The 112,316-nt window shown below is 70.7% G+C and carries 106 protein-coding genes and 1 tRNA gene (1 of these 107 running past the window's edge); 45 read left to right on the forward strand and 62 right to left on the reverse strand.

Annotated features, from left to right (window positions below):
* Positions 1-451: 451 nt before the first annotated feature.
* The 8 genes from ACYVGQ_RS00315 to ACYVGQ_RS00350 all read right to left on the reverse strand — a co-directional run bounded on the left by ACYVGQ_RS00315 (position 452) and on the right by ACYVGQ_RS00350 (position 9,743).
* The gene (locus ACYVGQ_RS00315; protein WP_460782488.1) at positions 452-664 is read right to left on the reverse strand and encodes a hypothetical protein; all 213 of its coding nucleotides are present in this window, start codon (positions 662-664) and stop codon (positions 452-454) included.
* A gap of 149 nt (positions 665-813) precedes the next feature.
* Entirely contained in the window at positions 814-2,004 is a 1,191-nt protein-coding gene (gene tuf / locus ACYVGQ_RS00320; RefSeq protein ID WP_460782489.1) for an elongation factor Tu, read from the reverse strand.
* Positions 2,005-2,153: 149 nt separating this feature from the next.
* Complete coding sequence (gene fusA / locus ACYVGQ_RS00325) at positions 2,154-4,268, reverse strand: elongation factor G (RefSeq protein WP_460782490.1); 2,115 nt, start codon at positions 4,266-4,268, stop codon at positions 2,154-2,156.
* An 87-nt stretch (positions 4,269-4,355) separates the two neighbouring features.
* On the reverse strand, positions 4,356-4,826 hold the full coding sequence (gene rpsG, locus ACYVGQ_RS00330) for a 30S ribosomal protein S7 (protein WP_337316294.1): 471 nt from the start codon (positions 4,824-4,826) through the stop codon (positions 4,356-4,358).
* A 5-nt stretch (positions 4,827-4,831) separates the two neighbouring features.
* Positions 4,832-5,200 carry a 30S ribosomal protein S12 gene (gene rpsL / locus ACYVGQ_RS00335; RefSeq protein WP_013584051.1) on the reverse strand — a complete coding sequence of 123 codons (369 nt, stop codon included), beginning with the start codon at positions 5,198-5,200 and terminating at the stop codon, positions 4,832-4,834.
* A 225-nt stretch (positions 5,201-5,425) separates the two neighbouring features.
* Entirely contained in the window at positions 5,426-9,052 is a 3,627-nt protein-coding gene (locus ACYVGQ_RS00340) for an SCO7613 C-terminal domain-containing membrane protein (RefSeq protein WP_460782491.1), read from the reverse strand.
* Positions 9,049-9,267 (reverse strand): helix-turn-helix domain-containing protein, encoded by a 219-nt coding sequence (locus ACYVGQ_RS00345; RefSeq protein WP_460782492.1) that lies wholly within the window; start codon positions 9,265-9,267, stop codon positions 9,049-9,051. The genes ACYVGQ_RS00340 and ACYVGQ_RS00345 overlap by 4 nt, the downstream gene beginning before the upstream one ends.
* Complete coding sequence (locus ACYVGQ_RS00350; RefSeq protein WP_460782493.1) at positions 9,267-9,743, reverse strand: DUF2975 domain-containing protein; 477 nt, start codon at positions 9,741-9,743, stop codon at positions 9,267-9,269. The genes ACYVGQ_RS00345 and ACYVGQ_RS00350 overlap by 1 nt, the downstream gene beginning before the upstream one ends.
* Before the next feature lie 172 nt (positions 9,744-9,915).
* On the opposite strand from ACYVGQ_RS00350, the gene ACYVGQ_RS00355 reads away from it, so the two are divergent.
* The gene (locus tag ACYVGQ_RS00355) at positions 9,916-13,143 is read left to right on the forward strand and encodes an ATP-binding protein (protein WP_460782494.1); all 3,228 of its coding nucleotides are present in this window, start codon (positions 9,916-9,918) and stop codon (positions 13,141-13,143) included.
* 116 nt (positions 13,144-13,259) lie between these two features.
* Here ACYVGQ_RS00355 and ACYVGQ_RS00360 read toward each other — a convergent pair whose 3' ends face one another.
* From ACYVGQ_RS00360 to ACYVGQ_RS00420, 13 genes are all read right to left on the reverse strand, one after another.
* A complete protein-coding gene (locus ACYVGQ_RS00360) occupies positions 13,260-14,090 on the reverse strand; it encodes an ABC transporter permease (RefSeq protein ID WP_460782495.1) in 831 nt (276 codons plus the stop codon).
* Entirely contained in the window at positions 14,087-15,088 is a 1,002-nt protein-coding gene (locus tag ACYVGQ_RS00365) for an ATP-binding cassette domain-containing protein (RefSeq protein ID WP_460782496.1), read from the reverse strand. The genes ACYVGQ_RS00360 and ACYVGQ_RS00365 overlap by 4 nt, the downstream gene beginning before the upstream one ends.
* Positions 15,089-15,181: 93 nt before the next feature.
* Positions 15,182-15,829 carry a spermidine/putrescine ABC transporter substrate-binding protein gene (locus tag ACYVGQ_RS00370; protein ID WP_460782497.1) on the reverse strand — a complete coding sequence of 216 codons (648 nt, stop codon included), beginning with the start codon at positions 15,827-15,829 and terminating at the stop codon, positions 15,182-15,184.
* Between the two features lie 52 nt (positions 15,830-15,881).
* Positions 15,882-16,385 carry a hypothetical protein gene (locus ACYVGQ_RS00375; protein ID WP_460782498.1) on the reverse strand — a complete coding sequence of 168 codons (504 nt, stop codon included), beginning with the start codon at positions 16,383-16,385 and terminating at the stop codon, positions 15,882-15,884.
* Positions 16,382-17,386 (reverse strand): ABC transporter, encoded by a 1,005-nt coding sequence (locus ACYVGQ_RS00380; RefSeq protein WP_460782499.1) that lies wholly within the window; start codon positions 17,384-17,386, stop codon positions 16,382-16,384. The genes ACYVGQ_RS00375 and ACYVGQ_RS00380 overlap by 4 nt, the downstream gene beginning before the upstream one ends.
* Positions 17,387-17,472: 86 nt before the next feature.
* Entirely contained in the window at positions 17,473-17,631 is a 159-nt protein-coding gene (locus ACYVGQ_RS00385; protein ID WP_460782500.1) for a hypothetical protein, read from the reverse strand.
* An 86-nt stretch (positions 17,632-17,717) separates the two neighbouring features.
* Positions 17,718-18,359 carry an HAAS signaling domain-containing protein gene (locus ACYVGQ_RS00390; protein ID WP_460782501.1) on the reverse strand — a complete coding sequence of 214 codons (642 nt, stop codon included), beginning with the start codon at positions 18,357-18,359 and terminating at the stop codon, positions 17,718-17,720.
* Complete coding sequence (locus ACYVGQ_RS00395) at positions 18,356-18,688, reverse strand: PadR family transcriptional regulator (protein ID WP_460782502.1); 333 nt, start codon at positions 18,686-18,688, stop codon at positions 18,356-18,358. Before ACYVGQ_RS00395 ends, ACYVGQ_RS00390 begins: the two co-directional genes overlap by 4 nt.
* Positions 18,689-18,847: 159 nt before the next feature.
* Positions 18,848-21,277 carry a glycoside hydrolase family 2 protein gene (locus ACYVGQ_RS00400; RefSeq protein WP_460782503.1) on the reverse strand — a complete coding sequence of 810 codons (2,430 nt, stop codon included), beginning with the start codon at positions 21,275-21,277 and terminating at the stop codon, positions 18,848-18,850.
* A gap of 204 nt (positions 21,278-21,481) precedes the next feature.
* The gene (locus ACYVGQ_RS00405) at positions 21,482-23,365 is read right to left on the reverse strand and encodes a glycoside hydrolase family 13 protein (protein ID WP_460782504.1); all 1,884 of its coding nucleotides are present in this window, start codon (positions 23,363-23,365) and stop codon (positions 21,482-21,484) included.
* A gap of 72 nt (positions 23,366-23,437) precedes the next feature.
* Positions 23,438-24,346: a sugar ABC transporter permease gene (locus ACYVGQ_RS00410; RefSeq protein WP_460782505.1), complete on the reverse strand. Its 909-nt coding sequence runs from the start codon at positions 24,344-24,346 to the stop codon at positions 23,438-23,440.
* Between the two features lies 1 nt (position 24,347).
* Positions 24,348-25,952, reverse strand: a complete 1,605-nt coding sequence (locus ACYVGQ_RS00415; protein WP_460782506.1) for an ABC transporter permease subunit — start codon at positions 25,950-25,952, stop codon at positions 24,348-24,350.
* Between the two features lie 67 nt (positions 25,953-26,019).
* Positions 26,020-27,231: a sugar ABC transporter substrate-binding protein gene (locus tag ACYVGQ_RS00420; protein ID WP_460782507.1), complete on the reverse strand. Its 1,212-nt coding sequence runs from the start codon at positions 27,229-27,231 to the stop codon at positions 26,020-26,022.
* Between the two features lie 187 nt (positions 27,232-27,418).
* On the opposite strand from ACYVGQ_RS00420, the gene ACYVGQ_RS00425 reads away from it, so the two are divergent.
* Positions 27,419-27,907, forward strand: a complete 489-nt coding sequence (locus tag ACYVGQ_RS00425) for a YajQ family cyclic di-GMP-binding protein (RefSeq protein WP_460782508.1) — start codon at positions 27,419-27,421, stop codon at positions 27,905-27,907.
* A gap of 138 nt (positions 27,908-28,045) precedes the next feature.
* The gene (locus ACYVGQ_RS00430) at positions 28,046-28,450 is read left to right on the forward strand and encodes a hypothetical protein (protein WP_460782509.1); all 405 of its coding nucleotides are present in this window, start codon (positions 28,046-28,048) and stop codon (positions 28,448-28,450) included.
* Between the two features lie 272 nt (positions 28,451-28,722).
* On the opposite strand, the gene ACYVGQ_RS00435 is transcribed toward ACYVGQ_RS00430, so the two are convergent.
* A complete protein-coding gene (locus ACYVGQ_RS00435) occupies positions 28,723-29,079 on the reverse strand; it encodes a hypothetical protein (protein WP_460782510.1) in 357 nt (118 codons plus the stop codon).
* Between the two features lie 349 nt (positions 29,080-29,428).
* Complete coding sequence (locus ACYVGQ_RS00440; protein ID WP_460782511.1) at positions 29,429-30,418, reverse strand: bile acid:sodium symporter; 990 nt, start codon at positions 30,416-30,418, stop codon at positions 29,429-29,431.
* Positions 30,419-30,829: 411 nt separating this feature from the next.
* Between ACYVGQ_RS00440 and ACYVGQ_RS00445 the strand changes: the two genes are divergently transcribed.
* The gene (locus ACYVGQ_RS00445; RefSeq protein ID WP_460782512.1) at positions 30,830-31,462 is read left to right on the forward strand and encodes a GntR family transcriptional regulator; all 633 of its coding nucleotides are present in this window, start codon (positions 30,830-30,832) and stop codon (positions 31,460-31,462) included.
* Here ACYVGQ_RS00445 and ACYVGQ_RS00450 read toward each other — a convergent pair.
* The 6 genes from ACYVGQ_RS00450 to ACYVGQ_RS00475 all read right to left on the reverse strand — a co-directional run bounded on the left by ACYVGQ_RS00450 (position 31,434) and on the right by ACYVGQ_RS00475 (position 37,458).
* A complete protein-coding gene (locus ACYVGQ_RS00450) occupies positions 31,434-32,447 on the reverse strand; it encodes an alpha/beta hydrolase (RefSeq protein WP_460782513.1) in 1,014 nt (337 codons plus the stop codon). The two genes, ACYVGQ_RS00445 and ACYVGQ_RS00450, sit on opposite strands and share 29 nt — an antisense overlap.
* A 23-nt stretch (positions 32,448-32,470) precedes the next feature.
* Positions 32,471-33,844, reverse strand: coding sequence for an FAD-dependent oxidoreductase (locus tag ACYVGQ_RS00455; protein ID WP_460782514.1), 1,374 nt, complete (start codon positions 33,842-33,844; stop codon positions 32,471-32,473).
* A 39-nt stretch (positions 33,845-33,883) separates the two neighbouring features.
* Positions 33,884-34,945: a polyprenyl synthetase family protein gene (locus tag ACYVGQ_RS00460; RefSeq protein ID WP_460782515.1), complete on the reverse strand. Its 1,062-nt coding sequence runs from the start codon at positions 34,943-34,945 to the stop codon at positions 33,884-33,886.
* Between the two features lie 24 nt (positions 34,946-34,969).
* Complete coding sequence (locus ACYVGQ_RS00465; RefSeq protein ID WP_460783903.1) at positions 34,970-35,644, reverse strand: class I SAM-dependent methyltransferase; 675 nt, start codon at positions 35,642-35,644, stop codon at positions 34,970-34,972.
* Between the two features lie 108 nt (positions 35,645-35,752).
* Entirely contained in the window at positions 35,753-36,667 is a 915-nt protein-coding gene (locus tag ACYVGQ_RS00470; RefSeq protein ID WP_460782516.1) for a hypothetical protein, read from the reverse strand.
* Positions 36,668-36,867: 200 nt separating this feature from the next.
* A complete protein-coding gene (locus ACYVGQ_RS00475; protein ID WP_460782517.1) occupies positions 36,868-37,458 on the reverse strand; it encodes a DUF402 domain-containing protein in 591 nt (196 codons plus the stop codon).
* A 457-nt stretch (positions 37,459-37,915) separates the two neighbouring features.
* Between ACYVGQ_RS00475 and ACYVGQ_RS00480 the strand changes: the two genes are divergently transcribed.
* Positions 37,916-39,193, forward strand: a complete 1,278-nt coding sequence (locus tag ACYVGQ_RS00480; protein WP_460782518.1) for an isochorismate synthase — start codon at positions 37,916-37,918, stop codon at positions 39,191-39,193.
* A 228-nt stretch (positions 39,194-39,421) separates the two neighbouring features.
* On the opposite strand, the gene ACYVGQ_RS00485 is transcribed toward ACYVGQ_RS00480, so the two are convergent.
* The 5 genes from ACYVGQ_RS00485 to ACYVGQ_RS00505 form a co-directional block, all read right to left on the reverse strand.
* Positions 39,422-40,285, reverse strand: coding sequence for a PPK2 family polyphosphate kinase (locus tag ACYVGQ_RS00485; RefSeq protein ID WP_460782519.1), 864 nt, complete (start codon positions 40,283-40,285; stop codon positions 39,422-39,424).
* 325 nt (positions 40,286-40,610) lie between these two features.
* Positions 40,611-42,290, reverse strand: a complete 1,680-nt coding sequence (menD, locus tag ACYVGQ_RS00490) for a 2-succinyl-5-enolpyruvyl-6-hydroxy-3-cyclohexene-1-carboxylic-acid synthase (RefSeq protein ID WP_460782520.1) — start codon at positions 42,288-42,290, stop codon at positions 40,611-40,613.
* Positions 42,287-42,631: a PLD nuclease N-terminal domain-containing protein gene (locus tag ACYVGQ_RS00495; RefSeq protein ID WP_460782521.1), complete on the reverse strand. Its 345-nt coding sequence runs from the start codon at positions 42,629-42,631 to the stop codon at positions 42,287-42,289. Before ACYVGQ_RS00495 ends, menD begins: the two co-directional genes overlap by 4 nt.
* A 42-nt stretch (positions 42,632-42,673) precedes the next feature.
* Entirely contained in the window at positions 42,674-44,572 is a 1,899-nt protein-coding gene (gene nhaA / locus ACYVGQ_RS00500) for a Na+/H+ antiporter NhaA (RefSeq protein ID WP_460782522.1), read from the reverse strand.
* Positions 44,573-44,696: 124 nt separating this feature from the next.
* The gene (locus ACYVGQ_RS00505) at positions 44,697-46,130 is read right to left on the reverse strand and encodes an MFS transporter (RefSeq protein WP_460782523.1); all 1,434 of its coding nucleotides are present in this window, start codon (positions 46,128-46,130) and stop codon (positions 44,697-44,699) included.
* Between the two features lie 93 nt (positions 46,131-46,223).
* On the opposite strand from ACYVGQ_RS00505, the gene ACYVGQ_RS00510 reads away from it, so the two are divergent.
* The gene (locus ACYVGQ_RS00510) at positions 46,224-46,886 is read left to right on the forward strand and encodes a TetR/AcrR family transcriptional regulator (RefSeq protein ID WP_460782524.1); all 663 of its coding nucleotides are present in this window, start codon (positions 46,224-46,226) and stop codon (positions 46,884-46,886) included.
* Positions 46,887-46,917: 31 nt separating this feature from the next.
* On the opposite strand, the gene ACYVGQ_RS00515 is transcribed toward ACYVGQ_RS00510, so the two are convergent.
* Positions 46,918-46,993: transfer RNA gene (locus tag ACYVGQ_RS00515), tRNA-Met, on the reverse strand.
* Between the two features lie 155 nt (positions 46,994-47,148).
* On the opposite strand from ACYVGQ_RS00515, the gene ACYVGQ_RS00520 reads away from it, so the two are divergent.
* Positions 47,149-47,436 carry a DUF4229 domain-containing protein gene (locus ACYVGQ_RS00520; protein WP_460782525.1) on the forward strand — a complete coding sequence of 96 codons (288 nt, stop codon included), beginning with the start codon at positions 47,149-47,151 and terminating at the stop codon, positions 47,434-47,436.
* Positions 47,437-47,472: 36 nt separating this feature from the next.
* Here the strand turns inward: ACYVGQ_RS00520 and ACYVGQ_RS00525 are convergent, their stop codons facing one another.
* Together ACYVGQ_RS00525 and ACYVGQ_RS00530 are read right to left on the reverse strand one after the other, a co-directional pair.
* The gene (locus tag ACYVGQ_RS00525) at positions 47,473-48,429 is read right to left on the reverse strand and encodes a 1,4-dihydroxy-2-naphthoate polyprenyltransferase (protein ID WP_460782526.1); all 957 of its coding nucleotides are present in this window, start codon (positions 48,427-48,429) and stop codon (positions 47,473-47,475) included.
* 77 nt (positions 48,430-48,506) lie between these two features.
* The gene (locus tag ACYVGQ_RS00530) at positions 48,507-48,956 is read right to left on the reverse strand and encodes an Lrp/AsnC family transcriptional regulator (RefSeq protein WP_460782527.1); all 450 of its coding nucleotides are present in this window, start codon (positions 48,954-48,956) and stop codon (positions 48,507-48,509) included.
* 71 nt (positions 48,957-49,027) lie between these two features.
* Here ACYVGQ_RS00530 and ACYVGQ_RS00535 point away from each other — a divergent pair, with 71 nt between their 5' ends.
* Together ACYVGQ_RS00535 and ACYVGQ_RS00540 are read left to right on the forward strand one after the other, a co-directional pair.
* Positions 49,028-50,455, forward strand: coding sequence for a DUF6421 family protein (locus ACYVGQ_RS00535; RefSeq protein WP_460782528.1), 1,428 nt, complete (start codon positions 49,028-49,030; stop codon positions 50,453-50,455).
* 138 nt (positions 50,456-50,593) lie between these two features.
* Positions 50,594-51,232 carry an SDR family oxidoreductase gene (locus tag ACYVGQ_RS00540; protein ID WP_460782529.1) on the forward strand — a complete coding sequence of 213 codons (639 nt, stop codon included), beginning with the start codon at positions 50,594-50,596 and terminating at the stop codon, positions 51,230-51,232.
* 204 nt (positions 51,233-51,436) lie between these two features.
* On the opposite strand, the gene ACYVGQ_RS00545 is transcribed toward ACYVGQ_RS00540, so the two are convergent.
* Positions 51,437-53,026: an MFS transporter gene (locus tag ACYVGQ_RS00545; protein ID WP_460782530.1), complete on the reverse strand. Its 1,590-nt coding sequence runs from the start codon at positions 53,024-53,026 to the stop codon at positions 51,437-51,439.
* 48 nt (positions 53,027-53,074) lie between these two features.
* Between ACYVGQ_RS00545 and ACYVGQ_RS00550 the strand changes: the two genes are divergently transcribed.
* Positions 53,075-54,142 carry a threonine aldolase family protein gene (locus ACYVGQ_RS00550; RefSeq protein WP_460782531.1) on the forward strand — a complete coding sequence of 356 codons (1,068 nt, stop codon included), beginning with the start codon at positions 53,075-53,077 and terminating at the stop codon, positions 54,140-54,142.
* A gap of 280 nt (positions 54,143-54,422) precedes the next feature.
* On the opposite strand, the gene ACYVGQ_RS00555 is transcribed toward ACYVGQ_RS00550, so the two are convergent.
* The 11 genes from ACYVGQ_RS00555 to ACYVGQ_RS00605 all read right to left on the reverse strand — a co-directional run bounded on the left by ACYVGQ_RS00555 (position 54,423) and on the right by ACYVGQ_RS00605 (position 65,578).
* Complete coding sequence (locus ACYVGQ_RS00555; RefSeq protein WP_460782532.1) at positions 54,423-55,664, reverse strand: four-carbon acid sugar kinase family protein; 1,242 nt, start codon at positions 55,662-55,664, stop codon at positions 54,423-54,425.
* Positions 55,661-56,533 (reverse strand): NAD(P)-dependent oxidoreductase, encoded by an 873-nt coding sequence (locus ACYVGQ_RS00560; protein WP_460782533.1) that lies wholly within the window; start codon positions 56,531-56,533, stop codon positions 55,661-55,663. Before ACYVGQ_RS00560 ends, ACYVGQ_RS00555 begins: the two co-directional genes overlap by 4 nt.
* 60 nt (positions 56,534-56,593) lie before the next feature.
* The gene (locus tag ACYVGQ_RS00565) at positions 56,594-57,985 is read right to left on the reverse strand and encodes an MFS transporter (RefSeq protein WP_460782534.1); all 1,392 of its coding nucleotides are present in this window, start codon (positions 57,983-57,985) and stop codon (positions 56,594-56,596) included.
* A gap of 166 nt (positions 57,986-58,151) precedes the next feature.
* Positions 58,152-58,919, reverse strand: coding sequence for an SDR family NAD(P)-dependent oxidoreductase (locus ACYVGQ_RS00570; protein WP_460783904.1), 768 nt, complete (start codon positions 58,917-58,919; stop codon positions 58,152-58,154).
* 12 nt (positions 58,920-58,931) lie between these two features.
* Entirely contained in the window at positions 58,932-59,903 is a 972-nt protein-coding gene (locus ACYVGQ_RS00575; RefSeq protein WP_460782535.1) for a 3-hydroxyacyl-CoA dehydrogenase family protein, read from the reverse strand.
* Between the two features lie 24 nt (positions 59,904-59,927).
* Positions 59,928-60,869: a sugar phosphate isomerase/epimerase family protein gene (locus tag ACYVGQ_RS00580; RefSeq protein WP_460782536.1), complete on the reverse strand. Its 942-nt coding sequence runs from the start codon at positions 60,867-60,869 to the stop codon at positions 59,928-59,930.
* Positions 60,870-60,969: 100 nt separating this feature from the next.
* A complete protein-coding gene (locus ACYVGQ_RS00585) occupies positions 60,970-61,686 on the reverse strand; it encodes a GntR family transcriptional regulator (RefSeq protein WP_460782537.1) in 717 nt (238 codons plus the stop codon).
* Between the two features lie 30 nt (positions 61,687-61,716).
* Positions 61,717-62,451, reverse strand: a complete 735-nt coding sequence (locus ACYVGQ_RS00590; protein ID WP_460782538.1) for a triose-phosphate isomerase family protein — start codon at positions 62,449-62,451, stop codon at positions 61,717-61,719.
* A 10-nt stretch (positions 62,452-62,461) separates the two neighbouring features.
* On the reverse strand, positions 62,462-62,917 hold the full coding sequence (locus ACYVGQ_RS00595) for a ribose-5-phosphate isomerase (protein WP_460782539.1): 456 nt from the start codon (positions 62,915-62,917) through the stop codon (positions 62,462-62,464).
* Between the two features lies 1 nt (position 62,918).
* Complete coding sequence (locus ACYVGQ_RS00600; RefSeq protein WP_460782540.1) at positions 62,919-64,640, reverse strand: dihydroxyacetone kinase family protein; 1,722 nt, start codon at positions 64,638-64,640, stop codon at positions 62,919-62,921.
* Between the two features lie 338 nt (positions 64,641-64,978).
* Positions 64,979-65,578, reverse strand: coding sequence for an NUDIX hydrolase family protein (locus ACYVGQ_RS00605; RefSeq protein ID WP_460782541.1), 600 nt, complete (start codon positions 65,576-65,578; stop codon positions 64,979-64,981).
* 44 nt (positions 65,579-65,622) lie between these two features.
* On the opposite strand from ACYVGQ_RS00605, the gene ACYVGQ_RS00610 reads away from it, so the two are divergent.
* The gene (locus ACYVGQ_RS00610; RefSeq protein WP_460782542.1) at positions 65,623-66,276 is read left to right on the forward strand and encodes an alpha/beta hydrolase; all 654 of its coding nucleotides are present in this window, start codon (positions 65,623-65,625) and stop codon (positions 66,274-66,276) included.
* On the opposite strand, the gene ACYVGQ_RS00615 is transcribed toward ACYVGQ_RS00610, so the two are convergent.
* Positions 66,265-66,564, reverse strand: coding sequence for a hypothetical protein (locus ACYVGQ_RS00615; protein WP_460782543.1), 300 nt, complete (start codon positions 66,562-66,564; stop codon positions 66,265-66,267). The two genes, ACYVGQ_RS00610 and ACYVGQ_RS00615, sit on opposite strands and share 12 nt — an antisense overlap.
* A gap of 273 nt (positions 66,565-66,837) precedes the next feature.
* Here ACYVGQ_RS00615 and ACYVGQ_RS00620 point away from each other — a divergent pair, with 273 nt between their 5' ends.
* The 5 genes from ACYVGQ_RS00620 to ACYVGQ_RS00640 all read left to right on the forward strand — a co-directional run bounded on the left by ACYVGQ_RS00620 (position 66,838) and on the right by ACYVGQ_RS00640 (position 73,878).
* Positions 66,838-68,436, forward strand: coding sequence for an ABC-F family ATP-binding cassette domain-containing protein (locus ACYVGQ_RS00620; RefSeq protein ID WP_460782544.1), 1,599 nt, complete (start codon positions 66,838-66,840; stop codon positions 68,434-68,436).
* Between the two features lie 108 nt (positions 68,437-68,544).
* Positions 68,545-69,849, forward strand: a complete 1,305-nt coding sequence (locus ACYVGQ_RS00625; RefSeq protein WP_460782545.1) for a hypothetical protein — start codon at positions 68,545-68,547, stop codon at positions 69,847-69,849.
* The gene (locus ACYVGQ_RS00630; protein ID WP_460782546.1) at positions 69,846-70,934 is read left to right on the forward strand and encodes a hypothetical protein; all 1,089 of its coding nucleotides are present in this window, start codon (positions 69,846-69,848) and stop codon (positions 70,932-70,934) included. Before ACYVGQ_RS00625 ends, ACYVGQ_RS00630 begins: the two co-directional genes overlap by 4 nt.
* A gap of 8 nt (positions 70,935-70,942) precedes the next feature.
* Positions 70,943-72,562 (forward strand): tetratricopeptide repeat protein, encoded by a 1,620-nt coding sequence (locus tag ACYVGQ_RS00635; protein WP_460782547.1) that lies wholly within the window; start codon positions 70,943-70,945, stop codon positions 72,560-72,562.
* Complete coding sequence (locus ACYVGQ_RS00640; protein ID WP_460782548.1) at positions 72,556-73,878, forward strand: CHAT domain-containing protein; 1,323 nt, start codon at positions 72,556-72,558, stop codon at positions 73,876-73,878. Before ACYVGQ_RS00635 ends, ACYVGQ_RS00640 begins: the two co-directional genes overlap by 7 nt.
* An 80-nt stretch (positions 73,879-73,958) precedes the next feature.
* On the opposite strand, the gene ACYVGQ_RS00645 is transcribed toward ACYVGQ_RS00640, so the two are convergent.
* Positions 73,959-74,183: a hypothetical protein gene (locus tag ACYVGQ_RS00645; RefSeq protein WP_460782549.1), complete on the reverse strand. Its 225-nt coding sequence runs from the start codon at positions 74,181-74,183 to the stop codon at positions 73,959-73,961.
* A 181-nt stretch (positions 74,184-74,364) separates the two neighbouring features.
* Here ACYVGQ_RS00645 and ACYVGQ_RS00650 point away from each other — a divergent pair, with 181 nt between their 5' ends.
* From ACYVGQ_RS00650 to ACYVGQ_RS00675, 6 genes are all read left to right on the forward strand, one after another.
* Complete coding sequence (locus tag ACYVGQ_RS00650; RefSeq protein WP_460782550.1) at positions 74,365-78,978, forward strand: ATP-dependent helicase; 4,614 nt, start codon at positions 74,365-74,367, stop codon at positions 78,976-78,978.
* 58 nt (positions 78,979-79,036) lie between these two features.
* Positions 79,037-79,900, forward strand: a complete 864-nt coding sequence (locus tag ACYVGQ_RS00655) for an EI24 domain-containing protein (protein WP_460782551.1) — start codon at positions 79,037-79,039, stop codon at positions 79,898-79,900.
* A complete protein-coding gene (locus ACYVGQ_RS00660) occupies positions 79,893-80,666 on the forward strand; it encodes a DNA-formamidopyrimidine glycosylase family protein (protein ID WP_460782553.1) in 774 nt (257 codons plus the stop codon). The genes ACYVGQ_RS00655 and ACYVGQ_RS00660 overlap by 8 nt, the downstream gene beginning before the upstream one ends.
* 227 nt (positions 80,667-80,893) lie before the next feature.
* On the forward strand, positions 80,894-81,301 hold the full coding sequence (locus ACYVGQ_RS00665) for a transferase (protein WP_460782554.1): 408 nt from the start codon (positions 80,894-80,896) through the stop codon (positions 81,299-81,301).
* Between the two features lie 244 nt (positions 81,302-81,545).
* On the forward strand, positions 81,546-82,274 hold the full coding sequence (locus ACYVGQ_RS00670) for a substrate-binding domain-containing protein (protein WP_460782555.1): 729 nt from the start codon (positions 81,546-81,548) through the stop codon (positions 82,272-82,274).
* Positions 82,275-82,331: 57 nt separating this feature from the next.
* Complete coding sequence (locus tag ACYVGQ_RS00675; protein ID WP_460782556.1) at positions 82,332-83,048, forward strand: glutamine amidotransferase-related protein; 717 nt, start codon at positions 82,332-82,334, stop codon at positions 83,046-83,048.
* A 64-nt stretch (positions 83,049-83,112) separates the two neighbouring features.
* Here ACYVGQ_RS00675 and ACYVGQ_RS00680 read toward each other — a convergent pair whose 3' ends face one another.
* Positions 83,113-83,574 carry a glutaminase gene (locus tag ACYVGQ_RS00680; protein ID WP_460782557.1) on the reverse strand — a complete coding sequence of 154 codons (462 nt, stop codon included), beginning with the start codon at positions 83,572-83,574 and terminating at the stop codon, positions 83,113-83,115.
* Between the two features lie 80 nt (positions 83,575-83,654).
* Between ACYVGQ_RS00680 and purU the strand changes: the two genes are divergently transcribed.
* Positions 83,655-84,506: a formyltetrahydrofolate deformylase gene (gene purU, locus ACYVGQ_RS00685; protein WP_460782558.1), complete on the forward strand. Its 852-nt coding sequence runs from the start codon at positions 83,655-83,657 to the stop codon at positions 84,504-84,506.
* Between the two features lie 169 nt (positions 84,507-84,675).
* On the opposite strand, the gene ACYVGQ_RS00690 is transcribed toward purU, so the two are convergent.
* Entirely contained in the window at positions 84,676-85,719 is a 1,044-nt protein-coding gene (locus ACYVGQ_RS00690; protein WP_460782559.1) for an NAD(P)H-dependent flavin oxidoreductase, read from the reverse strand.
* 102 nt (positions 85,720-85,821) lie between these two features.
* Here ACYVGQ_RS00690 and ACYVGQ_RS00695 point away from each other — a divergent pair, with 102 nt between their 5' ends.
* The 5 genes from ACYVGQ_RS00695 (at position 85,822) to ACYVGQ_RS00715 (ending at position 89,691) form a co-directional block, all read left to right on the forward strand.
* Positions 85,822-86,505, forward strand: a complete 684-nt coding sequence (locus ACYVGQ_RS00695) for an FHA domain-containing protein (RefSeq protein WP_460782560.1) — start codon at positions 85,822-85,824, stop codon at positions 86,503-86,505.
* Positions 86,506-86,535: 30 nt separating this feature from the next.
* The gene (locus ACYVGQ_RS00700; protein ID WP_460782561.1) at positions 86,536-86,808 is read left to right on the forward strand and encodes a DUF6412 domain-containing protein; all 273 of its coding nucleotides are present in this window, start codon (positions 86,536-86,538) and stop codon (positions 86,806-86,808) included.
* Between the two features lie 60 nt (positions 86,809-86,868).
* The gene (locus ACYVGQ_RS00705) at positions 86,869-87,615 is read left to right on the forward strand and encodes a YidC/Oxa1 family membrane protein insertase (protein WP_460782562.1); all 747 of its coding nucleotides are present in this window, start codon (positions 86,869-86,871) and stop codon (positions 87,613-87,615) included.
* Positions 87,616-88,180: 565 nt separating this feature from the next.
* Positions 88,181-88,708: a hypothetical protein gene (locus tag ACYVGQ_RS00710; RefSeq protein WP_460782563.1), complete on the forward strand. Its 528-nt coding sequence runs from the start codon at positions 88,181-88,183 to the stop codon at positions 88,706-88,708.
* A complete protein-coding gene (locus ACYVGQ_RS00715; protein WP_460782564.1) occupies positions 88,705-89,691 on the forward strand; it encodes a cation transporter in 987 nt (328 codons plus the stop codon). The genes ACYVGQ_RS00710 and ACYVGQ_RS00715 overlap by 4 nt, the downstream gene beginning before the upstream one ends.
* Before the next feature lies 1 nt (position 89,692).
* On the opposite strand, the gene ACYVGQ_RS00720 is transcribed toward ACYVGQ_RS00715, so the two are convergent.
* Positions 89,693-90,010: a hypothetical protein gene (locus ACYVGQ_RS00720; RefSeq protein ID WP_460782565.1), complete on the reverse strand. Its 318-nt coding sequence runs from the start codon at positions 90,008-90,010 to the stop codon at positions 89,693-89,695.
* Positions 90,007-90,888 (reverse strand): SDR family oxidoreductase, encoded by an 882-nt coding sequence (locus tag ACYVGQ_RS00725; protein WP_460782566.1) that lies wholly within the window; start codon positions 90,886-90,888, stop codon positions 90,007-90,009. Before ACYVGQ_RS00725 ends, ACYVGQ_RS00720 begins: the two co-directional genes overlap by 4 nt.
* Positions 90,889-91,086: 198 nt before the next feature.
* On the opposite strand from ACYVGQ_RS00725, the gene ACYVGQ_RS00730 reads away from it, so the two are divergent.
* From ACYVGQ_RS00730 to surE, 3 genes are read left to right on the forward strand one after another with little or no spacing between them, the layout of a single operon-like run.
* The gene (locus tag ACYVGQ_RS00730) at positions 91,087-91,293 is read left to right on the forward strand and encodes a hypothetical protein (protein ID WP_460782567.1); all 207 of its coding nucleotides are present in this window, start codon (positions 91,087-91,089) and stop codon (positions 91,291-91,293) included.
* A gap of 3 nt (positions 91,294-91,296) precedes the next feature.
* Complete coding sequence (locus ACYVGQ_RS00735) at positions 91,297-92,295, forward strand: 1-phosphofructokinase family hexose kinase (RefSeq protein WP_460782568.1); 999 nt, start codon at positions 91,297-91,299, stop codon at positions 92,293-92,295.
* A complete protein-coding gene (gene surE, locus ACYVGQ_RS00740; RefSeq protein ID WP_460782569.1) occupies positions 92,295-93,098 on the forward strand; it encodes a 5'/3'-nucleotidase SurE in 804 nt (267 codons plus the stop codon). Before ACYVGQ_RS00735 ends, surE begins: the two co-directional genes overlap by 1 nt.
* On the opposite strand, the gene ACYVGQ_RS00745 is transcribed toward surE, so the two are convergent.
* The gene (locus ACYVGQ_RS00745) at positions 93,032-93,370 is read right to left on the reverse strand and encodes a DUF7882 family protein (RefSeq protein ID WP_460782571.1); all 339 of its coding nucleotides are present in this window, start codon (positions 93,368-93,370) and stop codon (positions 93,032-93,034) included. The genes surE and ACYVGQ_RS00745 overlap by 67 nt on opposite strands.
* Positions 93,371-93,433: 63 nt before the next feature.
* Between ACYVGQ_RS00745 and ACYVGQ_RS00750 the strand changes: the two genes are divergently transcribed.
* A complete protein-coding gene (locus tag ACYVGQ_RS00750; protein WP_460782572.1) occupies positions 93,434-93,745 on the forward strand; it encodes a DUF7882 family protein in 312 nt (103 codons plus the stop codon).
* A gap of 6 nt (positions 93,746-93,751) precedes the next feature.
* On the opposite strand, the gene ACYVGQ_RS00755 is transcribed toward ACYVGQ_RS00750, so the two are convergent.
* Complete coding sequence (locus ACYVGQ_RS00755) at positions 93,752-94,432, reverse strand: DUF6766 family protein (RefSeq protein ID WP_460783905.1); 681 nt, start codon at positions 94,430-94,432, stop codon at positions 93,752-93,754.
* Between the two features lie 135 nt (positions 94,433-94,567).
* Between ACYVGQ_RS00755 and ACYVGQ_RS00760 the strand changes: the two genes are divergently transcribed.
* Positions 94,568-94,981, forward strand: coding sequence for a CBS domain-containing protein (locus tag ACYVGQ_RS00760; RefSeq protein ID WP_460782573.1), 414 nt, complete (start codon positions 94,568-94,570; stop codon positions 94,979-94,981).
* A gap of 31 nt (positions 94,982-95,012) precedes the next feature.
* A complete protein-coding gene (locus tag ACYVGQ_RS00765) occupies positions 95,013-95,285 on the forward strand; it encodes a DUF7218 family protein (RefSeq protein WP_460782574.1) in 273 nt (90 codons plus the stop codon).
* On the opposite strand, the gene ACYVGQ_RS00770 is transcribed toward ACYVGQ_RS00765, so the two are convergent.
* From ACYVGQ_RS00770 to ACYVGQ_RS00780, 3 genes are all read right to left on the reverse strand, one after another.
* Positions 95,263-96,171 carry an EamA family transporter gene (locus tag ACYVGQ_RS00770; RefSeq protein ID WP_460782575.1) on the reverse strand — a complete coding sequence of 303 codons (909 nt, stop codon included), beginning with the start codon at positions 96,169-96,171 and terminating at the stop codon, positions 95,263-95,265. The genes ACYVGQ_RS00765 and ACYVGQ_RS00770 overlap by 23 nt on opposite strands.
* Before the next feature lie 451 nt (positions 96,172-96,622).
* The gene (locus ACYVGQ_RS00775; RefSeq protein ID WP_460782576.1) at positions 96,623-97,702 is read right to left on the reverse strand and encodes an alcohol dehydrogenase catalytic domain-containing protein; all 1,080 of its coding nucleotides are present in this window, start codon (positions 97,700-97,702) and stop codon (positions 96,623-96,625) included.
* 461 nt (positions 97,703-98,163) lie between these two features.
* Positions 98,164-99,243: a sensor histidine kinase gene (locus ACYVGQ_RS00780; RefSeq protein ID WP_460782577.1), complete on the reverse strand. Its 1,080-nt coding sequence runs from the start codon at positions 99,241-99,243 to the stop codon at positions 98,164-98,166.
* A gap of 293 nt (positions 99,244-99,536) precedes the next feature.
* On the opposite strand from ACYVGQ_RS00780, the gene ACYVGQ_RS00785 reads away from it, so the two are divergent.
* The 5 genes from ACYVGQ_RS00785 to ACYVGQ_RS00805 all read left to right on the forward strand — a co-directional run bounded on the left by ACYVGQ_RS00785 (position 99,537) and on the right by ACYVGQ_RS00805 (position 104,678).
* Entirely contained in the window at positions 99,537-100,196 is a 660-nt protein-coding gene (locus tag ACYVGQ_RS00785; RefSeq protein WP_460782578.1) for a response regulator, read from the forward strand.
* A gap of 64 nt (positions 100,197-100,260) precedes the next feature.
* Positions 100,261-100,962 (forward strand): hypothetical protein, encoded by a 702-nt coding sequence (locus tag ACYVGQ_RS00790; RefSeq protein WP_460782579.1) that lies wholly within the window; start codon positions 100,261-100,263, stop codon positions 100,960-100,962.
* Positions 100,963-101,133: 171 nt separating this feature from the next.
* Entirely contained in the window at positions 101,134-102,423 is a 1,290-nt protein-coding gene (locus ACYVGQ_RS00795) for a M18 family aminopeptidase (protein WP_460782580.1), read from the forward strand.
* Positions 102,424-102,513: 90 nt separating this feature from the next.
* Positions 102,514-103,962 (forward strand): purine-cytosine permease family protein, encoded by a 1,449-nt coding sequence (locus tag ACYVGQ_RS00800; RefSeq protein ID WP_460782581.1) that lies wholly within the window; start codon positions 102,514-102,516, stop codon positions 103,960-103,962.
* A gap of 146 nt (positions 103,963-104,108) precedes the next feature.
* Positions 104,109-104,678 carry a cysteine hydrolase family protein gene (locus tag ACYVGQ_RS00805; RefSeq protein ID WP_460782582.1) on the forward strand — a complete coding sequence of 190 codons (570 nt, stop codon included), beginning with the start codon at positions 104,109-104,111 and terminating at the stop codon, positions 104,676-104,678.
* Positions 104,679-104,742: 64 nt separating this feature from the next.
* On the opposite strand, the gene ACYVGQ_RS00810 is transcribed toward ACYVGQ_RS00805, so the two are convergent.
* Positions 104,743-105,450 carry an MBL fold metallo-hydrolase gene (locus ACYVGQ_RS00810; protein WP_460782583.1) on the reverse strand — a complete coding sequence of 236 codons (708 nt, stop codon included), beginning with the start codon at positions 105,448-105,450 and terminating at the stop codon, positions 104,743-104,745.
* Positions 105,451-105,529: 79 nt separating this feature from the next.
* Between ACYVGQ_RS00810 and ACYVGQ_RS00815 the strand changes: the two genes are divergently transcribed.
* A complete protein-coding gene (locus ACYVGQ_RS00815) occupies positions 105,530-106,057 on the forward strand; it encodes a TetR/AcrR family transcriptional regulator (RefSeq protein WP_460782584.1) in 528 nt (175 codons plus the stop codon).
* Positions 106,058-106,096: 39 nt separating this feature from the next.
* On the opposite strand, the gene ACYVGQ_RS00820 is transcribed toward ACYVGQ_RS00815, so the two are convergent.
* On the reverse strand, positions 106,097-106,774 hold the full coding sequence (locus ACYVGQ_RS00820) for a TetR/AcrR family transcriptional regulator (protein ID WP_460782585.1): 678 nt from the start codon (positions 106,772-106,774) through the stop codon (positions 106,097-106,099).
* 261 nt (positions 106,775-107,035) lie between these two features.
* On the opposite strand from ACYVGQ_RS00820, the gene ACYVGQ_RS00825 reads away from it, so the two are divergent.
* From ACYVGQ_RS00825 to ACYVGQ_RS00845, 5 genes are all read left to right on the forward strand, one after another.
* Positions 107,036-108,877 (forward strand): ABC transporter ATP-binding protein, encoded by a 1,842-nt coding sequence (locus ACYVGQ_RS00825; protein ID WP_460782586.1) that lies wholly within the window; start codon positions 107,036-107,038, stop codon positions 108,875-108,877.
* Positions 108,874-110,622, forward strand: coding sequence for an ABC transporter ATP-binding protein (locus ACYVGQ_RS00830; protein WP_460782587.1), 1,749 nt, complete (start codon positions 108,874-108,876; stop codon positions 110,620-110,622). The genes ACYVGQ_RS00825 and ACYVGQ_RS00830 overlap by 4 nt, the downstream gene beginning before the upstream one ends.
* A 1-nt stretch (position 110,623) precedes the next feature.
* Positions 110,624-111,367 carry a siderophore-interacting protein gene (locus tag ACYVGQ_RS00835; protein ID WP_460782588.1) on the forward strand — a complete coding sequence of 248 codons (744 nt, stop codon included), beginning with the start codon at positions 110,624-110,626 and terminating at the stop codon, positions 111,365-111,367.
* On the forward strand, positions 111,367-111,936 hold the full coding sequence (locus ACYVGQ_RS00840; RefSeq protein WP_460782589.1) for an ECF transporter S component: 570 nt from the start codon (positions 111,367-111,369) through the stop codon (positions 111,934-111,936). Before ACYVGQ_RS00835 ends, ACYVGQ_RS00840 begins: the two co-directional genes overlap by 1 nt.
* A 135-nt stretch (positions 111,937-112,071) precedes the next feature.
* Positions 112,072-112,316: the beginning of a helix-turn-helix transcriptional regulator gene (locus tag ACYVGQ_RS00845; protein ID WP_460782590.1), read on the forward strand. Its footprint extends 2,353 nt past the window's final position; the window shows 245 of its 2,598 coding nt (coding positions 1-245); the start codon lies at positions 112,072-112,074; the stop codon falls past the right edge of the window.

Genomic DNA, 112,316 nt, shown 5'->3' on the forward strand with positions numbered 1-112,316 from the left:
TCAGCGAACAGGCGGAAGAGAACGCTCAGCGAACGGAGGGAGAGAGAACGCTCAGCGAACGGAGGGAGAGAGCGGGGCGAGGCATCCCCATGCCTCGCCCCGCTCTTGGGGAGGCGTTCAGTGCGAGGGGGCACACCGAACGCAAGGATCCGGGCGTGAAGGGACGCCGGGATCCTCGTCAGAGGCATGGCGGATCGCGCGCCGCGCAGCGGCACGGCGGCCAGGCGGCGCGCAGGCGCCGCCGACGATGCGTCGATCCCCAAAATCGTTCCCCAGTTTCATGCGCGGCGCACCGCGCGAATCCGGATGCGCGAACCCCTTCGCACATCCATGCCGCAAGAACCCCAGGCGGCACGGTCCATCATAAGGTATCCGCGGTTCGGATGCCAGATCACGGACATGACGAAGGGCGGGATCCGCCCGGATCCCGCCCTTCGTCGATCAGCTCAGATCACTCGTTGCCGACCGACTTGTCGACGTTGTCGCGGATCTCGTCGATCTTGTCCGCCGCGCCGGGCGCCACCTTCTTCGCGAAGTCCGCGATGCCGTCGAGGACCTTGTCGCTGACGTCCTCGGCCTGCTCGCTCTTGACGACTTCCTCGATCTTGTCCTTGTTCTGCTCGAACGCGTCCTTGCCCTTGTTGACGATGTCTTCGATACCCACGTGCTTCCCCCATCAGAGATCGTTCGCCGACGGAGTTCCGTCAGCCAGATTCATTTTGCCCGTCCGCGGGCGCGAAGGGAACCCCTGGTCGCAGGGAACGGCAAAGGGGCCGAGCCCGAGGGCTCGACCCCTTTGCGGAGCAAGAGAACTTACTTGATGATCTTCGTGACCGTGCCGGCGCCCACGGTGCGTCCACCCTCGCGGATGGCGAAGCCGAGGCCCTCCTCCATGGCGATCGGCTGGATCAGCTCGACCGTCATGTCGGTGGTGTCGCCGGGCATGACCATCTCGGTGCCCTCGGGCAGCGAGATGACGCCGGTGACGTCGGTGGTGCGGAAGTAGAACTGCGGACGGTAGTTCGTGTAGAACGGGTTGTGACGGCCGCCCTCGTCCTTGGACAGGATGTACGCCGTGCCCTCGAAGTCGGTGTGCGGCGTGACCGAACCCGGCTTGACGACGACCTGGCCGCGCTCCACGTCCTCACGCTTGGTGCCGCGGAGGAGCAGACCGCAGTTCTCGCCGGCCCATGCCTCGTCGAGCTGCTTGTGGAACATCTCGATACCGGTGACCGTGGTCTTCTGCGTCGGGCGGATGCCGACGATCTCGACCTCGGAGTTGATGGCCAGCGTGCCGCGCTCGGCGCGACCCGTGACGACCGTGCCACGACCGGTGATGGTGAAGACGTCCTCGATGGGCATAAGGAACGGCTTGTCCTTGTCACGCACCGGGTCGGGGATGTTCTCGTCGACGGCGTCCATGAGGTCGAGGATCGACTGGACCCACTTCTCGTCGCCCTCGAGCGCCTTCAGGCCGGAGACGCGCACGACAGGAGCGTCCTCGGCGAAGCCCTGCGAGGCGAGCAGCTCGGAGACCTCGAGCTCGACGAGCTCCAGGATCTCCTCGTCGTCGACCATGTCGCTCTTGTTCAGCGCGACGAGCAGGTACGGCACGCCGACCTGCTTGGCGAGCAGGACGTGCTCGCGGGTCTGGGCCATCGGGCCGTCGGTGGCGGCGACGACGAGGATCGCACCGTCCATCTGAGCAGCGCCGGTGATCATGTTCTTGATGTAGTCAGCGTGACCGGGGGCGTCGACGTGAGCGTAGTGACGCTTGGGCGTCTCGTACTCGACGTGCGAGATGTTGATCGTGATACCGCGCTGACGCTCCTCGGGAGCGGAGTCGATCGACGCGAAGTCGCGCTGGACGTTGGTCGCCGACGGGTACTTGTCGGCAAGAACCTTCGAGATCGCTGCGGTGAGCGTGGTCTTGCCGTGGTCGACGTGACCGATCGTTCCGATGTTCACGTGCGGCTTGGTCCGCTCGAACTTGGCCTTAGCCACTGGGTCCTCCTCAGGACGTTCGTGTAGAGGATGCCGGGCACTGGATTGTGACCGGTTCTCTACGGGTTAGGTTTCTCAGTTTAGTAGAGAGGGAATGTGAAGTTGTGAGTGTCCCGGATGCCCCCGAAGGGGCATCCGGGGACAAGGGCTTACTCGCCCTTGGTCTTCTGGACGATCTCGTCCGCCACGGCCCGCGGGACCTCAGCGTAGGAGTCGAACTCCATCGAGTAGACGGCGCGGCCCGAGGTCTTCGAGCGCAGGTCGCCGATGTATCCGAACATCTCGGACAGCGGGACGTGCGCCCGCACGACCTTGACGCCGGCGGCGTCCTCCATGGACTGGATCTGACCGCGACGGGAGTTCAGGTCGCCGATGACGTCGCCCATGTACTCCTCCGGGGTGCGGACCTCGACGGCCATGACCGGCTCGAGCAGCACGGGGTTCGCGCGGCGGACGGCCTCCTTGAAGCCCATCGAACCGGCGATCTTGAACGCCATCTCCGAGGAGTCGACGTCGTGCGACGCACCGTCGAGCAGGATCGCCTTCACACCCACCATCGGGTAGCCCGCGAGGGCGCCGGCCGCCATGGCGTCCTGGAAGCCCTGGTTGGTCGGCTCGATGTACTCGCGCGGGATGCGACCGCCCGTGACCTTGTTCTCGAACTCGTAGGTCTTCTCGGCGTCCAGCTCGAGCGGCTCGATGCTGAACTGGATCTTCGCGAACTGACCCGATCCACCGGTCTGCTTCTTGTGCGTGTAGTCGTACTTCTCGACGGCCTTGCGGATCGTCTCGCGGTACGCCACCTGGGGCTTTCCGACGTTCGCCTCGACGCGGAACTCGCGCTTCATGCGGTCCACGAGGATGTCGAGGTGCAGCTCGCCCATGCCCTTGATGGTCGTCTGACCCGTCTCGGGGTTGAGCTCGGTGCGGAAGGTCGGGTCCTCCTCGGCGAGCTTCTGGATCGCGAGACCCAGCTTCTCCTGGTCGGCCTTGGTCTTCGGCTCGATGGCCACCTCGATGACCGGCTCCGGGAACGTCATCGACTCGAGGACGACCGGCTGCGCGATGTCGGCGAGGGTGTCACCGGTGGTGGTGTCCTTCAGGCCGATGACGGCGTAGATGTTGCCCGCGGTGAGCGAGTCGACCGGGTTCTCCTTGTTGGCGTGCATCTGGAAGATCTTCCCGATGCGCTCCTTCTTGCCCTTGGTGGAGTTGATGACCTGCGCTCCGGACTCGAGGTGACCCGAGTACACGCGCACATAGGTGAGGCGACCGAAGAACGGGTGCACCGCGACCTTGAACGCGAGAGCGGCGAAGGGGTCGTTCGCGTCGGGGTGACGCTCGATGACCTTCTCCTCGTCCTTCGGGTCGTGCGCCTCGATGGCGGGAACGTCCAGAGGGGACGGGAGGAAGTCGACGACCGCGTCGAGCATCGGCTGCACGCCGCGGTTCTTGAACGCCGAGCCGCAGAGCACGGGGTAGATCTCGCTCGCGATGACGAGCTTGCGGATCGCGCCCTTGATCTCGGCGACCGTGAGCTCCTCGCCGCCGAAGAACTTCTCCAGCAGCGCGTCGTCCGTCTCCGCGACGGTCTCCAGCAGCTGCTGACGGTACTCCTCGGCCTTGTCCTTGAGGTCGGCCGGGATCTCCTGGATCTCGTACGACGCCCCCATGGTCACATCGCCCTTGGCGTCGCCGGGCCAGACCAGCGCGCGCATCTCGATGAGGTCGACGACGCCGACGAAGTCGTTCTCGGCGCCGATCGGGAGCTGCAGCACGAGCGGCTTGGCGCCCAGGCGGTTGATGATCGTGTCGACCGTGAAGTAGAAGTCGGCGCCCAGCTTGTCCATCTTGTTGACGAAGCAGATGCGCGGGACGTTGTACTTGTCGGCCTGACGCCAGACGGTCTCGGACTGGGGCTCGACGCCCTCCTTGCCGTCGAAGACGGCGACGGCGCCGTCGAGGACGCGGAGCGAGCGCTCCACCTCGACGGTGAAGTCCACGTGGCCGGGGGTGTCGATGATGTTGATCTGGTTCTTGTTCCAGAAGCAGGTCACGGCGGCGGACGTGATCGTGATGCCGCGTTCCTTCTCCTGCTCCATCCAGTCGGTGGTCGATGCACCGTCGTGCGTCTCGCCCAGCTTGTGGTTGACGCCCGTGTAGAACAGGATGCGCTCGGTGGTGGTGGTCTTGCCGGCATCGATGTGCGCCATGATGCCGATGTTGCGGACCTTGCTCAGGTCGGTGAGCACGTCTTGTGCCACAGGAGTGTCCTTATCTTTCTTGCAGGGAGGCTGCGAGGAGAGGGAGGGTGCCCGTCCCCGGCGCACGGCCGGGGACGGGCGAGGCTGTTACCAGCGGTAGTGAGCGAACGCGCGGTTCGACTCGGCCATCTTGTGCGTGTCCTCGCGGCGCTTGACCGCGGCGCCCAGACCGTTCGAGGCGTCCAGGATCTCGTTCTGGAGGCGCTCGGTCATGGTCTTCTCGCGACGGCCCTTGGCGTAGCTGACGAGCCAGCGCAGCGCGAGCGTGTTCGCACGGTGCGGCTTGACCTCGACCGGCACCTGGTAGGTCGAACCGCCGACGCGGCGGCTGCGGACCTCGAGGGTGGGGCGGACGTTGTCGAGCGCCTTCTTGAGCGTGGCGACGGCGTCCTGGCCGTTCTTGGCCTCGACGCCGGCGAGGGCGCCGTAGACGATCGACTCGGCGAGCGACTTCTTGCCGTCGACGAGGATCTTGTTCACCAGCGAGGTGACGATCGGAGCGCCGTATACCGGGTCGTTGACGACGGGGCGCTTGGGGGCTGGACCCTTACGAGGCATCTAACTCAACCCTTCTTCGCGCCGTAGCGGGAACGAGCCTGCTTACGGTTCTTGACGGCCTGGGTGTCCAGGGCGCCGCGGACGATCTTGTAGCGCACGCCGGGGAGGTCCTTCACACGACCGCCGCGGACGAGCACCAGGGAGTGCTCCTGCAGGTTGTGGCCCTCGCCGGGGATGTAGGCGGTGACCTCGGTGCCGTTGCGCAGCTTCACGCGGGCGACCTTGCGCATCGCCGAGTTCGGCTTCTTCGGGGTGGTGGTGTAGACGCGGGTGCAGACCCCGGCCTGCTGCGGGTTCGACTTCAGGGCGGGCGCCTTGGTCTTCGAGACCTTGGGCGAGCGACCCTTGCGAACCAACTGCTGAATGGTTGGCACGTTCTCTCCTTGTTGTGCTGCACGGTGACAGCGCGATGGATTTCACATCATGACCCACCGGCACGCCGGATCCGACGTGCTTTTGGTGTGATGGGTATGCCGTGGGGGCGGACCGGTGTCGGACCGGCGCCCGTGCGCGGGCACGCCGAGACGTGCACACACCTGATCAAGTGTAATGCCGCGTAACGCAAGCGGTCAAATGAGCACGACGTCCGCCGTACGCCCTCAGCGAAGGTCCCCCATCCTGGCGCCGACCGCGCCGCCCCTGCGCTCGTAGGTGACCGCGAGGATCAGCAGCACCGCGCCGACGACGGCGAGCGTGATCCACCAGGGCATCGACGCGATGCCGCGCCCGATCTGCACGGTGAAGACGAACACGTTCTCGACCGGGAGGACGATGAGCCCCAGCACGAACGGGGCGGCGAGACGCCTGATCGCACCGATCAGGATCGCCAGAAGCGCGAGCACCATCACGAGGACGGCGCGCCAGGTCAGCGGATCGGTGAAGGTCGCCACGACCGAGGCGCTCATCGTCACGACGATCCCCGGCGCGAGCAGCGGCCACGACCCGGCGACCCCGGCCGGCCATTCGTCGAACGCCGCCGGCGCGTTCGTCCTCGCCGCGGATCTGCGGCGCAGCCCCGCGACGCCTGCGGCGACGAGGAAGGCGCCGAGCGGCAGCGAGAACCACTCCACGCGGAGATCGCGCGGGCTCCACGCCACGACGGCCGTCACGAAGGCGAGGGCGAACAGGAACCACACCGGGGGGAGGAGAGTGCTCCCCCCGCGCACGGCGGCGACGAGCATCACGATGAGCAGCACGATCGTCAGAGCCCACATCGCCCAGATGGATCCCCAGTCCCGCTCGATCGCGGTCCAGCAGGACAGGACGAGCGCGAAGAAGGCGGGAGCCGCCGTCCAGCGCGACGAGCGGACCCTGTGCCCATCGGGAGCCGCCTCCCGGATGCCGGCCGCCGCGAGCGCCAGCGCCCCCGCCGAGACGAGTCCCGCACCGGCGCAGAGCGCGAACAGCACCAGCGAATGCGCATCCGGGCCGAGCGATCCGAGCCCCATCCGGAGGCCGAGCACCGGCCCCGCCGCCGCCGCGACCCCGGCCGAGACGAAGGCGGGGATCCGCAGCGGCCGGGCCACGGTGCTCCGCCCGCACAGCGCGCCGAGGCCGACGAGCAGCCAGGCGCCGGCGAGCAGCGCGAGCGGACGCCACGGTCCGGCGCCGGGGGCGTCCATCTCGGAGACCGAGAGGAACAGCGAGGGCAGGACGGCGATCCCCAGGCCTGTGGCGTACAGCGGCACAGCCGGAGCACCGCGGAGCACGAGCACGGCGCCGACGAGCGCCGCGCCGATGGCCGGGGGCAGCAGATGCGCCTCGAGGAGCGTCACGCCCGCGACGCCCCACACGCACCAGAGGGCTCCGGTGAAGGCCGCTCCCGCCAGCCACCAGCCGTACCGGCGATGGGCGGCGAGCGCTGTGACGACACCGCCCGCACCGAGGATCACGAGCACGATCATCGTCGTGACCGGTCCGGCGGCTTCGCGTACCAGGGCGAGGGCCACGGCGATCGCCCCGGTGAGCAGAGCGGACGCCTCGATCGCGATCCGCGCTCCGTCCGCCGTGCGCCGGTCGCGCCCGGCGCGGAGCAGCCCGCGGGCGATCGGCTCCCCCGCCGACAGGGCGGCAGCCACCACGACGGCGATGACGGGCAGGACGACCGGAGACCCGCTCGTGGCGAGCAGCTGAGCGCCGAGGCACAGCACGACCACGGCGAGAGCGGGGACGAGCAGCGCCGACGCTCCGATGCGCAGCGTCGCGGTGAGGCCGGGTCTGCGCGTCAGCAGCAGTGCGAGGCACAGCGCGAACACGAGCGCCGTGGAGAGCGCGGTCCATCCGCTGCGCTCGACCAGGACCTGCGCGATGCCGATCACGAACGGGACGGCGGTCACCGCGAGCACGGCGTACCAGGTGCGGGGGCCTATCCACCGGAGGAACGTCGCGGCGATCGCCGTGACGAGACCCGCGGAGGTGGTCAGGCACTGCACCGCGACCGGGCTCAGCGCCGTGGACCCGAGCGCGGCGCCGACGCAGACCAGCGCGTAGCCGAAGCCCGCCCCGGCATGGACGAAGCGGGCCGCCCTGGGCGTCGCGGCGGCGATCACGGCCAGAACCGCGAGGACGCCGATCCCCGCCAACGGCGCCAGCACCGGATCCGTCCAGGAGATCGCGGCGATGGCGAGGAGCAGCCCGTGCACCGCGACGAGCACGGTCATGGCCGTGAGCGATCCCGTCACCCTGGTGCCGGCGGCGCCGGTCCTGCGCACGATCTCCGCCGCGAGGACGGTCAGCACGAGCGCGGCGTCGACGCGCACGGCGAGCGGGAGCAGCGGCAGGCACGCGAACGCGAAGAGGGCGGCCGCCGCGGCGAGGACCGCGACCGCATCCGTCGCCAGCGCGAGGACGCGCAGCTCAGCGCGCCGCACCGCCAGGCGGCCGAACGCCACGAGGACGACCGCGATGCCGACCAGCGCCACGAGGAAGGGCCACGCCACGCGTTCCGGCTCGCTCGAGGGCGGCCGGTCGGCGGCGAGCCCTCCGAGAGCCCCCAGACCCGAGGTGATCGCGAACAGCAGGGGGACGGCGGCGATCAGCGCGGGGAGCACCAGGGCGCCGATCGCCAGCGGAACCCGGCGCACCGTCCCCGGCGCCGGCGCCAGGGCGATCGCCCCGAAGGCGCAGGCCGCGACCGTCGCGATCACCGCCGGCCACCAGGCGGTCTGGACGGAGGCCACCTCGACGGCGTGCCCGGCGAAGACGATCGCGCTGACGGCGGCGCCGCCCGCGAGGAAGCTCCAGAGCCCGGGCAGCGCGTGCCGCGCCGTGAGCGCCGCGTTCACGGCGGCGAAGGCGAAGACGAGGGCCAGCGCCGCGAACCCGCGCGCCGGATGTGGATCGTCCAGCACCTGCACCAGAGCGATGACGGGAGCGGAGAGCACGGCGGCGAGCTGCAGGGCGGTCAGCGTCCGCCGGTCGAAGGGGCCGAGTCCCTTCACCCCGCCGAGCAGCGCAGCCGCGAGGAAGGCCGTGCCGAGGTGCCCGATCGCGGCCCCGAGCGGATCGCCGGCCGCGTATCCGGTCATCGCGGGCACCGCGGACAGGGCGATGATGCCGCCCCATCTCCACGAGCGGATGCGTGCGCGCATCCCGCCCGCCGTCAGCACCGCGCCGGCGACGCCCGCCGCGAGAGCGGCGAGCAGCCAGGTGTCCTGAGGGGAGCCGCCGAGCTGGGCGAACGCCCACACGTCGATGCCGACGAAGACGAGCCCGAGCGCGCCGATCGCCTCGGCGGAGAACCGCAGTCCCCGCCGGGCGAGCAGAAGCGATGCCGCGAGGAAGACGAGGGTGATGAGCGCCACGATCCCGCTGCGCAGCGCACGGTCGGTCAGATCGGGGTTGAGGAAGGTGAACACGACCGCCGCGATGCCGAAGAGCCCCGCGCCCGCGACGGCGAGCACCGACTGCAGCGAGGTGCTGTCCTCTGGCGCCGGGCGAGCGGGGGCCGGCCGGGGAGGAGCCGGTGCCACCGGTGCGGGCGGCGACGCGACCAGCGGCGGCAGCGTGACCCGCGGGACGCCGCGCAGCATCGCATCCCGCGCCCGCAGCGCCCTGGCCGCCTCCTCGGAGGCGCTCCACACGCGGTCGCCCGGCTCGCCCCGCAGGTCGGCGCCGCAGAAGGAGCAGCATCCGTCGACCAGCCGTGCGCTCGCGCACACCGGGCAGAGCGTCTCGTCGAGGAGGCGCCTGGCAATGTCCTCGCCCCAGGCCGTCACCGTGTTCACTTCTCGTCCTCCTCGGCGGTCCAGCGCAGGATGTCGCCCGGCTGGCACTCCAGCACTCGGCAGATGGCGTCCAGCGTCGTGAAGCGCACCGCCTTGGCGCGCCCGTTCTTGAGCACGGCGACGTTCGCCGGCGTGATGCCGATGGCGTCGGCGAACTCCTGGACGCTCATCTTCTTGAGGGCCAGCTGCACATCGAGGTCGATGACGATCGGCATCAGACCACCTCGGACAGGTCCTGCTCGAGCTGCAGGGCCTTGCGGAGCAGCCCCCGCAGCACCGCGACGAGGAGCGCGAGCGCGACGCCGACGACGATGCCGAGCACGCCGAGGAGGAGGATGCCGGGATTGACCGCCCGCGCGCTGTAGATGACGACGAGCGAGGCCGCGATGAGGACGGCCGCGGCGATCAGGACGGCCATGATGATGTCCACGTACCGGAAGGCTCGAGGGCTGAAGATCTCATCGGTGCGCACGAGGGAGAGCAGCTTCCAGATGCACAGCAGCACGATCTGGACGAGGACCAGGAACAGCACGGCCCCGATGATCCCCGGCACGCGGAGGAAAGCCAGATCCGGGTTCTGCGCGGCCGTGCCCGCAGCCACCGAGGGAACCATGACGACCTGGGCGACGAGGAGGAGCCCGACCATCACGACGATGAGGGCCTTGAGCACGAGAGTGACGCGGGGCTGCATTTCACACCTATCGACAAGCGGCTGATATCTATCGAAAAACGATAGCTACTGCGCGTCGTGCCCTTCAAGCGCCACGGCATGTTCACAGCGAACCCACGGGCGGATCGCCGTATCCGCGCCGCTCCCCGAGCCACGCGGGGCGCGTCAAGGGACGCCGCAGTATGCTGACGCAGTGAGAGCGCCAGCCACCAGAGTCTCCGTGCTCGGCCCGGTCGCGATCATCGCGGCCGACGGACGGCGGACGACCCTCCCCGGTGCGACCAGCCGAGCGCTGCTCGCCTCCCTCGCACTGGCCGCGCCCGGAAGGCGCGGCGCCGAGGCCCTGGCCGACGACCTGTGGGGCGACGACCCGCCCCGCAATCCCCGCGGCTCGGTGCAGACCCTCGTCTCCCGGCTGCGCTCCGCAGCCGGAGCGACGCTCACGACGCCGGCCGACCTCATCCGCAGCGAGGTCGACGGCTACGCCCTCGCTGTCGACACCGACCTGTCGGTCGCACAGGATCTGGATGCTGAGGCCGCACGGCTCGACGAGGCGGATCCGGCCCGGCTGGCGCTGTTCGACGACGCCCTCGCGCTGTGGCACGGCGAGCCCGGCGCCGACCTCGGCCGCGCACCGGTGGCGACGGCGCTCAGCGAGACCGCATCCGCCCTGCGCGACAGGATGGAGACGTCCCGGGCCCGCTCCCTGATCGCGCTGGGTCGGCCCGGCGAGGCCGTCGTCGCGCTCGCATCCCGGGTCGCCTCGCACCCGTACGACGAGCCGATGCACATCCAGCTCATGACGGCGCTGGCCGCCGACGATCGCCCGCAGGAGGCCCTGGCGGTGTTCGCCGCCCTGCGGGAGCGTCTGCGCGAGCATCTCGGCTCCGATCCCGGACCGGCCGCGACGGCGCTCAACGCCGGCATCCTGCGCGGCGGCTCGTCCGCACCGTCCGCGCAGGCGCGGATCGGACTCCGCGCCGAGCCGAACCCTCTGATCGGGCGCGAGACCGAGCTGCGCGAGATCGCATCCGAGCTGGCCACGGCGCGCCTGGTCACTCTGCTCGGCGTCGGAGGAATCGGCAAGACCCGACTCGCGCAGTCCGTGGCCGCGGCGTCCTTCTCGCCCCTCGTCGCCGTCGTCCCGCTCGCAGGCATCCGGGACGACGATGACCTCGCCCCGGCGATCGCCGACGCCCTCGGCATCAGCGAGGCGCGCGCGGGCGGGCGGCTCGCCGACGCCCGTCTGCAGCCCGATCTCCGTTCGCGCGTCGTGGCGATGCTGAGCGAGCGCCCGGCGCTGCTCGTGCTCGACAACTGCGAGCACATCGTCGGCGGCGTGGCGGAGTGGATCGCGGACATGCTCGCATCCGTCCCGACGCTGAGGGTGCTGACCACGAGCCGGACGCCGATCGCCATCGCCGGAGAGATCGTGCACCCCGTCTCCGCGCTGAGCACGGGCACCGCTGCGGATGCGGATGAGAAGCCGGGCCCTGCCGTGCGGCTGTTCCTCGATCGCGCTCGCGCCGTCCGCCCAGACGCCGTGCTGGATCGGGCATCCGTGATCCGGCTGTGCGAGCGGCTCGACGGCCTGCCCCTGGCCATCGAGCTCGCGGCGGCCCGCGTGCGAAGCATGACCGCTGCGCAGATCGAGGCGCGGCTGGAGAACCGCTTCGCGCTGCTGACGAGCGCAGACCGATCAGCCCCCGAACGGCACCGCACCCTGCAGGCCGTCATCGAATGGAGCTGGGACCTGCTCGATCCGGACGCGCAGCATGCGCTCGCCGCGCTGTCGCTGCTGCCGGCCGGGTTCTCCGCGACGACAGCCGCCGGAGTGCTGGGAGCGACACAGGCCGACGATATCCTCGACCGCCTCGTCGCGCAGTCGCTGCTGGTCGTCGTGGACGACCGGCTCACCTCCGGCATCCGCTTCCGCATGCTGGAGACCGTGCGCGAGTTCGGCCTTGCACGGCTCGCGGCCGGCGGCGGCGAAAGCGCCGCCTGGGACGCGGTCCTGAGCTGGGCCGGCGCGTACACGCGCAAGGCGGGGGCGAGCCTGTTCGGGCCCTACGCCCCGCTCCGGGCCGAGGTGTTCCGCGAGATACGCGCGGAACACGACAACCTCCTCGCCGCACTCCGTCACGCGCTCGACACGCGTCGGATCGCGGAGGCGGTCCTCGTCGCCGCGACGCTCACGCAGTCCTGGATCGTACGGGGCGCGTTCACCGAGCTCTTCGGCTTCGTCCCCGCGATCCTCGACGCCGTCAGGGACATGCCGGATGAGGCGGTGCCGGGGGATGCGCTCGCGACGGTGCTGCTCCCCTGCGCCGTCTTCGCGCTTCTCGCCGACGACCCCCGCGGACTGCGGGCGCTCGCGCGGACGCGCAGGCTGCTTCGTCGCGATGCGGAGCGGATGAGCCCACCCTGGCGCGCGCTCACCGCCGTGATCGACGAGTCCTCGGACCCGGGCCGGATGGTCGCCGTCCTCGCCGGGCTGCGCGAGTCGGAGGATCCCTCGGTGCGTCTGGTCGGCGAGATCCTCACCGCGCAGTTCGCCGAGAACGACGGCGACGCGGTGACGGCGGCCGTCTCCTCCCGCCGCGCCTGGGAGCTGTCGGAGCGTTCTGAGCAGTCCTGGCTGTCCGCGATGGCGGCCAGCTCCGCTGCGCAGCTGGCGAGCCAGTCGGCGGATCCGGCACAGGCGATGATCTGGTTCGAGCGCGCGCGGCGCGGCTTCGAGGACTTCGGTGCGGAGGAGGAGCTCCGCCAGTTGGACTGGACTCTCGGCGGCAGCCTCATCGCCCTCGGACGTCTCGACGAGGCGGACGCCCTGTTCGAGCGGCTGGCCTCGCTCGGCGAGCTCACCCAGGAGGGGCTCGAGTTCGGGGCGATCGGATGGTTCGGCCTGGCCGAGGTTCAGCGCGCCCGAGGCAATCCGCGGACGGCTCTGGCCGGCTACGAGCGGGCACTGGAGCGTTTCCACTCTGTGGACCAGCGGGCCTCGCCCTGGTACGTGATCGCGATGGCGGGATTCGTCTCCGCGGCCGCTATGGACCGCACGCTGCCGGACGACGCGATGGCCCGCTGGGCGCGTCGCCTTCGGAGCCGGGTGCTCGCGCTGCGGCGGATGCGGCCGGACTTCGTCGACAAACCGGTCCTGGGCGCCGCGCTCGCCGGATGGTCCTCGTGGGCGCTGGACCTCCCGCCGCTGCGGGCGCGCGCGATCGAGGCGCTCGCGCTCGCTGAGGTGCTCGGCGCCCGTCAGGATCTGCCCAGCCTGCACATCGCGGCGCATCGCGCTCGCGCGGCCGGGATCGTCGGCGACGACGTCGTGTCGTCGGCACGGGCCGCGGCATCCGCGCTGCCGGTCGCCGCACGCGCCGACAGGGCCTACGAGGTGCTGCGAGGGCGCGCGGGCTGATCGCCGGAGAGGGGGCACGACGACACGGCGCCGGACGACGCCGCGGCACGACGACGGCAGGGGAGGACGCCCCGTCCGGAGCGTCCTCCCCTGCCGCCTGTTCCCGTCGCAGCCGGTCAGGCCTTGCGCATATAGGCGCGCACGGTCAGCGGCGCGAAGATCAGCACGATCACGGCCGCGCCGAGCAGCGAGACCCAGGCGTCGCCGGTGAAGGCGCCGTTGTTGACGAGCTCCCGCACCGCTGTGACCAGATGCGAGACGGGGTTGACGTTCACGAACCACTGCAGCCATCCGGGCATGGTGTCCACCGGCACGAAGGCGTTGGAGAGGAACGTCAGCGGGAACAGGACCAGCATCGAGATGCCCTGCACGCTCGAGGCTGTGCGCGCGATGACACCGAAGAAGGCGAAGATCCAGCTGATCGCCCAGGAGCAGGCGATCACCAGCAGCCCAGCGCCGACGACGGCGACGAAGCCCCCCTCCGGGCGCAGCCCCATCAGGTAGCCCATCGTGAAGGTGAGCACGGTCGCGATCGCATAGCGGACCGTGTCGGCCAGCAGCGCACCGGACAGCGGGGCGATGCGGGCGATCGGCAGGGAGCGGAACCGGTCGAACACCCCCTTGTCCATGTCCTCGCGCAGCTGGGTGCCGGTGACCACCGAGGTCGTGATGACGGTCTGCACGAGGATGCCGGGGATGATGGTGGGCAGATAGGACACGACGTCGCCCGAGATCGCTCCGCCGAAGATATAGGTGAACATCAGCGTGAAGATGATCGGCTGCAGCGTCACGTCGAACAGCTGCTCGGGCGTGCGCCGGATCTTGACGAGACCGCGGTACGCCATCGTGACCGTGTTCTGCAGCGTCTGCGAGAGGCTCGTGCGGTTCTTGAGATCGCGCTCCACGGCCGGGACGATCCGGCGCGGCGCCTCGACGACCGCGCTCATGCGTGCACCTCTTCCTTCTCGTCCTGGTTCTCCTGCTGTTCGCTCCCGCCCGCGTCGTGTCCCGTGATCGTGAGGAAGACCTCGTCGAGCGTCGGCTTCTGAACGCTGAGCTCCGTCACGTGGATGCCGCTCTGGCGGAGCGCGATGAGCAGGTCGGCCACCAGGTCGGCGTCCGCCATCGGGGCGGTGATGCGGGACGCCTCGGGCGAAAGCGTCCCCCGGACGCCGAGCACCCGCTCGATCGCGTGCAGCGCGTCCTGGGTGTCGGCCGCCTCCGCGAGACGCAGCTGCAGGCTGGAGGTGCCGACCGATGCCTTGAGCTCGTCGGCGGTCCCCTCGGCCGCGACGCGCCCTCGGTCGATGACCGCGATCCGGTCGGCGAGCTGATCCGCTTCATCGAGATACTGCGTCGTCAGCAGCACCGTGGATCCGGTCGCGACCAGTTCGCGGATGGTGTCCCACATCTGCCCGCGCGTGCGGGGGTCGAGCCCGGTGGTGGGCTCGTCGAGGAAGATGAGCGGCGGCTGGGCGATGAGCGACGCGGCGAGGTCGAGTCGCCGGCGCATCCCACCGCTGAAGTTCTTCAGCGGGCGGCGGGCGGCGTCGGCCAGCCCGAAGCGCTCGAGCAGCTCGCTGCTCTTCGCCCTGGCATCGGCGCGCGACAGGCCGAGCAGACGAGAGAAGATCACGAGGTTCTCCGTAGCGGAGAGGGTCTCGTCGACGGAGGCGAACTGCCCGGTCACGCCGATGAGCTGTCGCACGATCTGCGGTTCGCGGACGACGTCGTGGCCGAAGATGCGCCCGGCGCCGCCGTCCGGGCGCATGAGCGTCGCGAGCATGTTGATGGTGGTCGTCTTGCCGGCGCCGTTGGGTCCGAGCACTCCGTAGACGGTGCCGGTGCGGACCCGGAGGTCGACGCCGTCGACCGCCCGGTTCTGGCCGAACACCTTCACGAGCCCGGTGGCCTCGACGGCCCATTCGGAGGTGAGGTCTGTCATGTCCTCAGCATCCGCCCGTCGGCTTTCACGGCGCTGTCGTCGCACTGGCGACGGCTTGCATCGTGAACCCGGATGCCCCGGCGCCGGGCCGCGCTACGGGGCGTCGGGATCGAAAGGAGCGTCCAGCGACTGCGTCAGCTCCTCCAGCAGAGCCTCGATCTGCGGCTCGACGTACTGTGATATCGCCGCCTGCACCGAGAGCCGGTGCCGCAGCAGCAGGCCGCAGATCTCCCGCCCGACCATGTTCGCGTACTCGTCGGCGAGGGTCACCTCCTGCCGGAGCGCCGCCTTGGCCTCGTCGCTCAGCGGCGGCAGCGGCGGGAGCTCCTCGGCGTCGTCGTCGGCGAGGCCGGCGATCGTGAAGAGGAAGGGCGCGCCCGGCACAGGGTCGGGGTCCAGCGGCATGCCCTCGAACTCCGGGGCGAGATCCTCGCTCGGACGGTAGCTGCGCGCGAGGTTGCGCGCCGCCTGCTGGTCGAGCTCGCGCTGCAGCATCGGAAGATTCCGTGCGGTGTACTCGGCGACGGCGTGATCGACGATCGTCTTGATCCGCGTCGACAGGCCGTGCTGCACGCCGTGCGGGACGTTGCCGCCGATGCCCACCGCGGAGAGGATCGGCGACCCGAGGCACCTCCGGCAGGGCGCGACGCGTCCCCGGTGGGTGGCCGGCTCCCAGCGCGGCACCCAGCGGAGCCAGGCCTCCACGGCCTGGTCGACCTGCGTCTCCAGAGAGCGCTCCACATCTACAGGTTACGGTGCGACACGCCTCGATGCCCGTTTTTGCGACGTGACGTCACTCCTCGTCGTCCTCCCACGGCCAGTGCGGACGGCGCGCGCGGGTGCGCCGGAGCGCGATCCCTCCCCAGCCGGCGACGAGGGCGGCCAGGAGCAGGACGAGGCTCGCGCCGCCGCGGACGAGGTCGCCGGCCACGGCGAGGGAGGTGATCACGTCTCCTCCTGCGGCGAGCAGGGCGCCCAGCGCGACGACGGCCAGGTGCGCGAGGGCCGTCGCGAATCCCGTCACCCAGACCGAGCGGTACAGCGGCCTGGCGATGCGCACGGCCGCCCACTCGACGCCGGCGAAGACGGCGACGGCTGCGGCCATCCCGACGATGCCGGGAGCCTGGCCAAGCCCGGGGACGGCGATGATGTCGGCATCGGTCACCAGGCTCAGCAGGCCGAGCCCGAAGACGGCGAGCGCGAAGAGGCCCACCGTCGACAGCACCAGCGCCAGGATGGCAGAGACCCCCGCGGACTCGGGCCCGCGGGGGTCGTCAGCTGTGCCGCTCGTGGTCACCTCGGCAGGGTCGGTCCCGCTTCGAGGGTGCGCTCGTATTCGCGCTGCGCCTCTGCGTTGAGCTCCGTCTTGCGGGCGCCGCTGCGGGCGACCCATGCGCCGAACCAGATGGTGAGCTCGCGCCCGAGGACGAACGCGGCGATGGCCAGCGGCGCATAGACCTGCTCGCCGACGAGCTCGGCGCCCTCGGAGGCCGTGATGAGCCAGAACGGCGCCTCGAAAAGCTGGCCGAGGATGTATCCGAAGTACGCGATCACGCCGACGATGAGGCCGAACACGACCCACAGTCCCCAGCGGCCTCGGTTGATGATCGCACCCAGGAACCAGAAGCCCAGGAAGAACACCACCACCGGCGTCCAGAACCCCCAGGTGGTCAGCGGTGCGAGCGCGGCCTCGCCGATGTTCTCTCCGGTCACGTCGCCGGCGAGGGCTGCGAGGCCGAGGGTGACGCCGAGGAGGAGGACGGCGAAGACCACGGTCGCCAGCAGGCCGATGAGCCCGGCGGTGCCGCGGTTCCCGCGCTCGCGCGGCGGCTCGGGAGCCTGCACGAAGATGGGCTGCGGGAGCACGGCGGCCGGGGCGAGGACGGGCTCGGACGGGACGACCTGCGTCTCGGCATCCGTGGCCGCGTCGTACACGCTCGTCACCGGCGCGGATGCCGCGAGGACATCGGGCTCCGCCGCATCGGCGTCCGCCGGCACGGTTCCGGCGATGCCGTCGCGCGCTGCGGGGATGTCATCGGGCGGCCCGAAGGTGCCGGGGTGCTCCTGCTCCGCGGCCTCGAAGGCGGCGAGGTCGGGATCGACGACGGCGGCGCCCTCGTCGGTCGCGGCGAGGGCTGCCGCGTCTTCCTGAGCGGCGACGTCCTCGGTCGCGTCAGAGGTCTCGGCCGGCACGTCCGCGCCTGCCGCCGCGGCGGCGTCGAGACCGGCCTTGGCGCTGCCGACGACGTCATCGACGTCGTCCGGCCTCTCGGGCTGGGGAACCTCGGGGTCACTCATGGGGGCGCCTCTCGTAGGAAATGTGCAGTGCGAGGATATCGCCGGGCGAAGCGCATGCGCCGGAGGCGTGCCGACGTTTCGGAAGCTCAGGGCGAGGGCGACAGCTGACGCAGTCCGTCGCCGACCATCTCGACCAGCACGGGCCCCGCCGGAACGGCGAGCCACACCAGCAGGCCGACGAACCCCGCGCAGAGGACGCCGACGATCCAGCTGAACGCCAGGTTGCGTCCTCCCACACGAGCCATGCCTCCACGGTACGACCGCGACGACGATGGCGAGGGACGCAACGCCGGGACGCGGAGGCGGCGGAGATGCCCTTCCGCCGTCCTCCTCAGCGCTCCGTGCGTCCGCGCAGGCGCCAGAGCAGCCAGAGCCCGGATGCCGGGACGAGGAGGATGCCGATGAGGAGCGCACCGGACCACAGGATGTCGTACCAGACCGGCATCAGGGGGTTCGCGCCGCCGGCGACGCCTTCGCCGCTCTCCTCCACCGTCGTGATCACGGTGAAGGAGCTCCATACCAGGATCGAGATCGTCGCCGTGACGAGCGGGACGAGGATCGCGACGGCCTTCTCCCCGCTGCGCCACAGCGTGCTGAAGCACACCAGCACCGCGCCGACGACCCATCCCGCGAACGGCACGACGAAGCCCCCGAAGCTCAGGGTCAGGGCCGCCGCGATCGCGAATCCGCGAGTGCTCGCGGCCGGCGGCCTCGGCGCGGAGGCCGCGGCGACGGGCGGCGCGACGACGACCATCGGAGAGACGGGCACCTCGTCCTGCGCCTCACGGGCGATGTCCTGCGGATCCCCGAGCCGGGCGATCCGCTCCGCCGTCGCCGCGGCGTCCAGTCCGTCCAGCTCCTCGGCGATCCCCGCCCTGATGTCGGCGGCGACCCCGTGCGGCAGAGTCCGCATGGCGTCGTCGAGCCTGGTCAGGAAGTCCGCGCGGAGGCGGTCGGCGTCGGTCTCGATCATGATGATTCCTCTCCCACGATGCCCGTGACGACACGGGCGAAGGGCGTCCAGTGCGCCCGGAACTGCGCCAGCTGCGCGATCCCGGCATCCGTCAGCCGGTAGTACTTGCGGACCGGTCCCGACTCGCTGGGCTGGTCGAACGTCGTCACCCAGCCGTTGTCGCGGAGCCGGCCCAGCAGGGGGTACAGCGTGCCGATGCTCGCGATGAGCCCCGCCTGCGTGAGCCCGTCGGCGAGCTGCCAGCCGTACATCGGCTCGCGGGAGAGCAGGCCGAGCACGCAGTACTCGACCACTCCCTTGCGCATCTGCGCCCCGACGTCCATTGCCATGCATCACAAGATAGCATGCGTGGCATGATACCGCGAGGGGCCCGACAGCGTCTCGGCATCCGTGTCCGGGTTGTCGTCGGTCAAGTCAACGCGCACCCGCAACGACCCAGACACGCGACCGTAGACAGGCCGAGGGCGGGGAACGAGAAGAGGCGCCCCTCAGCGCGAAGCGGCGGACACCAGAGGGTTCAGCGTCCGCAGCGTCGCGGCGAGCGCCGCTGCGTCGAGCGGAGCAGCGCTGTGGACCCGCACCGTGACGGGCTCCCCGGGGAAGATGTCGAGATCCAGATCACTGACCCAGGATGCCGCGTCCACCCGATCAGGGAACAGCGAGGCCCCGCGCACGAACGACGACGCCGTCAGCGTCACCGACTGGGAGCCGCCGGACCACTCCCCCACGGCGACGTCGACCACCGCATCCTCCAGCGCGAGATCGCGGTCCTCGGCGAAAGCGTGCACGAGCGGGCGCTCGATGCCCGGAACCACGGCGACGAGCACCTCCTCACGCGGGACGACCTCGCCCGTCTCCGAGAGCGCGAAGCGCGCACTGGACAGCGCGGGGACGTGGAAGGGGAACTCGTCTCCGCCGGCGACCGAGCCGTCGAACCTACGGCGGAGCACGCTCGCCGTCCCCTCCCAGTCCTGGAGCGAGTCGTTCACGAGGACGAGCGCGCGCCCGGCGTCCGCGAACACCCCGATGCGCTCCGCGTTCACCCGGCGAAGTGCATGCCAGAGCGGCTTGCGCCGTCCGTAGCCGTCGACGGCCGCCCACGAGGTGACAGGCCAGCAGTCGTTCAGCTGCCAGACGATCGTGCCCATGCAGACCGGGCGCTGCGCGCGCCAGAACGCGGTGCCGAAGGCGACCGCCCTCGCCTGGTTCAGCTGGGTCAGATAGTGCCATTCCTCGACGTCGCGCGGCTCGGGAAGATGCGGCGCCATCCCGCGGCGGAGCTTCTCCTGCCCGTCGGCCGCCTTCTGGTGAAGCAGCATCCCCGGTGATTCCGGCGTCAACGGCTCGTCGTGGATCGCGGCGGTCAGCGTCGACCAGGTCGGCGGCCCCTGGAAACCGTACTCGGCGGCGAAGCGCGGGACGGAGGCGGCGTAGCCGGTGTAGTCGACCCGGTTCCAGACGTCCCAGATGTGCTTCGTGCCGTGCGCCGGATCGTTGGGATGGATGTCCATCGTCCCGGAGTACGGGCTGTTCGCCCAGTACGGCGTCCACGGTGCGAGCTCCGCGACCAGACTCGGAAGCAGGTCGAGGTAGTAGCCGAGGCCCCAGGTGCGCCCGTCGAGCTTCGCCTGCCACCCCCAGTCGTTCCAGCCCTCGATGTTCTCATTCGCCCCGTTGAGCAGCGCGAGGCTGGCATGCCCGCTCAGGCGCGCGATGCTGCCGCGCGCCTCGGCTTCGATCTCGCCGCGCAGCGGCTCCTCCTCCGGGTACGCCGCGCACGCGAAGAGGAAGTCCTGCCAGACCAGGAGCCCGAGCTCGTCGCAGAGGTCGTAGAAATCGTCGGACTCGTAGATGCCGCCGCCCCAGACGCGGATGAGGTTCAGGTTCGCCTCGACGGCGTCGCCGAGGCGTGCGCGGTACCGTTCGCGGGTCACGCGCGACGGGAAGCAGTCCTCGGGGATCCAGTTCGCGCCGCGGATCACGGTGCGGATGCCGTTGACGACGAAGGTGAAGCCGGTGCCGTGCTCGTCCTGGCTCGTGTCCAGCTCGATCCTGCGGAATCCGACGCGACGGGACCGGCTGTCGAGCACCCGTCCGTCCCGTCGGAGTTCGACGGCCAGGTCGTGCAGCGTCTGGGCGCCATATCCGCGCGGCCACCACAGCTCGGCGTCCGCGACGCGGACCTCGAGCACCGCGCGCCCTTCGACCACGGCGGCGGACGCCTCCGCGCCGCCGACGGCGATCCGCACGGAGGTCGCGGCATCCGTCTCGCCGATCACGCTCGCCGAGACCTGGACGACGCCCGTGGCATCGTCCACGGTGATCTGGGTGACGACCTCGTCGAAGCGCGCGACATCCCACCCCTCCCACCGGACCTCGCGCCAGATGCCGGCGGTCACGAGCTGCGGCCCCCAGTCCCAGCCGAAGTTCGCCGCCATCTTGCGCACGAAGTTCCCGGGGGTCGGATACTCGTTCGGGCGGGCGCCGAGCTCGTCGCGCAGCGCCTCCGCATAGGCCCACACATCGGCGAAGCGCACTTCCAGGACACTGCCCTCGCGGGCCGTCCCCGTCACGTCGAAGCGGTAGGCGCGGTGCTGATTGCGGGTGCGGCCGATCTCGACGCCGTCGACGAGGATCGTCGCGATCGTGTCGAGGCCGTCGAAGACGAGATCCCGCCTCTCCCCTGCCGGCGGCGCGGGGAGGACCGTGCGATAGGACCAGTCGGAATGACCGATCCAGGCGTCCTTCTGCTCATTGAGATCCAGATACGGATCTTCGATGAGGGACGCCGCGAGCAGGTCTGTGTGCACGACACCGGGGACGCTCGCCGGGATCTCATCCGGCAGAGCGGGGGCTCCGTCGGCGAGTCGTCGGGGGTGCAGGGTCCAGCCGGAGGAGAGCGGGAAGGAGGAGGTCACTCCGAAATCCTCTCGGGCGGGACCCCTTTTACGCAAGCGTCCTCACAAATTGGGGCGGGGGGATCCGTTTCGACTCGCTCGCTGCGCGTGCTCGCTCAACGAACGGAGGGGAAAAGGGCGTGCTCGCTCAACGAACGAGAGAAGAACCGCGAACGAGGACAAACAGCGCATGCCCGCCCAACGAGCGGAAGACGAACGTGGCGGTCAGGGCGCGACGACGCCGGGCAGCGACCAGGCGGCGAAAGCCGGTCCCTCCGCGGTGATCAGCACGGAGCCGTCCTCCGCCACGGCCAGCGTCGCGTCGCCGTACAGCTCCCGCGCGACGTCCGTTCCGAGCACGAGGCCGGACGCGAGCTCCACATCCGCTCCACCGCGGGTCGCGACTACGAGCACCGTCTCCTCGGCGGACTCCCGCGCGAACACGATCGTCTCGTCGTCGACATGGAGCCAGCGCAGCCCTCCGGTGGCGAGCACCTCGTGCCCGCGGCGCAGCGCGATGAGCGCGCGGTAGATCCCGAGGAGCTCGGCGACCGCCGGCTCGGACTCGGCGCCCCATGGCATCGGCGTGCGGCTGGACTCCCCGTCCGCACCGGTCAGCCCGAACTCGTCGCCCGCGAAGACCACCGGCACACCGGGCAGGGTCATCGACAGTCCAACCGCGACCGGCATCGTGCCCGGCGCGGCGTTCGTGGCGAAGCGCGCCGTGTCGTGCGTGTCCAGTGGCTGCATGTTGCCGAGCCGCACCCGCCAGGGGATCGCGGAGGTGAACCGCGTCACGGCGTCAACGAAGTCGCGGGCCGTGTACCGGGGGATGCCGCCGATCGGCTGGGTGAAGAACCAGGGCTCGGTGCGCCGGGCGCCGTCCCAGTCGGTCCACGCCTCACCGGCCGGCTCGCTCAGCCAGCCCCACAACGGCCGCGTGAACGAGGGGTAGGTCATGGCGCCGTGCCAGCCGTCGCCCTGCAGGTCGCTCGCCGCATCGTTCGTCGACTCGCCCAGCAGGATCGCCTCGGGGTCGATCGAGCGCACGGTCTGCGCGAGCAGCTGCCGCACCTCGGCGTTCAGATCGACATCGCCGAGACGCCCGGTCATGTTCGCCACGTCGATCCGCCAGCCGTCGATGCCGTACGGCGGCTTCAGCCAGCGGGCGACGATCGAGTCCTCGCCCGTGATGAAGCGCTCGCGCAGCAGCTCGCTCGACCAGTCGAACTTCGGGAGGGAACGGTTGCCCAGCCACGACTCGTAGGTGGTGTTGGTCTCGTCGGTGAAGTAGTAGAACCCCGACTCGACGGCGTCCGGGTTCCCGTAGGCGCGGAGGAACCACTCGTGCCGATCCCCGGAGTGGTTGCTCGTGAGATCGCCGATCACCCGGATGCCGCGGGCGTGCGCCTCCGCGATCAGCCGGGCGTACGCCTCGTCTCCGCCGAGGAGGGGGTCGATCACGTCGAAGCTCGAGGCGTCGTAGCGGTGGTTGGACGCCGCGGGGAACACCGGCGTCAGGTACAGCAGGTCGACGCCGAGCGTCACGAGGTGGTCGAGATGCTCCACGATCCCCGGCAGGTCGCCGCCGTAGAACTGTGCCGAGCGGGCGGGCACGACCGGGTCCACCGGCTCATCCCACCTCGACGGGATGGCCCACTCCGGGGCCGGATGCGCGTCCGCCTGCGCAGAGCGGGCGAAGCGGTCGGGGAACACCTGGTACATCACGCTGCCGAAGAGCCAGTCCGGCGGCGCGGGATGCGCGAGGAGGGCGAAGTCGTCGTCGTCACGGGCCTCGATCCGGCCGAGCCCGGCCTGATTGAGCCACTCCGCCGTGCCGTCGGCGTGCAGCAGCGCGAAACGATAGCCGTGGCGGGGGTTGCGCACCGTGATCGACGCCTCCCACCACTCCCAGCCGTCGACGACGCCGGTGCGGACGGCATCCGTCCACTCCGGCTCGTGATCCGGGTTCGACCGGGTGCGGACCGCGGCGAGCGGACCGTATCCCTCCGGCACGCGGAGGCGTACGGTCACGACCTCCCCGAGGCTCGGCGCCTGGTTCGAGACGTGCAGGGGAGAGCCGTCGTGATGCGGTAGCGGAGTCGTCATTCTTCGCCGTTCTTCCGAGGTGGGATGCTCAGGGTAGCGCCCGCGCGTGACGGGCGGGTTTCCCCGGCATCCTCACCCCTTGGTCGCGCCGGCGGTCAGACCGCCGACGATGTACTTCTGCAGGAAGAGGAACAGGATCATCACGGGGATCGCCGCCATCACGGCTCCGGCGGAGAACGCCGACCAGTCCGCGTAGCGCGGGTTGGCGACGAGCTTGGTGAGCCCGACGACGAGGGTCTGCTGCTCGGGGTCGATGAGGATGACGCTGGCGATCACGTACTCGTTGACGGTGCCGATGAACGACAGCAGGCCGACGACCGCGAGGATCGGAGCGACCAGGCGCAGGATGATCGTGAAGAAGATCCGGGCGTGACCTGCGCCGTCGATGCGTGCCGCCTCGTCGAGCTCCTTCGGGATCGTGTTGAAGAAGCCGTACATGAGGTAGGTGTTCACGCCGAGCGCGCCGCCCAGGTACACGAGGATGAGCCCGGTGTGCGTGTTCAGCCCGATCGCGGGGAACCAGTCGCCGAGCGTCGACATGAGCAGGAAGATCGCGACCACCGCGAGCAGCTGCGGGAACATCTGCACGACGACGATCGTCACCAGGCCAACGCGACGGCCGGCGAAGCGCATGCGCGAGAACGCGTATGCCGCGCACGCGCCGATGAACACGGTCACCAGACCTGTGACCAGCGCGATGACGAGGGTGTTCAGGAACCACAGCGGGTACGGGTTCTGCGGATCCGTGAGGATGCGCACGTAGCTGTCGACGCCGATCGCGGAGAACAGCCGGTTCGAGCCGGTCAGCGTCCCGTTCGGATTGAGCGAGGCCGAGAGCACGTAGAGCAGCGGGAACAGCGCGAAGGCGCTGACGACGATCGCGACGAGGTGGCGCCAGCCGGTGTCGGCGAACCAGGCGCCGAAGGATCGACGGCGCGGCGGGGGTCCCTGCAGGTCGGTGACCGAGGTGGCGGTGGTCATGTCAGTTCAGCTCCTCGAGCGCCTTGGTCTTGCGGAAGCTGACGATCGAGATCGTCGCCACCACGAGGAAGATCAGGATGGTGAAGGCGGACGCGAGACCGTAGTCGCGGTTCTGGCCGGTGAACGCCACCTTGTAGACCATCGAGATGAGGATGTCGGTGTGGCCGACGGGGATCGAGACGTCGCCGAAGCGCGGCCCGCCTCCGGTGAGCATGTAGATGAGGTTGAAGTTGTTGAAGTTGAACGCGAACGACGAGATCAGCAGCGGCGCGACGGTCACGAGCAGCAGCGGCAGCTTGATGCGGCGGAAGATCTGCCAGGCGTTCGCGCCGTCCATCACCGCCGCCTCGTTGACGTCCTCGGGGATGCCCTGCAGCGCGCCCATGCAGACGAGGAACATGTAGGGGAAGCCCAGCCAGAGGTTCACGATGAGGATCGAGATCTTGGCGAGCGTCGGGTCGGTGAGCCACGGGATCTCGGCTCCGCCGAAGATCACCTGGTTGATGAAGCCGAAGCTCTCGTTCATCATGCCGGCCCAGACGAGGGCGGACAGGAAGGCGGGGAACGCGTAAGGCAGGATCAGGATGATCCGGTAGCCGTTGCGGAAGCGCATCTTCGTGTTGTTGAACACGAGCGCGAGCAGGAGGCCGAGGAAGAACGTCGAGGCCACCGAGATGAGGGCGAACACGAAGGTCCAGATCGTGACGGAGATGAGCGGTCCGCGGATCGAGGCGTCCGTGACGGCCCGCACGAAGTTGTCGAACCCGACCGTGATCTGCCATCCGGGCAGCAGTTCCGTGCCGTCCTCGGCGGTGAACGCCCCGGTGCCGATGTCGGAGTAGACCGCGCCGGTCTCGGTGTCGACGATCGCGTCCGACGCCTCGTCGTACTCGAGCGTGGAGACGTAGAGGTAGCCGTTCTGCCCGTCCGGCGTGCGGATGCTGCCGTCGTTCGGGTCGTCGCTGTAGGCCACGGAGAGGTCTTCGATCTCCCCGGAACGCGAGAGTACCTGGGCGAAGGTCAGCGTGGTCCAGCCGTCCACGGCGACGGCCTTGCCGTCCTCGATCGTCGCGTCGACGTCCTGGAGCGGCTGTTCATTCGTACCGACCGACGTCTCCCCCGTGTCCGGATCCGTGACGAGCAGTCCGAGCGCTCCGAGCTGCTCCACGACGGTGACCGGGTAGGTCGGCGAGTCGTCGACGCGCTCCTGCGCGGAGGCGAGGAGCGCGGAGATCGCCTGGTCCTTGCTGCCGTTGTGCCCGGTGCCGTAGTTCGTGAAGCCGATGTACCCGGTGTACAGCAGCGTGAACACCTGGAACACGACGAGGAAGATGATGCCCGGCGTCAGATACTTGGCCGGGATCCGCTTGCGCGAGAAGTAGATGTAGTTGACGAGGACCGTGACGACCGTCACGAGGCCGAGGACCAGCCACTCCTGGTGCGTGAGGAGGACGAACGCGGCGTACAGCGCGACCGCGTCGACGATCGCCAGCAGGACGATCTTCAGCAGCAGCCAGCCGACGTTGCCGGATGCGGCCTCGGCGATCCTCGCCGCCTGGCGCTGTCTTTTCGTCGGAGGAGCCGTGGGCTCTGCGATATCGGTCATCTCTACCCCGTCGTGATTCTGCCGGGGCGGACGCGTCGCATCCGCCCCGGCAGGTTCGAGCTTGTCGTTACTGGATCGCCGCGGTGACGTCGTCGACGAGCTTCTGCCACGTCGCCTGCGGGTCCTCGCCGTTGATGATGGCGGCCTCGGCGACGCCCCAGAACTGCCAGACCGAGCCCATCGCGGGGATGGCGGGCATCGGGACGGCGTCGGCACCGACGGCCTGGAAGCCGGCGATGATCGGGTCGGATGCCGCGGTGTCGGCCGCTGCGGTCAGGGCGGGCAGCACGTTGCCGGCCTCGAACAGGGAGAGCTGGACCTCTTCGGTGCCGATGTAGTTCACGAGGAAGTCGTTCGCGGCGACCTTGTTCTCCGACTCGGAGCTGACGAAGAAGCCCTTGACGCCGGCGAACGGCGAGGCGGCCCGGTCCGTGGGGCTCGGGATCGGGTCGATGGCGACGTCGATGCCGGCGTCCACCGCGGCGCCGACGTTCCACGGGCCGGTCAGCCAGAAGGCCGCAGTGCCGTCGAGGAACTGCTGCTTCGCGATCTCACCGTCGATGTCGGTGTTGAAGTTGCCCGCGGCGCCCTGCTCACCGAGCCAGTCGGCGAAGGCGAAGCCGCCATCGCTGCCGAGCTGCAGATCGCTCGCGTCGTAGCTGCCCGTGTCGTCGGTGCCGAACACGGGAGCGTCGAATGCCGTCTGGAACGGGTACAGGTGGTAGGGGTTGCCCTCGGCGCCCTGCTCGACGACGAACGTGCCCTGGGAGAGCATGTCGTCCCAGCTGGTCGCGGCCTCGGGGACGAGGTCGGCGTTGCGCAGCACCGCGATGTTCTCGACCGCGTAGGGGAGCATGTAGACGGTGCCGTCGTAGGTCGCCGCCTGGAGTGCGACCGGGAGGTAGTCCTCGGCGGAGTCGCCGAGCTCGAGGGGGGCGACGACGCCGTTGGTGGAGAGCTCTCCGAGCCAGTCGTGCGCGCCCATCACGATGTCGGGGCCCTTGCCCGTCGGGACCTGCTGGATGAAGTCGTCCTTCATGTCGTCGACGGACTTGCCGACGAGCTCGACCTTCACCCCGGTCTTCTCCTCGTAGGAGTCGGCCGCACCCTGCAGCGCGTCGACCCGCTCCGCGTCAACCCAGACGGTCAGGGTGCTCGTGCCCTCGCCGTCGGACGGCGAGTCGCCCTCGTCCGTCGCGGTGGAGCAGCCGGCGAGCGTCAGCGCGGAAAACATGGCGATCACGCCGGCGGCGACGATGCCCCTCTTGTTCACCTTCATTGGTGTGTGCCTCTCTGGTGCGGGTGGCCTACAGAACTGCAAGCGCTTACAGTATGCATGGACGTCCTTGGTTTTCGCAACGAGAGACACGCCCGATATCAAGCTGTAATGGTTCGAGGTGGAGGCGATCATCCATGAAAGCGTTTCCAAAGTCTCGGCCGACGGACAGTCTCGGTACACTGCCTGTATGGCTGACAGCTCCTTCGACATCGTCTCCAAGGTCGACCACCAGGAGGCGGAGAACGCCCTGAACCAGGCCCGCAAGGAGGTCGAGCAGCGCTACGACTTCAAGGGCACGGACGCTTCGATCGCCTGGAGCGGGGAGCAGATCCTCATCAAGGCGAACTCCGAGGAACGTGCGAAGGCCGTCCTCGACGTCTTCCAGTCGAAGCTCATCAAGCGCGGCATCTCCCTGAAGAGCCTGGATTCCGGCGAGCCCTTCGCCAGCGGCAAGGAGTATCGCATCGTCTCCAGCCTCAAGGACGGCATCTCCTCCGAGAACGCGAAGAAGATCGGCAAGATCATCCGCGACGAGGGCCCGAAGGGCGTGAAGAGCCAGATCCAGGGCGACGAGCTGCGTGTGCAGTCCAAGAGCCGTGACGACCTCCAGACGGTCATCGCGCTGCTCAAGGGCAGCGACCTCGACATCGACCTGCAGTTCGTCAACTACCGGTAGGCGCTGCGGAATCCCGCATCTCCCGCGACGTCGATCCACCGAGCTGTTCCTGGTCGTCGACGACCAGTGGTCACGACCGAGACCGCTCCCTGAGACGCCCCCGATGTCTCGGGCCGAGCGGCTGCGAGAATGGGCTTCATGACGCGCTTCGCCGTCGACGCACCCACCGTATTGCGACTCGTCGCTCACGGGCACACGCCTGATCGCGGGCACACGCTCGTCGGACCGTCCGCGCTCCGTACCGACGTTCTCGCCCTCCTCTATCGTGAGACACGGGAGGGGAAGCGCGAAAACACCGAGGCCCGCGCCCTCCTCCACCTCGTCGCGATGCTGAAGATCCGTCTGCTCGGCGACCGTGTCTCCCGCTCCACGGCGTGGAGGATCGCCTCACAGCTCGACGCCGACGATCCACGCCCCGCGGAGTACCTCGCTGTCGCGACTCTCCAAGCCGACGCGCTCGTCACCGACGACCCAGAGCTTCGCGCCTCGGCAGAGCGCGTCGGGCTGCGGATCGCGTCGTATGCGGACCTGTTCGACGGCTGACGCCACCGATACGGCGCCGCCCTCGCCCGTCCACGGCTCGCGCCGACCGAGAGATCTCCATCGTCGGATGTCGGTGGCGCTGTCGCGGCTGGAGAGAGGGGAAGCGTGAGGCCCACGGACCCGAACCGTGGGCCTCACCGGGGTGGTTCTCCCGAACGCCGTCCCCCAGAACCGCGACCCGACTCGCGGTGACCATGACCACGTTACGGCCCCGAACAGCGCGTACATCCTCCTCGAGACGGATATCGTGCACGACCGGAGGATGACGGGGGTCACGTTCCAGAGACGCCGGGCTGCGCGACCCCGACCGCATCCTCGATGAACGCGCGGGCCCGAGCCACGACGCCGTCCGTCTCATAGGGCTCCCAGCGCTCCAGCTGCAGTCGAGTCCAGCTCCAATGGGCACGGCGCAGGGTGATCGGCAAGGGCTCATCCGGTGGCGGCCAGCTGAACTCGTCCCGCTCTCCCGTGAACGCCGCCGAAGCTCGCCATCCCGCGTCGCGGAGGCAGGATCCGGCGATCACAGACTCCATGATCGCGTCCACCACGTCCAGAGCCATGGAGTCGTCCACGCGCCCGTCCACCCGCTGCCAGATGTGCACCGGGATCTCCAGGGTCAGATACTGCACCCCGTCATGCTGGCAGAGCCCGCCCACCGTTCCCACGGGAAACGTGCCCACCGCATCGCGGATGCCTCCCCGCCCGCGGACGGCAGGCCCTGGTCCTCGCTGCCCTTTCCAGCAGAGGACCGCCCCCCCGAGGACAAAGCGCAGGTGTCCGCGGCGGCGGATCGTCGGGAGTTGTGCATCGGGCCGCGATGCTGGTACCGGCCTGTGCCCGTGCTGATATCCCAAGCCATCGGCGAGGGCAACCCCGTGACGGGGTCGGAGGCGGAGGGCATGGGCTCCTCGGCACGGAGCGGGGAATCCCCCATAGAGATGCTCCGCTCACCGGCGGCCGCGAGCCGAGTCCCCCGCATCAGCGGCCGTCGGTCCCCCGTCTCCGGCGCTGCCCCGGGCCGATCCGCGGCACGACCGCGACGAGCACCACCATCGCTACCAGCTCGACCAGGGTCTGGGTCACGACGACGAGCGGCGTGAGCGCGAACGAGGGCGGCAGGGCGAGGGCGAGCGGCAGGACGACCAGCGAGTTCCGGGTCGCGCCGCTGAAGAGCACCGCGCGCTGCCCCGGCTCGTCGAGCCGGAACGCACGGCCGATCAGCGCTCCGAGCGGTGCGAGCAGCGCCACGAAGGCGACGAAGACCGGGACCACCGCCCACAGCGACGGAAGCGATCCGCTGACCATGAACACCTGAGAGGCGATGACGACGGCGAGCGTCAGCATCATCAGCGGCACCATCGACATCGTCGCCACGGTCCTCACCCCGCGAGCGACGCGGTGCCGCGCCGCCAGGAGCTGCATGATGACGGCGAGCGCCAGCGGCGCCACGATGAGCAGGAGGAAGGCCTCGAGGAACGGGCGCGCATCGAAAGCGAGAGCGGCATCCGGACCGACGATCAGCCAGAGGAACACGGGCAGGAGAACGATCTGCAGCGCCATCAGGATCGGCGTCGACGCCAGCAGCCTCTCCTTCGCGCCGCCCGCCAGCCCGGCGAACACGATGACGTAGTCGACGCACGGTGCGAGCAGGACCAGGAGCACGCCCAGCAGCAGCGCATCGTCACCGACCACGAGACGGCTGAGCATGAACACGATGAGTGGCACGAGGACGAAGTTCACCGACAGGACCGCCGCGAGGAAGCGCCCGTCGCGCAGCGCGGAGGCGAACCGGTCGAAGGGGACGCCGAGGAAGGTCGCGAACAGCAGCAGGCCGAGCACGGGAGTGACGGCCGTCGCGAGCGGTCCGGCCGCCGCGGGCGCGAGCATACCGCCCGTGGCACCCGCGAGGACCGCGATCGTGTAGAGCACGACCTGGTTCCTCTCGCCCCATGCCACCACCTGACGCATCCGCCCAGTCTGCCCGATCGGCGCGCCGCACGGAGACGACCGGCGCGCCCGCAGATCGCATCGGCTGTCGCGTCGACGCGCGTTCCGTTCCGGACACGATCCGCCCCCGCATGGACCGGCTCGCCCCCTGAGCCGACCGAGGCTTCGATCGCATACCGGAATATCGTTGGCGATCATCGAGACTGGATCGGACGACGTCTCCTCCGCTGGGGTCGGGGGCCGGTTCCGATGGGGATCGGAAGAGGGACGTCACCCCGTGTGCGTCCGACGCCGTCGGTGGCCGGCCGGTGCTCCCACGCCCGCCGGCCACGACTCACGGATCCGGTTTGGCATCCGCATGATGTTCGTGATGTAGTGGCTCTCCGGGGAGCACCGAGGCGACTCGGGATCAAGGTACTTGGGGGCAGGTCCATGACGGGGGAATCACGGAGCATCGGGAAGACCAAGCAGCTGCTGGCTGAAGAGGTCTTCCGGCATCTGGGCACGGCGATCGTGAACGGCGAGCTCGGACCTCGCGAACGCATCCGGGATGCCGAGATAGCCCTGCAGCTGCACGTGTCCCGCATGCCCATCCGTGAGGCGCTCCAGCGGCTGGAGCGGATCGGGCTCGTCACGATGTACCCCAGTCGCTACACCGAGGTCACCGAGGTGACCGACGCCGTCGTCGCGGACTCGCGCGAGTTCGCCGCGCTCCAGTCGGGATTCGTCGCCCGGCTGGCCTGCGCCCGGATGACCGATGCGGAGCACGCCGAGATCGATCGGCTGATCGACGAGATCGTCGACGGCGTCGACGATCTCAAGGGCGCATCCCTCGCCCGCCAGCGCCTCTTCGACCGGCTGTCCGAGCTCAGCGGCAACGCCTTGCAGCATGCGCTGATGACCGAGGCGAGCCTCGCTCTCGCGCGCAATCTTCAGGGTCTGCCGCACGACGATGACGATCGCGATCGCGCGCTGTCCCTGTACGCCGAGCTCCGGGAAGCGATGCGCTCGCGCGACGCCGAAGCGGTGGAGCGGATCAGCCGCGCGATCCACGGCGGCGTGTGACGGCGTCCCAGCCGTCCACCCACCGGGCGAGTCGCGCATAGGCGTCCTCTCTGGCCTCGCGTCGCGAGAGGAACACGTCGTGCAGGGCGCTGTCGATGCGCTCCACCGTGACGGAGGATCCGAGTTTCATCGCTCTCGCCGCGATGTCGTCGACGACCAGCACGCTGTCGGCGGAGGTCAGCTCGTCCGACCACCGCGTCGGCGCCGCAGACCGGGCGGAGAGCAGGACGCACACCGGCGCCTCGATCGCGAGGCCGGCTGCGACCTGCGCATGCCCGAGGAGGATCGCATGCAGCCAGCCGGCGTGCACGGCCATCGCGTGCTCAGGACGCCACGCCAGGTTCACCTCGACGGGATCGTCCGCATCGGCGACCTCCGCCTGCGCACGGGTGTAGAAGCCGAGGTCCACCTGCGGCGCTGCATCCAGGGGCCGGAAGCGGGCGCCGAACTCCACGACGGGCGCGATCGCCTGCCGCATCGGTCCGAGCTGGAACTCCAGCCATGGCGAGTTGAGGACGACGGCATCCGCTCGACCGGGATTGCGCGAGGCCCACAGACTCAGGACGAGTCCTCCGGTGGAATGGCCGAGCAGCACGAGCCGGCGACCGGGCGCCTGCGCCATGGCCTCCAGGGCCGCGGCGATGTCCTCGTCGTAGGTCGCGAGGTCGGTGATGTAGCCGGGGGTCTGACCGTCGCGGAGGCTCCGCCCGTACTTGCGGAGATCGAGTGCGAAGAAACGCGCTCCGCGCGACGTCCAGAAACGGGCCAGCCGCTTCTGGAAGAAGTAGTCCGACCAGCCGTGCACGTACAGCACATCGACGTCCCGGAGCCCATCCGCGGGCATCAGCCCGAACCGCCACCAGGGCAGCGGCGCCGGTAGCGCGCGGACCAGGGTCGCGACGACCTCGCCCTCGGCATCCGACCCCAGCGGCAGCGTCAGCTGCTCGAACTCGTCGCCGAGGACGTCGGGGGTCCAGCTGGTCATGCCGCCACCCTATCCGGCGGGGTTCACTCCCCCCGGGAGATGCGCACCATCTCATCCCTCGGAACGACCTTGATGCGGGCGCGGCCGTGCGGCTCGCCGAGGCCGACCTCGTGCTCGTCGAGACGGTGCCAGCCGTCGAGATCGGTCCACGCCACGCCGCGGGAGGCGAGCAGCGCCGGGATGGCCTCTTCCGAGGGATCCTCGGGCCGCCACCACGACCCCTGGTCGTTGACGAGGTGCTGGATCGTCTCCATGGCGTCGGACTTGGTGTGGCCGATGAGTCCCACCGGACCGCGCTTGATCCACCCGGTGGCGTACACGCCGGGCACGCGCTCGTTGGAGTCCTTCGCGAGCACCTGCCCCTCATGATTCGGGATCACACCGTGCTTCTTGTCGAAGGGGACGTCCTTCAGCGGCGAGCCGAAGTACCCGATCGCCCGGTAGAGCTGGCCGATCGGCACCTCGCGGATCTCTCCCGTGCCCACGACGCCGCCCTCGCCGTCGGGCTGCGTGCGCTCGTAGACGAATGCCGTCGCGCGGCCGGATGCATCCTTCCTGACCTCGACGGGCTTCGCCCAGAAGTGCAGGTGCAGGCGTCGCGACGCCTCACCGCCGGCGTTGTTCACGCCGGGGCGCGTGCGCCACTCCTGCAGGATGCGATCGATGACCTTGACCTGCTTGTTGCTCGCGATGGCGTCCTTGGAGGCGTCGTCGTAGTCGAAGTCCTCGTCGTAGACGACCATGTCGACGTCGCGCAGCTCGCCGAGCTCACGCAGCTCCAGCGGGGTGAACTTGACCTGCGCCGGTCCCCGGCGGCCGAACACGTGCACATCGGTGATCCTCGAGGCCTCGAGGCCCTCGTGCACGTTCGCGGGGATCTCGGTGGGCAGCAGGTCCTCGGCGTGCTTGGCCAGGATGCGGGCGACGTCGAGCGCCACGTTGCCGTTGCCGAGCACGGCCACGGACTCGGCATCCAGCGACCACTCACGGGGGAAGTCGGGGTGCCCGTCGAACCAGCTGACGAAGTCCGCCGCGCCGAAGGAGCCCTCCGCGTCGATGCCGGGGACGTCGAGGGTCGTGTCGCGGATGGCCCCGGTGGCGAAGATGACCGCGTTGTAGTGCTTCTTGAGATCGTCGAGCGTGATGTCCTCACCGAAGCGGACGTTGCCGAAGATCCGGATGTCCCCGCGGTCGAGCACGTCGCGCAGTGCGTTGATGACGCCCTTGATGCGAGGGTGATCGGGCGCGACGCCGTAGCGGACGAGACCGTAAGGTGCAGGCAACTGCTCGAAGAGGTCGATCGACACGTCGAAGGCGCGCTCGGTCTTGAGCAGGATGTCGGCGGCGTAGATGCCCGCCGGTCCTGCTCCGACGATGGCCAGCCTGAGCTTGGTCATGGTGGTTCCTTTCGGCGCCTGCCGCGAGTGCTGGGGCGATCAGCTGCTGCGGTCGGCGAGGGTTTCGGCGAAGCGGGTGAGCGCCTCGCGCACGGTGCCCTTCGGCAGGGCCGCGAGCAGGGCGATGGCGTCGCGGGTCCAGGTGCGGGCGAGTTCCAGGGTCTCCTGCGTGACGGCGTGATCGCGCAGCTCGTCGAGCGCGGCGTCCAGGAGGGCGGGGTCGGCTCCGTCGGCGATGCGGGCGACGCCGTCATCGATGCGGGCGGCGAGATCGACCGCATCGGCATCCACCCGCGCCTTCAGGAGGAGATAGGGCATGGTCGGGACGCCCGCGCGCAGATCCGTGCCGGGCACCTTGCCGGTGTCCTCCGGCTTAGCGGACAGGTCGATGACGTCGTCGATGAGCTGGAAGGCGACCCCGACCTTCTCGCCGTAGACGCGCAGCGGCTCCTCGTAGTCGGCCGGCGCGTGCGAGAACACCGCTCCGGCCTGGGTCGCCGCGGCGATCAGGGACCCGGTCTTGTCGGCGAGGACCTGGAGGTAGAACTCGATCGGATCGTCATCGGGCTGAGCGCCGACCGTCTCGTGCAGCTGCCCGAGCACCAGTCGCTCGAAGGTGTCGGCCTGCAGCTTCATGGCGCGGTCCCCGTGCTTGGCCATGAGCTGGCTGGCCCGGGAGAACAGGATGTCGCCGGTCAGGATCGCGACGCTGTTGCCCCACACCGCATGCGCGGCCGGGACGCCCCGACGGCGATCGGCGTCGTCCATCACATCGTCGTGGTACAGCGAGCCGAGATGCGTCATCTCGAGCGCCTTCGCGATGTCGATGACGGCGGGGATGTTGCCGTCGCCGAGCTGCGCGGTGAGCAGCGTCAGGACCGGGCGGACCCGCTTGCCCCCCGCCTCCAGGAGATAGCGGCTGGCGGCGTCGGCCACGGAGTCCGCGACCCGCAGATCGACCGCGAGCCCCTCCTCGACGAGCTCGAGTCCCTCTTCGATCTCCCGGGCGATGCGACGGGCGGCGGGGCCGATGAAGACGCGGTCGCTGAAGCCGAGTCGGCTCGCCAGGCGCGAACCCGGGGCTGCGGGGCTCGAAGTCACGTCTGCCAGCCTACCCGTAACCGGCTAGGCGCCCGGCGCGTCCGCAGGCTTGGTCGCGCGGTGCAGTGCGACGATGCCGAGGCTGAGGTCCCGATGTGCGACGTTCGTCCAGCCGGCCTCGCGGATCCATCCGGCGAGCGCCCTCTGGTCCGGCCAGTCCCGGATCGACTCGTTGAGGTAGTCGTACGCCTCTCCGTTCGTGCCGGCGATGCGTGCGATCCGCGGCAGGACCTGGGCGTTGTAGAAGCGGTACAGACCGCGGAACGCCGGGTTCTGCGGCGTGGAGAACTCGTTGATGAGCAGCCGCCCGCCGGGCCTGGTGACGCGCAGCAGCTCCCTCAGCGCCTTCTTCGGATCCTGCACGTTGCGCAGACCGTACGACATCGTCACGGCGTCGAACTCGTCATCGGCGAAGGGCAGGTCCGTGGCGTCGGCCTCGACGAACGACAGGTTCGGCAGGTGGCCGTGCCTGCGGCGTCCTTCCGCCAGCATCCCGGGCGAGAAGTCGGCGGCGACGACGTCTGCACCGCTTCCCGCGAGGGATGCGGAGGACGAAGCGGTGCCCGCGGCGAGGTCGAGGATGCGCTCCCCCGCCTTCGGCGCGACCGCGCGGGTAGCCGCGCGGCGCCAGAACGCGTCGTTGCCGAACGTCATGACCAGATTGGTGCGGTCGTAGCCTGCCGCGACCTGGTCGAACATGCCGCTCACGCGCGCGGGATCCTTGCCGAGATCGGCGCGGTTGGGCTCAGTCACGCGTCCAGTCTAGGCGGGCGGGCCCGACGCATCCTGGGCGCCTTCCGGGTGGATTCACCACAGCTCACGGTCGAACTGGGGCAGGGCGTAGTCGTTCCAGACACCGCTGAGGGCGGGATGGACGACGAAGGCGAGGTCCTCGCCGTCCCACTCGACGGGGATCCCGCAGACGAGGGTGCCGACCGTCGATGAGCCGGTGTCCCTGCAGACGATCCCGTCGAGATCGTAGACGCCGCCCTTCTCCTGGATGCCGAGGATGCCCTCGTACAGCCCCTCCTCGACCTCGATCCCCTCGACCGTCGTGCCGGTCAGCGCCGCCTCGGCGACTGCGCGCACCTGCTCCTCCCCGCGCAGGATGACGGGTTCCGCGGCGGTGACGGCGGCGTCCACCACCGAGACGGTGATGTCGGCCTGGACGGACAGCTGCGCGCAGCACGCCGCGTCGTACTCGTTCGTCGCCGTCCACCGCGCCTGGAAGCCGGCGTCCGTCGCGGAGAGCCCGGCGACCTGCTCCCGGTCTCCCCCGGTGAGCTCATCGGGGTGGAACTCGGCGACGGGCCGGAGCTCGGCGTCGTAGACGACGACCACGTTCGGCCAGGCGACGCCGCCCTGATCGCAGGACATGACCGCGGCGAGGAAGGGCAGCCCATCGACATCCGCTCCGACGACCGCGAAGTCGCTCGTCTCGGCTCCCTCGTGCAGGTCCTCGAGGAGGGCTCCGTGCAGGCCGGCGGCGCCCGCGAACTCGGCGATGCCGGGGAGGACGCCGTCGACGAGCTTTCCGGCGGGGTGTCCGCACAGCGAGGGGACGTCGACGGCGAGCAGGTCGGCGAGGTCGAAGGACGGCGCCGGGGTCTCGACCGGCGGGGACGACGCCTCCCCCGTGGGGAGGTACGGGTCGCAGGCAGTGAGACCGAGGCCCGCGAGCGCGAGGGCGGCGAGCAGAGTGCTGCGAAGACGGGCGCGCATGACCTCCACCTTTGCAGACACCCTGCTCCGTGGTCGAGGCATGCGTTCGGTCGATGTGTCTATTCCGCAGGACCGTTATCGCATTCTGCAGGATCGGCGGCCTTCAGGTCCGGCTTTCGGGCCGGATCAGTCCGGTCTCAGCCGGATCGTCCTGCATAACGGTCGGGCGGTCCTGCAGAACGGACAAGGGCCGCTTCTGCTCAGCGGTCGAGACCGAGCGCCTCCAGACGGTCGAGCCAGACGTCGGCAGTGGCGTCGTAGGGCGCGACCTGGTCGCGCACGCGGGTCTCCAGGTCGAGGGCGAGCGCCTCGAGGCGGGTCATCACCTCGGACGGATAGCCGAAGCGGGCGCTGTGCTCCGCCCATTCGTCGCGGTCGTCGACCCAGGTGCCGCGTTCTCCCTCCACACGGACCACGTCGAGGTCCATGTCGATGCCGGTGACGAGAAGCGGACCGCTCCAGCGTACGTCCCAGGCGAGGTCGATGTAGATCCGCATGCCCTCCGGATGGTCACGGAAGACGGTGGCGGCATGGTCGCCGGCAGCCGGGATCAGCGACACCTTGCTGCGGCGGCCGATGTGCTCGACGGCGGGGATCAGGGTGACGTTCGCCCCTTCGGCGTGGAACTCCGCGCCGGGACGCGCGCTGAACCAGCCCCCCGGCTGACCGATCCAGTCGCCCCATTCGTCCGCGCCGAGGTACACGCACTCGTGGCGCCAGTGCGGCGATCCGTCCCACTTGCGCCATTGCATGATCATCTCTGCGCCGGGTGCCGGGCGGACATCGCTCATGGTGTCACTCTACGGACTCTCCCTTCTGCCGGGCGGGGCACGCCCGGCAGAGCCCCTTCCCCCGCTTGTTGAGCAAGCCGGCCCCACCCGCTCGTTGAGCAAGCCAGCCCCCACCCGCTCGTTGAGCGAGCCACACCCCACCCGCTCGTTGAGCGAGCCGGAGGCGAGTCGAAACGGAGCACGCCGAGAGCGCGTTTCGACTCGGTCGCCTCCGGCGGCCTCGCTCAACGAACGGAAGGGGAAGTCGCCTCGGCCCCACCCAACCAACGGAAGGGGAAGCCACCCCCGACCCCACTCAACCAACAGGAGGGGAAAGCGACCCCAGCCCCACTCAACCAACGGAAGGGGAAAGCCACCCCAGCCCCCACCCAACCAACAGGAAGGGAAGCCACCCCCGACCCCGCTCGACGAGCGGGAACGAAACCGACCCGCCGCCCCGCGCAACTATCCTGGGAGGGTGAGCAGCAGGCTGGTCGTGCAGACCCGTGAGATCGACCCGATCGAGGATCCCCTGGCCTACGCCGACCCCGCCTCCCCCCTCGCATGGCTCCGCCGTGGCGACGGGATCGTCGCCGTCGGCTCCGACGCCGTCGCCGAGATCCGCGTCCCCGCCGGCACCGGTCACCCACGGTCGGCAGGGATCGCGAACGCCTGGCGCGCGCTGACGGCGGACGCCGAGATCGACGACCCGCTCGACCTTCCCGGCACCGGCCTCGTCGCCCTCGGGGCCCTGACCTTCGACGAGGACTCGGCGGCCGACAGCATCCTGCGGATCCCGGCGGACCTCGTCGGCCGCCACCAGGGCCGCAGCTGGCTGACCCGTATCCGTCGTGAGGGCGACCCCCGGGTCCAGGATCCGCTCCGGGAACACGACTACGGACCGCACTGGGCGGGCACCGTCGGCCCCGGTGCACAGTCTCCGGAGGGCTACCAGGCCTCGGTCGCCACTGCCGTCGGTCGCATCAGGGCCGGGAAGCTCAGCAAAGTGGTCCTCGCGCGCGATCTGGCTGGGTCGGTGCCGGCCGGATCCGATCTGCGTCGTCTGGTCCGGGCGCTGTCCGCCGGGTATCCGGACACCTGGACCTTCGCCGTGGACGGCCTGATCGGCGCGAGTCCGGAAACCCTCGTCACGGTGCAGGGCGGGACCGTCACGGCCCGCGTGCTCGCGGGGACGATCGGACGCGGCGCCGATCCGGACGCGGACACCGTCGCCTCGGCATCCCTCGCCTCCAGCACGAAGGACCTCGACGAGCACCAGTACGCGGTGCAGAGCGTGCTCTCCTCGCTGCGCCCCTATACGCGGGCGCTCGCGGCGAGCGAGCAGCCGTTCCTGCTGAAGCTGCCGAACCTGTTCCATCTCGCCACCGATGTGGAGGGCGAGCTGAGCGACGGGGAGTCCGCGCTGGATCTCCTCGGGGCCCTGCATCCGACCGCAGCGGTCGCCGGCACCCCGACGGATGCTGCGATCGCCGCGATCCGTGAGCTCGAGCCCTTCGACCGGGGACGCTACGCCGGTCCGGTCGGATGGGTGGACGCGGCGGGCAACGGCGAGTGGGCCATCGCCCTGCGCTGCGCGCAGTTCGGGCTCGGCCCGGCCCGCCGACATGCGGAGTACAGCGACACGATTCCCGTCACGGCGTACGCCGGCGCGGGGATCGTCGAGGGCTCCGACCCCGAGACCGAGCTTCTGGAGACCAGGGTGAAGTTCCGGCCTCTGGTGGACGCGCTGGCGTAGGCCTCAAGCGAGGATGCCGGATCCGGCCTCCACCCGTTCGTTGAGCGAGACTGGCGAATCGAACCCCACCCGTTCGTTGAGCGAGGACGCCGGGTCTAACCTCCAACCGTTCGTTGAGCGAGGACGCCGAAGGCGACCGAGTCGAAACGGGCTGGGGACGACGGCCCGTTTCGACTCGCCTGCGGCTCGCTCAACGAACGGGAGAAACGGAGGACAGCGGAGCCGGGGTCAGGTCGCCGCGAGGCGCTTCTTCTCGGCCGCCACGTCGAAGTCCGCCGCCGGCCACTGCGGATCGATCCGCTCGAGCGCGTGCAGGAGCAGCTCCTGCACGGCCAGGCGCGCGTACCACTTGCGGTTCGCCGGCACGACGTGCCAGGGCGCGGCATCGGTCGACGTCCGATCGAGCACGGCCTGGTAGGCGTCCATGTACGCCGGCCACAGCATCCGCTCGTCGACGTCGCCGGGGTTGTACTTCCAGTGCTTGTCCGGACGGTCGAGCCGCTCCATGAGCCGCTCCTTCTGCTCCTCGGGCGAGATGTGCAGCATGACCTTGACGATCCTGGTCCCTCCCGCGACGATGCCGGCCTCGAACTCTTCGATCGCCGCGTAGCGCCGCTCGATCTCCGCGGGCTCGGCGAGCGAGCGCACTCTTCCGATCAGCACATCCTCATAGTGCGAGCGGTCGAAGACTCCGATCAGGCCCGGTTCCGGCAGCCGCCGGGCGATGCGCCACAGGAAGTCGTGGGCGCGCTCCTCGTCGGTCGGCGCCTTGAACGCCGTCAGCGCGATCCCCTGCGGGTCGACCCCGCCGACGACGTGACGGACGATCCCGCCCTTGCCCGCCGAGTCCATCGCCTGCAGCACCAGGAGCACGGAGTCCCGCGCGGCTCCGGTGCGGCTGGCGGCGAACAGCCGCTCCTGCAGGTCGCCCAGCGCCTCGAGCCCCGCGGCGAGGTCGGTCTCGCCCTGCGCCTTGTCGCCCTCGTATCCCGGAGTGCTCTCGGGGTCGACGTCGTCGAGACGGAACCCCTCCCGCACGCGCAGAGTCTCGGATGCCTCGTCTGTCCAGCCTCGCTTGCCCATGCGCCCCATGATGCCGGATGCCGGGGAGAGGGGCGTTTCGACTCGCTCCGCTCGCTCAACGAACGGGACGGGGACCGCTCGACGAACGGGAACAAGAATCCACTCGACGAACGGGAACAGGAACCCGCTCAACAAACGGGACAGGAACCCGCTCAACGAACGGGGACAGGGACCCGCTCGACGAACGGGAACAAGAATCCACTCGACAAACGGGACAGGAACCCGCTCAACGAACGGGACGGGAACCCGCTCGACGAACGGAGACGGAGATCCTCTCAACGAACGGGGACAGCGGCGACGGACGAGGACGGGGCGGAGAGAGGCGGACGCGTCCTCAGCGCACCAGCGGGACCTCGATGATCTGGCGCCCGCCGACCGGGGTGGTCAGCGCCTGATCGAGCGCCGATCGGGTCGTCACCCGCTGATACTCCCAGCCGTAGGCGAGCGCGAGGTGCTCGAGCCGGACGGTGTGCGGCGTGTAGAAGGCACGGTCGAGATCCGCAGCCGGAGCCTCCGAGGCGACCTCGAGCGAATCGAAGATGGTCCCGCCGCCGTCGTTGCCGACGATCACCTGCAGGCGGGGCTCGTCCTCGTCCGGAGGAAGCAGCAGCGCTCCGACATCGTGCAGCAGCGTGAGGTCGCCGAGCAGCAGCCTCGTCACGCCGGGCGCCCCGACGGCCTGGCTGGCGAGGGCGATGCCCGTGGCCGTCGCGATCGTCCCGTCGATGCCGGCCAGGCCGCGGTTCGCGTGGACCGGGACCTTCTTGCCGCCGAGCACGGCATCCGCGACGCGCACGAGCCGCGACGACCCGAACACCAGCCGGTCGTGCGGCCAGGTGGCGCGCCACACGGCATCCGCGAGCAGGGCCCGGTCGAGCGGACGGCGCACGGCGTCCAGCTCGGCGCGCACCGCCTCACGGCGGGCACCGGCATCCGTGGAGCTCAGTCCCTCCGCATCCGGTGCCGCGGCGCTCAGGTCGACGGATGCCGCGGCCGAGGCCCGCATCCAGGCGCCGAGCCAGGCACGGTCGGCCTCCCCGTCGGCGACCGCGACGGATGCCGCTGACCGCGTCCGCCCGTTGAGGTCCAGCAGCTCCCCGCCCCGGCGCACGGCGATGACGTCCACGCCGTCGCGCGCCAGCAGGGCCGGGACCTCTCGGCTGAGCGTGGGGTGCCCGAGCACGACGGCCCGTTCGATGCGTCCGCCCAGGGCGTCGTCGCGCAGCAGCTCACGATAGGCGTGCACGAGATTCCGCCCGAAGCGGGCGCCGCTGACGACCTCTGCGATGAGCGGCCAGGATCCGGCGTGCGCGATCTCCTCCGCGGCGGCTCCGGCGTCCGCCCCCGCGATCACGATCGTGCGCGGACCACGGGCGAGGACCAGCGGCGCCTCCGGCGCGACGACCGGCACCGCTCCCCGCTCCGCCACGACGTCGTCGGGAAGCGCGGCGGACAGCGGCTCCCGGTACGGGAGGTTGAGGTGCACCGGCCCCGCGACGCCTGCAGACGAGGACGTCCCGGCATCCGCCCCGACGGCGACCGCGACGGCCTGCGCCCCCAGCGCTGCCCAGTCGACGTCGTCGGCCGCGGACGGCGTGGGGGCGTCGAGGGAGAGCCGCGCCCACGGCTCGAAGAGCCCCGGCTGGGTCGTCGCCTGATTCGCGCCGACGCCGCGCAGCTCGGGTGGACGATCGGCGGTGAGCAACAGCAGCGGGACGCCGGCGTGGAAGGCCTCCATGGCGGCGGGCAGCAGGTTCGCCGCCGCCGTCCCCGAGGTGCACACCACCGCGGCCGGCGCGCCGAGCTCACGCCCGATCCCGAGGGCGGTGAAGCCGGCGACGCGCTCGTCGATGCGGACGTGGACGCGCAGCGATCCCTGCGCTGCGAAGTGCGTCGCGGCGAGAGCGAGGGCCTGCGAACGGGAGCCCGGTGAGAGGACGACATCGCGGACGCCGTGGGCGATCAGGGACGCGAGGAGAGACGCCGCGGCATCCGTCGCCGGAGAGGTCGTCACGAGCGGGGATCGGCCGAGCCGTCGGTCTCGTCGTCGAGCCGCGCGAGCTCCTCCTCGAGCCGGCGGATGCGGGCATCCTGCTCGGTCTTGCCGATGCTGCGCAGAAATGCCGGGTCGTCGTCCGGTGCGACCGCGCGGGCCGCGCCTCGTCCGCCTGCGCGGAAACGGCCGATCGTGAACCAGAGGATCCCGCCGATCACGGGGAGCAGCACCACGATCAGGACCCAGACGCTCTTGGGCACCCCTCGGTGCCGCGTCGCCGGCTGCACCGCGCAGTCGACGATGCTGAACACCCAGAACGCGACGGCGATGATCCCGCCGATGAACAACAGTCGAGGCACGGATCCAGTCTAGGCGCGTTGCCTGCGCACGGGCCCGGAGTCTCAGCCGTCCTGCGGCTCCTCCAGCGCGCGCACCAGAGATCGCGAGTCGTAAGGGCCGACGTGACGGCGGCCGTTGACGTAGAAGGTGGGCACCGAGGTGATGCCCATCGCCTCGGCGTCCAGCATGTCATCGCGCACCCGGCCCGTGACCTCGGGCGAGGTGAGATCCTCCTCGAACCGGTCGACGTCCAGGCCGAGCTCCTCGGCACGGCGGATGATGTCCGAGGGGAGCTGATGGTCCTGATCGGCGAAGAGGCTGCGCATGTACTCGGAGAACTTGCCCTGGAGCGCCGCCGCCTCCGCGGCCTCGGCCCCCGCGACGGCGTTGGGGTGATAGTGCTCGAGGGGCGCGTGGCGCCACACGTACCGCACGCGGTCGCCGAGCCGGTCGATCACCTGCCGCGTGGAGCCGGAGGCCTTCGAGCAGAACTCGCACTGGAAGTCGCCGTACTCCACGAGCGTCAGGGGCGCGTCCGCGGGACCGTAGATGTGGTCTCGCTCGGGATCGACGGGACGCGCGAGCGTGCGGCCGCCGTCATCGTCGGGTCGGCGCCGGTCGGAGATGCGGAACAGGATCGTCGCGAGCACGAACGCGATGACGGATGCGGCGAGCACGCCCACGCGCGCCTCGTTCTGCGCATCGGGGTCGGTGACGGCGAGGTCGACGATGAACAGGGCGATCGTGAAGCCGATTCCTGTGAGGGCGGCGCCGCCGGCGATCCGATCCTGGGTGAGTCCAGGGCCGAACTGCCCCATGCGCAGCATCCGCATCACCGCCGTGGAGCCGAAGACGCCCAGGAACTTGCCCACGACGAGACCGACGATCACCGCCCAGGTCAGCGGCGACCGCACCGCGGCGAGGAGGATGTCGCCGCTGAGCTCGACGCCGGCGTTCGCGAGCGCGAAGAGCGGGAGGATCACGTAGGCGACATAGGGGGCGTACGCCGAGGTGAGGCGCTCGTTGATCGAGATGGACTCCCGCAGGCTGTTCGCCGCCTGGCGGGCGTACTCGCTGTTCGGCGACTGGCGGAAGGTGCGGGCCAGCTCGAGCGCCTGCTCGACGTCGCGGCGGTTGGGGCGGTACACCGGCACGAGGAGCGCGATCGCGACGCCCGCGAGGGTGGGATGGACGCCGGACGCAAGGAACGCCAGCCAGACGATGATCGACAGCGTCGCGTAGATGGGTCCGCGTCCGCGACGGACGTAGCGGGTGAAGAAGATGGCGGCGAGTCCGACGGCCGCGATGATCAGCGGCAGGGGATCGAAACCGGTCGTGTAGAAGATCGCGATGATGCTGAGCGCGCCGATGTCGTCGACGACGGCGAGCGCGAGCAGGAAGACGCGGAGGCGTCCGGCGCCACGGGGGCCGATGAGCGCGAGGGCGCCGACGAGGAAGGCGGTGTCCGTGGAGATGACGACGCCCCAGGCGTGCTCCTGCCCCGTCCCCTGCGCGATGAGGAGGAACAGCGCCGCGGGGAGCACGAGCCCGAGGACGGCGGCGACGACGGGCACCATCGCGCGCTTGGGGCTCGTCAGCTCGCCGATCGCGAATTCGCGGCGGACCTCGAGGCCGACGGTGAAGAAGAAGATCGCCATGAGCGCGTCGTTGACCAGCGCGTGCAGGGTGAAGTCCAGGCTGAGATCGGCGACGCCGATCGTGATGTGGGTCTCCCAGAACTCGTGATAGGACCCTGCGGAGATGTTCGCCCAGACCACGGCGGCGAGCGTGGCGAGCAGGAGGAGCAGCGCTCCGGCACGGGCCTCGCCGAGATCCCGGATGCGGTCGGCGAGAGATGGCCGGCGCTGGGCGCGCTCGGCGACGGCCTCGGGATCCGGGGAGTGCTGGATCACGGTGAGCGGGGCGGGCTGGGAGCGGACGCTCTCGGAGTGGTCGTTCATGGTCAGTTACACCGTAGAGCGCGATGCAGGACCGAGGCCAGATGTTTCCGCGCGGATGCCGCGCCGAGGCCGATCCTCCTCGGGAACCCCGCGCGGACGTTCGCGGCGGGACCAGCGCCGTCGGTCAGGCGGGAACGAGGTCCGACGCCTCGGCGGTCTCCCCCTCGGCCCGAGTCGTGGAGCGACCGGCCGGGAGCCGCAGACCCGCGATCGCGGCGGCGAACAGCACCACCGCCCCCACGAGAACCGCCGGCCGCGCGGCATCCACGTACATGTCGGGGCGCAGCTCGCCCCCGGCGCTGACGAAGATCGCGGTCATGACGGCGGTTCCGAGCGCGATCCCGATCTCGCGCACCGTCGAGTTGACCCCCGAGGCCTTCGCGTGGTCGACGACGCCGAGCGTGGCGAGCAGGGCCGTCGCCGACGGCGCGAACACCAGACCCATGCCCACGCCGGCCATGATGAACGGCGCGACGAGCAGGACGTACGCGGTCGTCTCCGCCATGATCAGCGCGAGCCAGAGCAGCGCGCCGCCCTGCAGGACGAGTCCGGTGACCATGAGGATCCGGGTGCCGACACGAGGCGCGATGATCCCCGCGAGGGGTGCGACGAACATCGGCGCCAGCGTCCACGGCGTCGTCTGCACGGCAGCCTCCAGGGGCGAGGCCCCCTGGACCACCTGGAGATACTGGATCAGGATGAACACCGCTCCGAACGTGCCGAAGCTGAACGCGAAGCCGACGATGTTCGTCGCGGAGAAGGAGCGGTCGGAGAACAGCCGCAACGGCACGAGCGGCGCGGCCGCACGACGCTGCCACAGCAGGAATGCCAGGAGCAGCGCGGCGCCGAGGGCCAGCTCGACGATGACGCCGAGGGACGACCATCCGTCGTCGTTGCCACGGACGATGCCGTGCACGAGCGCGAGGACGCCGGTCGCGGCGAGCACGGCTCCCACCACATCGATGCGCGCTCTCGCGCCGAAGTCATTGCGGAGCGCGAACAGCGCGAGGGGGATCGCGATGATCGCGACCGGGATGTTGATCCAGAAGATCGCCTGCCAGTTCCAGCCCTCGATCACGGCGCCGCCGACGAGCGGGCCGACGGCGACGCCGAGGCCGGAGACGCCGCCCCAGATGCCGATCGCCAGGGCGCGGCGTTCGGGCGCTACTCCCCCGGAGAGCAGGGCGAGGGAGAGCGGCAGCACCCCGGCGCCCCCGAAGCCCTGGATCGCACGAGCGACGATGAGCTGCGTGGGATCTGCGCTGAGCGCCGCCGCGATGGAGCCGACGGCGAACAGCGCGATGCCGCCGAGGAACACCGTGCGTCTGCCGAATCGGTCCCCCAGCGCGGAGGCGATGAGGATCGTGCTCGCGAACGCCAGCGTGTACGCGTTCACGAACCATTGCAGCTCCTCGACGCTGGCGCCGAGCTGGGCGTGCAGCACCGGCAGGGCGTTGGTCATGACGAGGTTGTCGAGCGTGGCCATGAACATCGGCACGGCCGCCGCGGCGATGACCAGGCCGAACGGGCGTCTGGTCGGCGAGGAGGTGAGGGTCATGACGACATCCTTCTGAGGGGCTGCAATCGGATCTGATCGGTTGTAATCGCATGATTACTAAGACCCGAGCAACTGTAGTAATCGACTGATAACATGTCAAGCATGGACTTCCCCACCGGCCAGAGGCACGGCGCGGACGTCGGCACCGCGGCCAGCCAGCCCGCCCGCCGCCTGTCCTCGGACGAGCGGCGCGAACAGATCCTGCTCGCCGCGATCGCGGTGTTCGGCGCCCGCGGCTACGTCGGAACCACCACCGACGAGATCGCTCGCGCCGCAGGCGTCAGCCAGCCGTACGTCGTGCGCCTCTTCGGCTCGAAGGAGAACCTCTTCCTCGCCGTCATGCAGGACGCCCTCGACCGCATGCTGGCCGCTTTCCGCGCTGCCCTCGTCGACGACGGAAGCGGACGCTCGGCGGGTGCGCGCATCGGCGAGGCGTACATCGACCTGCTCGACGTGCGCGGCCTGCACCAGACCCTCTCGCACAGCTATCTGCTCGGAGGCCACCCCGTCATCGGCCCGGCCGCACGAAGGGGCTTCACGAAGGTCTGGAGCTTCATCCGGGACGAAGCGGGCATGGCGCCCGAGAAGGCGCGGGAGTTCATGGCCGAGGGCATGCTCCTCAGCACGATGATCGGCATCCGCCTCGTCGACGACTACGGCTCGGATCCGCAGGTCGACGAGCTGTTCGACGCCTGCTTCCCGACGAAGCTCGGCCGGGTCCTCGACCTCGTGCCTCGCGGCAACGAGCCCTGGTAGACGAGGCTCCGCAGGAGCATCCGGACGGAAGTGGACGCGACGGCGGGAGTCGAACCCGCAACGCTCTCGGATATGAGCCGGAGCCCGGGACCGCCCGGATCGCCGCGATGTCGTGCAACGCACACGACGTTACCTCTCCGTGATCTTCGCCGCCAGAGCACGGGCCTGGGATAACCCTATGAGTCGGCGGATGACGCGCGATGACGCGGCCCACGACCCGCTCCTCGGCGCACGATCAGACCGTCGAGCCTAAGCTGGAGGGGTGAAGAAGCCGCCGCCCCTGTTCGTGTACTCCGTGCTGCGGCTGCTCGCGTTCGTCATCCCGCTCGCGATCATGTGGCTGTTCTTCCCGATCCTCCGCGAGTACTGGTGGCTGACCGCGATCTTCGCCGCGCTCATCGGGGCGAGCATCTCGTTCCTTTTCCTGCGCGGTCCCCTCACGGACGCCTCCGGCGCGATCCACGAACGTCGCACCGCTCGCGCCGAGGGCCGCGCGTACGGCACGGAGGCCGAGGACGCCGCCGCGGAGGACGCCGCGACCGAGGACTGAGACCTTCCTCGCCGAGGGATGGCCGCCGGAGGCGGCTCAGCCCACGAACGCCCAGTACAGCGCCCCCGCATAGGCGAGAGCCGTCAGCGAGGTGAGCCCGAGTGCGACCACCAGTTCGCTCGCCTTGCGGTAGCTCCAGACGATTGCGAGAGCCGGGAGTCCGGCCAGCAGCGCCATGAGGGCGAGCCATGCGATCGGATACAGCAGCGCGATGAGGCTGGACAGCACGAACGGCACGAGGAGGAACAGCGTGTACAGCACCCTGGTCGCCCTGCGCCCGATCAGCACCGTGAGCGTGCGCTTGCCCGCGACGCGGTCCTGGTCGATGTCGCGGAGGTTGTTCGCGAGCAGCACGGCGCACGCGAACAGGCCGGCCGCGACGGCTCCCCACCACGCCTCCTGCGGCAGCTGCAGCGCCTGCACCCAGGTGGTGCCGAGCGTCGCGACCAGCCCGAAGAAGACGAAGACGAAGACCTCGCCGAGCCCGAAGTATCCGTACGGCCGCCTGCCGCCCGTGTAGAACCAGGCCGCGACGATGCAGACGGCGCCGACGATCAGCATCCACCACTGCTGCGTGCGGATGACGATCGTGAGACCCGCGATCGCGGCGAGGGCGAAGAACACGAGGGCGACGGTCAGCACCGCGCGCGGCTTCACCCTGCCCGACGCCGTCAGCCGGGCGGGCCCGACCCGGTGCGCGTCCGTCCCCCGGATGCCGTCCGAGTAGTCGTTCGCGAAGTTCACGCCGATCTGCAGCAGGACGGAGACGGCCAGGCAGGCCAGAGCGATCGCCCAGTGGAACGGGGCGCCTCCGAGCTGCGCGGCTCCCGTGCCGATGACGACCGGCGCCACGGCGAGCGGGAGCGTCCGCAGTCGCGCCGCGCCGATCCAGTCGCCGACGGTGATCGGCGGCGCTTCGACGATCGGTCGCCTGGCCGGATTCCCGCTCGTGCGCGGTCGCTTCTTCGGGGAGCTCTTCTTCTTCGATGCCACGGGGGAATCATAGTGGCGGAGTCGATGATCGACCTTCGGGACGGATCCCGGCGGATGCGGAAGGCGCCGCCAGGGCGTCACTCCGCCGGAATGACGGGACGGTGCTCGTAGAAGGTCTGCAGCACGACGGTGCTGCGCGTGCTCACGTTCGCCGCCAGCCGGATGTCCCGGATGAGGCCCTCCAGAGCCCTGGGCGATGCGACCCGGACGAAGAGGATGTAGCTCGCGTCTCCCGCGATGGAGTGGCAGGCCTCGATCGCGTCCAAGTGCTCGAGGAGCTCCGGCGCGTTGTCGGGCTGCGCGGGGTCGAGCGGGGTGATCTCGATGAACGCCGACAACGGCTTCCCGACCCGCTCGGCGTCGATCAGCGCCCGATATCCGCTGATCACCCCGCGCGACTCGAGACGCTTCAGCCGCGACTGCACCGCCGATGTCGAGAGCCCGACGGCCTCGGAGAGCTGGGCGAGAGTCGCCCGGGCGTCGCGGGAGATCTCGATGAGCAGCGCGCGGTCGACACGATCATCCATGGGTGGAATAATACCGGTAGGAATCACAAATCACCGGAAATTTTCCATCAATGTCTCGATCGGAGGTCCTGATGTCCCTCACCACTCCCGCCAGCCCGGCCATCATCGGCGAACCCGAGGTCGTCGAGGACGCCGCATCCGCAGAGACCTCTGCCGCATGGCGGATGCTGAAGAGCGCCGCCATCGCGCTGCGCGAGCTGCAGGCGAAGGACGGTTCCGTCCCCGAGGCCTCCCCTCACGACGCTGCGCACGGGCACGTCGCGGCGATCGTCGCCGGCATCCGCGCGCTCGCCCCCGCCTTCCCGCACGACGCCGCCTACCTCGCCGCATCCGTCGCCGACTTCGAGCGCTGGGCGGACGAGGGCTTCGGCGTGCCCGACTTCCTCGACTCGCTCGTGGCGTTCCAGCCCCAGGAGCATCGGATCGATGGCATCCGGCACCTCGTCGTCTTCCCGATGTACACCCAGAACGGCTCGTCCGAGCGCCTCGTCGAGGCGCTCATCGTGCAGGCGATCTGGCCGGAGTTCGTCGCCGAGCTCGAAGCCGGGGACTACTCCAACAAGCTGTTCGTCTCCTTGCGACTGATCGACTTCACACCCGGTTACGACACGAACTCTGCGGTGCTGTTCCCCGAGACCGTCGCCATGCGCGAGATCCCGCCGTTCACCTGGGGCGCGATCTTCCAGGATCGCGAGGCGGCGCGCTACCGCCGCGTCGTCCGCGCGGCGTCCCGCATCACCAAGCTGGAGCTGCCGGAGGCCGCGGCGCGGATGCTGGACGACCAGGACCTCGCCGAGAAGACCTTCGTGATGTGGGACATCATCCACGACCGCACGCACATGCGCGGCGACCTGCCCTTCGACCCGTTCATGATCAAGCAGCGGATGCCGTTCTTCCTCTACTCCCTGGAGGAGCTGCGCTGCGACCTCACCGCGTTCCGCGAGAGCGTGTCGATCGAGAGGCGACTCTCGGCCAGGGCCGAGAGCGAGAAGCTCTCGGATTCCGAGCAGGAGATGCTCGAGCACGCCGGGCTCGTGCAGTTCGCCGTGATCTTCGACCGGATCTTCCGCTTCGCGATCACCGGCTCACGGGTGCGCAACTACGACGGCCTCGGCGGACAGCTGCTGTTCGCCTGGCTGCACCAGCGCGGCGTCCTGCACTGGACCGACACCGCGCTCGCCTTCGACTGGGAGAGCGTGCCCGAAGCGGTGATCGCGCTCGGCGCGGCGATCGACGACCTCTACTGGCACTCGATCGACCGCCCGAAGACGGCTCACTGGCTGGCCGCGTACTCGCTCGTGAGCTCCGTGCTGACGCCGAACCCCGCGTCCGCCTGGGCACGCGGCCTGCCGGACGAGGTGCTGGGCGGAGCGCCCAAGGGATACACGGATGCCGTGCTGGACGACGAGTTCCCGCTGTCCATGTTCTTCGAGGCGCTGGAGAAGAAGATGCGGGACGTGATCGCGTCGACCTCGGGAATCCGCGGCTCGGATGAGTGACATCCGCGTGCACGGGGCAGGCGATCTTCGGAGATGCGCTGATCCTTCGGAGGGATTCCCGGATTCCCTCCGAAGAAGGCGCTCGTCTCCGACGCTGCAGACCGTCTCTCCGACGCTGCAGACCGTCGGGAGCCCGTGATGGGCGCCGCAGGCAGGAGCGTCGTCCTGGCAGGGGCGACGAGCGACGCCGGCCTCGCGGTGGCCCGTGCCCTGACCGCGGCGGGCGCACGGGTGATCGCGACCGGGCGCAGAAGCGAACGACTGGAGCGTCTGGCTGAGGCAGGGGCGGGGATCGAGGTGGCCGACGCGACGTCGCTGACGTCGATGGCCGCGCTGGCGGCGAAGCTGGGATCCGTGGACGGCGTGATCCCCCTCGTCGGCGGCTGGCGGGGCGGTGGCGGATTGGCCGGGCAGACCGATGCCGACCTCGACGCCCTGCTGCCGGCTCTCCAGGCCGTGCGCGCCACCTCGCGCGCGTTCGACACGGCGCTGCAGTCCTCGGATGCCGGACGCTTCGCGATCGTGTCCTCGAGCGCCGTGGCCCGCCCCCTCGCGGGCGGGGCGAGCTATGCGGCGGTGAAGGCCGCGAGCGAGGCCTGGACCAGAGCAGTGGCGCAGGGCTTCGCCAAGGCCTCGCGCGAGTCCGGGACTCCGTTGCGAGCTGCCGCCGTCGTCCTCCGCACGAAGCAGCTGGATCCGCAGGACCTCGCCGCGGCTGTCGTGGGGCTGTGGGCACAGGATGCTCCTGCACTGAACGACCGCGTGATCGACCTCTGACCGCGACCCCGCGAGGGGGCTATGGCTTCGGCACGCGGCTCTTTGCCACCCCCGCTGCTGACATCGCCGCCGCGCAGGCCGGAAAGTGCAGCGCGGCACCGGATCGAACAGCGCGACACCGGATCGAACAGCGCGACACCGGATCGAACAGCGCGGCACCGGATCGAGCAGCGCGACACCGGATCGAACAGCGATGCGCCTGGTTCAGCCGCGCGGTTCGGGGATCTCGGGGGGAATGCCCGGTACGGGAGGCAGCGTGTCGGAGAGCCGCTCCGCGACCGGTCGAGTCCCCACGCGCAGGTCGTCTTGCGCTGCACCCGAGCCCGCACCGGCACGGGTGCGCTCCGCCGCCCCCGACCCCGCACTCGCGCCGGCCGCCGCGTCCGTACCCGCATCCGCGTCTTCGGCTGTGCGGCGCGCGGCCGCCGCCGCATCATCCACCGCATCCGCATCGGTCCGGGCACTCGAGCCCGGATCCTGAGGCGGAGCCTGCTCGTACAGCACGGTGAGCTGACGGTACGAGCGGGTGAGGAATGCGACTCCCGCCGCCACCACCATGATCAGCCCCGCGAAGAGGCAGACCAGTGCGATGCCGCGCGCCTCCCCCTCACCCAGCAGCCAGCCCCATTGCCGCCGACCCGCCGCGGAGTCCATGTAAGGGATGATGAGGAACTCCGCGAGCGGCGCGATGAGGAAGGCGGTGACGGGCGCCGCCGCCGCCTCCATCGCCGCCGCCACGCCGAACACGCGGCCCTGCCGCTCGAAGGGCACGACCTTCTGGATCACCGTCTGCTCGGCGGCCTCGACCGGCGGCACGAGCGCCATGTAGACCCACATGCCGAGCGCGTACAGCGGCCACCACTCGCGCAGCATGAACACAGCGCCGAGCAGTCCCATCGCCATGACGATCAGCAGCATGGTGCGCACCGGCCGTCCGCCCAGGCCGAACCTCGCCACCAGTCCGCCGCCGACGAGGAAGCCCGTGGAGGCGAAGGCCAGCACGATCCCCCAGATCTGCACGGAGAACAGCGTCAGCCCGTACGGATCCATCAGTGCCATGTAGACGCCGCCGATGAGGTTGTTGAAGGTCGAGAAGATGATGAGCGCGAACAGGCCGGGCGCCATCCGGATCGCCGTCACGCTGCCCCGGAAGTCCAGCGCGCTCGACCCGTTCGGGTCGGGCTGCGGCTGCTCCTCCGGGATGCGCACGAACAGCAGGTGCGCGAACGTGACGCCCATCGCCGCGATCGCGATGAGCAGCGTCCCGCCCATCCCGAGGAATCCGACAGAAAGACCGGAGAACACGCTCGTCACGAGGAAGGCAATGCCCTGCACCGTGCCGACGAGTCCGTTGGCGCGATCCCGCTTGTCCTCCTCCACCAGGAGCGTGACGGTCGTCGACAGCGCGATGTTGCGCAGCTGCTCGATCACCCCGCCGAACAGGATGATTCCGGAGAACAGCCAGAACCAGGGGCCCGTGAGGTCCAGCAGCCGCGCCTCCGGCTGCCAGAGGTAGAGGATGCCGGCCACGAGGAACGCCGCCGCCGAGATGACGCTCGACAGCACCATGACCGCGTGTTTGCGGTGCCGGTCGACGATCGTTCCGAACACCATCGCGAACAGGGCGACGAGCAGCATGTACGCGCCGCCGATGATGCCGGTCGCCAGGACGGACTGCGTCTCGATGTACACCCAGAACGTGAGCGCGAACCAGAGGAAGCTCGTCGTCACGTTGGCGACGAGCGTGTTGACCAGGACGTTCGCGAACGCCCGTCTCGCCACAGTGCGGTCCATGGGTTCGAGGTTAGCCAGAGGCTCGGACATCCGACATAGGCTTATCGGGTGAGCACCCTTCATGACCCCGCGATCCGGGGCTTCGCCTCGGACAACTACTCCGGCATCCATCCCGAGATCCTGCAGGCGATCGCGAACGCGAACGACGGCCACCAGATCGCCTACGGCGAGGATGCCTACACCGAGCGCCTCCAGGAGGTCTTCCGCACGCACTTCGGCGAAGGGGTGCAGGCGTTCCCCGTCTTCAACGGGACGGGCGCGAACGTCACCGGCCTGCAGTCGATGCTGCCCCGCTGGGGAGCGGTGATCGCGGCATCCACCGCGCACATCAACGTGGACGAGGGAGGCGCGCCGGAGCGCATCGGCGGCTTCAAGCTGCTGACCGTCCCGACCGACGACGGCAAGCTCACCCCCGAGCTCGTCGACCGCGAGGCGTGGGGCTGGGGCGACGAGCACCGCGCTCAGCCGCTCGTCGTCTCCATCACCCAGTCCACCGAGCTCGGCACGCTGTACACGTCCGAGGAGATCCGCGCGCTCGCCGAGCACGCCCATGGGCACGGCATGAAGCTGCACGTCGACGGCGCCCGCATCTCGAACGCCGCCGCCGCCCTGGATGCGCCGCTCGCCGCCTTCACGAGCGATGCCGGCGTCGACGTCCTCAGCTTCGGCGGGACGAAGAACGGCGCCATGCTCGGCGAGGCCGTCGTGGTGCTGAACCCCGAGGCGTCGGAGGGCCTGATCTACTCGCGCAAGTTCAACATGCAGCTCTCCTCGAAGATGCGCTTCGTCTCGGCCCAGCTCATCGCGCTGCTGGAGGGCGATCTCTGGCTGCGCAACGCCCGCCACTCCAACGCGATGGCGCAGCGCCTGCGCGCCGGCATCGAGGCAGGGCTCTCCGATGGATCCGTCCGCGGCGTCGAGTTCACCCAGCCGACCCAGGCCAACGGCGTCTTCGCCACGCTCCCCGAGGGCGTCGCCGATGCGCTGCGCTCCTCGTTCCGGTTCTACGACTGGGATGCCGCGCGTCGCGAAGTGCGCTGGATGTGCAGCTTCGACACCGCCGAGGAGGACGTCGACGCCTTCATCGCCGAGCTCTCACGCCTGACGACGGCCTGACGCGGACGGTCTTCCGTCTGTTCTGCAGGACTGCTTGTCCGTTCTGCAGGACCCCGGGTCCGTTCTGCAGGACTGCTTGTCCGTTCTGCAGGACGATTCTGCTCAGCACACGCCAGAGCTGCTCTCCTCGCCGGAAAAAGCACGATCGGTCCTGCACAACGGACAACCGGTCCTGCACAACGGACAGCCGGTCCTGCACAACGACCAGCCCGTCCTGCACAACGACCAGCCCGTCCTGCACAACAGCCGCCCGGCACCGCCAGCTCTGCGGCCAGCGGCGTCAGCGGCCGAGGGCGGCGAGCACCTCGGTGAGCGCGTCGGCCTCGCCGACGTTTCCCGGCACCACGACGTAGAGCCGCGGATCGCCCTCGGCGGAGACGAGATCCCACACCGAGACGCCGGGCAGCACCTGCCCGCGGACCTCCGCCCGCGCCGCCCCCACTCCGGTACAAGCGAGCTCGGCGGAGGTGATCCCGCCCTTGGCGATGACGGCGTCGACCTCGGGGACGAGAGCGCGCACGGCGACGGTGAGCGCGGTCATGACGAGCTCGCCGTGACGGAGGGTGTTGTGCTCGGGCCGACGATGACGCTCGGTCGTGATGACGGCGAGACCACGGGAGGAGAGCTGCGCCCGCGCCCGCTCCGAGGCGACCAGTCCCGCCGCCTCGGGATCCGCGAAGGCGTCCTCCGTCGGAATGACGACCGCCGGCCCGTGCGCCGCGGTCACGGCGTCGAGCTGGGCCGTCGCGCCGGCGGTGTGCGAGCCGCAGGCGAGCAGCGTCGGCACGGCGGCCGGCACCAGCGGACGGGGCAGCAGGCCCTCGCTCTGCACGCCGGCGAGCGCTGCGGCGAGCGGGGCAGCGCTGCGGACCACGACCGATCGCCCGGCACGACGGGCGGCGGAGATCGCTTCGGCGATCAGCAGGATGTCCTCGTTCGTGAGGGCGTCCGGCAGGATGACGGACCCCGCCGGAGCCATCATGATCACGGCCGCCGCCCGGCCGGCTCGGAGCTCCGCGAGCCGGACACCCACGGCGGCGCGTCCCGACTTCTCCGCGACGTACTCCTCGAGCACCCCTGAGGCGAACGGGAAGACCGGATCCTCGGCGTACTCCGTCTCATGAGCAGGCAGGCTCTCCCCGCCGATGCGAACGAGATGCACCCCGTCGACCGTGGTCCTCCCGCCGTCGGGGAACGCGGGGCTGAAGACGATGACCGCGTCGTCGTCGAGGAACTGCTCGGTCTCCGCGAACACGTGCCCCCGCAGGGTCGAGTCGCCGCGCAGCACGAACTGCACCTCCTCGCCGAGATCCGCGGCGGCATGCAGCGCCGCATCGCGGACATCCGAGACGAGGGCGATCGCGGCCGCCTCGTCGATGGCCCGCGAGTTCGTCTGCACGTAGACGCTGTCCGCACCCGCCAACGCCTCACGGATGAGGGCGGCGTCGTACTCCAGGAGCACGGTCACCCCGCTCGCCGACTGCGTGCCGGTGGGGTCGTCGTCGAGCACGACGGTCTTCACGAGGCTCTCCCTTCGCGATAGGTCTCGATGACGCTGGAGTCGTCCCTCGCGCTCAGGCCCGCCGCATCCGCGCGCAGGTAGCGCTCCCGGACCGCGGCGAGCACGGGCAGCTCGATGCCGGCCTCCGCCGCAGCGTCGGCGACGAGGCCGGTGTCCTTCACGAAGATGCCGATCCGGCTGCGCACCTCGGCCTCCTCCCCCTGCAGCATCCGCGGCCCGCGATCGCCGAGCATGAAGGACGCCGCAGCGCCCCCGCCGACGACGTCGAGGACGAACGCCGGGTCGAGCCCGAGCCGTCCGGCGAGCGCGAGCGCCTCAGCGGCGGCGACGATATGGACGGCGCAGAGATGCTGGTTGACCACCTTGACGGACTGCCCGTCCCCGACGGCGTCGCCGACCACGCGTGCGGCGCCCATCGCCGCGAGCACGTCGGCGACGGCCTCGACGTCCTCAGCGCGCCCGGAGACGAACAGCGAGAGCTCGCCTTCCTCGGCACGGGCGATCCCTCCGGACACCGGCGCGTCCACCACGGTCCCGCCGAGCGCCTCGATGCGTCCCGCCGCGGCGCGGACGGCGTCAGGACCGATCGTCGACATGATGATCCAGCAGGCGTCGCGTCCGACGCCGGCGGAGCCCGCGGCATCCACGACCTGCCCCACCTGCTCGGCCGTCGCGACCATCACGACGACGATGTCCACCTGGCCGGCCTCGTCCATCGAGGGGACCGTGCGGATGCCCGCAGCGGCCGCCCTGGCTCGTCCCTGCTCCACCGGTTCTATGCCGAGGACATCGAACCCGGCCCTCGCGATGCTCCCGGCCATCGGCAGGCCGATGGCGCCCAGTCCTGCGAACGCGATCCGCTTCGTCATGATCAGACTCCTTCGAGGCAGGATGGGACGCACGACGAAGGCCGCGCGCCCCATGGACGGTCAGTGGCCGGGGGCGTTCTCCACGAGCAGGGCGTCGGCCTTGGCGCTGAAGTAGCGCGTCGCCCACATGAGGATAGCGCCGAGGAAGGCGAACACGCCCAGCGAGACGACGCCCCAGGCGCCGCTCTCGGTCGGGATCGACTCGTTCACTCCCGTGCGCATGATCGGGGCGACGAAGCCGCCCAGGTTGCCCAGCGAGTTGATGAGGCCGATGCCGGCCGCGGCAGCCGCTCCGGTGAGGAACGAGGTCGGGAAGGACCACGTGATGGGTCCGGTCGACAGGAACGCCGCGACGGCGATCGTGATCGCCACGATGCCGAGCAGCCCCTGCCCGTTGGCGCCCGCCCAGGCCGAGACGAGGATCGCGATGCCGGTGATGAGGAAGAACAGGGCTCCCCAGGAGCGACGGCGCTGCACGGTGGTGGCGAACTTGCCCACGTAGTAGCAGGCGAACAGGCCGACGGCCCACGGGATAGCGGAGACGAGTCCGACCTGCCAGCCCACGGACTCGCCGATGAGGCTGGAGACCTGCTGCGGGAGGTAGAACGTCGTGCCGTAGACGGCGATCTGCAGGCAGAAGTAGATCGCCGTGAAGTACCAGACCTTCCAGCTGATCAGCGCCGCGCCGATGCCGCGGGGGCCGTCGGTCTCCTTGACGGAGTCCTCGTGGTCCATGACCTGCTTCATCGCGATCTTCTCGTCCTCCGTGAGGAACTTCGCCTTCTGCGGGGAGTCGACGAGGAAGAAGAACGCGGCGATGCCCGCGGCGACGGCCATCATGCCCTCGACGAAGAACATCACCTGCCAGCCGGCCCAGGGCGTGACCTGCTCGCCGAAGCTGATCAGGCCTCCGGACAGCGGAGCGCCCAGCATCTGCGAGAACGGCTGCGCGAGGTAGAACAGCGCGAACATCTGCACGCGGCGCTTGTTGGGGAACCACTGCGCGAGGAACATGATCACGCCGGGGAACAGACCCGCCTCCGTGACGCCGAGGAGGAAGCGCAGGATGATGAACATCGTCTCACCGTTCACGAAGGCGAACAGCGATGCGACGATGCCCCAGGTGATGGCGATGCGCGCGAGCCAGAACCGGGCGCCGAACTTGTCCAGCAGCAGGTTCGACGGGATCTCGAAGAGCGCGTAGCCGATGAAGAAGATGCCTGCGCCGAGCGCGTAGGCCCCGGCGGAGATGCCGCGGTCGACTTCCATCGCCGCCTCGGCGAAGCCGACGTTCGTGCGGTCGAGGAACGCGACGAAGTACAGGATGATGAGCATCGGCATGAGGCGGAACGTCGCCTTGCGGATGCCGCTCGCGAGATGCGGGCTGGACAGCAGGGTCTGCGCGACGGTGACGTTCGCGCGCGTGGTCTCGCCGAATTCCGGATGGGACACGGTGACTCTCCTTTGAGTGGTGAGGGGATGGGGATGCCGGGTCAGCCGCCCAGCGCGGGGATGATCATGACGAGGCCGACGGCCACGCAGATCACCCCCAGCACCAGGAAGGCGATCCGGCCCTTGGTCCAGGGACGGGACATGGAAGGACTCCGATCGGTGCGGATCAGTGCATGTACAGGCCGCCGTCGACGTTCAGGGTCTGACCCGTCACGAATCCGGCGTCCTCGCTGATGAGGTAGGCGACGGCGGCGGCGATGTCCGTCGGGGTGCCGATGCGCGGCAGCACGCCGTCGGCGGCCATCGCGGTCTTGCGCTCCTCGGTCAGGGTGCCGCCCATGATGTCCGTGTCGATGGGACCGGGCGAGATCACATTCGCTGTGACGCCGAGCGGGCCGAGCTCGCGGGCGATGGAGCGCATGAGACCGATGACGCCCGCCTTGGACGCCGAGTACGGCGTCTTGGAGAACGTGCCGCCGCCGCGCTGGGCGGACACGGAGGAGATGCCGACGATGCGGCCGACGCCGTTGTCGGCGAGTGTGCGCGCGACGCGCTGCGTGATCCAGTGCACGCCCTCGAGGTTGATCGAGAGGACGCGGTGCCACTCCTCCGGGGTGACCTCGAGGTACGGGACCGGAGAGGAGACGCCGGCGAAGTTCACCAGTGCCACGATCTGCGGCAGCTCCGCCTCGAGGGCGTCGACGGCCGCGACGGCCTGCTCCCGATCGGCGACGTTCGCACCGGCCCCCGCGGCCTTGACGCCGAACCGCTCCGCGACCTCCGCGGCGGTGGCGGCGGCGGACTCTCCGTCGACGTCGATGATGCCCACGTTCCACCCCCGCTCCGCGAGGTGGAGGGCGGTGGTGCGACCGATGCCGCGGGGGCTGGCGGCTCCGGTCAGAATGACGGTGCGTGCTGCGGGAAAGGGGTTCACCATGAGGACTCCTCAGCTCTGTGCGGGGTGGATGGGGGCGGGGCCGAGCTCGTCGATGAGCTTCTTCATCGCGACATAGGCCTTGTTGCGGTAGGCGACGAGCTCCGGCGTGCGGTCGGCGGGGACGTCGAGGAACCCTGCGCCGGACTTCGTGCCGAGCCTGCCCGCGTCGACGAGGTCCTGCAGCGCCTTCGGGGTGGCGAACCGCTCGGGGAACTCGGTCTGCAGCGAGGCGTAGCAGAAGGCGTAGACGTCCAGCCCCGCCATGTCGGCGATCGCGAAGGGGCCGAAGAACGGCAGACGGAAGCCGAAGGTGGTCCGAACGATCGTGTCGATGTCCTCCGGGCTCGCGACGCCCTCCTCCACCAGCTGAGTGGCCTCGTGGAACAGCGCGTACTGCAGGCGGTTCAGCACGAACCCCGTGGCGTCCTTGACGCGGGCGGTCTCCTTGCCCGTGGCGGCGACGATCCCCTCGACCACCGGGAGGACCGCGGCATCCGTCCCCGCGTGGGGGATGAGCTCGACGCCGGGGATGAAGGGGGCAGGGTTGGAGAAGTGCACGCCGAGGAAGCGCTCCGGGTTCGCCACCGCCTCGGCCAGCCGGCCGATGAGGATCGTCGAGGTGTTGCTGCCGATGATCGCGTCGGGCGCGGCCGCCCCGGAGATGCGCCGCAGCGTGGCGTGCTTGATCTCGATCTTCTCCGGCACCGCCTCCTCGATGAACGAGGCGCCCGCGACGGCGTCCTCGATCGTGGCGGCGGTGACGCGCTCGGCGATGATCGCCGGAGCGTCGGAGGGGAAGAGTCCGTCCGCGGCGAACTGCGCGGCCTCGGTGATGAGGCGGTCGCGATTTCCGCGCGCGATCTCGATGTCGACGTCGGCGATGCGCACGTCCGCGCCGGAGAGCGCGAGCGACTGCGCGATGCCGCCGCCCATATAGCCGCTGCCGATGACCGCGTAGACGGGCCTGCTGGTTTCAGTCATGTCGGGTTCCTTCGTGGGGCGATGTCAGTCGGCGTCGGGGAGCAGCGTGCGCAGGTAGTCGCGGTTGCGTGCGCAGACGCCGAGGCTGTCCCCGCCGTACTGCTCCATGAGGAAGGGCCCGGCGAAGCCGAGCTCGAGGGCGAGGGCGACCACCTCGCGATAGTTGATGAGGCCGAGTTCCATGCTCGTCGGGACGGAGGTGCTCCAGGCGCCGTCGGCGGACTCGTCGCGGGCGTAGTTCTTGACGTGCCAGTAGTTCGCATACGGGAGCGTCTTCTCGTGCATCTCGCGCCAGTCCTCGATCGGACGGTGCAGGCGGACGAGGTTGCCGATGTCCGGGTTGAGCCCGACGTTGTCGAGCCCGATCTCCTCGATCAGGCGCACGGCGCTGTCCGCGGTGCCGAGGTAGGTGTCCTCGTACATCTCCAGCGCCATGGGCAGCCCGACGGATGCCGCGTGCTCGCCGAGCTCGCGCAGGCGCCTCACGGCGAGGGCGCGCGTCTCGGCGTCGTCCGGGTCCACCGGGCCCTGAGCGGTCCAGAACCACAGCGCCCTGCGCTGCGCCTCGGAGAAGGGCTGGTGCAGGCCGGTGGAGAAGACGCGCATGCCGAGCTCGGCCGCGGCATCGATGGCGCGGTGCGCGTAGGCGAGGTTCTCCTCCCCCTTGCCCGGCTCGATGACGCTCTGGCGCTGCACGTGCACCGAGACGATCTCGACGCCGTGCGCGCCGGCGATGGACTTCAGCTCGCCGCGGCGCTCAGGGCTCAGCTCCGAGGGCCGGATGTGGCTGTCGGCGATCTCGACGGCGGTGAAGCCCAGGCGCTCGATCGTGCGGAACACGCCGTCCCAGGTCTCCGCCGTCGCATCGTGGAGGCGTGTGCCGTCCGACGCGACGGGCGCGAACCCGTGCATGCAGACGGCGATGGGCCAGTTCTCGCTGGTGAGGGGCTGCGGCGTTGCGGTCATGACGACTCCGTTGACGTGGTTCCTCCGGCGCTTCGCGTCGGTATTCCTAGATCCTATAGGATCTTTGAACGGAGTCAAGTCCTGATCGGCTCATCCCGGATCAGGCCTGTTCGAGATCCAAGGATCGTGCGCGCACCTGCTCGATGTGGCGTCGCATGAGGCGCTCCGGCGCGTCCGGCCCGCCCTCGGCGAAGGCGTCGACGATCGCCTCGTGCTCCGCGATGGCCTCGCGGACATCGGTGACGCCGTGCAGCACGGACTGCCGCATGCGGTGCAGCTGGGCGCCGAGAGACTCGGACATGTCGGTGAGATAGCGGTTTCCGCAGTGCGCGAACACGACGCTGTGGAAGGCCGCGTCCGCGGCGAAGTAGGCCGTCGTGAGCTCCACGTCCGCCACACCGGCGCGCATCGCCGTGATCACGCGCTCGCCGATGCGGCGATGCTCCTCCTCCGCCGCGCGCAGCTCGTCGAGCATCGCGGCACCGGCCGGCGTCGCCAGCCGAGCCGCGGTGGACTCGAGCATGATGCGGGCGTCGAAGAGCTCGCGCAGCTGGTCGGCGCCCAGGGGCGGCGCGACCCGGTAGCCCTTCAGCGCCTCACGGGTGACGAGTCCTGTACGCTCCAGCTGCACCATCGCCTCGCGCACGGGCGTCGGCGACACGTCCAGCTGGCGCGCGATCGTGTCGATCGAAAGCCGCGCGCCGGGGGCCGCCTCACCGCTCAGCAGCAGCTGGAGGATGCGGTCGTAGACATGGTCGCGCAGCCCGCGCCGCTCGATCGTCGCATCGAGCCCGCGCAGACTTCCGTCACCGGCCATGGGTCCTTCTCTCCCTCGCACTGCGACGGCTCACACCGCCAGAGCACCCGCTTCATCGAGGATGTCACGAAGTGCGGCGGGATCGTGTGCGAAACGGCCCAAGAACAGTCCGTCGACGTCATCCGCGATCGCGGTCAGCAGGCCGGGACCGGCGCTGCCGCCGTAGAGGACGGACGCCGGCTCGGGGCGGTCGGAGAGATGTTCGCGGAGGCGCCGGCACACACCGCGGATGTGATCCGGATCTGCCGGCGCCGAGGCGCCGATCGCCCAGACCGGCTCGTAGGCGACGACGAACTCACCGCCTGCGCCCGCGGCGTCGGCCTGCGACAGCGCCGAGCGGATCTGCGCGATGCCCGCCTCCGCCGCAGCATCCGGGGAGAGCCGCTCGCACTCGCCGACGCAGAGGATCGGGACCAGTCCGTTGCGCAGCGCGGCGTGCGCCTTGGCCGCGACGACCTCATCCGTGTCCCCGAACATCCGACGGCGCTCCGCATGCCCGACCTCGACGTAGCGGCAGCCGAGCTCGGCGAGCACGGCCGCCGACACCTCGCCGGTGAACGCGCCCTCGTCCTCGGTCGCGACGTCCTGGGCGCCGACGAGCAGGGAGCCGGCATGCGCGATGCTCGCCGGGATCGACGGGTACTGCGGCAGGACGAAGGCGGTGACGTCCGCGGGGTGCTCCGCGAGGATCCGTGCGACCTCCGACACCCACGCCACGGTCCCGGCATGGGAGAAGTACATCTTCAGGCTCGTGCCGATGAGCATCGGCGGGCGCTCAGCTTCCCTCGTATGCGCAGATCTCGCGCACCTTCTCGGCCGATGCGCTCTGCGGATCGAAGGTGTAGGTGAGCCACTCAGCCGCGAGGCGACGGGCGAGCTCGATCCCGATCACGCGCTGTCCCATGCACAGCACCTGCGCGTCGTTGGAGAGCACGGAGCGCTCCACGCTGAAGGAGTCGTGTGCGGTGACCGCGCGGATGCCCTGGACCTTGTTCGCCGCGATCGCGACGCCAAGGCCCGTGCCGCAGAAGAGGATCGCCCTGTCGGCGTCCCCCGCGGCGACGCGCTCCGCGGCGGCGGTCGCCACGGTCGGATAGTGGGTGTGGCCGTCGGCGTCCACCCCCACGTCCACGACCTCGGCGACGAGCGGGTTCGCCAGGAGGTCCGCCTTGATGCGTTCCTTGTAGTCGTAGCCCGCGTCATCGGAGCCGATCACGAGTCGGAGTGCCATGTCAGTCATCCCCTTTCAGGATGTCGAGGACCGTGTGCGCGATGAGCGCGAAGGAGATCGCCCCGGGGTCGGGGGTGCCGAGGCTCTTGTCGCCGTGGGAGCGTGCGCGGCCGAGCTTGGCGGTCAGCTCCGCAGTCGCCTGCGCGGCATCGTCGGCAGCCCGTGCGGCGTCCGTCCAGGCCGGGACCAGCTCCTCGCCGGCGTCCAGTCGCTCGCGCAGTCGGTCGGCGAACGGGACGATCGCGTCGATCATCGTCTTGTCGCCTACCCTCGCCTTGCCGAAGGACATCACGGCGTCCTTCATCCGGCCGATGCCCGCACCGAGCAAGCCGGCGTCGACGTCGTCCTCGTCGCCGAGGACCGCGCCTAGCGCTACGAGCATCTCCCCCCAGATCGCGCCGGAGGTGCCGCCGCCCTTGTCGGCCCATGCGTCGCCGGCATGCTGGAGGGCGGTGCGCGCCCCGCCGCCGGCCTCGGCGGCGGCGATCGCCGCTGCTGCGGCCGCACGGCTTCCGCGCTGCATCCCGATGCCGTGGTCGCCGTCGCCGGCGACGCGGTCGATGCGGCCGAGCTCCTCCGCCTCGGCGTCGAGCATCGCCGCCACGGCGTCCAGCGCCCGGCCGATGAGCACCGCCGACGCGCGCGACGCCTCGCTCGCCGGGCCGATCGCGGCCTCCTCCTCGGCCTCCTCGACGACGCCGACGGCTATCCTGCCCTCGACCGCGCCGCGGCGGAACGCCGGGGTGTCACAGGGAGCGAGCCACAGCCGCTCGAGCTCGTCGTCGAGCCAGAGCAGGGTGAGCGAGGCGCCCGCCATGTCGAAGCTCGTGCAGAACTCCCCCACCTCGGGCGAGACGACGGTGATCCCCGCCTCGGCGAGGAGGCGATCCACCGAGGCGTAGACGATGTAGAGCTCCTCGTACTTGACGCTGCCGAGTCCGTTCAGGATCGGCACGACGCGAGCACCGGCGAGCTCGACGCCCTCGGGGATCTCGGCGAGCAGCGCGGAGACGAACAGCCTGGCGAGCCCCTCGGCGCTCGGCACGTCGACCTCGTCGATGCCCGGCTCGCCGTGGATGCCGAGGCCGACGGCCATGCGCCCCTCCGGCACGGTGAACAGCGGTTCGTCGGCTCCCGGCAGCGTGCAGCCGCCGAACGCGACGCCCAGCGAGCGCGTCCGGTCGTTGGACTTGTTCGCAAGGCGTTCGACGTCGTCGAGGGCGAGCCCCTCCTCCGCCGCCGCGCCGGCGATCTTGAACACGACGAGATCGCCGGCGATGCCCCGGCGCTTCTCGCGCTCCTCGGCGGGAGCGCTGGAGATGTCATCCGTGACCGTGACGGTTCGGCAGTCGACGCCCGCCGCGCGAAGGCGCTCCTGAGCCTGGGTGAAGTGCAGCACGTCGCCGGCGTAGTTGCCGTAGCTCAGCAGCACGCCGCGCCCTTCGTGGGCGGCGGCGGCCACGGAATGGACCTGGTGCGCAGAGGGCGAGGCGAACAGGTTCCCCATCACCGCGCCGTGCGCGAGGCCGGGACCGACGAGCCCGGCGAAGGCCGGATAGTGGCCGCTTCCGCCACCGATCACGACGGACACGGTGGGCTCCGCACCGCGGGTGGACCGCACGACCCCGCCCGTGACGGGCCGCACCCAGCGGGCGGATGCCGCGACGAAGCCGGCCGCGGAATCTGCGGCGAAGTCGTCCGGATCGTTGAACAAGCGCGTCATCGCGGTCTCCTCTGCGTACGGTGCATCAGACAGAATCCTATAGGAAATGGGATAGAAAAGCGACATGGCCGCCGAGCGAGGAGCCCTGCCGTCCGTTCTGCAGTACTCCTCGTCCGTTATGCAGTACTCCTCGACCGTTCTGCAGGAGCCTCTGTCTGTTCTGCAGGACGATTCTGCTCAGGGCCTCTGCGAAACCGATTCCCCGGTCGCCAACGGCATATCGGGTCCTGCACAACGGCCGGTCTGTCCTGCACAACGGCCGGTCTGTCCTGCAGAACGGCCGGCCGGTCCTGCAGAACGGCCGGCGGCGCGCGACGTCCGCAGCGGCGCGGGCCTCGTCAGCGCAGCAGGCCCAGGTGCGCGAGCGCCTGGCGGATGAGGGTGCCGCGGCCACCCTCCATCTCGGCGGAGACCGCATCGGACGCCGCATCCTCCGGCGCGAACCAGGTCACCTCGAGCGCGTCCTGACGAGGCTCGCACGTACCCGTGACCGGCACGACGAAGGCGAGCGAGACCGCGTGCTGGCGGTCGTCGTGGAAGGCGCTCACACCGGGGATCGGGAAGTACTCCGCCACGGCGAAGGGCAGCGGCTGCGGCGGGAGCAGGGGGAACGCCATGGGACCGAGGTCGTTCTCGACGTGGCGGAAGAGGGCGTCGCGGATGGTCTCGCCGAAGCGCACGCGGCCGGAGACGATCGTGCGGGTCATCTCCCCGAGCGGCGTGGAGCGCAGCAGGATCCCGACCTCGGTGACCTGTCCGGATCCGTCCGTGCGAACCGGAAGCGCCTCGACGTAGAGCATCGGAAGGCGTCGCCGCGCCTCGGCGAGCTCGAACTCGCTCAACCATGCCGGATTGCCCGCGTTCGCGGGCGTTCCGCCGAACCGGGGAAGATCGTCGTCGGCGTCTTCGGGGTCGGGATCGGGAGTGCGGACGGTCATGGGTCCTTTCTACCAGGGTCGTCCGCCGCTGGCAGGATGGTCTCGTGAGCGAAGAGCTGAGGATCGACGCCGCCGCCACGCGGTGGAAGGCCGGGGAGCGGGACGGACGGCCGCTGCTGGTGCTCCTGCACGGCTACGGCGCCGACGAGCACGATCTGTTCGGGCTCGTGCCCTTCCTGCCCGATGGTCTCGCGGTCGCATCGGTGGCTGCACCTCTGACGCCGCCGTGGCCGATGCCCGGCCGCTCCTGGTATCCGATCGAGGGGCTGAACGCCCGCGACCCTGAGGGGACGAACGCCGCGGCTCGCGCGCTGCTGCGCTGGCTGGACGCCGCGGCCGAGCCCGGCACCCCGGTCGCCCTCCTCGGCTTCTCCCAGGGCGCCGCCGTGTCGCTGCAGGCGCTGCGCCTCGAGCCCGAGCGCTTCGGCGCAGTGGCGGCCCTGAGCGGCTACGCCACACCCGGCGAGCTCCCGAGGGATGCCGCGCTGCGCGAATCGCGCCCCGCCGTGTTCTGGGGCCGGGGGACGAACGACGACGTCATCCCCGCCGAGCTCGTCGCGCACACGGCGCAATGGCTCCCAGAGCATGCGACGCTGTCGGGGCGGGTCTACCAGGGCCTCACGCACAGCATCTCCGAGGACGAGCTCGCCGACGTGCGGGTGTTCCTGGAGAAGTGGCTGGCGGATTCAGCGATCTGAGTCCTCTTCACGGTCGCCCGGATCGCCGGCCTCCGGCTGTCCGCCCTGCTGCGCACCGGCGGCCTCCTCGACGTCGGCGACATCTTCCCCCGCTCCGGCCGTCCCGCCGCGCATCATCCCGAAGGCCACGGCGAAGGCGACGCCCACGCCAAGGCCGATCCCGATGCCCAGCCCCATGTTGCCGAGCGCACTGCCCATCGCGACGCCGATCCCCATGCCCAGGGCGATCCCCACGCCCCAGCCCATCCGCTGCCGCGCCTCGTGCCCGCTCATCCGATCATCGGCCATGCCTCCACGCTAGCCAGGCGGTGCGCGCACGGCATCCCCCGCGCGACGGACTCCGCGACACGCCCGGGTTGCAGGCCGGGCGCGTCGCGAGTATCCTCAACGAGTCCTGTCCGCCGTGTCTGGAAGTCCTTTGATCTGAATCGTCGCCTCCGCGCCCATCCATCCGCGCGCTGACCCGACGATCGCCGACACACACGGCCCGGCATCCTCCCGCCTCATCCGGCGACGGCTGCCCCTGGCGTCAGTGCATCCCGCACCCCGCAGGAGACACGCATGTCAACCCCGACCCCTCATTCCGCGGTCACCCTCGATCGCCTCGCCTTCACCTGGCCGGACGGCTCCACCGCGCTCGACGCCGTCTCCGGATCCTTCGGCACCGGACGCACCGGTCTCGTCGGCCGGAACGGCTCCGGCAAGTCCACCCTGCTGCGCCTCGTCGCCGGCGAGCTCACGCCCGCCTCCGGCACGATCCATCGCACGGGAGAGATCGCGTATCTCCCCCAGCGGCTGACGTTGGAGACGCAGCGCCGGGTCGCCGAGCTCCTCGGCGTCTCGACCGCGCTGGACGCCGTCCGCGCCATCGAGTCCGGCGATGTCGATCCGGCGCACTTCGACGCGGTCGGCGACGACTGGGACATCGAGGCGCGCGCCGCGGCCTCCCTCGCCGAGGCCGGCCTCGACCCGACGTTCCTGGACCGCAGCGTCGGAGAGCTCTCCGGCGGCGAGGCCGTGCTCGTCGCGATCGCCGGCATCCGCCTGGGCCGTGCGCCGATCACGCTGCTCGACGAGCCGACCAACAACCTCGACCGCGACGCCAGGGCGAAGCTGTACGACATGGTCCGCTCCTGGAAGGGCACGCTCGTCGTCGTCAGTCACGACATCGCGCTCCTGGAGCTGATGGACGACACCGCCGAGCTGTACGCCCACGAGCTGAGCGTGTTCGGCGGTCCGTACTCCGCCTGGCGCGCCTGGCTGGACGCCGAGCAGGACGCCGCGAGGCAGGCGGAGGCGTCGGCCGCCCAGGCGGTCCGGAAGGAGAAGCGTCAGCGCATCGAGGCGGAGACGAAGCTCGCGACGCGCAGCCGGATGGCGAAGAGGGCGCAGCTCGAGAAGCGCGTCCCGAAGATCGTCGCGAACGGGCGGAAGATGGCCGCCGAGGTCTCCGCGGGGAGGCTGCGCACGGAGGTGGCGGAGAAGGAGGACGCCGCGCGCTCCGCCCTGGACGAAGCCGGCCGACGGGTGCGCTCGGACGACTCGATGAAGATCGAGCTGCCCGATCCGCAGCTGTCCCGCACCCGCCGCATCGCCACGATCGGCGACGCGGCGCGGGAGTGGATCGTCCAGGGACCGGAGCGCGTCGCACTGACCGGACGCAACGGCGCCGGCAAGACGACGCTTCTCGAGAGGCTCGTGTCCGGTGAGGGGCAGGGGGATCCGCACGCCGAGGCGCACACCGACCGCATCGGCTATCTTCCCCAGCGCGTGGATGGGCTGGACGAGACGCGTTCGGTGTTCGAGAACATCTCGGACGCCGCGCCGTCGATCCCCGAGAAGGAGCTGCGCAACCGGCTGGCCCGCTTCCTCATCCGCGGCGGCGCGGTCGACCGCCCGGTCGCATCGCTGTCCGGCGGCGAGCGCTTCCGCGTCGCGCTCGCGAAGCTCCTGCTCGCCGACCCGGCCCCGCACCTCGTGGTGCTGGACGAGCCGACGAACAACCTCGACCTCGACACGGTCGATCAGGTCGTCGAGGCGCTGCGCGCCTACCGGGGCGCCGTCCTCGTGGTCAGCCACGACGACGCTTTCCTGGAGCGCCTCGACCTCGATCTCGCCCTCAGGATCGACGCGGAGGGCGCGCTGAGTCAGGTGGACTGACAGGACGGCCCGTCCCCGTGTCGGCGCAGACCCTCCGCCGCAGACCCCCGCCGCCGACCGTCCGGCGACGCCCGGCGCCGTCGCCACCCGCGTCTATAGGGTGGAGACATGAGCGCATCTCCGACGCGCGCCGGGACGGCCGCCCTCGCCGCGAACGCCGACGTGCCGCGCGCATCGGCGATCGCGCAGGCGTGGGCGAGCATCGGCGAGGCCGTCGCTCCGCTGAGCAACGGCTCCGGACGGCCGCTCGCGCGCACGATCAAGCTCATCATCGATCCGCTCGTCGTCCGTCCCGTGCAGCATCCGCATCTCGCCGGTCTCGTCCTGACCCCGGATGCCGCCGCGGAGCTGGCCGAGCGCATCACGCGGGCGAGCGCCGACCTCGCCGCGACCGCTGCGTGGTTCCTCGTGCTCAAACGCACCCGCCGCGCACTGCGCATCACCGAGGGGAACCCGCAGGAGAAGTACTTCCAGCGCTGCTTCGAGCTCGCCCGCGCGCACGGCATGCCCGAGCCGGAATCGGCGGAGACGATCGCGGTGGAGACGGTCTCCGAGATCGCCGCCTCCGGCGGCGACTCCCTGCTCGTACGAGTGCGGGAGGTGCTCAGCGATCCGCTCGCCGCAGAGCGGCTCCACGCCGCGCTGGTCGCCGCCTGGCGCGGTCTTCCCGTTCCGGCGCCCGGCGCGACGGCGGAAGACGCCGCCGCGCCGAGCGCGGCGCTGGACGCGTGCGGCACCTCCGTTCCCCCCGACCTCAGGCCGCTCCTCGCCGATGGCGCGGGGACGGCGGCATCGGCGACGCTCGGCATCCCCGGCGCCGCCGCAGGACTCGGCCTGACGATGCGGGATCTGCCCTCCCCGCCGGAGCTCGGGCTGTCCGCCTCGAAGCGGGACCTGCCGCGGCCCTTCGACCGATCGATCTTCGAGCGCCTGTTCGCGGTCCTTGCCGGCGGCGCGGCGCACGAGATCGAGCGGGACGCCGATGTCCTCCTGTCGGAGGAGATCGCCCGCAGCGCCTCCCCCTGGGAACTGGCGGACGAGTCGAGCAGAGTCGTCGTGCTGCTGGGCGTCGAGGCGAGCCACGCGCTCGAGCCGACGGAGCTCCTCCGGCCGACGAACGCGCACCGGCTGCTCAGCGCACGATGGCAGCGCGAGGCGTACGTGCGGAGGGCGCTGCGCCTTCCCGCCGGGGCGAACGGGGTGCCGGAGCCGATCCGGGAGGACATCCGCACGGTGCGTCAGGGATATCTGCGCCGACTGTGGGCACGACTGCACGGACGCGAGCTGCGCGGACAGGAGACGTCGGGAGCGGAGCTCTGGGACACCCTCGACGGCGTGCTGCGCTCCGTGATCATGGACCAGCGGCATCGGCTGAAGCTGGCCATCGGACGGGGACTGGAGGGAGCAGCATGAGCATCCGGATCACCGTCGACGGCAGCGCCGCCCGGGTATACGCTTCCTCGGGCCCTGGGGAGGCGCCTCCCTTCGCGACGGCGCTCGTCGAGGTGCGCGGCGGGCTGCTCCTGTGGAGCGTTCCGCCGCAGCGCTTCCCCGATGCGCTCGTGCACTCGCCGGTGGAGGCCGCGGCCTGGCTCTCCGAGATCTACGGCGACGACGTCGCGGCCGCCGTGCGGGGCATGCCTGCGACGCACGGCGCCGATGCCGGGCCGGACCCGATCGCCCTGCCCGCGGGCGCCGATCTCGTGGATGCCGTGCGCGGGCTCGCGCTGCTCGTCTGGGCGCGGACCTGGTGGCCGGCCGGCCGCCGCATCCCCCGCCTCGACCCCGACGTGCTCGCCGCCGAGATCGTGCGCGCGTCGCATGCGGTCGACCATCTGCTGGATGACGAGGAGGCGACCGGGCGCGCGCTGGCCGACGCCATCGATGCGCCCGCGGCCCTGGCCGCCCTCCCCCGATCGCTCGCGGACGAGGCGGAGACGCTCGCGCGCACCGTGACGGAGCTGGCCGATGACCACGGCGTCGCCCTGTCCGACACCGTCCGCCTGCACGGCGAGGACTGGGCGCTGGCCGCCGGAGGGGCGCCGGCGGGCGCGGAGGGCGTCGAGATCGGGCACGGCACCGGGCAGGTGCGCTGGGCGGACGTGCCCGCGCAGACCGTCGCGGCCGATGCCGAGGCCCGCTGGTCGCTGCAGCATTCCGGCGGGGAGATGCGGCTGTCCGTCGAGGCGGACGCCGTCGCGGATGCTCCCGATGCCGGCACCACGCTGCGCGCGCGGTTCGGCGCCGAGGAGACCGGCGTCGATGTGCTCCTCACCCGGTCCGGCGCCCTCTTCTCCGGATCCATGCCGGTGCCGGCATCCCTCGCCCTGCTGCCGCTCGAACAGCGCACGCTCTGGGTGCGGGACCCCGCATCGGCCGCGTTCCCCGGTCCCGCGGAGCCGGAGTCGATCCGCCGGACCGTGATCGACTTCGCCGCTGCGCGCATCGCGGATCCGGGAGCGGGCCTCGCCGAGCGTGCCGCCGGACCGCCGCGATGACCTGCCCGATGGCGGACGATCCGCGCGCGGTGCACGGGAGGAGGCCCGTCGACGCGCGCTGGCACCCGCAGCGCGATCTGAACAACGACGCGGCCGCTCTGCTGCGGAAGGGCGAGACGTCCGCGGCAGGGCGGATGCTCCGCGCGACGCCGACGGCGATCGCCGGCGCCGACGACCCGTCCGCGCGGGATCTGCGGGCGAGGGCGCTGCTGAACCTGGCCTCGGTGCACGAGTTCGACGGCGACCTGGGGGAGGCGCTCCGGCTGACGGACGAAGCACTGGCCGCGGCGTCCGATCTGCTGGAGCGAACCGGCGATGCATACGGCACGCGCACCGTCCTCGTGAACGGGATCCTGTCCCGCGCGCAGACGCTCGCCCTGATGGACAGGGCGGACGAGGCGCTGACGGCGATCGACGACGTCGAGACGGCGCTCGCCGCGCACGAGGTCGACCAGGCCGGGCTGTTGCGCTTCTCGGCGCACAACACCAGGACGGGCCTGCTGATCGTGCAGGGACGGCTGCGGGAGGCGGAGGCCGAGGCGCAGCGGTCGCTGGCCGCGGCCACGGCGGTGGATCCGCGGCTCTCCGCCCACGTCTACCTCAACCTCGGCGCGATCGCGCAGCGCACCGGTGACGAGGACGCCGCGCGGGAGTTCGTCCGGCTCGCCTCCCTGCTGCAGGAGGAGGACGCGGATGCGGTCAGCGCGCAGATCGCCGCGGAGAACAGCGCTCGCATCGCGATGCAGCAGGGAAGGCACGAGGAGGCGCGGATCGGATTCCTGCGCGCGGTCGAGCTCGCGAAGGCCGCTGGGCTGCGCACCCGGCTCGCCGCGAGCAGGACAGGCCTGGCTGCCGTCTATCTGCAATCCGGGAACCCCGTGCTGGCGGTCAGGCGCCTGCGCGAGCTGATCGGGGAGATGGACGAGACCGCCGACGTGCACGAGCGCCGCGAGGCCTGGGCGTTCCTCGGGGATGCCGAGTCGAAGCGCGGGAGGTTCGCGGCGGCGGACGAGGCCTACCGCACGGCGCGGGAGCTGTCGCGGTCGCCGCACGAACGCTGCCGCGTGGACCTGCGGCGCGCGGAGATGCAGGCGGAGTGGGCGAGCGTGACGCCGATGCCCGGGCGAAGGATGGAGCGGCTGAGGGCGGGCCTCGACCTGGCGATCCCCGTGCTGCTGGCGACCGAGGCCCTGCGCGGGGGCTTCGCGCCCGGAGCTGTGCGCGAGCGCTGGAGCCGGCAGGTGGCGGCGCCCGCACGCGAGCTCGCGTTCCGCCTCGCCGTCACGCTCGGCGAGGCGGAGATCCTGTTCGCGCTGATCGAGGACGCCACTGCTTCGGCGACGCTCCAGGCCGAGGCGATCGAGGCGAGGGATGCCGAGCGGCAGGGGGCGGCCGGCCCCGAGCCCGTCCCTCTGCTTCCCGCCCTCGCCGCTGCCGGCGAGGAGCTGCCGGCCGCGGCATCCGGATTCCTGAGCGGTCAGGATGCTCCGCTCGACGTCCGCTTCGCCGCGCCGCCGCGTGTCGTGGCGATTCCAGGACGGGAGCCGGTGCTGGCGGAGTTCATCCGCTCCGCGGAGAGCGCATACGGCGTGCGCGTGCGCTCGGAGCAGGTGGTGGCCGCATGGTGAAGAACTGGCGCGAGCTGACCCATCTCGGCCCGACACGGCGACCGCTGCGGATCGACGGCTCCCGCGTGATGATCGATCTTCCCGCCGACCGGCGGCCGGTGGCGCGGCTGCGGTACGTCGACGGCGAGGACCTGTTCGTCAACTGGATCTGGGATCACCAGCGCGACTCCCCGCGGATGACGGTGATCGAACGCCGGCACGTGGCTCCGGCGCTCGAGGAGCTCGCCCGTGCGCTGCCGACGCCGCTGCCGGGCGAGACCGGGGAGCAGGCGCTCGGCAGAGCGCTCGACGGCGGCGCTCTGCTGGATCTGGAGCGTGAGCAGCGCCTGGCCGAGCTTCTGACGGCTGCGCTGGTGCCCGCCTGGCTCGGCGAGGAGCTGAACGTCCTCGAGGCGGCCGGGATCCGCCCGCATCTCCGGGTCCAGCTGTCGCCGTCGACGTCCCAGCTGCCCTGGGAGCTGCTGAGCACCTCCGGCGGCGAACGGGGGATCGACATGGCCGACGTCTCTGTACTGCTGCCCGCGACGCTGCGCAACGATCCGGGACGAAGGGTGTCGTCCTGGCATCCGGGCTCTCCCGTCGTCGGGGTGCTGGATCCGGTCGTCCCGGGGTTCTCCGCGGCGAGCGGGCTGGGAAGCGTGCTGGGACGGGTCGAGCAGGGGTCGCCGCTGGCGCGGATGGCGGCCGTTCTCGGCGATCGGCTGCGACCGGCGGGCGATCCGTACCGCAGGGATATCGGACGGGACGCGCTCGCGGAGGCCATGACGGATGCCGGGAGACTGATCTACGTCGGGCACGTGACGGCGTCGACGCACGCGCTGGATGCGAGGATGCACCTGTCCGACTCCGCTGACGTCCCGGGCTTCGCCCGCCCGATCGGCGCGCATCGCCCCTACACGGCCGCCGATATCGCGCTCGATCGCAAGGACGGCCCAGCCCTTCGCGCACCGAGCAGAGTGGCGCTGATCGCCTGCGACTCGGGCAGTGATCCCCGGTACGCCGAGCCGACAGGACTCGTCGCGGCATTCGTGCACCGCGGCGCCGAGTACGTGACGGCGACGCGCTGGACGCTGCCCACCGAGGCGGGGCTGCGGCGGTTCGCGACGACGCTCGGCGAGCGGGCGGAGGGGATGCTGAGCGAGGCGATCATCGCCGTGAACGATGCCCACGAGGCGTCCGATCCGGTGGCCGCGCTGGGCTCCTGGCAGCGGGAGCGGCGCCGACGGTGGACCTCGAGCGGCGATCCGCGGTTCTCGCCGATCATCTGGGGTGCGCTGTCGACGGCGTGGGCTCCGGTGCCGCCGACCGTGCGCTGAGCCGATGCGTCCGGGCGGCAGCCATCCATCGGCGGCTCTGTGGCGTCCCCGCCGCCGCGAACGGAACGCGGCGCCGGACGTCAGAGCTGCTGCAGCCGACGCTGAGGTCCCTCCAGACGTGCGATCGCGACCTTGACCTCGACCAGTTCGCCCTCCACCCCTTCGAGGCGGGCGTCCATCCGATCGAAGCGCGCGTCGATCGCCTTCGACTGCCGCGCGAGCATGCCGGCCACCCCGCCCAGCACGGTCAGCGTGAAGGCGAACAGCGCGATGATCATTCCGATCACGTCCGGGGACACGTACACGCCTCCATTCTGCTCCGGCATCGGGTGATGCACCACCACCGTAGGCCTCGTTCGCCGGGCAGGCCTGCTCTCCACAGCGTCAGCGACGAGATCTGTGGATAACTCGTCATGAAGCCGGTCTATGCAGGACTGGTCACCACCGTCGTGAGCCGATGTCGGCGTCACCGACGAAGATGGAGGGATGAGCGACGTGCTCGACCGCTTCACCCCGGCCACGCAGGACTGGTTCCGAGGGGCGTTCCGTGCGCCCACACCTGCGCAGGCCGGCGCCTGGGACGCGATCTCGGCAGGCAGGCACGCCCTCGTCGTCGCGCCGACGGGCTCCGGCAAGACCCTGTCGGCGTTCCTCTGGGCGATCGACAGCGTGGTCCGCGAGCGTGCCGCCGCGGTATCCGACGGCGGGGAGGACGACGTCCCCCGCACGCGGATCCTCTACATCTCGCCGCTGAAGGCGCTCGGCGTGGACGTGGAGCGCAACCTCCGCTCTCCGCTCGTCGGCATCGGCCAGTCCGCGCGCCGTCTCGGCCTGACGGCGCCATCGATCACCGTCGGCGTCCGCTCCGGCGACACCACCTCGAGCGATCGACGCAAGCTCGTGGCGTCTCCGCCCGACATCCTCATCACCACGCCGGAGTCGCTGTACCTGATGCTCACCAGTCGCGCCGGCGAGACGCTGCGCGGCGTGCGCACCGTGATCATCGATGAGGTGCACGCGGTCGCCGCGACCAAGCGCGGCGCGCACCTGGCCGTCAGCCTGGAACGACTGGACGCCCTTCGGAGGGCCCGTGGAGCGGACGGCCCCGCCCAGCGGATCGGCCTGTCCGCGACCGTCCGCCCGATCGACGAGGTCGCCCGCTTCCTCGGCGGATCGGAGCCGGTCGAGATCGTCGCCCCGCGCGCGGCGAAGACGTTCGAGCTCGGCGTCATCGTGCCGATCCCCGACATGACGAATCCGCCGGCGCCGCCGGGCGCTCCCGATCCGATGGCGCCCGACGATGCGGAGTACACCGAGGTGACCGGCTCGGTCTGGCCGCACGTGGAGGAGGCGATCGTCGACCGCATCCTGCAGAACAACTCGACGATCGTCTTCGCGAACTCCCGGCGGCTCGCCGAACGCCTCACCGGCCGGCTCAACGAGATCTACGCCGAGCGCATCGGCGGGCAGCTGCCTGCGGCCGCCGTTCCCGCGACGATGATGGCGCAGAGCGGATCGACCGCCGGCGCCGATCCGGTCCTCGCGAAGGCGCACCACGGCTCGGTCTCCAAGGAGCAGCGCGCCCAGGTCGAGGAGGAGCTGAAGTCCGGCGTCCTGCGCTGCGTCGTCGCGACGAGCAGCCTCGAGCTCGGCATCGACATGGGCGCCGTCGACCTCGTGATCCAGGTCGAGGCTCCGCCGTCCGCCGCCTCGGGCCTGCAGCGCGTCGGTCGCGCGGGGCACCAGGTGGGCGAGGTGAGCCGCGCGTCCCTGTTCCCCAAGCACCGCGGCGACGTGCTGCACACCGCCATCGTCACCGAGCGGATGCTGGCGGGGAAGATCGAAGCGATCCAGGTGCCGCGCAATCCGCTCGACATCCTCGCCCAGCAGACGGTCGCCGCCTGTGCGCTCGATGCTCTCGGCGTCGAGGAGTGGTTCGAGACGGTGCGCCGCTCCGCGCCCTTCCAGTCGCTGCCGCGCTCGGCGTACGAGGCGACCCTCGACCTCCTCGCCGGGCGCTTCCCCTCCGACGAGTTCGCGGAGCTCCGCCCCCGGCTCGTCTGGGACCGCGATGCCGGGACCCTCACCGGCCGGCCCGGCGCCCAGCGGATCGCCGTGACCAGCGGGGGGACGATCCCCGACCGCGGGCTGTTCGGGGTCTTCGTCGCGGGCGAGACGAGCGGTGCGAGGGTCGGCGAGCTCGACGAGGAGATGGTCTACGAGTCCCGCGTCGGCGACGTCTTCACGCTCGGCACCACGAGCTGGCGGATCGCCGAGATCACGCACGACCGGGTCAACGTCATCCCCGCGTACGGACAGCCGGGGCGCGTCCCGTTCTGGCACGGCGACGGCATCGGGCGGCCCTTCGAACTCGGCGAGGCGCTCGGGGCCTTCTCGCGCGAGGTGTCCTCCGCCGACCCGGCGAAGGCGACGCAGCGCCTCATGGACGCGGGACTCGATGCGATGGCCCGCGACAACCTCATGGCCCATCTCACCGAGCAGCGCGAGGCGACGGGCACGCTGCCGACCGATCGCACCCTCACGGTGGAGCGCGGCCACGACGAGGTCGGCGACTGGCGCGTGATCCTGCATTCCCCATACGGCATGAAGGTGCACGCGCCGTGGGCGCTGGCGATCAACGCGCGCGTCCGCGAGCGGCTCGGCGTCGAGGGCTCCGCCGTCGCCAGCGACGACGGCATCATCGTGCGGATCCCGGATGCCGACAGCGAACCGCCCGGCGCCGAGCTGTTCGTGTTCGATCCGGACGAGCTCGAGCAGATCGTGACAGACGAGGTCGGCGGCTCTGCGCTGTTCGCCTCGCGCTTCCGGGAGTGCGCGGCACGGGCCCTGCTCATGCCGCGCACGAACCCGAACCGCCGATCGCCCCTCTGGCAGCAGCGCCAGCGCTCGGCGCAGCTGCTCGAGGTGGCCAGGCGGCATCCGACCTTCCCGGTGATCCTCGAGACCCTCCGCGAGGTGCTGCAGGACGTCTACGACCTGCCGTCGCTGCGCAGGCTCGCCACCTGGATCGCCGACCGGCGCGTGCGACTCGTCGAGTCCGAGCCGGCGCAGCCGTCTCCCTATGCCCGCGACCTGCTGTTCGGCTACGTCGGCGCGTTCATGTACGAGGGCGACTCGCCTCTCGCCGAGCGCCGCGCCGCCGCGCTCTCCGTGGACCCCGCGCTGCTGGGCGAGCTCCTCGGCACGGTCGAGATGCGGGAGCTCCTCGATCCCGACGTCATCGCCCAGTTCGAGCGGGAGGCGCAGCGCCTCGACCCCGAACGACGCGCGCGAGGCGTCGAGGGCGTCGCCGACCTGCTGCGGATGCTGGGGCCGATGGACGCCGCGGAGGTCGCCGCGCGGCTGGAGCTGGCATCCCTCAGCCGCGCGTCGAGCAAAGGGCACGGCGACGAGTCGAAACGTCACCTCGATGCGCTGATCGCCGCTCGCCGCGCCGTCCCCGTGACGATCGCCGGCGTCGCCAGGGTCGCCGCCATCGAGGACGCAGGGCGGCTGCGCGACGCCCTGGGCGCTGCGCTTCCCCCCGGCATCCCCGTCGCCTTCCTCGAGCCGGTCGCCGACCCGCTCGGCGATCTCATCGCACGGCACGCGCGCACGCACGGACCGTTCACGACGGACGCGGTCGCCACCCGTTTCGGCATCGGCACCGCCGTCGCGCGGCACACGCTCCAGCGACTGGAGAGCGCGGGACGGATCAGCAGCGGGTACTTCCTGCCCTCCTCGGAGGGCGCGGCGGACTCCGGACCGGAGTGGTGCGACACGGAGGTGCTGCGTCGGCTGCGGATGCGCTCGCTCGCCGCGATCCGCGGAAGCGTCGAGCCGGTGGAACCGGCCGCCTTCGCACGCTTCCTCCCGGACTGGCAGCACCTCGCGCGTCCGCTCGAAGGCGTCGACGGCGTGCTGACCGTGATCGAGCAGCTGGCGGGAGTCCCGATCCCGGCGAGCGCCTGGGAGTCGCTCGTCCTGCCGTCCCGCGTGCGCGACTACTCCCCCGCGCTCCTGGACGAGCTCACGGCGAGCGGAGAAGTGGTGTGGGCAGGGCACGGGACCCTCCCCGGCCGGGACGGCTGGGTGTCCCTGCACCCCGTCGATCTCGCGCCCTTCACCCTTCCGGAGCCGGACGAGACCGAGATCGCGCCAGGATCGCTCGAGGCCCGCCTGCTCGGAGCTCTCGGCCACGGCGGCGCCTCCTTCGCCACGCACCTCAGGGAGCGGGTGGAGGCCGAGAACGAGCAGTCCGTGCTCGACGCCCTCTGGGCGCTCGCCTGGATGGGCCGCGTCACCAACGACACCTTCGCCCCTGTCCGCAAGCTCCTCGCGGGCGGATCCCAGGCCCACAAGGCCGTCCGGCGGGCACCGCGTGCACGCGCCTACCGAGGGGTCTCCTTCTCCGCTCAGACGACGCGACCGACGATCACCGGCGGACGCTGGTCGCTCCTGCCTGCGGTCGAGCCGGAAGCCACGCGCCGGGCGACCGTCACCGCCGGCCTGCTGCTCGATCGGTACGGCGTCGTCACCCGCGGCTCGGCGCAGTCCGAGGGCGTGCCGGGCGGCTTCGCGCAGGTGTACCGGATGCTCGCCGGTTTCGAGGCCGCAGGGCACTGCCGCCGCGGATACCTGATCGAGAAGCTGGGCGCCGCGCAGTTCGCAGCGTCCGCCACCGTCGACCGCCTGCGCACCTTCGCCGGGCTCGCCGATCCGCCCCCGCGCACGGCGGTCACGCTCGCCGCCACGGATCCGGCGAACCCCTACGGTGCGGCGCTGGCCTGGCCGAAGCGCGACGGAGTCTCCCATCGGCCTGGCCGGAAGGCGGGCGGGCTCGTCGTCCTGGTCGACGGCGCGATCGCACTGTACCTGGAGCGCGGCGGTCGTACGGTCCTCGCCTTCGACGATCATCCTGACGTCCTGCGAGCCGCAGCTGCCGACCTCGCCGCGACCTCGCGCATCCGGCGACTCGAGACGCTGACGGTCGAGAAGGTCAACGGCGAGGCCGTCTACGGCACGGAGTTCTCCCGCGCCCTGCAGGAGGCCGGCTTCGTCCCCACCCCTCGGGGCTTCACCCTCCGCAAGGCCGTGTGAGACGTCTCGTCGTCGAGGCTGGACGCCGTCCGGGGAGGCGAGGAGGAGATGTCTCCCCGTGCGAGGCCGATCCCCGCTGGACGAGCCCCGCCGCGGACTCGGCCTCGTCTCACCGCACGAGGCCCGTCTTCTGCTGCACGACGCCTACGCTGGACGCATGATCCGCGAGTTCGGCGCCGGCGTCCGCATCCTGCTGCGGGGGTTCGGGTACTGGCGTACGCATCCCCGCCTCATGGCCCTCGGCCTCATCCCGGCGTTCATCGCCTTCCTCGTGCTCCTCGCCGCTCTCGTCCCGCTCGGGCTCGGACTCGGCTCGCTGATCGAGACGGCGACCCCCTTCGCGGACGGCTGGGTCAGCCCCTGGCGCGAGATCCTGCGCATCGGTCTGGGGATCGTCGTCTTCATCGCTGGGCTGGCCCTGGCCGGTGCGGTCTTCACCGCCCTGACCCTCACCATCGGCGACCCCTTCTACCAGCGGATCTGGCGCGGCGTCGAGCGCTCCCTCGGCGAGGAGCCGACCGGAGAGACGGGATTCTGGACGACCGTCGGCGAAGGTGTCCGCCTCATCGTGCTCGGCATCCTCGTCGCCCTCCTCACCCTCGTGATCGGGTTCATCCCGGTGGCGGGAGGGCTCCTCGCCTCGATCACCGGTGTCCTGCTCACCGGTCGCCTGCTCGCCCGGGAGCTCACCGGGCGCGCGTTCGACGCCCGCGGGCTTTCCGCATTCAGCCGCTCGGAGCTCCTGGGCAGCGGGCGCGCACGCGTGCTCGGATTCGGCGTCGCGACCCAGCTCTGCTTCCTCGTCCCGCTCGGTGCGATCATCGCCATGCCGGCGGCCGTCGCCGGCTCGACGCTGCTGGCACGCTCGCTCGCCGAGAGAACGGCCTCGTCCGCGAGGCCGGCCGGGACACCGGATGCCTGAGGGCGACACGGTCCACCGCACCGCGCGACGGCTCGACGAGGCGCTCGCGGGCCGCACGGCGACGCGCTTCGGGCTGCGGGTTCCCCGCGCGGCGACCGCCGACCTCACCGGCGAGCCGATCCGCGGATGCACGGCGCGCGGCAAGCATCTGCTGCTGCGCATCGGTGAGCACACGCTCCATTCGCATCTGCGGATGGATGGCGCCTGGTTCCTCTATCGCCCCGGCGAGCGGTGGCGGCATCCGGCCTTCACGGTGCGGGCTATCGTGGGGACCGCGGCATGGGATGCCGTCGGCGTCGACATCGCCGAGATCCAGCTGATCCCCACCGGGGAGGAGGCGCTGCTGCTCGGTCATCTCGGCCCCGATCCGCTCGCGGAGGACTGGGATGCGGTCGAGGCCGCCCGGCGTCTCAGCGCCGATCCCCGCAGCATCCATGTGGCTCTCCTGGACCAGCGCAACGTGGCCGGCTTCGGAAACGAGTACGCTGCCGAGCTCCTCTTCCTCCGCGGGATCCTGCCGACGACGCCGGCGGCGGACGTGGATGCCGCCGCGCTCCTCGGTCTCGGGGCCCGCACCATCCGCGCGAATCGAGATCGCCCCGACCGCACGTTCACCGGCGTCGCCCTGCGCGGACGGACGGACTGGGTCTACGGTCGGACCGGACATCCCTGCCGTCGCTGCGGCACCACGATCCTCCGCGGCAAGCAGGGCGCGGACCCCACGCGCGAGCGCATCACCTTCTGGTGCCCGCGCTGTCAGCGGTGACCGGCGCGTCTCGACGACCGGCGACGCCCGTTCCGGACCCTCCACCCCCGCACAGGAGCGCTGCCTCCTGCATCCTCGCGCCGTGCCCGCTTCGTGCCGTGCGCCGTGCGGGCGGATGCGGATGCCCCGGGTGCCTCTGCTGTCTCCCGCGCATCCATCCGCGGGAATGAAACAGGCGGTCCCGTGGTTGTCCATATATCCGGAGAACTCCGGACACGGGAGGAAACGTGGGCAAGAACTACATCGATATCGAGGACGACCAGGGCGCCACGCTGCGGTATCGCAAGCACGCCAACGGCCGTGGACTCGTCGCGCACGGCGCGAAGGTGCACCCGATGGCGATCATCGAGGCGGGCGCCTATGTCGAACCGGGAGCCAAGGTCGGCGCGGGCGCGAAGGTCGCCCGCGGCGCCTGGGTCGAACCCGACGCCGTGATCGGCGAGAACGCGTACATCGACGCGCACGCGCACATCGGCCAGGGGGCCGCGGTGGGAGCCGGGGCGCACATCGGCGTCCGCACCGAGGTCGGCGCCGGTGCCCGCATCGTGCGCGGATCGCGCATCGGCGACGACGAGACCGTCGCCGCGGGGCTGACGATCGCCACCGACCGCAAGGGGCTCTGGCTCGCGGCCTGAGCGCCGTCGAGCTTGTCCGTTCCGCAGGATCAACACGGCGTTCTGCAGGACCAGATGCGCCGGAGGCCCTTCGCGCTGTCGAATTCCGGCATATCGGCACCGGTGCTCCTGCACATCGGACGGGCGATCCTGCACAACAGCCAGACCGACGCCGCACGACAATCGGACAGTCCCGCACGACCGCACAACAGTCGGACACTCCCGCACGACCGGCACGCGGCGATCCGGCCGGTAGCCTGAACGGATGAGCAGAGGCAAGGGGCCCGGCGGAGGCGGCAGGCGGCGACCCCCGTCGAAGAGCAGCCCGGGGCGGGCCCGCGCTCAGACTCCGCGGAAGAAGCCCGCGCAGAAGGTCGTCTTCGACGCACCCGCGACCACGCCCGAGGAGCCGCGCACGTTCCGGCTCGGCGTCTTCGAGGGCGCGACTCCCGGCAAGTGGGTCGACCTCTGGAAGCAGCGGATGCCCCATGTGCCGATCGAGCTCGTCGTCGCGGACGGCGGCGAACCCGTCGCCGGAGAGGCGCTCGATGCGATGCTCGTCCGCCTGCCGGTCGACGAGACCGGACTGCATGTGATCCGCCTCTACGAGGAGCTGCCGGTCGTGGTCGCGGCCGTCGATTCCTCTCTGCTCGCCGCCGATGAGCTCGAGGCCGCCGACCTCGACGGAGAGGTGCTCCTGGCCTCCGACCAGGATGCGCTGACGGACCTCGAGCTGCCGGGCACGGTCGCACCCGCGTTCGGCGCCCTTCCGACCATCGCCGACGTCATCGCGACCGTCGCCACAGGGGTCGGCATCGCCGTGGTCCCGATGTCCCTCGCGAGGCTGCACCACCGCAAGGACGTGGACCATCGGGTGCTGCGCGGCGGCCCGGTGTCCCCTGTCGGCTTCGCCTGGCCCCGCGACCGCACCACCGACGACGTCGAGACCTTCGTCGGCATCATCCGGGGGCGCACCGCGAACTCCTCGCGCTGACCGTCACCTGCAGACATCGACGCGGAGACGGCGCACCGCCCTGGATACAATCGCCGGATGGCCTCGCTTCTCTACATCAGCGCGCGCCCGGAACGACCGGCCGCGGATGCCGAGTACGCCTCCTTCCGACGAGGCCTGGGCGTCGAAGCGCTCGACCGCCTCGACCTGCTCACCACGCCGCTGGACGCCGGGACGATCGCCGCATACGACGGAATCGTGATCGGCGGCTCGCCCTTCAACGTCACGGACGCCGTCCGCGGCGACGTGCAGCGGCGCGTCGAGACCGACCTCGAGCGCCTCGCCACCGCGTCGATCGAGCGCCGGAGCCGCGTCCTGTTCACCTGCTACAGCATCGGCGTCGTGACCCGGATGCTGGGCGGCGAGGTCACGCTGCGGCATCCCGAGCCGGCATCCGCCGTGACCGTGCGCACGACACAGGCCGCGGCCGGGGATCCCCTCTTCGGGCCGAGCGCCCCTGAGCTCGCCGTCTTCACCGCGCACAAGGAGTCGGCCGCGAGCACGCCGCCCGGGGCCGAGCTGCTCGCGACGGGAGACTCCTGCCCTGTACAGGCCTATCGCGTCGGCTCTCATCTGTACGCCACGCAGTTCCATCCCGAGCCGAGCCCGCAGGACTTCGCGGACCGGATGACGTTCTACCGGACGAAGGGCTACTTCGACCCCGCCCGGTTCGACGCCGTGCAGCAGGAGGTGCTGGCCTCGGCCGTCACGGAGGGCGAGGCGCTGCTGCGCCGCTTCGCATCGCTCACCGGATAGCTTCGCATCGCTCACCGGATAGCGGAGCCTCCCGGGAGAGCTGCGACGCATCGCGGAGCGTCTCTCATTCGCCGCGCAGCAGAGCGATCCGCTCACGGAGATATGCCTCCAGCGGCATGTAGCCGCCCGCAGCCGACCATCTCACCTGTGGGACGCCGTCGACGAGCGCCAGCGGACCGGAGCTGCCTCCGGCATCCACCGCATCCACGTCGATGACGCTCCAGCCGATGTGCGCGACCTCGCCCTCGTCGAAGCCGCCGCGGAGAGCGAGTTCGCGCCGGGCGGCGCGCTCCCGCGCGGACTCGGCCGTGTACCCGCGGCGTCCGGCGTCCGCAGCGCGCAGAACCTCCGCCGTCGCGAGCGCGTGGTCGTCGGTCAGCAGCAGCACGCCCACGTGCCACGCCTCGCCGATCCGGACGATGCGGTGACCGCGGAATCGCGACTGCCGCTCCTCTCCGAGTCCCTCCTTCGGCACCCCGGCGAGGGCGGCGCGCGCCTCAGAGAGCAGCTCGGCGGTCGTCGTCATCCCTCCACGCTATCGGCCCCGATTCGTCACACCGGCGCCGAAGCGGCAGAATCGACCGAGACCCTTCCCGAGGAGCATCCATGTCCCAGCCAGACACCGCGCGCCTGCTGATCGCCTGCGACGACCAGCCGGGCATCGTGGCCGCCGTCGCCGGCGTGCTCGCCGAGCACGGCGCGAACATCATCGCGCTCGACCAGCACTCGACGGATGCCGAGGGCGGACGCTTCTTCCAGCGCACGGTCATCCACCTGCCCGGCCTCGCCGCCGCACGTCCGGCGCTCGAGGCGTCGATCGAGGCGGTCGCCGAGCGCTTCGGGATGGAATGGTCCCTGCACGACGTCTCTCGGCGCAAGCGCGTCGCGATCTTCGTCTCCAAGTACGACCACTGCCTCATGGAGCTGCTGTGGCGCACGCAGCGCGGACAGCTGGACATCGACATCACGATGGTGGTCTCCAACCACCCCGACCTCGCGGAGTCGGTGCGCGGCTTCGGCGTGCCGTTCGTGCACATCCCCTCGGGCGACAAGCAGGCCATGGAGCAGCGCCAGCTCGAGCTCCTCAAGGGCAACGTCGACCTTGTCGTGCTGGCACGGTACATGCAGATCCTCACCGACGACTTCATCACCGGGCTCGGCGCCCCGGTGATCAATATCCACCACTCGTTCCTGCCGGCCTTCATCGGCGCGAACCCCTACGCCCGCGCCAAGGAGCGCGGCGTGAAGCTGATCGGGGCGACCGCGCACTACGCCACGGCTGACCTCGACGAGGGACCGATCATCGAGCAGGACGTCACCCGCGTCACGCATTCGGAGTCCGCCGCCGACCTGCAGAGCCGCGGTGCGGACGTCGAGCGCCTCGTTCTCGCCCGCGCCGTGCAGTGGCACGCCGAGGATCGTGTCATCGTGCACGGCCGCTCCACCGTCATCCTCTAGGTCCGCGCTCCGCGCTGCCCTTCCCGAGTCGCGCTGCCCTTCCCGGAGTCACGCTGCTCGAATCGGCCGATGCTGCGGATATCCCCGCAGCATCAATACGAAACAGCAGCGCGAGCCGCAGAGCGCGAACCGGGACGCCCGAACCGCGCACCCGGGAGAGCGGAGCGACTCAGCGACCGGGCAGACCCGCCACCAGCTCGGCGAAGACCTCGGAGGCCGAGTCCCGCCGCGCGAGCGGTGCCCCCTGCCCCAACCACAGCGACTGCAGCTCGCCGAGCTCCTGCTCCGCCGCCGCCGCGCGGAACCGCCCGGTGAGCCAGTTCTGCATCGGGAAGGGCGCGATCGTCCCTCCCGCCTCGATCGCCCGGATGGCGCGGTTGCGGGCGCCACGGGCCAGCCGGCCGCTCATCGCCGTCGTGAGCACGCTGCCGTCCGCCGCCGTGCGGCGGATCGCGGCCCGGTGCGCCTCGTTCGCCGCGGACTCCTCGGCGGCGAGGAACGCGGTGCCGACCTGCACGCCCGACGCGCCGAGCGCGAGAGCGGCTGCGACGCCGCGCCGGTCGGACACGCCGCCGGCCGCGATCACCGGCACCGTCACGGCATCCGCCGCCTGCGGCACCAGGGCGAAGGTGCCGACGAGCGAATCCTCCGCGACGCGCAGGAAGGAGACCCGATGACCGGCCGCCTCCATGCCGGTCGCGACGACGGCGTCCACCCCGCCCGCTTCGAGGGCGAGGGCCTCGGCGACCGTCGTCGCCGTCCCGATGACCCGGATGCCACGGCGGTGCGCCTCCTCGACGATCTCGGCGGACGGCACCCCGTAGACGACGCTCAGCGCCGCGGGCGCGACCTCCCAGATCGCGTCGAGCTGTTCCTCGAGCGCGGGGAGATAGCGCTCCGGCCGTGCCGGGACCTCGACTCCCACGGCGGAGAAGAACGGCTCCAGCGCCTGCGCGAAGACGGCATGCTGCGGACCGGGATCGACCTCGTCCCCGGTCGGCAGCCAGATGTTCAGCGCGAACGGCCCGTCCGTCGCCGCGCGAAGGGCTTCGCCCGTCGAGCGGATCCGGTCCCCGTCGTAGCCGTAGAGGCCGTAGGAACCCAGACCGCCGGCCTCGGTCACCGCCGCCGTCAGCGGCACGGAGGAGAGGCCGCCGAAGGGGCCGAGGAGGATCGGATGCCGGATGCCGAGGATTTCGCGCAGATCGCTCATGGATCGAGGCTACGCCTCGCCGGCTTCGGCCGATCGAGTGCGACGAGACCTCCGCTGTCAAGGCCCGTGCCCGATCCCGCCCCCGGACGTACCGTCGTGCTCATGTCCTCCCCGAACACGACCCCGCGGACCCCGACGACGACCCACGACGCGTGGGGAGCCGGGGACCCGCATCTCCGCGTCACACGCGAGGGAGAGCGCTTCGAGTACGCGCTGCAGGACGACGCCGTCCGCATCGGATCCGCCGCGGACGCGGAGCTGCGCCTCGAGGGCGCCGACCCCCTCCACGCGACGATCCTGCACGACGAACGGGACGAGTACGTCCTGACGATGCACGGCGAGGGCGAGACCAACGCCGCCTCGCAGGACGACGACGGCCGGCCGACGGAGATCCTCCGGACGGGATCGCGATTCACGATCGGCGCCTGGACCCTCGTGTACGGCCGGGCGGAGTCCGCGGACCACGGTCGCCCCTTCGGGGGCCGCCAGGGCGGCGAGCTGTCCGATCAGCCGCTGCAGCCGTCCCGTCCGGACTACGTCGGAGAGACCCCTCAGGGCGACGCCTCGCACCCCGGCGAGTCCCGCCCCGTCGACGCCGACATCCCGCTCGACGGAGATGACGACACCCCGCTCACCCCGGAGCATCCGGAGTCGGCGAACGCCTCAGGGCAGGGCGGCTCGGCCGGCGGCGCCCACCGGTCCTCGACGACCGAGCGCCTGGCGGGCGACCGCCAGGGCGCGACGGCCCCCGACGAGGACGGCGACCCGGAGGAGCCGTGGAGCTGACGTCCTGCCCGCCCTGGTAATCTCGGGGCCATGAGGGACGCGTTCGAGCAGCTGATGCCGTTCACGCTGTCCGCGCTCGGACTGATCGCCGTGCCCGACCTGGCCGTCCTCGGTCTCGCGGTGGCGATCCTCGCCGTGTCCGCGCTCCTCGTCGCGGTCGCGCTCGGCGCGGTCCCGCTCGGCAGCGGATCCGCGCCCCACCCGCTCAGGGCGATCGGCGCCTCGACGCTGCTTCCGCAGAGCGATCCGGATGCCGCGGGGCATCCTCGTCCGCGAGCGCCGGGAGTCGCGCGCGCCGTGTGACCGTCCCCGCGACGGGAACGCGGCCTCCGCCGACCCTTCCCGCCGCTTCGAACGGATCCCATGGACATCTTCGCCTTCCCCCCTCTCGCCGCGCTCCTCGACGCCGCCTACGGCGCGCTCGCCGGGCTCGCCGATCTTCTCGCGCCCTTCGCCGGCGCGGCGGCGGCCGCAGCGGCCGTCGTCCTCGTCACCCTCCTCGTCCGGGCGCTGCTCATCCCGGTCGGCATATCCCAGGCCAGGGCCGAGCAGACCAGGGCCAGGCTCGCTCCCCGGCTCCGGGAGATCCAGCGCCGTCACAAGAAGAACCCCGAGCGTCTGCAGCGCGAGACGATGCAGCTCTACAAGGACGAGAACACGTCTCCCTTCGCCGGATGCCTGCCCGTGCTGCTGCAGGCTCCCATCGTCGGCATCCTCTACACGCTGTTCCTGCGCCCGGAGATCGCCGGGCATCCCAACGACCTGCTCAGCCACGACCTGTTCGGCGCCCCGCTCGGCACGAGCCTCGTGCACATGCTCGCCGCCGGCCCGTTCTCGCTGCCGACCCTCGTCGTCTTCGGGGCGGTGGTCGTCGTCATGGTGGTCGTGGCGGAGATCACCCGGCGGGTCTTCCGCCCTGTCCCCCAGGACGACTCGCCGCTGTCCTCGCCGGGGCTGCTGCGCGCGATGAGCGCCCTGCACTACCTCACCGCGGTGTTCGCCGTGTTCGTCCCGCTCGCGGCCGCACTGTATCTCACCGTGACGGTGGTCTGGACGCTGGTGCAGCGAGTGATCCTGCGGCGACGCTTCCCCCTGCCGCAGGCCGCCTGACGATTCGCGGGCGCCGGATGGTCGCGCCGCGCGCAACCGCCGCGCTGCTCAGGCACCGCACTCGGGCGGGAGAAGCGGAGCCTCGGCATCTCCCGCCCACGCCTGACTCCTGCCCATCGAGAGCGCCCCCTGCCACGGATGCACTGGTCGCCGTCGAGGGGGTCGCAGCGCAGCACCACGGCTCCCGCGACCTCGTGCCGCTTTGAGCCAACCGACGAGTCACGCGTCCTCAGCTCGGCGAGTCGAACCGTCCCCGGTTCTTCGCCTCTCCTATGCGGGCGCCGGCAGCGGGCGGGACGTCGTCGACGGTCGAGGCAGTTCCTGGTGCTTACCCGTGCGGGCCGAGTGGTCTGGTCACGCTTCCGGCGACCTCGCCCATTCTCCGCTCGCCGCTCGTGTCACGGCATCCCGAAACCGGTCACGTCTCGGGCGGCCCAAACCTAGCTGACCCCGCCCGGAGTGCGACCAGCCAAGGGGGGAGGGAGAAGGGGGAGGGTGCTAGCCGAACCGTCGGAGGCGGGTCAAGACTCTTGTCCTGGCCCTCGAGCGGCAGGACGCTGAGCGCATGTCCGACATCGCACGCGCTCGTTCCCGCCCCCGGCCTCCTCTCGCAGCAGGGCGCTCCCGGCCGGCGCGCGTCTGGCTCTTCCTGGCCGCCGTGCTCTCCGCGATCCTGACCGGATGCACGGCCACGATCCCTGCCGACCCCGACGGCACGCTCGTCGCCGTCACCGGCGGGGTGCTCAGAGTCGGCGTCAGCGCGGAGCCGGGCCTGACCGAGACGCGGGGCGACGAGCCGGCCGGCCCGCTCGTCGAGCTCACCGAGGAGTTCGCCGCATCCGTCGACGCCGACATCCGCTGGACGACGGGAAGCGAGGAGACCCTGGTCGGGATGCTCGAACAGGGGCGCATCGACCTCGCCATCGGAGGGTTCACGGATGCCACGCCGTGGGCCGACCGGGTAGGGATCACACGCGGCTATCCCGGCATCCCCGGATCGGAAGGCCGCGCCATCGTCCTGCTGCTCCCGCTGGGCGAGAACGCCTATCTGTCGGAGCTGGAGCGCTTCCTGGACGCCGAGGCCGGATCGTGAGGAGCATCCCCCGTCACCAGTTCGGACGCGTCGACCTGCCGGACGAGCAGCAGGACGCTCTGCGCAAGGCCGTCCGCTGGGAGATCTTCACGATCTGCTACACCGGTGCGACCATCGTGCTCGTCGCGCTCGTCGTCGGGAACTCGCAGTCGATGAAGACGGCGTGGATCGAGGACATGCTCTCCCTCATCCCGCAGCTGGCCTTCCTCATCGCCCTGCCGCTCGTCCGTCGTCGGCCGACCCTCCAGCATCCCTACGGCCGGCACCGCGCAATGGGCGTGGGCCATCTCGTCGCGGGCGTCGCCCTGCTCGTCGTCGGCCTGAACCTCGCGGTCGAGGCGGTCATGGGGCTGATCGCCGCCGAGCATCCGACGATCGGCACCGTCCGGCTGTTCGGCACGACGCTCTGGCTGGGATGGCTCATGATCGCCGTCATGGTCGTCATCGTCGTCGGCCCCGTGTTCCTGTACGGACCGGCCAAGGCCCGTCTTGCACCCGTGCTGCACAACAAGCTCCTGTACGCGGACGCCGACATGGCCAAGGCCGACTGGCACACCAACGCGGCCTCGATCATCGGCGTGCTCGGCATCGGCTTCGGCGTCTGGTGGCTCGACGGGGCTGCGGCGCTCTTCATCTCGGTCGGCATCGTCCGCGACGGATTCCGCAACACGCGGTCGGCCGTCTCGGATCTCATGGACCAGCGCGCCCGGACCTACGACGACGAGGCCCCGCACCCGCTTGCGGCCGACGTCGTCGCGCTGCTCGAGGAGCTCCCCTGGGTCGCCGAGGCCGCAGTGCGGCTGCGCGATCAGGGCCAGGTCTTCCACGTCGAGGCCTTCATCCGGCCCGTACGCGGCCGCGTCCGGACGGCAGCCCTCCGGGAGGCGTCGGAGCGGATCTCCGCGCTGGACTGGAAGGTTCAGGACATCGTCGTCGTTCCCGTCGGGGCCCTCCCCGACGAGGCGGATCGCGGCGGGAGGTGACTCACGGCCGCGGCGGGGGGAAGTGCGGGATGTCCCAGGGGCGAGACGAACGCCCCCGGGACGAGGCCTTCGCGACGGCGGCGTCGAGATCGGCGATGACCTCGTCCAGGTCACGATAGCGCGAGCGCGTCGGGCAGGGACTGCGCAGCCACAGCACCTCGACGGTTCCGATCTCGTTCTTCTCCGCGTAGGCGACCAGCCGGGCCGCATCCGAATGTCCGCGAGAGGCGTCGCAGATGCGCCAGCCGGTCCTCCCCAGCGGGACGATCTCCCAGGACGTCTCGGCCGACGGCGGGTCCGGGGGCGCCACGATGCTCACAGCGCCTTCCCCCCGGTCACCGCGAGGACCGCGCCGGAGGTGTATGAGGACTCCGCGGAAGCGAGGTGCACATACGCGCCGGCGAGCTCGGCCGGCTGTCCTGCGCGGCCGAGCGGAGTGTCGGAGCCGAAGGAGGCGACCCGCTCCTCGTCCCAGCCTGTGGCGGGGATCAGGGGCGTCCAGATCGGCCCTGGGGCGACGGCGTTGACGCGAATGCCACGGGGACCGGCCTCCTGGGCGAGAGCCTTGACGAAGGCCACCTGGGCCGCCTTGGTCATCGCGTAGTCGATGAGGCCGGGCGATGGATCCGCCGCCTGGATCGAAGCGGTGACGATGATCGACGCTCCGGGTTCGAGGGTGGGGAAGGCCGCCCTCGCGGAGAAGAGGAGACCGGCGAGATTCGTATCGAAGACGCGGCGCATCTGGTCGGTGCGGAGATTCGCGAAGCCGTCGACGTCGTGCTGGTAGGCGGCGTTGAGCACGAGGACGTCCAGTCCGCCGAGCGCTCGTCGCGCCTCGGCCACGGCCTCCGTGGCGAAGTCCTCCTCCCGGACGTCGCCGGCGAAGGACAGCCCGGTGCGTCCGGCGTCGCGGACCTGGCGCAGGGTCTCGTCCGCATCGTCCTGCTCCTCCGGCATGTGGACGATCGCGACGTCGGCGCCCTCACGGGCGAAGGCGATCGCCACGGCGCGGCCGATCCCGGAGTCTCCTCCGGTGATCAGCGCCCGACGCCCGGCGAGACGGCTGCTTCCCCGGTAGCTCTCCTCGCCGTGATCCGGTGTCGGCCGGGTCTCGTCCGTCTGCCCCGGCTGGTCCTGGGTCTGCGGCGGGAAAGGGCCGTCCGAGTGCGCGTAGCGGGGATCGGTGCTTTCCGGCATGACGTCGTCACTCTCCTCTGCTTGGGGATGGGTGTGAGAAAGAGCATGACCCGCGGCGGTCACGGAGCCAAGGGGCTTGACACCGCACGATCGCTGCACCTTCGCGTGCGCGTGCGCGGCGGCGGGCGGTCTGTCAATGGGGCAGACGCGCCCCGATCCTGCGGAGATCCTGGTCCGAGCCGACGAGAGGAGCCGACGATGTCCGGAACACGCGCGATCCCCGAGGAGGAGCTGCCCTTCCCGCCCGAGCGCATCGAGCACGCGGATGCCGAGGAGCAGCCGGAGACGCAGGGCGAGGAGCCCGAGCTCGGCGAAGGGGGCCAGGGCGATCTCGCCGCCGAGGACGAGCCCGACGCGTCCACGGGGGACGCCGAGCCGCGCGATCTTCGCGACGAGGCGCCCTGACGCATGTCCGATGTCACGATCTTCGCCCCTTCGCCGATCCTCACGGTCACGGTCGAGGACCACCCGCAGGGATCGGAGATCCATGTGCATGCGGGCGGGCAGGGCGTCTGGCAGGCGCGGATGCTGCGGCGGCTGGGGTGCGATGCGACGATGTGCTGCGCCCTGACCGGCGAGATCGGCGGTGTCCTCCGTCATCTCCTCGAGGACGAGGAGATCTCCATAGCGTCGGTGGAGCGCGCCGGCCGCGGATCCGCGTACCTCCACGACCGGCGCGGCGGCAGGCGCACCCTGGTGGCCGAGGAGGAGGGCGATGCTCTGGGCCGGCACGAGCTCGACGATCTCTACACGGCCATGCTCAGCGCCGGCGCCGAGGCGCGGGTGGTCATCCTCAGCGGGCCGGCGGGAGCCGAGACCCTCCCGCCGGACATCTACCGGCGTCTCGCCGCGGACCTCCGCGGCGAGGGACGCACCGTGGTCGCCGATCTGGCCGGGGAAAGGCTGAGGGCGGTCGTGGAGGGCGGCGTCGATGTCCTCAAGGTCAGCCATGAGGAGCTGCAGGCCGACGGCCTCATCGCGGATTCCTCACCGGCATCGATCGTGACGGCGATGCGGGAGCTGCGCGCCGAGGGCGCGCGCTCTGTCATCGTCACCCGCTCCGCAGAGCCGCTGCTCCTGCTCGATGAGGAAGGGGCGGCGCTCGTCTCGCTGCCCCCGTTCGAGGAGACCGAGACGCGAGGAGCGGGCGACTCCCTCACGGCAGGCGTCGCGGCCGGCATCGCCCGCGGCGAGCCGTTGCGTCGTGCGATCTCGCTCGGCGCGGCCGCTGGCGCCCTGAACGTCACGAGGCATGGCCTCGGGACCGGCGACGGCGACGCGATCCGGGCGCTGCGCGAACGCGCGGTCCTGTCGCCGCTGGACGACTCCGGCGCCCCGCCGACCTCCGACGAGCGGACGAGCCCGGATGGCCTGGCCGCGCGGGCCGCTCCCGAGGAGGGTCGCTGATGCGCGCTCTCGTCACCAACGACGACGGGATCGACGCACCGGGGCTCTGCGCGCTCGCCCGCGTTGCGGTCGCCGCCGGACTCGACGTCGTCATCGCCGCGCCGGCGGCGCAGTCCAGCGGTGCCAGCGCGTCGATCCTCGCCGAGGAGGCCGACGGCCGCATCCGGATGTCCCGGAGGGAACTGCCGGAGCTGGACGGGATCGCCGCGTACGCCGTGCACGGCGGGCCCGGGCTGATCTCCCTCATCGCGGCGCGCGGCGCCTTCGGGGCGCCGGCCGATCTCGTCCTCTCCGGGGTGAACCACGGCGCGAACGTGGGACGCGCGATCCTGCACTCCGGCACGGTGGGCGCCGCGCTTACGGGCGGCCTGAACGGCGCATGGGGCATGGCCGTCTCGCTCGACGTCGGCATCGACCCGCAGGAGTGGCACTGGGAGACGGGCGCGGACGCCGCACGGAGGCTGATCCCCGCCCTGCTGGAGCGGCCGCGCGGGAGCGTCGTGAACGTGAACGCGCCGAACGCGCCGGAGATCCGCGGGATCGTCGAAGCGCCGCTCGCCCCGTTCGGAATCGTGCAGACCACGCTCACCGAGGCGGACGAGCACTATGTGCGCCTCGCCGTCGAGGACATGCCGCTCGCGCCGAGCGCGCACAGCGATGCGGTGCGCCTCGCCGAGGGCTGGGTGACGGTGACAGGGATCGAGGCGGTGACGGACCGCCCGTTCCCGGTGCCCGTTCAGATCGCCGGCGACTCCACGGCGACGGCATCCGATCCCGGATCCTCGGGTTCAGGGACGAGGTAGAGGCCGCCCGGCGAGCTCGCCGTGAAGGCCAGGGCGTCGACCCAGGCGCGGTTGATCGCGGGGGAACGGCTCCCGTAGTACTTGAAGACCAGGGCGCTGCCCGGCTGGACCCAGACGGTGGTGCGCCCTCCGCCGACGCTGGCATCCTCGCGCCAGGAGAACGGGAACGGCTCGCCTCGTCTCAGCTTGGCGCTGATGACCAGCTGCAGATGAGTCAGCGCCCGGTCCTCGATCTCGACCTTCACGTCGCCCTCGTAGATGAACCTGCCCATGGCGCCCTCCGCTTTCGGCCTCTTCGGCCCTCACATCTCTTCCCCTACCGGTAGCGTAGCCGTATGGGAATGCTCTACTACGGCGGCTCCGAGAGCCCGATCCAGATCGAGGACAGGGCTCTGGCCCACCTCAAGGTCGTGATCGCGACGAAGCTGCGCCGCAATGAGAGCTTCACGCTCTCCTGGCGGCATCCCGACGGCGACGAGACCGGCCGATCGACCATCTGGCTGCACCCGTCCATCCCGCTCCGCTTCGTCTTCGCCGATCCCGAGCCGCCCACGCTGCATGCCGAGTGGATCACGGCGATGGCGCATTCGGCGAACAGCACCGGCGGGATCACGCTCGTCCCCGAGGATCTCGTCAGCGACGCCTGAGCCGCCTCACTCCGATTCCCATGCGGAGACCCGGTGCGGGGCGCCGACCGGCTTCGACTCCGCGGAGCCGCGCTGGCGCAGCACGATGGAGAGCAGCACCATGGCGGCGACCGCCAGGAACTCCGACTGCCAGTTCTGCAGCGTGCGATCCCAGAAGTCCGGGCCGGCGACGTACTCGCCCCAGGTGATCGCGGCCTGCCCGTGCATCGCGTTCTCCTCGTTCGCGACGACGAGTCCGGCGAGCGACTGGGCTGCCCAGGAGAGCACGAAGACCGCGCCCATGACGATCAGCAGCGAGTTGCCGTAGAGGGCGGTGCGCCAGCCGCCCGCGCGCGCCCATCTCGGGGAGTCCGGGCGGGCGTGGGCTCCGACGAGCTGATCCTCGTCGCTGCCCGGGCCCTCGTCGCCCGGCCTCTTCGACTCCGGGGATCCTCGCTGAACCAGCCAGATGGTCGCGGCGATGAACAGGAAGAACTGCAGGAACTCCGACTGCCAGTTCTCGGCGACGTCGACGACGAAGTCACTGGAGAGGACGAAGCTCCAGAATCCCTCCGGGGGGAGCGCATGCGCGGCGAGCTCCTCGTTGGTGCGGAACCAGCCGGCGATCGACTGCCCGATCAGCGCGAGGAGGAAGAGCGCGAGGAAGAACAGCCCGAGGCCGTTGTCCCGCAGCATCCGTCGTCTCATCATGTCTGCACTCTGCTCCACCGGTCGTGCGGCCCCCAGGGGGTTGACGACCGGCGCACGCACTGTCAACCCCCCTCCCCGAGGTCGCCGCGTCCCCGTAGCGTGGCGCGCACATGGACAGGAGAGGAGAGCGCCATGACGCTCATCAGCGACATCATGACTCCCGGGGCCCGGTGCATCGGGGAGAACGACTCCCTTCAGGTGGCGGCCTCGCTCATGTCGGAGCTCGATGTCGGCTCCCTGCCGATCTGCGGTGAGGACAGCCGCCTGAAGGGGATGCTGACGGACCGCGACATCGTGGTGAAGGCGATCGCCAACGGGATGGACCCCGACGCGACGCCGGCCAGGGCCCTCGCCGCCGGAAGACCGGTGACGGTGCAGGCCTCCGACGACGTCGCCGTCGCTCTCGAGCGGATGCAGGAGCATCGGATCCGCCGGCTCCCGGTCATCGAGGATCACATGCTCGTCGGCATCGTGACCCAGGCCGATGTGGCCCGGTCGCTGCCGGCGGCCGACACGGGGGAGACGGTCGAGAGCATCTCGCTCTGACCGCAGGAGAACGAGGAGAAGGAGAGCAAGGATGCCTCGGAACGCGCAATCCCGCCTCAAGGACCCGGAGCTCTACGAGGAGCTGCGCAAGGACGGCGCCTCGAAGGAGAAGGCCGCCCGCATCTCGAACGCGACCGGCGGCACGAAGAAGGGCCGCAGCGAGATCGGCCGGCGGGGCGGCGAGGCGGGCGACTACGACGACTGGACCGTGCCGGAGCTGCGCGCCCGTGCCAAGGAGCTGGGTCTCCGCGGATACTCGGGAAAGCGCAAGAGCGAGCTGATCACGGCGTTGCGGGATCACTGAGCGGTCCCGCCTCCTCGGCACGGCGACCGCGCGCGCCGACGACGCTGACGCCCACGCTCGCGGCGATGACGAAGCAGATCGCGATGAGCCGCAGCGGGCTCGCCGCCTGGCCGAGCAGCAGCCAGCCCGCGAGGGTCGCCGTGGCCGGCTCCAGGCTCAGCAGGATGCCGAAGACGCGCTGCGGAACGCGTCGAAGCGCGGCGAGCTCGAGCGTGTACGGGATGACGGACCCCAGCAGCGAGGTCGCGAGGGCGAGGAGCAGAAGCGGCGGGTCCCCGGCCACGACTCCGATCGCAGGGATGCCGAACGGCAGCAGGATCACCGCCGACACGGCGAAGGCGATGGCGAGCGCTCCATTGCCCTCGATGACCGATCCCGCGTGCGCACTGGCGCGGATGTACAACGCCCAGAACAGCGCGGCGATCAGCACGAAGGCGACGCCGAGCGGGTCCAGGGGCGCGGCGCCCAGCATCCCGTCGACGCCGAGGAGTGCGATGCCGGCGACGGCCAGCACGACCCACCCGAAGTCCCGCAGCCGCCGGGTGAGGAGGGCGGCGAGCGCGAGCGGGCCGAGGAACTCGATCGCGACCGCAGGCCCCAGCGGGATGCGCTCGATCGCGGCGTAGAACGCCCCGTTCATGCCGCCCAGCGCCAGGCCGAAGAGGATCGCGGCGCGCCACTGCCGCCCGTCCCAGCTGCGCACCCGCGGTCGGACCGCGATCAGCAGCACGATCGCCGCGATTCCGAGGCGGAGCGCGGTCACGCCCCAGGCACCGAGGGCGGGGAAGAGCTGCGCGGCGATCGCCGCGCCGAACGACAGCGAGACGCAGGAGCCGAACACGAGCGCCGCGCCGAAGAACGGGCGGGACGCCGTGTTCGAATGCATGGCTCAAGACTGCCACGGCGGCGGTCGCCCACCGTTCGTCGAGGACGGATCCCGAGCGCCCTCCTCTCCGCCCGCCGAGCGAGGACGCGAACCAGACCCCACCCCGCCCATCGAGCGAGGGTGCAAGCCAGACCCCACCCCGCCCGCCGAGCGAGGACGCGAACCAGACCCCACCCCGCCCGCCGAGCGAGGACGCGAACCAGACCCCACCCCGTTCGTTGAGCGAGGGTGCAAGCCAGACCCCACCCCGTTCGTTGAGCGAGGACGCGAAGCGACCGAGTCGAAACGCCCGTCACCGAGACGCGTTTCGACTCGCCTCCGGCTCGCTCAACGAACGGGAGAGGAGGCGCGCTCAACGAACGGGAGAAGAGACTCGCTCACTGAACGGGAGGCGCGAACGGGAGGCGCGACCGACCCGCCGCACGGGAGGGCGTCGGCGTCGCCGCGCCCGCTACCGCGGGACGAGGCCGACGCGCAGCGGAGCATCGGGAGCCGAGGCCGCGGCCAGCGCCGCATCGGCATCCTCCAAGGAGAACACCGCTCCCACGACGTCGGCGAAGCCGAAGGCCCGGCCTCGCCCGGTGAGGAAGGCGACGGCCTCCGACAGCTCCGGTCCGGTGCAGTTGTGCACCCCGATCACGGTCACGAGCCTGCGCACCAGGCGCTCGGCATCCAGCGCCACCGGCGGAGCCGGGAAGACGCTGCCGACGAGCACCACGGTCCCCCCGACGTCCACGGCGTCGATCGCCTCCGACACGGCATGGCCGGATGCTTCGATCGCCACATCGGCGGGCCCCGCCGCCGGCGCCGGCTCGGCGCCGAAGCGCTCGGCGAGCGCCCGGCGCTCCGGCGACGGGTCGACGACCGTGACGACGGCGCCCTGGTCCGCCGCGATCGCGGCCGCTGACAGCCCGACGAGCCCGGCTCCGAACACGCGCACCCGCGCCCCATCGAGATTCCGCCCCGCCTTCGCGACAGCCGCCCATGCGGTCGCGGTCGCGCAGGACGCGGGCGCCAGCACCGCCGCGGGCAGCGACTCCGGCACGCGCACGATCGACGTCCCCCGGCGCAGGTGCACGTGGCTGGCGAACCCTCCGGTGAGCTCCCAGCGCGGCTCGATGCGCTCTTGGCCGTATGTCGCGAGCGTCCGGCACTTCTGCGTATGGCCCGCTCGGCAGCGATCGCACTGCCCGCACGAGACGGTCACGGACCACACGACGCGATCTCCGACGCGCAGCTCACCGCCCTCGACGGTCCGCGCACCGCCCTCCCCCATCGCGATCACTCGTCCGACGCTCTCGTGGCCGAGCACCGAGGGGATCGGGGCGGCTCGATCGCCGCGAACGGCATGCACGTCGGATCCGCAGATGGTCGACAGCTCGACGGCGACGAGGACGTCTCCGGCGCCGAGTCCCACCCCTGGGACCGCGACGGTCTCCAGCGGAAGCCCCGCGCCGAGCCAGACCCGCGCCGTCGCGGCCGGGCGCAGTGCGACATCACGCAGCTCCGCGTGCGGCAGCAGCGTCCGCATGTCATACCGCCCGCACGGCGGTCGCGGGGGTGGCGGTCTCCGGGCCTCGGACGGCGCAGACGGTGTCGATCATGGGGCCCTCTCCAGATCCCCGCTGCAGAGGATCCGGATGCCACTCTGACATCGAAGTGCGCGGCCGGACGGAGCGGCACGAAAGAGTTCAGCTCTCGTTAACCGCGGATTCCTCGCGGCTGTTCGCCGTCGCCCGCCCTGTGCGCGCATGGTCGTGCGAGGCATCCGACGACGGAACGAAGCGGTCGCCGAAAAGCGATGATCCTGAGGGGATCCGATGATCGCGAGCGCGTCTGAGAAACGTTCTGGGGAGCGCGCTCGCGATCTTGGCGCTGGGGACGCCTATCTGGGGTTGATTCAAAGATAGGCAATCGTGCACCGCAAGAGCAGTGCCGAAGGTCGAGGGATATATAGACTTTCGGCTAGATCTGACCGGGATCCGGCGCGCCTCAGGAGATCGGGACAGTAGCGGAGACGCGCCAGCGGCCATCGACCTCGCCGGCGCTGAAATCCCCACTGGCGCCGAGGACGCGATCCGCCATCCGCTTCAGGCCGGTGCTGCTGGACGGCAGATCGCGTCGGGGCGTCGTCGGCAGGGGGCTGCTGACCACGAGTCTCGAGGCGCTGTCATCGACGCTCAGTCCGATCACGACCTCGCCGGGGCCCGCGTACTTGAGAACGTTCGTCGCCGACTCGCGCATGATGCGCGCGAGGATGATCTCAGCCATGCGGGGGATCCTCTCGTCGCGCGGATCCCCCTCGCGTCGGACGACGTGCCCCGCGGCAGAGAACTCTCCATCGGCCTCCTCGATGGCCGATGCGAGGTCGCCCGTCTGCATGCCGGATGCCCGCGGACCGTCGTCGGCGAGCTCGATGACGAACCGCAGATCGGCCATGGCCTTGCGTGCGGCGATGCGGATCGCCTCCTGCGAATCGCGGGTCGTCCGAGGGTCGTCCAGCATCTGCACGTGCAGCGACACCACCGTGAGATGGTGTGCGATGCTGTCGTGCAGCTCGCCGGCGATCCATCGCCGTTCGGCGAGCACGGCCTGGCGCTCCTGTTCGGCGCGTTCGGCCAGTTCGCGCTCGAGGCGGCTGCCGCGATCGAAGGCCACGCGCAGCGCGAGACCGACACCGCCCGCCACAGCGGCGAAGATCAGGTAGATGCCGACGGCGCCGGGAAGCACGACGTCGACGGAGGCGGCGATCGCCGTCGCGATCAGGAAGGCTCCGGTGTAGGACAGGATCAGCGCGTTCCAGCCGAGCCGGAGCACGAGTCCTGCAGCGATGGCGGAGGCCGCCAGCACTTCGCTCTGGCTGCCGACCAGGAACGACAGCGCGAAGACGAGCCCCACCGCGCACGTGGCCACCAGCGGCGACCACAGATAGAGGGCGAACACCGCGGTGGACGCGATACTGAAGACGAAGGCGGCCGGATCGGTTCCGGGAGCGGAGAAGTAGCCGAAGAGATCGAAGGCGGTGATGACTCCGATGACCGCCAGGAGCGCGATTCGTTCGAATGCGCTCAACCGTGCGCCGTGGCCCAGGCGGAGAACACCGGGCTCACGGGGACTCGACCGATCACGCGCCATGGCCCAAGTTCTCCCATCCGCCAGGTACTGTTAGCCTTTGATCCCAAAGATCCGGCACACCTGCTGCCAAAAGGTCATAGTAATTCACCTCCGATACTGGTCGTTTGTAAGTCGATAGATCCATCTTCTCGGCGGCGGACGATTCACACATCGAACTTTCGATCAGACTTGGCTGGCCAAAGGTCTATATGCCTTCGGCTTGCCGTCTTCGCTGCGGTTAGGCTGCTCCCATGCCGGAAATCCGCGTGCTCATCGTCGACGACGATCCGCTGGTGCGCTCTGCGCTCTCCCACTTCGTCTCCCGCGATCCGGGGATCGAGGTGGTCGGCGATGCGGTCGACGGCGTCGAGGCGATCGCCGCGGTCGGCCGCGAGCATCCGGATGTCGTCCTCATGGACGTCCAGATGCCCGAGATGGACGGCATCGCGGCGACTGCGGCCATCACCGAGCGCTGGCCCGATGTCCGCATCCTCGCCGTGACGACCCTGGACGGCAGCGAGACGGTGCTCCCCATGCTCAGCGCGGGAGCATCCGGGTATCTGCTCAAGGACTCCAGCGCCGAGAGCGTCGTCGCCGGGGTGAGGGACGTCTTCAACGGCGCGAGCGCCCTCTCGCCGCGGATCGCCTCGCTGCTCGTCCAGCACGTGCGCGACACGGAGCCGGCGGATGGCGGCAGGGCGGCCGAGCTCGAGCCGCTGACCGACCGGGAGAGCGAGGTCGTCGATCGTCTCGCAGAGGGCATGTCCAATGCGGAGATCGCCCGAGCGCTGATCGTCTCCGAGGGCACGGTGAAGGCCCATCTCGGGCGCATCATGTCCAAGTGGCACGTGCGCGACCGCGTGCAGATCCTCGTCACGGCGGCGCACGCCGGGCTCGTAGACTTCCGCTGAGCCTCGCGTCCGCGGAGCATCTGCGGAGCAGGGGGCTCGTGCGGGCGCCACTATGCTCTCCGTCATGAGCATCGCGACGATCCAGCACCAGCTGTCCACGCCCGAGGGCTTCGCCAAGGCGGTCACTCCGCGCAGCACCGCTTACGTCGGCGGCATGACCAGCCTCATCGCCGGCGTCATCGGGCTCGTGATCAACTTCGTGCAGCTGGGTTCGGCCGTCGACTGGAAGGGCTGGCTCATCGCCCGGTACTTCTTCGACGCGAGCGCGCTCGAGTTCTCCAGCGGTCGCGCCCAGATGTGGCATTTCCTCTACGTGTACGGGCCGATCGTCCTCGTCCCGCTGGGGATCGTCCTCCTGATCGTGCACTTCTCCACCCGCAGGAAGAACGGCGCCGCGCTGTTCGCGGACTACCAGGCGCGCGGCTGGGTGGGCCGTCAGCGGTACTCCGGGCTCAAGGTCCAGAACGGTCGGGCGCAGGTCGACGTGGCGTTCATCTCGCATCCCAGCATTCCCGATGCCGAGCTCGACACCATCGCCCAGCAGTACAACGCGTATCTCGCGACCCTCGACAAGAAGGCGCTGAAGGCGACGGCCGCCGCCGCCCTCAAGGCGGGCGTCCTGCTCGGCACGAGCGCCTCGAATCTCTCCCCCAACCTGCCGGCGGCCCTCACCGCCGCACAGGTGCAGGGCAAGGGCGAGTTCGTCGCCGTGGTCCCGCCCGCCGACGGCGGTAAGAAGTTCCAGGTGCTGCCGGTCAAGGAGTAGCGCCCGAGCGGCGTGCCGCAGAGCTCGGCAACGCCTTCGCACGCACCGATGGGCGGACCGCCCGCAGCGTCCCGGATGTTCGCGCCGCAGCGCCGTCGACTCACACCGGACACGGGACAGAGCAGTGAGGCGTCTACGATCGTCATGACGCGAAACCCGGAGGTCCCGCCCATGCCCGTCAGCCCCGCCGCCCGCTCGCACGCCGAGGACCTCGCCGACTTCGTCGCGGCTTCCCCCTCCAGCTATCACGCCGCGGCGGAGGTCGCGCGACGGCTCGAAGACGCCGGATTCACGCGGCTCGACGAGGAGGACGCCTGGCCTGCCCTGCCGGGCGGACGCTTCGTCGTCGTCCGCGACGGCGCCGCCATCGCCTGGGCACTGCCCTCGGACGCCACCCCCACCACCGGCACGCGGATCTTCGGCGCGCACACCGACTCCCCCGGTTTCAAGCTCAAGCCGAAGCCGACCACGGGCGCACGCGGCTGGCTGCAGGCCGGCGTCGAGGTGTACGGCGGACCGCTGCTGAACTCCTGGCTCGACCGCGAGCTCCGCCTCGCCGGGCGGCTCGTGCTGGCGGACGGCTCCGTCGTGCTCGCCGACACCGGCCCCCTGCTGCGCATCCCTCAGCTCGCCGTGCACCTGGACCGGGAGGCGAACAGCGGGCTTGCCCTGGACAAGCAGTTCCAGACCCAACCGGTCTGGGGCCTCGGCGACCCGGGGGCGGAGGATCTCCTCGGCGAGCTCGCCGCGTCCGCGGGGGTGGCGGCCGCCGACATCCGCGGCTTCGACGCCGTCGTCGCCGACTCCGCGCGCGGTGCGCTCTTCGGCAAGGACGACGCGTTCTTCGCGAGCGGCCGCCTGGACGATCTGGCCTCCGTGCATGCGGGGGTCGTGGCGATGACGGCCCTCGCCGGTTCCCCACTCGAGGACGGCCCCATCCCCGTCCTCGCGGTCTTCGACCATGAGGAGCTCGGCTCGGAGTCCCGCTCCGGTGCGGCGGGGCCGTTCCTGGAGGACGTGCTGGTGCGCGTGTACGCCGGACTCGGAGCGGACGCGTCGGAGCAGCGGCGCGGGTTCGCGGCGTCCTGGTGCCTGTCGAGCGATGTCGGGCACTCCGTGCATCCGAACTACGTCGCCAAGCACGACCCCGTGGTGCAGCCGCTGCTCGGATCGGGACCGATCCTGAAGGTCAACGCGAACCAGCGCTACGCGACGGATGCCGTCGGGGCGGCCGCCTGGGCGCGATGGAGCGAGGCGGCGGGCATCGCGTCGCAGGAGTTCGTGTCGAACAACAACGTGCCCTGCGGCTCGACGATCGGCCCCATCACGGCGACGCGCCTCGGCATCCGGACGGTCGACGTCGGCATCCCTATCCTGTCGATGCACTCGGCCCGCGAGCTCGCCGGAGTCGCCGACCTCTACGACCTGACCCGCGTCGCCACCGCCTTCCTCGCCGGCTGAACGCTCGTCCATACGGCGCTCGGGCGCGGACTCGACGCGAAAATCGCGCGCGCACGCCATACAGCGCGGCTGTGGTGCCAGGATGAGCACATGAGTGAGAAGAGCGGCTCGCTGATCGAACGCGCGGGCATCGAGATCATCCCGGAATCCGAACGGACGGCGAAGCCGCGGGACCTGTTCTGGCCGTGGTTCGCGGCGAACGTCTCCGTGTTCGGCATGTCGTACGGATCCTTCGTCCTCGGGTTCGGGATCTCGTTCTGGCAGGCCACCATCGTGTCGGCCATCGGCATCGTCGTCTCCTTCGCCCTGTGCGGGCTCATCGCGATCGCGGGCAAGCGCGGCTCGGCGCCGACGATGGTGCTCTCCCGGGCCGCATTCGGCGTGCACGGCCAGAAGGTGCCGGGCATCGTCTCCTGGCTGACCTCGATCGGCTGGGAGACCTTCCTCGCGATCATGGCCGTCCTCGCCACCGCCACGATCATCACGCAGCTCGGCGGCGACGGCGACAGCGTATGGCTGAAGATCGTCGCCACCGTGATCGTCGCGGCCCTCATCGTCGCGGCGTCCGTCCTCGGCTACCACACGATCATGCGGCTGCAGTCGGTTCTCACCTGGATCACCGGGGTCGTGACGGTGCTCTACATCGTCCTCGCGGCCGGCTCCATCGACTTCGACGCCGTGCTCGCAAAGCCCGGCGGCAGCATCGGGCACGTCGTCGGGGCGCTGGTCATGGTCATGACGGGCTTCGGCCTGGGCTGGATCAACATCGCCGCCGACTGGTCGCGCTACCAGAAGCGCACCGCTTCCGACGGCGCGATCGTCGCCTGGAACACGATCGGCGGCTCGATCGCTCCCGTGATCCTGGTCGTCTTCGGGCTCCTGCTCGCCGGATCGGACGACGAGCTGTTCACGGCCGTGCAGAACGACCCCATCGGCGCCCTCGCGGGCATCCTGCCGATCTGGGTGCTCGTGCCGTTCCTCGTCACCGCCGTGCTCGCGCTCGTCTCCGGCGCCGTGCTCGGCATCTACTCGTCCGGGCTGACGCTGCTGAGCCTCGGCATCCGCATCCCCCGCCCGTCCGCCGCGGCGATCGACGGCGTGATCCTCACGCTCGGCACGATCTTCGTCGTCTTCTTCGCGACCGACTTCCTCGGTCCGTTCCAGAGCTTCCTCATCACGCTCGGCGTCCCGCTGGCCTCGTGGGCGGGCATCCTCATCGCCGACATCCTGCGCCGGCGCAAGGACTACGACGAGGAGGCGCTGTTCGACTCCCGAGGCCGCTACGGCGCCTGGGACGGGGTCTCGATCGGCACGATGGTCGCAACCAGCGTCATCGGCTGGGGCCTCGTGGTGAACAACTTCGCCGAGGACGCCCCCTGGAACAACTGGCAGGGCTACCTGCTGTTCCTCGTCGGCGGCAAGGACGGCGACTGGGCCTACGCCAACCTCGGCGTCTTCCTCGCGCTCGTCCTGTCGTTCCTGGTGACCTGGTTCGCCCGTGCAGGGAAGATCCGCAGGCAGGAGGCGGCGGCCCTTTGAGCGAGCCCCCCTCCCCACCCCGCCCCGCCAGCGCGCCGGCCTCCTCACCCCGCCCCGCCAGCGCGCCCGCCTCCCCACCCCGCCCGTTGGGCGAGCCCGCCTCCCCACCCCGCCCGTTGGGCGCGCCCGCCTCCCCACCCCGCTCGTTGAGCGAGCCGCAGGCGAGTCGAAACGCCCCCTGGCTGGTCGTCATCGATCCGCAGGTGATCTTCGCCGCCCCGGAGTCCGAGTGGGGATCGCCGTTCTTCGCCGAGGCGATGCCCCGCATCCGGACGCTGGCCGACGCCTTCGGCGACCGGGTGCTGGTGACGCGGTGGCTGCCGACCGCCGATCGCGCGACGAGCTGGGGCGCGTACTTCGCCGCGTGGCCGTTCGCCGACCGGCCGCCGCAGGATCGCCTGTTCGATCTCGTTCCGGAGGCGGAGGGTCTTTCTCGGCATCCGACGCTCGATCTGCCGACGTTCGGGAAATGGAGCGCCGGGCTCGAGGCCGTCGTCGGACGCGGTGCGGAGGTGGTGCTCACCGGGGTCTCGACGGACTGCTGCGTGATCTCGACCGCGTTGGCCGGAGCGGATGCCGGTGCGCTGATCACGGTCGCCGCCGACGCGTGCGCCGGATCCACCGCCGAGAATCACGCCGCCGCGCTCCGGGTGATGTCGCTGTATCCGCCGCAGATCACGATCAGCGACACAGCGGCGGTGCTCGCCGCGATCTGAGCCGGCCCGCGGGCCGGGAAGACGACGTGCGGGAGCGCCGCCGACCGGGAGCGGGGTCTCCGGGTCAGGCCGCGCGGACCGCGTCCACGAGTGCCGACGGCGAGCCGTGCCATGGCGCACCGTGTCCGGGGAGCACCCAGGAGGCCCGGATCCCGGCGAGCACGTCGAGAGCGGAATCCGCCGCAACGGGGTCGTCTGTGAAGGGCGCCGGCTGCGCCGTCTCACGACCGGTGAGGACGTGCCTCGTGGTGAGCGCGTCGCCGACGAACACGGCGTCGACGAACGGCACCTGCACGGCGATGCTGCCCGGCGAGTGCCCTGGCATCCCGATGATGACGGGCACGCCGGGCAGGTCGAGGACGTCGCCGTCCGCGACGGGACGGATCTCCTGCACGTACTGGGGCCGCAGCCCGTTCTTCCGCAACGAGTAGCCGAGGAAGCGGAGCGTCGGGCCGATCCTCGCCGGCCCCATCGGCGTCTTCGGCTTCTCGCCGGTGCGCGCCCGCTCGGCATCCGCGGCGTGGATGAAGACGGGGACGCCGGCCTCCCGGCGCAGCCTCTCGGCGAATCCGATGTGATCGCTGTCGCCGTGGGTGAGGATCAGGCCGCGGATGTCGCTGAGCGGTCGCCCGAGAAGCGCGAGCTCCTCCTGCAGGTCGCGCCAATGTCCGGGCAGGCCCGCGTCGATGAGCGTGATGCCCTCGGGGGCGTCGACCAGATAGGCGGCGACGATGTCATTGCCCAGCCGATGCAGGTGCGGAGCGAGTTCCATGTGCGATCCTCTCGTGATGGCTTGTCATGGCTACGATACGTAGCTATAATGGCTAATGTCAATAGCCATGGAGGTTCGGATGCCGACACCGGAACGCACGTCGTACGAGGCGATCATCGCGGCGGGACGCGAGATCCTCGAGGAGTCCGGACCCGCCGGACTCACGATGCAGGCCGTCGCGAACCGCGTCGGCGTGCGCGCGCCCTCGCTGTACAAGCGGGTGAAGGACCGCGAGGCGCTCTTGGCCGCCGTCGCCGAGTCGGGGATCGACGACCTGACCCGGCGCTTCGAGCTCGACGGCGACGATCTGGAACAGCTCGCGCTGGCCTACCGCCGCTTCGCCCGCGAACACCCCGAGACGTTCCGCCTGATCTTCACCACGGCCGCGCCGCACGACGCGCTGCAGCGCTCCTCGGCGCCGCTGCTCCGCGTCGTGATGAGGATCACGGGCGAGGAGGAGGCTCTGGATGCCGCACGGCTGTTCACCGCCTGGGCCACCGGATTCCTGCAGATGGAGCTCTCCGGCGCCTTCCGCCTCGGTGGGGACGTCGACCGCGCCTTCGACTACGGCCTGCGCCGGATGGTGGCTTCGCTCACCCGCTCCTGACCAGGGTGGCGACGGTCACGGTCGCGGTGAGGGACACGCTCACCGCGACTCCAGCCGGTGGGCGACCCCGTCGATGACGAGGTCGACCTTGTCCTGCCACCAGCGGCTGGGGCGCCCTGGCTCCCCCATCGCGTAGCGCATGGCATCCAGGTATTCCTCCGACAACGCAGGGTCGGCGATCACGGAGCCCGCCTCCGCCATGCGGGCGAGCACCTGCTCGCTGTAGCTGCCGCCCCCAGGGACCTCGCGGTGCAGCGACTCGACCGTGAGGAACGCGTCGGCGGTCATGTCGCCGATCGTGTCGACGATGAGCGCCGCCTCGCGCAGCGGGAAGCCCAGTCGCACCGTGAGGTGCTCGACGACCCGGTACGACTGCGCCACGAGCTCTTCGGGGACGGTGCTCATCTCGCGCAGGCGCTGAGCGAGGCCCGGCGTGGCGGCGAACATCGCCCACATCGCCCTGGCGCAGGCCCGCAGGTACTCCGCCCAGTCGTCGTCCGGCGCCGGCCAGTCAGAACGGGAGACGGCGACGGCGACGGCCGCGTCGAGCATGTCCTCCACACCCTCGACATGGCGGTAGAGCGTGGACTGGTCGACGCCCAGCCTCGCCGCGACCGCGGTGATCGTCGCGCGATCGAGGCCGATCTCCAGCACGGTGTCGAGGATCGCCTCCCGCGAGGTGAGCGGAGGGCGTCCACGACGCGGTCGAGCGGGCATCGCCCCATCGTACCGATCCCGCATCCGCGCCCCTTCGCGTTCCCCACCCTCGCCCCGCCTCCTCGCGCAAAGAGTGTCCCGCGTTGTCGCCTCGAGGCGCGGGAGACGGCCACACAAGGCACCTCCTCGAGGGAGAACGGGCACACGGGACCCCTCACCGAGGGGCGAGAGGCCTGAAAGTTAGGGAAGGCTTGCCTACCGAGAGGGCAAGGGAGTACGCTCGACCTGTTTTGCAATAGTCATTTGCAAAAAGGAGGACGCATGGGGAAGAGCACCGACCGCGACACGGTGAAGGCCGAGAAGGCGCAGACGCGCGAACGGCAGCGCGCCGCGGACCTGCGCATCCTCGGGCCCGTGCGCGGACGCCTCACCGCGGCGAGCGCGCTCGTCGCCCTGTCCTCCCTGTGCGCCGTCGTGCCCTTCATCCTCATCGCCGAGGTCTGCCGCGAACTGCTGCGCCCCGCACCGGAGTGGACGCAGGTCTGGACCCTGCTCTTCGTCTCCCTCGGCATCCTCGGTCTGCGGGGGCTGCTCTCCTCCGCCGCCCTGCTCTGGTCGCACCTCATCGACTCCGAGCACCAGTACACGCTGCGGCAGCTGCTCGCCGCCAAGCTCAGCCGCGTCCCGCTGGGCTGGTTCACCGAGCGCAGCTCCGGCGAGGTCAAGAAGCACCTGCAGTCGGATGTCGAGGCCCTGCACTACCTGGTCGCCCACGCCCGCCTCGAGCTCGTCGGCGCGGTGACGCTGCCGGTCGCGACCCTCCTCTACCTCTTCCTCGTGGACTGGCGGCTGAGCCTCGTGGTCCTTGCGACCCTCATCGGCTATGCGCTCGTCATGTCACGGATCATGGGCGAGGGATATACCGAGAAGCTGGCCGCCTACGAGGAGTGGAACACGAAGGTGTCGGCCGCCACGATCGAGTTCGTGGACGGCATCCAGGTCGTCCGCGCCTTCGGACAGCCGCGCCGCGGACACCGTCGCTACCAGGAGGCCATCGACGGCTACTCGGCGTTCTACACCGCCTGGGTCAATCCGATCACCCGCCTCGAGGGCTTCGGGAGCCTGCTGCTGAACCCCGTCGTCGTCCTGCTCCTCGTGCTCACCGCCGGTCTCGGGCTCGTCGGCATGGACGCCGCGTCCCCCGACGTGCTGGTGCCCTTCATCTTCCTCGGGCTCGGCATCGGCGGCAGCGTGCTCACCCTCGGCTACGGCGTCCAGGCGCTGCGACAGGCGTCCGCGGCATCCGTGCGGCTCTGGGAGCTCGTCCAGACCCCTGAGCTCGTCGATCCGCCGCACGGCCCGGCGCCGAGCGAGGGCCTCGTCCGCTTCGAGGACGTCTCCTTCGCCTATCGCGCGGGGCATCCCGTGCTCCACGGCGTCGATCTGGAGCTGCATCCAGGCACGATCACCGCGCTGGTCGGCCCCTCCGGCTCCGGCAAGTCGACGCTCGCACGCCTGCTCCCCCGCTTCTTCGACGTCACGGGCGGACGCATCACGCTCGACGGGCATGACATCCGCTCGCTGCGCTCGCAGGACCTCTACCGCTCGGTGGGCTTCGTGCTGCAGGACGTGCAGCTGATCGCCGGCACCGTTCGCGAGAACCTGCTCCTCGGCCGTCCCGACGCCGACCAGGATGCCGTGGAGCAGGCCGCCCGCGCAGCGCAGATCCATGACCGGATCCTCGAGCTCCCCCATGGGTACGACTCCGAGATCGGCGTGGACGCCCGGCTGTCGGGAGGCGAGGCGCAGCGTCTCTCGATCGCGCGGGCACTGCTGGCCGACGCCCCGATCCTCGTCCTCGACGAGGCCACCGCCTTCGCCGATCCCGAGTCGGAGGCCGCGATCCAGGACGCCCTCGCGGTCCTCGTCGCCTCGCGTACGGTGCTCGTGATCGCGCACCGACTGCACACGATCGCCGATGTCGACCGCGTGATCGTCCTCGACGAGGGACGCGTCGTCGAGGAGGGAGCTCCTGCGGACCTGCGGAAGGCGGGAGGGTTGTTCTCCCGCCTCTGGGAGGCCAATGAGCACGCGCTCAGGGAGGTCGAGGACGTCATCGCCGACGCCGTGGATGCCGCCCGCGACGAGGAGGTCCCCGCATGATCCGCAATGTGCTCGCTCTCGTCCCCGATTCCCATCGGAGGATGCTCCCCGGCTACCTCACCATGATCGTGCTGAGCGCCCTGGGGCAGGCCGCCGCCTATGTGCTGCTCATCCCGCTGCTCGGCGCGGTCTTCGACGGACGCCTCGGCGCGGCGTGGGGATGGACCGCCGCGACGGCCGCCGCGGTGCTGCTGGTGTGCGTCGGCGGCTACCGCCAGTCGGTCATCGGCATCCGGATCGGCGTCGGCATGGCCCGCTCGCTCCAGACCCGCCTCGGCGACCACATCGCGACGCTGCCTCTGGGATGGTTCGGCTCGTCGACCGCCGGACGCGTCTCGCAGCTCGTCAGCGCGAGCGTCCGCGACGCGATGGGCGTCTTCGCCCACCTGCTCGCTCCCCTCCTGACGGGGATCATCGTGCCCGTCGCCGTGGCGGCGGCGATGCTGTTCGTCGATGCCAGGGTGAGTCTCGCCATGCTCGTGAGCGCTCCGATCCTCTATCTGGTGAACCGATGGGGACAGGGCGTCTACTCCCGGGCGGAGAAGCGTGCGCATGCGGCCGCCGAGGTCTCCGACTCCCGGGTCATCGAGTTCGCACAGGCCCAGCCCGTGCTGCGCGCCTTCGGGGCGACGGGACGGGGGAACGCCGGGCTGCACACGGCCCTCGCCGCGCAGCGCAGGGTGGGCCGCGGCCTGGTGTGGGCGTCGGTGCCGGGCCTGGTCGTCTTCTCCTTCCTCGTGCAGCTCACCTTCGTGCTGCTGGTCTTCCTGACCGTGACCCTCGCTGCGGGCGCCGAGCTGTCCGTGCCCTCGGCGATCGCGCTCATCGCGGTCAGCTCGCGTTTCGTGGATCCGCTGAATCAGGCGGCCGAGCTGACCACGGCCATGCGGGGCGCGGCGAACGCCGCGGGCCGGATCACGTCGCTGTTGGCGACCCCGGCGCTGCCGGAGCCCGAGGGCGACGCCCGCCCCGCCGACGCCGACGTGCGTTTCACGGACGCGACCTTCTCCTATGACTCCGGGGACACCGTGATCGACGGCGTCTCCTTCGAGGTTCCGGCGGGGACGACCACGGCACTGGTCGGCCCCAGCGGAAGCGGCAAGACGACGCTGCTCCGGCTGGCCTCGCGCTTCTACGACCTCGACGAGGGCACGATCGAGATCGGCGGGCATCCTGTCGCGGACTATCCCTCCGGAACCCTCATGGAGCAGTTCTCCCTCGTCTTCCAGGACGTCTATCTCTTCCACCAGTCGATCGAGGAGAACATCCGCATCGGCCGGGCGGATGCTGCGGGCGAGGACGTCGCCCGCGCCGCGCGGATCGCCAGGGTCGACGAGATCGTGGAACGCCTCCCCGACGGCTGGCGGACGAACGTCGGCGAAGGAGGGACCTCGCTCTCCGGCGGCGAGCGCCAGCGCGTCTCGATCGCCAGGGCCCTGTTGAAGGACGCCCCCATCGTGCTGCTGGACGAGGCGACGAGCGCGCTGGACCCGCAGAACGAGGCGGCGGTCGTCCGAGGCATCCATGAACTCACCCGCGACAAGACCGTGATGGTCGTCGCGCATCGGCTCTCCACGATCCAGCACGCCGACCAGATCCTGTTCCTGGACCATGGGCGGATCGTCGAGCGCGGCACGCACGCGGAGCTGCTCGCCGTCGGCGGACGCTACGCCGCGTTCTGGAACGAGCGCTCCCGGGCGTCCGGCTGGCACCTGTCGGCGACCGAGACCACGGAGGTGCACTGAGATGGCCGCGAACTGGCAGCGAGGGATGATGCGTCTGCTGCGCATCGCGAACCACCCCGCCGAGGTGATCGAGGTGCGCGACTTCACACCGTGGTACCGCCGGATCGTGTTCCGCTCCCCGGAGGTCACGACGGCGGTCGAGGGCTTCCCGACGCTGTGGCTGCGGCTGTGGGCGCCGCATCCGGCCAAGGGCGAGGGCTTCGTCGTGCAGCGCGGATACACCTTCGTGACCCTCGATCCGCAGAAGCAGACCTTCAGCCTGGACTTCGTCCTGCACGATGTCGCAGGACCGGCCGGCGACTGGGCGAAGCAGGTCTCGGTCGGCGAGCGGACCGAGGTCGCCCTCACCCCCGCCAGGGTCGACATCCCGGACGGGACGACGACGCTCGTCCTCGCCGGCGACAGCACGGCCCTGCCTGCCATCAACTCGTGGCTGGAGGTCGTCCCGGAGGAGGTCACGACGCGGGTCTTCATCGAGGAGGACCGTGCGGACCGGGAGTCGCTGCCCCAGGCGCCCCATGCCAACGGCACCTGGGAGTGGGTGACGCGCGAGGGCGACCGGGGAGCCGCCCTCGCGCAGGCGGTGCGCCGTGCCCTCGGCTCCGGAGAGGGCGCATACGCCTGGGGCGCCGGCGAGAAGACGCTCGTGAAGCATCTGCGCAGCGTGTTCCGCGAGCATCTCGGGCTGGACCGCTCCCACCACTTCACGCAGTTCTACTGGATCGAAGGAAAGGCCACCGGCTGATGAGGAACCTCCCCACCCGCATCCTGCTCACCTGCGCGGCGATCGGCGTCGCCGCCGGCATCCTGCTGCTGCCGATCTTCGGCTTCTTCTCCGCCGCGGCGATCGCCGCCGCGCCCCTGGCCTACACCGCGCTGCTCGGCGCCTGGTTCGCGGGCGGCGTCCTCATCCAGTCGATCACCCACCGCCCGGGCGTCGCCCTGCTGACCACGTTCATCGCCGGACTCGTGATCGGGCCCTTCACCCCGTACGGCTTCTCGACCGTCCTCTCCACCGTGACGGTCGGGTTCTGCCAGGAGCTGCCTTTCCTGGCGACCCTCTACCGGAAGTGGCCGGCCTGGCTGTTCTACGTCGCGAACGGCGTCATCGGATTCGCCTACGCCTTCCCCGCGCAGGCTCTGCTCGCCACGGGGACCGCCGAAGGCGTGCGCCTGGCGATCTACCCGATCGCCGCGGCGAGCGCGGTCCTGTTCACCTGGATCGCCAGGGTCGTCGCGAAGCGGCTGGAGGGGACCGGCGCGACCCGGGGGCTCAAGCCGGCGCGGAGCCCCGCTTCGGGCGCAGCCCGCTAACGGCCTGGCATCGCGCTCGCCGGCGCTGCACCACCGATATCGTCGATCGCGGCCCGGCGCGGACGGATGCGGTGATAATGGGGGCGGAGCGGTGACGTCGACCTCGTCGCCGCCGGGGAGAGAGGTCCGACGATCATGCGCACGCCGACCGAGAGCGCCGAGATCGCCGCGATATCGGGAGTGCTCGATCGTCCACGCCTCTCCCGGGTCCTCGATGCGACGATGAACCGCGTCTGCATCCTCGAGGGCCCCAGCGGCACGGGCAAGACCACCCTGGTGCGCCATTGGGCGCTGCAACAGGACGATGGCGCACCGCTGGTGTGGATACCGCTCGGATCCGGCATCGACAGCCGCCGGGCTTTCTGGGAGCACGTCGTCAC

The organism is Microbacterium tumbae (assembly GCF_054780175.1).

What these genes read in the sequence shown, in the direction of transcription:
- ACYVGQ_RS00695 (WP_460782560.1), top strand. Translation starts at nt 85,822, where the DNA reads ATGTCCTCCCCGAACACGACCCCGCGGACCCCGACGACGACCCACGAC.
- ACYVGQ_RS00455 (WP_460782514.1), bottom strand. Translation starts at nt 33,844, where the DNA reads ATGACCAAGCTCAGGCTGGCCATCGTCGGAGCAGGACCGGCGGGCATC.
- ACYVGQ_RS00765 (WP_460782574.1), top strand. Translation starts at nt 95,013, where the DNA reads ATGCCTCGGAACGCGCAATCCCGCCTCAAGGACCCGGAGCTCTACGAG.
- ACYVGQ_RS00385 (WP_460782500.1), bottom strand. Translation starts at nt 17,631, where the DNA reads ATGGCTCGTGTGGGAGGACGCAACCTGGCGTTCAGCTGGATCGTCGGC.
- ACYVGQ_RS00790 (WP_460782579.1), top strand. Translation starts at nt 100,261, where the DNA reads ATGAGCATCGCGACGATCCAGCACCAGCTGTCCACGCCCGAGGGCTTC.
- ACYVGQ_RS00465 (WP_460783903.1), bottom strand. Translation starts at nt 35,644, where the DNA reads ATGTTCGACCAGGTCGCGGCAGGCTACGACCGCACCAATCTGGTCATG.
- ACYVGQ_RS00510 (WP_460782524.1), top strand. Translation starts at nt 46,224, where the DNA reads ATGTCAAGCATGGACTTCCCCACCGGCCAGAGGCACGGCGCGGACGTC.
- ACYVGQ_RS00795 (WP_460782580.1), top strand. Translation starts at nt 101,134, where the DNA reads ATGCCCGTCAGCCCCGCCGCCCGCTCGCACGCCGAGGACCTCGCCGAC.
- ACYVGQ_RS00630 (WP_460782546.1), top strand. Translation starts at nt 69,846, where the DNA reads ATGAGCATCCGGATCACCGTCGACGGCAGCGCCGCCCGGGTATACGCT.
- ACYVGQ_RS00485 (WP_460782519.1), bottom strand. Translation starts at nt 40,285, where the DNA reads ATGGGGCGCATGGGCAAGCGAGGCTGGACAGACGAGGCATCCGAGACT.
- ACYVGQ_RS00545 (WP_460782530.1), bottom strand. Translation starts at nt 53,026, where the DNA reads ATGGACCGCACTGTGGCGAGACGGGCGTTCGCGAACGTCCTGGTCAAC.
- ACYVGQ_RS00825 (WP_460782586.1), top strand. Translation starts at nt 107,036, where the DNA reads ATGGGGAAGAGCACCGACCGCGACACGGTGAAGGCCGAGAAGGCGCAG.
- ACYVGQ_RS00840 (WP_460782589.1), top strand. Translation starts at nt 111,367, where the DNA reads ATGAGGAACCTCCCCACCCGCATCCTGCTCACCTGCGCGGCGATCGGC.
- ACYVGQ_RS00535 (WP_460782528.1), top strand. Translation starts at nt 49,028, where the DNA reads ATGTCCCTCACCACTCCCGCCAGCCCGGCCATCATCGGCGAACCCGAG.
- ACYVGQ_RS00745 (WP_460782571.1), bottom strand. Translation starts at nt 93,370, where the DNA reads ATGGGCAGGTTCATCTACGAGGGCGACGTGAAGGTCGAGATCGAGGAC.
- ACYVGQ_RS00725 (WP_460782566.1), bottom strand. Translation starts at nt 90,888, where the DNA reads ATGCCGGAAAGCACCGATCCCCGCTACGCGCACTCGGACGGCCCTTTC.
- ACYVGQ_RS00440 (WP_460782511.1), bottom strand. Translation starts at nt 30,418, where the DNA reads ATGCGTCAGGTGGTGGCATGGGGCGAGAGGAACCAGGTCGTGCTCTAC.
- ACYVGQ_RS00360 (WP_460782495.1), bottom strand. Translation starts at nt 14,090, where the DNA reads ATGAGCGCGGTCGTCGAGGCGCCGCGCCGGATCGTCCCGGCCGTGGAG.
- ACYVGQ_RS00430 (WP_460782509.1), top strand. Translation starts at nt 28,046, where the DNA reads ATGACGCGCTTCGCCGTCGACGCACCCACCGTATTGCGACTCGTCGCT.
- ACYVGQ_RS00475 (WP_460782517.1), bottom strand. Translation starts at nt 37,458, where the DNA reads ATGAGCGATGTCCGCCCGGCACCCGGCGCAGAGATGATCATGCAATGG.
- ACYVGQ_RS00445 (WP_460782512.1), top strand. Translation starts at nt 30,830, where the DNA reads ATGACGGGGGAATCACGGAGCATCGGGAAGACCAAGCAGCTGCTGGCT.
- ACYVGQ_RS00585 (WP_460782537.1), bottom strand. Translation starts at nt 61,686, where the DNA reads ATGGCCGGTGACGGAAGTCTGCGCGGGCTCGATGCGACGATCGAGCGG.
- ACYVGQ_RS00800 (WP_460782581.1), top strand. Translation starts at nt 102,514, where the DNA reads ATGAGTGAGAAGAGCGGCTCGCTGATCGAACGCGCGGGCATCGAGATC.
- ACYVGQ_RS00815 (WP_460782584.1), top strand. Translation starts at nt 105,530, where the DNA reads ATGCCGACACCGGAACGCACGTCGTACGAGGCGATCATCGCGGCGGGA.
- ACYVGQ_RS00380 (WP_460782499.1), bottom strand. Translation starts at nt 17,386, where the DNA reads ATGAGTGACCCCGAGGTTCCCCAGCCCGAGAGGCCGGACGACGTCGAT.
- ACYVGQ_RS00540 (WP_460782529.1), top strand. Translation starts at nt 50,594, where the DNA reads ATGGGCGCCGCAGGCAGGAGCGTCGTCCTGGCAGGGGCGACGAGCGAC.
- ACYVGQ_RS00450 (WP_460782513.1), bottom strand. Translation starts at nt 32,447, where the DNA reads ATGACCAGCTGGACCCCCGACGTCCTCGGCGACGAGTTCGAGCAGCTG.
- ACYVGQ_RS00365 (WP_460782496.1), bottom strand. Translation starts at nt 15,088, where the DNA reads ATGACAGACCTCACCTCCGAATGGGCCGTCGAGGCCACCGGGCTCGTG.
- ACYVGQ_RS00755 (WP_460783905.1), bottom strand. Translation starts at nt 94,432, where the DNA reads ATGAGACGACGGATGCTGCGGGACAACGGCCTCGGGCTGTTCTTCCTC.
- rpsG (WP_337316294.1), bottom strand. Translation starts at nt 4,826, where the DNA reads ATGCCTCGTAAGGGTCCAGCCCCCAAGCGCCCCGTCGTCAACGACCCG.
- ACYVGQ_RS00675 (WP_460782556.1), top strand. Translation starts at nt 82,332, where the DNA reads ATGGCCTCGCTTCTCTACATCAGCGCGCGCCCGGAACGACCGGCCGCG.
- ACYVGQ_RS00420 (WP_460782507.1), bottom strand. Translation starts at nt 27,231, where the DNA reads ATGAAGGTGAACAAGAGGGGCATCGTCGCCGCCGGCGTGATCGCCATG.
- ACYVGQ_RS00680 (WP_460782557.1), bottom strand. Translation starts at nt 83,574, where the DNA reads ATGACGACGACCGCCGAGCTGCTCTCTGAGGCGCGCGCCGCCCTCGCC.
- purU (WP_460782558.1), top strand. Translation starts at nt 83,655, where the DNA reads ATGTCCCAGCCAGACACCGCGCGCCTGCTGATCGCCTGCGACGACCAG.
- ACYVGQ_RS00425 (WP_460782508.1), top strand. Translation starts at nt 27,419, where the DNA reads ATGGCTGACAGCTCCTTCGACATCGTCTCCAAGGTCGACCACCAGGAG.
- nhaA (WP_460782522.1), bottom strand. Translation starts at nt 44,572, where the DNA reads ATGAACGACCACTCCGAGAGCGTCCGCTCCCAGCCCGCCCCGCTCACC.
- ACYVGQ_RS00640 (WP_460782548.1), top strand. Translation starts at nt 72,556, where the DNA reads ATGGTGAAGAACTGGCGCGAGCTGACCCATCTCGGCCCGACACGGCGA.
- ACYVGQ_RS00625 (WP_460782545.1), top strand. Translation starts at nt 68,545, where the DNA reads ATGAGCGCATCTCCGACGCGCGCCGGGACGGCCGCCCTCGCCGCGAAC.
- ACYVGQ_RS00650 (WP_460782550.1), top strand. Translation starts at nt 74,365, where the DNA reads ATGAGCGACGTGCTCGACCGCTTCACCCCGGCCACGCAGGACTGGTTC.
- ACYVGQ_RS00690 (WP_460782559.1), bottom strand. Translation starts at nt 85,719, where the DNA reads ATGAGCGATCTGCGCGAAATCCTCGGCATCCGGCATCCGATCCTCCTC.
- ACYVGQ_RS00415 (WP_460782506.1), bottom strand. Translation starts at nt 25,952, where the DNA reads ATGACCGATATCGCAGAGCCCACGGCTCCTCCGACGAAAAGACAGCGC.
- ACYVGQ_RS00615 (WP_460782543.1), bottom strand. Translation starts at nt 66,564, where the DNA reads ATGGCCGATGATCGGATGAGCGGGCACGAGGCGCGGCAGCGGATGGGC.
- ACYVGQ_RS00580 (WP_460782536.1), bottom strand. Translation starts at nt 60,869, where the DNA reads ATGACCGCAACGCCGCAGCCCCTCACCAGCGAGAACTGGCCCATCGCC.
- ACYVGQ_RS00390 (WP_460782501.1), bottom strand. Translation starts at nt 18,359, where the DNA reads ATGATCGAGACCGACGCCGACCGCCTCCGCGCGGACTTCCTGACCAGG.
- ACYVGQ_RS00775 (WP_460782576.1), bottom strand. Translation starts at nt 97,702, where the DNA reads ATGCGGACGCTGCTGCCGCACGCGGAGCTGCGTGATGTCGCACTGCGC.
- ACYVGQ_RS00770 (WP_460782575.1), bottom strand. Translation starts at nt 96,171, where the DNA reads ATGCATTCGAACACGGCGTCCCGCCCGTTCTTCGGCGCGGCGCTCGTG.
- ACYVGQ_RS00660 (WP_460782553.1), top strand. Translation starts at nt 79,893, where the DNA reads ATGCCTGAGGGCGACACGGTCCACCGCACCGCGCGACGGCTCGACGAG.
- ACYVGQ_RS00410 (WP_460782505.1), bottom strand. Translation starts at nt 24,346, where the DNA reads ATGACCACCGCCACCTCGGTCACCGACCTGCAGGGACCCCCGCCGCGC.
- ACYVGQ_RS00730 (WP_460782567.1), top strand. Translation starts at nt 91,087, where the DNA reads ATGTCCGGAACACGCGCGATCCCCGAGGAGGAGCTGCCCTTCCCGCCC.
- ACYVGQ_RS00405 (WP_460782504.1), bottom strand. Translation starts at nt 23,365, where the DNA reads ATGACGACTCCGCTACCGCATCACGACGGCTCTCCCCTGCACGTCTCG.
- ACYVGQ_RS00810 (WP_460782583.1), bottom strand. Translation starts at nt 105,450, where the DNA reads ATGGAACTCGCTCCGCACCTGCATCGGCTGGGCAATGACATCGTCGCC.
- ACYVGQ_RS00635 (WP_460782547.1), top strand. Translation starts at nt 70,943, where the DNA reads ATGGCGGACGATCCGCGCGCGGTGCACGGGAGGAGGCCCGTCGACGCG.
- ACYVGQ_RS00835 (WP_460782588.1), top strand. Translation starts at nt 110,624, where the DNA reads ATGGCCGCGAACTGGCAGCGAGGGATGATGCGTCTGCTGCGCATCGCG.
- ACYVGQ_RS00750 (WP_460782572.1), top strand. Translation starts at nt 93,434, where the DNA reads ATGGGAATGCTCTACTACGGCGGCTCCGAGAGCCCGATCCAGATCGAG.
- ACYVGQ_RS00350 (WP_460782493.1), bottom strand. Translation starts at nt 9,743, where the DNA reads ATGCAGCCCCGCGTCACTCTCGTGCTCAAGGCCCTCATCGTCGTGATG.
- ACYVGQ_RS00530 (WP_460782527.1), bottom strand. Translation starts at nt 48,956, where the DNA reads ATGGATGATCGTGTCGACCGCGCGCTGCTCATCGAGATCTCCCGCGAC.
- ACYVGQ_RS00600 (WP_460782540.1), bottom strand. Translation starts at nt 64,640, where the DNA reads ATGACGCGCTTGTTCAACGATCCGGACGACTTCGCCGCAGATTCCGCG.
- ACYVGQ_RS00735 (WP_460782568.1), top strand. Translation starts at nt 91,297, where the DNA reads ATGTCCGATGTCACGATCTTCGCCCCTTCGCCGATCCTCACGGTCACG.
- ACYVGQ_RS00620 (WP_460782544.1), top strand. Translation starts at nt 66,838, where the DNA reads ATGTCAACCCCGACCCCTCATTCCGCGGTCACCCTCGATCGCCTCGCC.
- ACYVGQ_RS00575 (WP_460782535.1), bottom strand. Translation starts at nt 59,903, where the DNA reads ATGACTGAAACCAGCAGGCCCGTCTACGCGGTCATCGGCAGCGGCTAT.
- ACYVGQ_RS00505 (WP_460782523.1), bottom strand. Translation starts at nt 46,130, where the DNA reads ATGACCCTCACCTCCTCGCCGACCAGACGCCCGTTCGGCCTGGTCATC.
- ACYVGQ_RS00590 (WP_460782538.1), bottom strand. Translation starts at nt 62,451, where the DNA reads ATGCTCATCGGCACGAGCCTGAAGATGTACTTCTCCCATGCCGGGACC.
- ACYVGQ_RS00395 (WP_460782502.1), bottom strand. Translation starts at nt 18,688, where the DNA reads ATGGCAATGGACGTCGGGGCGCAGATGCGCAAGGGAGTGGTCGAGTAC.
- ACYVGQ_RS00345 (WP_460782492.1), bottom strand. Translation starts at nt 9,267, where the DNA reads ATGCCGATCGTCATCGACCTCGATGTGCAGCTGGCCCTCAAGAAGATG.
- ACYVGQ_RS00760 (WP_460782573.1), top strand. Translation starts at nt 94,568, where the DNA reads ATGACGCTCATCAGCGACATCATGACTCCCGGGGCCCGGTGCATCGGG.
- ACYVGQ_RS00710 (WP_460782563.1), top strand. Translation starts at nt 88,181, where the DNA reads ATGTCCGACATCGCACGCGCTCGTTCCCGCCCCCGGCCTCCTCTCGCA.
- ACYVGQ_RS00595 (WP_460782539.1), bottom strand. Translation starts at nt 62,917, where the DNA reads ATGGCACTCCGACTCGTGATCGGCTCCGATGACGCGGGCTACGACTAC.
- ACYVGQ_RS00830 (WP_460782587.1), top strand. Translation starts at nt 108,874, where the DNA reads ATGATCCGCAATGTGCTCGCTCTCGTCCCCGATTCCCATCGGAGGATG.
- ACYVGQ_RS00560 (WP_460782533.1), bottom strand. Translation starts at nt 56,533, where the DNA reads ATGACGAAGCGGATCGCGTTCGCAGGACTGGGCGCCATCGGCCTGCCG.
- ACYVGQ_RS00700 (WP_460782561.1), top strand. Translation starts at nt 86,536, where the DNA reads ATGAGGGACGCGTTCGAGCAGCTGATGCCGTTCACGCTGTCCGCGCTC.
- ACYVGQ_RS00605 (WP_460782541.1), bottom strand. Translation starts at nt 65,578, where the DNA reads ATGACCGTCCGCACTCCCGATCCCGACCCCGAAGACGCCGACGACGAT.
- ACYVGQ_RS00820 (WP_460782585.1), bottom strand. Translation starts at nt 106,774, where the DNA reads ATGCCCGCTCGACCGCGTCGTGGACGCCCTCCGCTCACCTCGCGGGAG.
- ACYVGQ_RS00470 (WP_460782516.1), bottom strand. Translation starts at nt 36,667, where the DNA reads ATGCGCGCCCGTCTTCGCAGCACTCTGCTCGCCGCCCTCGCGCTCGCG.
- ACYVGQ_RS00705 (WP_460782562.1), top strand. Translation starts at nt 86,869, where the DNA reads ATGGACATCTTCGCCTTCCCCCCTCTCGCCGCGCTCCTCGACGCCGCC.
- surE (WP_460782569.1), top strand. Translation starts at nt 92,295, where the DNA reads ATGCGCGCTCTCGTCACCAACGACGACGGGATCGACGCACCGGGGCTC.
- ACYVGQ_RS00785 (WP_460782578.1), top strand. Translation starts at nt 99,537, where the DNA reads ATGCCGGAAATCCGCGTGCTCATCGTCGACGACGATCCGCTGGTGCGC.
- ACYVGQ_RS00670 (WP_460782555.1), top strand. Translation starts at nt 81,546, where the DNA reads ATGAGCAGAGGCAAGGGGCCCGGCGGAGGCGGCAGGCGGCGACCCCCG.